The sequence below is a fragment of the Pseudomonas alkylphenolica genome (genome assembly GCF_016009175.1).
Taxonomy (GTDB): Bacteria; Pseudomonadota; Gammaproteobacteria; order Pseudomonadales; family Pseudomonadaceae; genus Aquipseudomonas; species Aquipseudomonas alkylphenolica_B.
Window position 1 is genome coordinate 57,672 of the sequence record NZ_JADUCM010000011.1, and the last position, 102,888, is coordinate 160,559.

Annotated in this window: 92 protein-coding genes and 1 tRNA gene (1 of these 93 cut by a window edge); 40 read left to right on the forward strand and 53 right to left on the reverse strand. The window is 61.6% G+C overall.

All coding sequences use genetic code 11. The features are described 5' to 3' along the window. The 3 genes from I5S59_RS12180 to I5S59_RS12190 form a co-directional block, all read right to left on the reverse strand. On the reverse strand, window positions 1-262 hold the 5' end (the start) of the coding sequence (locus I5S59_RS12180) for a PhoX family protein (protein ID WP_197876847.1). Its footprint begins 1,640 nt before the window's first position; 262 of the gene's 1,902 nt are visible here — the first part of the coding sequence; it begins with the start codon at window positions 260-262; the stop codon falls past the left edge of the window. Between the two features lie 63 nt (window positions 263-325). Further along, window positions 326-1,090, reverse strand: coding sequence for a TOBE domain-containing protein (locus I5S59_RS12185; protein ID WP_197876848.1), 765 nt, complete (start codon window positions 1,088-1,090; stop codon window positions 326-328). 59 nt (window positions 1,091-1,149) lie between these two features. Next, window positions 1,150-1,887: a ComF family protein gene (locus I5S59_RS12190; RefSeq protein ID WP_197876849.1), complete on the reverse strand. Its 738-nt coding sequence runs from the start codon at window positions 1,885-1,887 to the stop codon at window positions 1,150-1,152. A 90-nt stretch (window positions 1,888-1,977) separates the two neighbouring features. Between I5S59_RS12190 and bioB the strand changes: the two genes are divergently transcribed. The 9 genes from bioB to I5S59_RS12235 all read left to right on the forward strand — a co-directional run bounded on the left by bioB (window position 1,978) and on the right by I5S59_RS12235 (window position 12,261). Then, a complete protein-coding gene (bioB, locus tag I5S59_RS12195) occupies window positions 1,978-3,036 on the forward strand; it encodes a biotin synthase BioB (protein WP_197876850.1) in 1,059 nt (352 codons plus the stop codon). Window positions 3,037-3,043: 7 nt separating this feature from the next. Continuing rightward, complete coding sequence (gene bioF / locus I5S59_RS12200) at window positions 3,044-4,216, forward strand: 8-amino-7-oxononanoate synthase (protein WP_197876851.1); 1,173 nt, start codon at window positions 3,044-3,046, stop codon at window positions 4,214-4,216. Further along, window positions 4,209-4,940 (forward strand): alpha/beta fold hydrolase, encoded by a 732-nt coding sequence (locus I5S59_RS12205; RefSeq protein ID WP_197876852.1) that lies wholly within the window; start codon window positions 4,209-4,211, stop codon window positions 4,938-4,940. The genes bioF and I5S59_RS12205 overlap by 8 nt, the downstream gene beginning before the upstream one ends. Beyond that, window positions 4,933-5,757, forward strand: a complete 825-nt coding sequence (gene bioC / locus I5S59_RS12210; RefSeq protein ID WP_197876853.1) for a malonyl-ACP O-methyltransferase BioC — start codon at window positions 4,933-4,935, stop codon at window positions 5,755-5,757. The genes I5S59_RS12205 and bioC overlap by 8 nt, the downstream gene beginning before the upstream one ends. A gap of 1 nt (window position 5,758) precedes the next feature. Next, window positions 5,759-6,439, forward strand: coding sequence for a dethiobiotin synthase (gene bioD, locus I5S59_RS12215; RefSeq protein WP_197876854.1), 681 nt, complete (start codon window positions 5,759-5,761; stop codon window positions 6,437-6,439). 114 nt (window positions 6,440-6,553) lie between these two features. Continuing rightward, on the forward strand, window positions 6,554-6,850 hold the full coding sequence (locus I5S59_RS12220) for a pyrroloquinoline quinone biosynthesis protein PqqE (protein ID WP_197876855.1): 297 nt from the start codon (window positions 6,554-6,556) through the stop codon (window positions 6,848-6,850). Window positions 6,851-7,117: 267 nt separating this feature from the next. Beyond that, window positions 7,118-8,923, forward strand: a complete 1,806-nt coding sequence (locus I5S59_RS12225; RefSeq protein WP_197876856.1) for an acyl-CoA dehydrogenase C-terminal domain-containing protein — start codon at window positions 7,118-7,120, stop codon at window positions 8,921-8,923. A gap of 152 nt (window positions 8,924-9,075) precedes the next feature. Then, window positions 9,076-10,359 carry a sensor domain-containing diguanylate cyclase gene (locus I5S59_RS12230; protein WP_197876857.1) on the forward strand — a complete coding sequence of 428 codons (1,284 nt, stop codon included), beginning with the start codon at window positions 9,076-9,078 and terminating at the stop codon, window positions 10,357-10,359. 123 nt (window positions 10,360-10,482) lie between these two features. Then, on the forward strand, window positions 10,483-12,261 hold the full coding sequence (locus I5S59_RS12235; protein WP_197876858.1) for an acyl-CoA dehydrogenase C-terminal domain-containing protein: 1,779 nt from the start codon (window positions 10,483-10,485) through the stop codon (window positions 12,259-12,261). A gap of 239 nt (window positions 12,262-12,500) precedes the next feature. On the opposite strand, the gene I5S59_RS12240 is transcribed toward I5S59_RS12235, so the two are convergent. Further along, complete coding sequence (locus tag I5S59_RS12240) at window positions 12,501-13,424, reverse strand: LysR family transcriptional regulator (RefSeq protein WP_128323392.1); 924 nt, start codon at window positions 13,422-13,424, stop codon at window positions 12,501-12,503. Between the two features lie 152 nt (window positions 13,425-13,576). Here I5S59_RS12240 and I5S59_RS12245 point away from each other — a divergent pair, with 152 nt between their 5' ends. Next, on the forward strand, window positions 13,577-14,857 hold the full coding sequence (locus I5S59_RS12245; protein ID WP_197876859.1) for an aspartate aminotransferase family protein: 1,281 nt from the start codon (window positions 13,577-13,579) through the stop codon (window positions 14,855-14,857). 164 nt (window positions 14,858-15,021) lie between these two features. After that, window positions 15,022-15,180 (forward strand): YqaE/Pmp3 family membrane protein, encoded by a 159-nt coding sequence (locus I5S59_RS12250; RefSeq protein WP_003177654.1) that lies wholly within the window; start codon window positions 15,022-15,024, stop codon window positions 15,178-15,180. A gap of 120 nt (window positions 15,181-15,300) precedes the next feature. Here I5S59_RS12250 and I5S59_RS12255 read toward each other — a convergent pair whose 3' ends face one another. The 11 genes from I5S59_RS12255 to I5S59_RS12305 form a co-directional block, all read right to left on the reverse strand. Beyond that, the gene (locus tag I5S59_RS12255) at window positions 15,301-17,139 is read right to left on the reverse strand and encodes a S9 family peptidase (protein ID WP_197876860.1); all 1,839 of its coding nucleotides are present in this window, start codon (window positions 17,137-17,139) and stop codon (window positions 15,301-15,303) included. Continuing rightward, a complete protein-coding gene (gene pqqE, locus I5S59_RS12260) occupies window positions 17,105-18,265 on the reverse strand; it encodes a pyrroloquinoline quinone biosynthesis protein PqqE (RefSeq protein ID WP_197876861.1) in 1,161 nt (386 codons plus the stop codon). Before pqqE ends, I5S59_RS12255 begins: the two co-directional genes overlap by 35 nt. Further along, window positions 18,237-18,512 carry a pyrroloquinoline quinone biosynthesis peptide chaperone PqqD gene (gene pqqD, locus I5S59_RS12265; protein ID WP_197876862.1) on the reverse strand — a complete coding sequence of 92 codons (276 nt, stop codon included), beginning with the start codon at window positions 18,510-18,512 and terminating at the stop codon, window positions 18,237-18,239. Before pqqD ends, pqqE begins: the two co-directional genes overlap by 29 nt. Next, complete coding sequence (gene pqqC / locus I5S59_RS12270) at window positions 18,509-19,264, reverse strand: pyrroloquinoline-quinone synthase PqqC (RefSeq protein ID WP_197876863.1); 756 nt, start codon at window positions 19,262-19,264, stop codon at window positions 18,509-18,511. Before pqqC ends, pqqD begins: the two co-directional genes overlap by 4 nt. 11 nt (window positions 19,265-19,275) lie before the next feature. Continuing rightward, entirely contained in the window at window positions 19,276-20,187 is a 912-nt protein-coding gene (pqqB, locus tag I5S59_RS12275) for a pyrroloquinoline quinone biosynthesis protein PqqB (protein WP_128323398.1), read from the reverse strand. A gap of 67 nt (window positions 20,188-20,254) precedes the next feature. Next, the gene (gene pqqA / locus I5S59_RS12280; protein ID WP_008365141.1) at window positions 20,255-20,326 is read right to left on the reverse strand and encodes a pyrroloquinoline quinone precursor peptide PqqA; all 72 of its coding nucleotides are present in this window, start codon (window positions 20,324-20,326) and stop codon (window positions 20,255-20,257) included. Between the two features lie 158 nt (window positions 20,327-20,484). Next, a complete protein-coding gene (pqqF, locus tag I5S59_RS12285; protein ID WP_197876864.1) occupies window positions 20,485-22,833 on the reverse strand; it encodes a pyrroloquinoline quinone biosynthesis protein PqqF in 2,349 nt (782 codons plus the stop codon). 38 nt (window positions 22,834-22,871) lie between these two features. Continuing rightward, complete coding sequence (locus tag I5S59_RS12290) at window positions 22,872-23,675, reverse strand: carbon-nitrogen hydrolase family protein (protein WP_197876865.1); 804 nt, start codon at window positions 23,673-23,675, stop codon at window positions 22,872-22,874. Window positions 23,676-23,689: 14 nt separating this feature from the next. Then, complete coding sequence (locus I5S59_RS12295) at window positions 23,690-25,372, reverse strand: flavin monoamine oxidase family protein (RefSeq protein ID WP_197876866.1); 1,683 nt, start codon at window positions 25,370-25,372, stop codon at window positions 23,690-23,692. Window positions 25,373-25,539: 167 nt separating this feature from the next. Next, window positions 25,540-26,001, reverse strand: coding sequence for an Lrp/AsnC family transcriptional regulator (locus I5S59_RS12300; RefSeq protein WP_128323402.1), 462 nt, complete (start codon window positions 25,999-26,001; stop codon window positions 25,540-25,542). Between the two features lie 182 nt (window positions 26,002-26,183). After that, the gene (locus tag I5S59_RS12305; RefSeq protein WP_197876867.1) at window positions 26,184-27,977 is read right to left on the reverse strand and encodes an alpha/beta fold hydrolase; all 1,794 of its coding nucleotides are present in this window, start codon (window positions 27,975-27,977) and stop codon (window positions 26,184-26,186) included. A gap of 409 nt (window positions 27,978-28,386) precedes the next feature. On the opposite strand from I5S59_RS12305, the gene kynU reads away from it, so the two are divergent. The 6 genes from kynU to I5S59_RS12335 all read left to right on the forward strand — a co-directional run bounded on the left by kynU (window position 28,387) and on the right by I5S59_RS12335 (window position 37,548). Next, window positions 28,387-29,631: a kynureninase gene (gene kynU, locus I5S59_RS12310; protein WP_197876868.1), complete on the forward strand. Its 1,245-nt coding sequence runs from the start codon at window positions 28,387-28,389 to the stop codon at window positions 29,629-29,631. Window positions 29,632-29,662: 31 nt separating this feature from the next. Continuing rightward, the gene (locus I5S59_RS12315; RefSeq protein WP_197876869.1) at window positions 29,663-31,078 is read left to right on the forward strand and encodes an amino acid permease; all 1,416 of its coding nucleotides are present in this window, start codon (window positions 29,663-29,665) and stop codon (window positions 31,076-31,078) included. 123 nt (window positions 31,079-31,201) lie between these two features. After that, entirely contained in the window at window positions 31,202-32,530 is a 1,329-nt protein-coding gene (locus I5S59_RS12320; protein ID WP_197876870.1) for an OprD family porin, read from the forward strand. A gap of 118 nt (window positions 32,531-32,648) precedes the next feature. Further along, window positions 32,649-34,409, forward strand: coding sequence for a hypothetical protein (locus I5S59_RS12325; protein WP_197876871.1), 1,761 nt, complete (start codon window positions 32,649-32,651; stop codon window positions 34,407-34,409). A gap of 97 nt (window positions 34,410-34,506) precedes the next feature. Further along, window positions 34,507-35,568: a porin gene (locus I5S59_RS12330; RefSeq protein ID WP_197876872.1), complete on the forward strand. Its 1,062-nt coding sequence runs from the start codon at window positions 34,507-34,509 to the stop codon at window positions 35,566-35,568. A gap of 90 nt (window positions 35,569-35,658) precedes the next feature. Continuing rightward, window positions 35,659-37,548: a methyl-accepting chemotaxis protein gene (locus I5S59_RS12335; protein ID WP_197876873.1), complete on the forward strand. Its 1,890-nt coding sequence runs from the start codon at window positions 35,659-35,661 to the stop codon at window positions 37,546-37,548. A gap of 73 nt (window positions 37,549-37,621) precedes the next feature. Here the strand turns inward: I5S59_RS12335 and I5S59_RS12340 are convergent, their stop codons facing one another. From I5S59_RS12340 to rpsU, 14 genes are all read right to left on the reverse strand, one after another. Next, on the reverse strand, window positions 37,622-38,608 hold the full coding sequence (locus I5S59_RS12340; RefSeq protein WP_197876874.1) for an amidohydrolase family protein: 987 nt from the start codon (window positions 38,606-38,608) through the stop codon (window positions 37,622-37,624). After that, a complete protein-coding gene (locus I5S59_RS12345; RefSeq protein ID WP_197876875.1) occupies window positions 38,605-39,177 on the reverse strand; it encodes a 3-hydroxyanthranilate 3,4-dioxygenase in 573 nt (190 codons plus the stop codon). The genes I5S59_RS12340 and I5S59_RS12345 overlap by 4 nt, the downstream gene beginning before the upstream one ends. Before the next feature lie 16 nt (window positions 39,178-39,193). Further along, complete coding sequence (locus I5S59_RS12350) at window positions 39,194-39,613, reverse strand: RidA family protein (protein ID WP_197876876.1); 420 nt, start codon at window positions 39,611-39,613, stop codon at window positions 39,194-39,196. A gap of 25 nt (window positions 39,614-39,638) precedes the next feature. Further along, the gene (locus tag I5S59_RS12355; protein ID WP_197876877.1) at window positions 39,639-40,409 is read right to left on the reverse strand and encodes a 2-keto-4-pentenoate hydratase; all 771 of its coding nucleotides are present in this window, start codon (window positions 40,407-40,409) and stop codon (window positions 39,639-39,641) included. Beyond that, window positions 40,406-41,434, reverse strand: coding sequence for a 4-hydroxy-2-oxovalerate aldolase (gene dmpG / locus I5S59_RS12360; protein ID WP_197876878.1), 1,029 nt, complete (start codon window positions 41,432-41,434; stop codon window positions 40,406-40,408). Before dmpG ends, I5S59_RS12355 begins: the two co-directional genes overlap by 4 nt. An 11-nt stretch (window positions 41,435-41,445) precedes the next feature. Beyond that, the gene (locus tag I5S59_RS12365; RefSeq protein WP_197876879.1) at window positions 41,446-42,384 is read right to left on the reverse strand and encodes an acetaldehyde dehydrogenase (acetylating); all 939 of its coding nucleotides are present in this window, start codon (window positions 42,382-42,384) and stop codon (window positions 41,446-41,448) included. A gap of 11 nt (window positions 42,385-42,395) precedes the next feature. Beyond that, the gene (mhpD, locus tag I5S59_RS12370) at window positions 42,396-43,208 is read right to left on the reverse strand and encodes a 2-keto-4-pentenoate hydratase (protein WP_197876880.1); all 813 of its coding nucleotides are present in this window, start codon (window positions 43,206-43,208) and stop codon (window positions 42,396-42,398) included. A 14-nt stretch (window positions 43,209-43,222) separates the two neighbouring features. After that, complete coding sequence (locus I5S59_RS12375; protein WP_197876924.1) at window positions 43,223-44,677, reverse strand: 2-hydroxymuconic semialdehyde dehydrogenase; 1,455 nt, start codon at window positions 44,675-44,677, stop codon at window positions 43,223-43,225. 114 nt (window positions 44,678-44,791) lie between these two features. Continuing rightward, window positions 44,792-45,754 (reverse strand): LysR substrate-binding domain-containing protein, encoded by a 963-nt coding sequence (locus tag I5S59_RS12380; RefSeq protein WP_197876881.1) that lies wholly within the window; start codon window positions 45,752-45,754, stop codon window positions 44,792-44,794. Between the two features lie 217 nt (window positions 45,755-45,971). Next, window positions 45,972-46,048 (reverse strand) — tRNA-Ile (locus I5S59_RS12385). 13 nt (window positions 46,049-46,061) lie between these two features. Continuing rightward, window positions 46,062-49,805: a bifunctional diguanylate cyclase/phosphodiesterase gene (locus tag I5S59_RS12390; RefSeq protein ID WP_197876882.1), complete on the reverse strand. Its 3,744-nt coding sequence runs from the start codon at window positions 49,803-49,805 to the stop codon at window positions 46,062-46,064. A 127-nt stretch (window positions 49,806-49,932) separates the two neighbouring features. Beyond that, a complete protein-coding gene (gene rpoD / locus I5S59_RS12395) occupies window positions 49,933-51,780 on the reverse strand; it encodes an RNA polymerase sigma factor RpoD (protein WP_197876883.1) in 1,848 nt (615 codons plus the stop codon). A gap of 67 nt (window positions 51,781-51,847) precedes the next feature. Further along, window positions 51,848-53,818, reverse strand: a complete 1,971-nt coding sequence (dnaG, locus tag I5S59_RS12400; RefSeq protein WP_197876884.1) for a DNA primase — start codon at window positions 53,816-53,818, stop codon at window positions 51,848-51,850. A gap of 304 nt (window positions 53,819-54,122) precedes the next feature. Beyond that, a complete protein-coding gene (gene rpsU / locus I5S59_RS12405) occupies window positions 54,123-54,338 on the reverse strand; it encodes a 30S ribosomal protein S21 (RefSeq protein ID WP_002551877.1) in 216 nt (71 codons plus the stop codon). 202 nt (window positions 54,339-54,540) lie between these two features. Here rpsU and tsaD point away from each other — a divergent pair, with 202 nt between their 5' ends. Further along, entirely contained in the window at window positions 54,541-55,566 is a 1,026-nt protein-coding gene (tsaD, locus tag I5S59_RS12410; protein WP_197876885.1) for a tRNA (adenosine(37)-N6)-threonylcarbamoyltransferase complex transferase subunit TsaD, read from the forward strand. A 23-nt stretch (window positions 55,567-55,589) separates the two neighbouring features. On the opposite strand, the gene plsY is transcribed toward tsaD, so the two are convergent. After that, window positions 55,590-56,159: a glycerol-3-phosphate 1-O-acyltransferase PlsY gene (plsY, locus tag I5S59_RS12415; RefSeq protein WP_197876886.1), complete on the reverse strand. Its 570-nt coding sequence runs from the start codon at window positions 56,157-56,159 to the stop codon at window positions 55,590-55,592. Between the two features lie 74 nt (window positions 56,160-56,233). Here plsY and folB point away from each other — a divergent pair, with 74 nt between their 5' ends. Next, window positions 56,234-56,587, forward strand: coding sequence for a dihydroneopterin aldolase (gene folB, locus I5S59_RS12420; RefSeq protein WP_197876887.1), 354 nt, complete (start codon window positions 56,234-56,236; stop codon window positions 56,585-56,587). Then, window positions 56,578-57,087 (forward strand): 2-amino-4-hydroxy-6-hydroxymethyldihydropteridine diphosphokinase, encoded by a 510-nt coding sequence (folK, locus tag I5S59_RS12425; RefSeq protein WP_197876888.1) that lies wholly within the window; start codon window positions 56,578-56,580, stop codon window positions 57,085-57,087. Before folB ends, folK begins: the two co-directional genes overlap by 10 nt. Before the next feature lie 29 nt (window positions 57,088-57,116). On the opposite strand, the gene I5S59_RS12430 is transcribed toward folK, so the two are convergent. From I5S59_RS12430 to I5S59_RS12480, 11 genes are all read right to left on the reverse strand, one after another. Further along, window positions 57,117-58,346 (reverse strand): multifunctional CCA addition/repair protein, encoded by a 1,230-nt coding sequence (locus I5S59_RS12430; protein ID WP_197876889.1) that lies wholly within the window; start codon window positions 58,344-58,346, stop codon window positions 57,117-57,119. Between the two features lie 57 nt (window positions 58,347-58,403). Next, window positions 58,404-59,966, reverse strand: a complete 1,563-nt coding sequence (locus tag I5S59_RS12435) for a SpoVR family protein (protein WP_197876890.1) — start codon at window positions 59,964-59,966, stop codon at window positions 58,404-58,406. After that, window positions 59,963-61,234: a YeaH/YhbH family protein gene (locus tag I5S59_RS12440; RefSeq protein WP_028942156.1), complete on the reverse strand. Its 1,272-nt coding sequence runs from the start codon at window positions 61,232-61,234 to the stop codon at window positions 59,963-59,965. The genes I5S59_RS12435 and I5S59_RS12440 overlap by 4 nt, the downstream gene beginning before the upstream one ends. 104 nt (window positions 61,235-61,338) lie before the next feature. Beyond that, on the reverse strand, window positions 61,339-63,261 hold the full coding sequence (locus I5S59_RS12445; RefSeq protein ID WP_028942155.1) for a PrkA family serine protein kinase: 1,923 nt from the start codon (window positions 63,259-63,261) through the stop codon (window positions 61,339-61,341). 282 nt (window positions 63,262-63,543) lie between these two features. Beyond that, window positions 63,544-63,873, reverse strand: coding sequence for a thiosulfate sulfurtransferase GlpE (glpE, locus tag I5S59_RS12450; RefSeq protein WP_197876891.1), 330 nt, complete (start codon window positions 63,871-63,873; stop codon window positions 63,544-63,546). Between the two features lie 14 nt (window positions 63,874-63,887). Further along, the gene (locus I5S59_RS12455) at window positions 63,888-64,763 is read right to left on the reverse strand and encodes a symmetrical bis(5'-nucleosyl)-tetraphosphatase (protein WP_197876892.1); all 876 of its coding nucleotides are present in this window, start codon (window positions 64,761-64,763) and stop codon (window positions 63,888-63,890) included. Then, window positions 64,763-65,143: a Co2+/Mg2+ efflux protein ApaG gene (gene apaG, locus I5S59_RS12460; protein ID WP_197876893.1), complete on the reverse strand. Its 381-nt coding sequence runs from the start codon at window positions 65,141-65,143 to the stop codon at window positions 64,763-64,765. The genes I5S59_RS12455 and apaG overlap by 1 nt, the downstream gene beginning before the upstream one ends. Window positions 65,144-65,249: 106 nt before the next feature. Then, window positions 65,250-66,056, reverse strand: a complete 807-nt coding sequence (rsmA, locus tag I5S59_RS12465) for a 16S rRNA (adenine(1518)-N(6)/adenine(1519)-N(6))-dimethyltransferase RsmA (RefSeq protein ID WP_197876894.1) — start codon at window positions 66,054-66,056, stop codon at window positions 65,250-65,252. Next, entirely contained in the window at window positions 66,053-67,042 is a 990-nt protein-coding gene (pdxA, locus tag I5S59_RS12470; protein ID WP_197876895.1) for a 4-hydroxythreonine-4-phosphate dehydrogenase PdxA, read from the reverse strand. Before pdxA ends, rsmA begins: the two co-directional genes overlap by 4 nt. Then, entirely contained in the window at window positions 67,039-68,355 is a 1,317-nt protein-coding gene (gene surA / locus I5S59_RS12475) for a peptidylprolyl isomerase SurA (RefSeq protein ID WP_197876896.1), read from the reverse strand. The genes pdxA and surA overlap by 4 nt, the downstream gene beginning before the upstream one ends. Next, window positions 68,336-71,158: an LPS-assembly protein LptD gene (locus I5S59_RS12480; RefSeq protein ID WP_197876897.1), complete on the reverse strand. Its 2,823-nt coding sequence runs from the start codon at window positions 71,156-71,158 to the stop codon at window positions 68,336-68,338. The genes surA and I5S59_RS12480 overlap by 20 nt, the downstream gene beginning before the upstream one ends. A gap of 130 nt (window positions 71,159-71,288) precedes the next feature. On the opposite strand from I5S59_RS12480, the gene I5S59_RS12485 reads away from it, so the two are divergent. The 3 genes from I5S59_RS12485 to I5S59_RS12495 are packed head-to-tail and all read left to right on the forward strand — an operon-like array spanning window position 71,289 to window position 73,748. After that, the gene (locus tag I5S59_RS12485) at window positions 71,289-72,314 is read left to right on the forward strand and encodes an aminoglycoside phosphotransferase family protein (protein WP_197876898.1); all 1,026 of its coding nucleotides are present in this window, start codon (window positions 71,289-71,291) and stop codon (window positions 72,312-72,314) included. Beyond that, window positions 72,311-72,982: an N-acetylmuramate alpha-1-phosphate uridylyltransferase MurU gene (gene murU / locus I5S59_RS12490; protein WP_197876899.1), complete on the forward strand. Its 672-nt coding sequence runs from the start codon at window positions 72,311-72,313 to the stop codon at window positions 72,980-72,982. The genes I5S59_RS12485 and murU overlap by 4 nt, the downstream gene beginning before the upstream one ends. A gap of 1 nt (window position 72,983) precedes the next feature. Further along, complete coding sequence (locus I5S59_RS12495) at window positions 72,984-73,748, forward strand: TerB family tellurite resistance protein (protein WP_197876900.1); 765 nt, start codon at window positions 72,984-72,986, stop codon at window positions 73,746-73,748. On the opposite strand, the gene I5S59_RS12500 is transcribed toward I5S59_RS12495, so the two are convergent. Beyond that, entirely contained in the window at window positions 73,745-74,749 is a 1,005-nt protein-coding gene (locus I5S59_RS12500) for an alpha/beta hydrolase family protein (RefSeq protein WP_197876901.1), read from the reverse strand. The two genes, I5S59_RS12495 and I5S59_RS12500, sit on opposite strands and share 4 nt — an antisense overlap. Before the next feature lie 94 nt (window positions 74,750-74,843). On the opposite strand from I5S59_RS12500, the gene I5S59_RS12505 reads away from it, so the two are divergent. The 9 genes from I5S59_RS12505 to trpE all read left to right on the forward strand — a co-directional run bounded on the left by I5S59_RS12505 (window position 74,844) and on the right by trpE (window position 85,575). Then, complete coding sequence (locus tag I5S59_RS12505; protein WP_197876902.1) at window positions 74,844-77,243, forward strand: PAS domain-containing sensor histidine kinase; 2,400 nt, start codon at window positions 74,844-74,846, stop codon at window positions 77,241-77,243. Between the two features lies 1 nt (window position 77,244). Then, complete coding sequence (locus I5S59_RS12510) at window positions 77,245-77,874, forward strand: response regulator transcription factor (protein WP_128323446.1); 630 nt, start codon at window positions 77,245-77,247, stop codon at window positions 77,872-77,874. 201 nt (window positions 77,875-78,075) lie between these two features. Further along, window positions 78,076-79,200, forward strand: coding sequence for an ABC transporter ATP-binding protein (locus tag I5S59_RS12515; protein ID WP_197876903.1), 1,125 nt, complete (start codon window positions 78,076-78,078; stop codon window positions 79,198-79,200). 40 nt (window positions 79,201-79,240) lie between these two features. Then, window positions 79,241-80,275 carry an ABC transporter substrate-binding protein gene (locus I5S59_RS12520; RefSeq protein ID WP_197876904.1) on the forward strand — a complete coding sequence of 345 codons (1,035 nt, stop codon included), beginning with the start codon at window positions 79,241-79,243 and terminating at the stop codon, window positions 80,273-80,275. Window positions 80,276-80,339: 64 nt separating this feature from the next. Beyond that, window positions 80,340-81,587 (forward strand): ABC transporter permease, encoded by a 1,248-nt coding sequence (locus I5S59_RS12525; RefSeq protein WP_197876905.1) that lies wholly within the window; start codon window positions 80,340-80,342, stop codon window positions 81,585-81,587. Between the two features lie 11 nt (window positions 81,588-81,598). After that, a complete protein-coding gene (locus I5S59_RS12530; RefSeq protein ID WP_128323450.1) occupies window positions 81,599-82,426 on the forward strand; it encodes an ABC transporter permease in 828 nt (275 codons plus the stop codon). A gap of 107 nt (window positions 82,427-82,533) precedes the next feature. Next, window positions 82,534-83,208, forward strand: coding sequence for a ribulose-phosphate 3-epimerase (rpe, locus tag I5S59_RS12535; protein WP_128323451.1), 675 nt, complete (start codon window positions 82,534-82,536; stop codon window positions 83,206-83,208). Continuing rightward, window positions 83,205-84,023, forward strand: coding sequence for a phosphoglycolate phosphatase (locus tag I5S59_RS12540; RefSeq protein WP_197876906.1), 819 nt, complete (start codon window positions 83,205-83,207; stop codon window positions 84,021-84,023). The genes rpe and I5S59_RS12540 overlap by 4 nt, the downstream gene beginning before the upstream one ends. A gap of 70 nt (window positions 84,024-84,093) precedes the next feature. Continuing rightward, entirely contained in the window at window positions 84,094-85,575 is a 1,482-nt protein-coding gene (gene trpE, locus I5S59_RS12545; RefSeq protein ID WP_197876907.1) for an anthranilate synthase component I, read from the forward strand. 45 nt (window positions 85,576-85,620) lie between these two features. Here the strand turns inward: trpE and estP are convergent, their stop codons facing one another. Then, a complete protein-coding gene (gene estP, locus I5S59_RS12550; protein WP_420066454.1) occupies window positions 85,621-87,540 on the reverse strand; it encodes an esterase EstP in 1,920 nt (639 codons plus the stop codon). 400 nt (window positions 87,541-87,940) lie between these two features. Here estP and I5S59_RS12555 point away from each other — a divergent pair, with 400 nt between their 5' ends. The 4 genes from I5S59_RS12555 to I5S59_RS12570 are packed head-to-tail and all read left to right on the forward strand — an operon-like array spanning window position 87,941 to window position 91,184. Next, a complete protein-coding gene (locus I5S59_RS12555; protein WP_197876909.1) occupies window positions 87,941-88,534 on the forward strand; it encodes an aminodeoxychorismate/anthranilate synthase component II in 594 nt (197 codons plus the stop codon). Between the two features lie 9 nt (window positions 88,535-88,543). Continuing rightward, window positions 88,544-89,593, forward strand: coding sequence for an anthranilate phosphoribosyltransferase (trpD, locus tag I5S59_RS12560; RefSeq protein ID WP_197876910.1), 1,050 nt, complete (start codon window positions 88,544-88,546; stop codon window positions 89,591-89,593). Further along, on the forward strand, window positions 89,590-90,426 hold the full coding sequence (gene trpC / locus I5S59_RS12565) for an indole-3-glycerol phosphate synthase TrpC (protein WP_197876911.1): 837 nt from the start codon (window positions 89,590-89,592) through the stop codon (window positions 90,424-90,426). The genes trpD and trpC overlap by 4 nt, the downstream gene beginning before the upstream one ends. A gap of 53 nt (window positions 90,427-90,479) precedes the next feature. After that, the gene (locus I5S59_RS12570; RefSeq protein WP_197876912.1) at window positions 90,480-91,184 is read left to right on the forward strand and encodes a lipoate--protein ligase family protein; all 705 of its coding nucleotides are present in this window, start codon (window positions 90,480-90,482) and stop codon (window positions 91,182-91,184) included. Here I5S59_RS12570 and crp read toward each other — a convergent pair. Next, on the reverse strand, window positions 91,181-91,825 hold the full coding sequence (gene crp / locus I5S59_RS12575; protein ID WP_197876913.1) for a cAMP-activated global transcriptional regulator CRP: 645 nt from the start codon (window positions 91,823-91,825) through the stop codon (window positions 91,181-91,183). The genes I5S59_RS12570 and crp overlap by 4 nt on opposite strands. Window positions 91,826-92,015: 190 nt before the next feature. On the opposite strand from crp, the gene I5S59_RS12580 reads away from it, so the two are divergent. Then, window positions 92,016-92,438 carry an OsmC family protein gene (locus I5S59_RS12580; protein ID WP_197876914.1) on the forward strand — a complete coding sequence of 141 codons (423 nt, stop codon included), beginning with the start codon at window positions 92,016-92,018 and terminating at the stop codon, window positions 92,436-92,438. A 60-nt stretch (window positions 92,439-92,498) separates the two neighbouring features. Here I5S59_RS12580 and I5S59_RS12585 read toward each other — a convergent pair whose 3' ends face one another. The 6 genes from I5S59_RS12585 to hemJ form a co-directional block, all read right to left on the reverse strand. After that, window positions 92,499-93,539, reverse strand: coding sequence for a DUF2157 domain-containing protein (locus I5S59_RS12585; RefSeq protein ID WP_197876915.1), 1,041 nt, complete (start codon window positions 93,537-93,539; stop codon window positions 92,499-92,501). An 8-nt stretch (window positions 93,540-93,547) separates the two neighbouring features. Beyond that, window positions 93,548-94,195 (reverse strand): 2-polyprenyl-3-methyl-6-methoxy-1,4-benzoquinone monooxygenase, encoded by a 648-nt coding sequence (gene coq7, locus I5S59_RS12590; protein ID WP_197876916.1) that lies wholly within the window; start codon window positions 94,193-94,195, stop codon window positions 93,548-93,550. 65 nt (window positions 94,196-94,260) lie between these two features. Beyond that, the gene (locus I5S59_RS12595; protein WP_038606110.1) at window positions 94,261-94,599 is read right to left on the reverse strand and encodes a histidine triad nucleotide-binding protein; all 339 of its coding nucleotides are present in this window, start codon (window positions 94,597-94,599) and stop codon (window positions 94,261-94,263) included. Between the two features lie 71 nt (window positions 94,600-94,670). Next, window positions 94,671-95,444: an SDR family NAD(P)-dependent oxidoreductase gene (locus I5S59_RS12600; RefSeq protein ID WP_197876917.1), complete on the reverse strand. Its 774-nt coding sequence runs from the start codon at window positions 95,442-95,444 to the stop codon at window positions 94,671-94,673. A 41-nt stretch (window positions 95,445-95,485) separates the two neighbouring features. Further along, the gene (locus I5S59_RS12605) at window positions 95,486-96,442 is read right to left on the reverse strand and encodes an NAD(P)H-dependent flavin oxidoreductase (RefSeq protein WP_197876918.1); all 957 of its coding nucleotides are present in this window, start codon (window positions 96,440-96,442) and stop codon (window positions 95,486-95,488) included. Between the two features lie 33 nt (window positions 96,443-96,475). Next, window positions 96,476-96,901, reverse strand: a complete 426-nt coding sequence (gene hemJ / locus I5S59_RS12610) for a protoporphyrinogen oxidase HemJ (RefSeq protein WP_197876919.1) — start codon at window positions 96,899-96,901, stop codon at window positions 96,476-96,478. Between the two features lie 142 nt (window positions 96,902-97,043). Between hemJ and argC the strand changes: the two genes are divergently transcribed. Further along, window positions 97,044-98,078, forward strand: coding sequence for an N-acetyl-gamma-glutamyl-phosphate reductase (gene argC / locus I5S59_RS12615; protein WP_197876920.1), 1,035 nt, complete (start codon window positions 97,044-97,046; stop codon window positions 98,076-98,078). Between the two features lie 157 nt (window positions 98,079-98,235). Then, window positions 98,236-98,586, forward strand: coding sequence for an iron-sulfur cluster insertion protein ErpA (gene erpA / locus I5S59_RS12620; protein WP_010221479.1), 351 nt, complete (start codon window positions 98,236-98,238; stop codon window positions 98,584-98,586). Window positions 98,587-98,646: 60 nt separating this feature from the next. Here erpA and I5S59_RS12625 read toward each other — a convergent pair whose 3' ends face one another. Further along, window positions 98,647-99,738, reverse strand: a complete 1,092-nt coding sequence (locus tag I5S59_RS12625) for an anhydro-N-acetylmuramic acid kinase (protein ID WP_197876921.1) — start codon at window positions 99,736-99,738, stop codon at window positions 98,647-98,649. Between the two features lie 3 nt (window positions 99,739-99,741). Then, the gene (locus I5S59_RS12630) at window positions 99,742-101,163 is read right to left on the reverse strand and encodes a peptidoglycan DD-metalloendopeptidase family protein (protein WP_197876922.1); all 1,422 of its coding nucleotides are present in this window, start codon (window positions 101,161-101,163) and stop codon (window positions 99,742-99,744) included. A gap of 210 nt (window positions 101,164-101,373) precedes the next feature. Here I5S59_RS12630 and tyrS point away from each other — a divergent pair, with 210 nt between their 5' ends. Then, window positions 101,374-102,573: a tyrosine--tRNA ligase gene (gene tyrS, locus I5S59_RS12635; protein ID WP_197876923.1), complete on the forward strand. Its 1,200-nt coding sequence runs from the start codon at window positions 101,374-101,376 to the stop codon at window positions 102,571-102,573. Between the two features lie 73 nt (window positions 102,574-102,646). Here the strand turns inward: tyrS and I5S59_RS26445 are convergent. Next, a partial coding sequence (locus I5S59_RS26445; RefSeq protein ID WP_232239710.1) for a hypothetical protein occupies window positions 102,647-102,888 on the reverse strand: 242 nt, incomplete at its 5' end.

Genomic DNA, 102,888 nt, shown 5'->3' on the forward strand with positions numbered 1-102,888 from the left:
GCTGGCCCCAGCTGATCAGTACCGAGGCTTTGTAGCCCGGTGGCAGGCTGATGCTGTCGGCGGTTGCCGCAGGGATGCTGGTGAAGCCCAGCAGGCTGCTGTTGGCGGCACTGACACCAGCGGCCATGACGCTGCGGCTGAGCAGGTTGCCACCGAGAAACAGCGCGGCGCCGCACAGGGCACCCGCTCCGATAAAGCGACGGCGACTCAGGTTGACGAGGTGTTCCAGGTCGGTTTGCTGGTGTTCTTCTAATAGGTGCATGACAGGCTTCCTGCGGTTTTGCCAGTCACCTTAGTCAGCGTCCATGACGGTTTTGTGTCCGTTTTATAAAGGCGTTCCGATAAGTACGTAGGACGGCTGGAATTGAACGCGTAGGGCACTTCCCGCAATCACGCCTTGGGCACTGAGCCAGGCAGGCTCTGCGAAGGTGCACAGGGTTTGCCCGTTGCTCAGGGTCAGGCGCACTTCGGTGGGGCCGAGCGGCTCGTCGAGCAGCGCTTCGACCTTGGCCTGCAGGCAATTGAAGCCTTCATGCGGTAGCTCCTGCGGGCCGAGCAAGGTCACCCACCCGGCCTTGATCAGGGCCACCACCGTTGTGCCCGGGGTAAGCTCCAGGCGCTGGGTACTGTCGCGGGTGATCAGGGCATCGATGCTGAGGTCGCCGGACAGTGCCAGGCGAATACGGTCGTAATGCCCTTCAGGCTGTATCGCGCTGACTTCACCGTGCAACTGGTTGCGGGCACTGGTACGCAGCATCAGGCGACCGAGCAGGTCGAGATCACTGGCGTCTTCGGCAGCTTCCAGAATCTGTGCCTGCAGCGCTTGCAGGCGCTGATACAGACGCAGTACGCGTTGGCCTTCCGGCGACAGCTTGGCGCCGCCGCCACCACGACCGCCGACACTGCGCTCCACCAGCGGGCTGGCCGCCAGGTTGTTGAGTTCGTCAATCGCATCCCAGGCCGCCTTGTAGCTCATGCCGGCGCTTTTCGCGGCACGGGTAATCGAGCCTTGTTCGGCAATGTGCTGCAGCAGTGCAATGCGCTGGGGGCGGCGGACAATGTGTTGGGTGAGCAGGGCTGGCAAGGACATGTGCGGGCACGGGCTTGAGAAAGTATCTGCGACGAAAGGGCCCGCACCCCGGCGCCAAGTCAAGCGCTGCCGGGCTTGGCGGTACGCGCCAGGCAGTAGACGTCAACCCGTCGGGCCCCGGCCTCGAGCAGCTGGCTGGCCAGGGCCTGGGCGGTGGCGCCGGTAGTCAGCACGTCATCGACCAGCGCGACATGGCGCCCTTGCAGTGGGGCGCTATCGGCCACGCAGAACGCTTGGCGCAGGTTGCGTTTGCGCGCTTTGGCGCTGAGCCCCTGTTGTGCGGGCGTGTCGAGCACACGCTGGATGACCTGGTCGTTGCAGGCGATGCCGATCTGCGCGGCGAGCCACTCGGCGAGCATGGCCGCCTGGTTGTAACCGCGCTGACGCAAGCGTCGGCGGCTCAGGGGCACAGGCAGGAGCAGCGTCGGCCGGGGCAAGCCGTCGGCGTAGCGGTGGCTGAGCCAGCGCCCGAGCAAGGTAGCCAGCAAACGCCCGAGCGGCCAGTGGCTGTTGTACTTGAACCGGCTGATCAGCGCGTCCAGCGGAAAGCCGTATTGCCAGGGTGCTTCGACGCAGTAGAAGGCAGGTGAGCGACGACGGCACGGCGCACAGGTCAGGCCCTGCATCGGCAACGGCAGGGCACAGACCTGACAGCCGTCCTGCAGCCACGGCAGTTCGGTTTCGCAGGGCACGCACAGCGGATAAGGCTGTTCGGTTTTCTCATCACAGAGCAAACATGCATGGTCATTATTTAGCCAGTTGTAAACCATGCTTTTGAGTGGTGGTTGACAGCGCATCGGGCTTCCTTAACTATGCGAGCTATCCGTGATGCGCTGGCGGGCATTCCTGTCCCGGCGCCAGACAAAGCCTAAAACAAGGAACCGCCGATGAGCGCCAGCACAACTGCAACAACACGTCACGACTGGACCCTGGCCGAGGTCAAGGCACTGTTCCAGCAACCGTTCAATGACTTGCTGTTCCAGGCGCAAACCGTGCACCGCGCGCATTTCGACGCCAACCGCGTTCAGGTCTCGACCCTGCTGTCGATCAAAACCGGCGCCTGCCCGGAAGATTGCAAATATTGTCCGCAGTCCGGTCACTACAACACCGGCCTGGAAAAGCAGAAGCTGATGGAAGTACAGAAGGTCCTCGAAGAAGCGGCGCGGGCCAAGGCGATCGGTTCGACGCGTTTCTGCATGGGCGCTGCCTGGAAGCATCCTTCGGCCAAAGACATGCCTTACGTGCTGCAGATGGTCAAAGGGGTCAAGGCCATGGGCCTGGAAACCTGCATGACCCTGGGCAAGCTGGACCAGGAACAGACCATGGCCCTGGCCGATGCCGGGCTGGATTACTACAACCACAACCTCGACACCTCGCCGGAGTTCTACGGCAGCATCATCACCACCCGCACTTACAGCGAGCGCCTGCAGACCCTGGCCTACGTCCGCGATGCCGGGATGAAGATCTGCTCGGGCGGCATCCTGGGCATGGGCGAGTCGCTGGACGACCGCGCCGGTCTGCTGATTCAGCTGGCCAACCTGCCGGAGCACCCGGAGTCGGTGCCGATCAACATGCTGGTGAAAGTTGCCGGTACACCGCTGGAAAACGCCGAGGAAGTCGACCCGTTCGATTTCATCCGCATGCTCGCGGTCGCCCGGATCCTCATGCCCAAATCCCACGTGCGGTTGTCCGCCGGTCGTGAGGCGATGAACGAGCAGATGCAGGCCCTGGCGTTCTTTGCCGGTGCCAACTCGATTTTCTACGGCGAGAAGTTGCTGACCACCGCAAACCCGCAGGCCGACAAAGACATGCAGCTGTTCGCCCGCCTAGGCATTCAGCCAGAAGCGCGTGAAGAGCACGCCGACGAAGTTCACCAGGCGGCCATCGAGCAGGCACTGGTGGAACAGAAGAGCAGCGAGCTGTTCTATAACGCCGCCTCGGCCTGAGGCGGCCATGGCCTTTGATCTTCGTGCGCGGCTGGAACAACGCCGCGCCGCTGACCTGTACCGTCAGCGCCCGCTGCTGCAAACCCCGCAAGGCCCACAAGTGGTGGTCGATGGCCAGCCGTTGCTGGCCTTCTGCAGCAATGATTACCTGGGCCTGGCCAATCACCCCGAAGTGATTGCCGCCTGGCGCGCCGGTGCCGAGCGCTGGGGGGTTGGCGGTGGCGCTTCGCACCTGGTGATTGGCCACAGCACGCCTCATCACGAGGTGGAAGAAGCCCTGGCCGAGCTGACCGGGCGGCCGCGTGCGTTGCTGTTCACGACCGGCTACATGGCCAACCTGGGCGCCTTGACGGCGCTGGTCGGGCAGGGCGATACGGTGCTGCAGGACCGTCTCAACCACGCCTCGTTGCTCGACGCCGGGTTGCTCAGTGGCGCGCGCTTCAACCGCTATCTGCACAATGATGCGAACAGCCTCGCCAGTCGCCTGGAGAAGGCCGTGGGCAACACCTTGGTGGTCACCGACGGGGTGTTCAGCATGGATGGCGATATTGCCGACCTGCCGGCCCTGGCCGCCACGGCCAAGTCCCGCGATGCCTGGCTGATGGTCGATGACGCGCATGGCTTTGGCACGCTGGGGCACAACGGTGGCGGGATTGTCGAGCATTTCGGTTTGAGCACCGAGCAGGTGCCGGTACTGATCGGCACGCTGGGCAAGGCGTGCGGCACCGCCGGGGCCTTTGTCGCCGGCAGTGAAGAACTGATCGAGTGCCTGATCCAGTTCGCTCGCCCCTACATCTATACCACCAGTCAGCCACCTGCCCTGGCCTGTGCCACGTTGCGCAGCCTGCAGCTGTTGCGCCACGAGCACTGGCGGCGTGAGCCCCTGGCGGCGCTGATCCAGCAGTTTCGCCCCGGTGCCGAGCAGATCGGCCTGCAGTTGATGGACAGTTTCACCGCGATCCAGCCGATCCTGATTGGGGACAGCGCGCGCGCCCTGCGCTTGTCGCAGATGCTGCGCGAGCGCGGCTTGCTGGTGACCGCGATTCGCCCACCGACGGTACCGGCAGGCAGTGCCCGCCTGCGCGTCACCCTGAGTGCGGCACCCAGTGCCGCGCAGGTGCAGCTATTGTTGGAAGCATTGGCCGATTGTTATCCGCTACTGGAGCCCGCTGATGCGTAACCGACTTGTACTGTTGCCGGGCTGGGGCCTGGGGCGTTCGGCGTTGCAGCCACTGGTGGCGGCGCTGCGCGCCATCGACCCCGGCTTGCAGGTCGAGATCCACGACCTGCCCGGGCTGGCGTCGCATGATCCGCAAGACTGGCTTGACACGCTCGACCGGCAATTGCCGCGTAACGCCTGGCTTGGTGGCTGGTCACTGGGCGGCATGCTCGCGGCCGAACTGGCTGCCCGTCGTGGCGACGACTGCTGTGGGTTGATCACGCTGGGCAGCAACCTCAGTTTCGTCAACCGCCCGGACTGGCCTCACGGTATGCCGGCGGACACTTTTCAGACCTTCCTCGAAGGCTGCCGCTATCACACCCAGGTCACCCTCAAGCGCTTCATTTCGCTGTGCAGCCAGGGCGCTGAAGAGTCGCGCAGTCTGGCCCGCCTGCTGGGTGCGGCGATGCCCGAGCCTGCCCCCGAGCAACTGGTGGCCGGGCTCGAAGTACTCGGCAAGCTCGATACCCGGGCGGCCCTGCAAGCCTATGACGGGCCGCAACTGCACCTGTTTGCCGGCCGTGACGGGCTGGTACCGGCGGAAGTCGCCGGGGTGTTGCTGGAAGAATTGCCCGACGTGGAGGTCGGGCTGCTGGAAGACAGTGCTCATGGTTTTGTGATGGAGACACCTCATGAGTTGGCGGCTGCCATAAAGGCCTTTGTACATGAGAGTGGCGATGACTGATCTTTCTCAACCGGTTTTGCCCGGCACCTTGCCCGACAAGCGTCAGGTCGCGGCCTCGTTTTCGCGTGCTGCCGCCAGTTACGACAGTGTTGCCGAACTGCAGCGCGCAGTGGGCAACGCCTTGCTCGAGCAACTGCCAGCCAGTGTCGCACCGCAACGCTGGCTGGACCTGGGCAGTGGCACCGGCCATTTCAGCCGTGCCTTGCGCCAGCGGTTTCCGCAGGCTGGCGGAATTGCCGTGGACATTGCCGAAGGCATGCTCCAGCACGCACGCGAACAAGGTGGTGCGCACTACCATGTGGCGGGTGATGCCGAGCGATTGCCGCTGCAGGACACCAGCGTCGAGCTGGTCTTTACCAGCCTGGCGGTGCAATGGTGTGGCGATTTTCGCGCCGTGCTCGATGAGGCGCAGCGCGTCCTGCAACCTGGCGGGGTGCTGGCCTTTGCCAGCCTGTGTGCCGGTACTTTGCACGAGTTGCGCGAGAGCTGGCAGGCGGTCGATGGCCTGGTCCATGTCAATCGCTTTCGCCGCCTTGAGGATTATCAGCGCCTGTGCAGTGAAAGTGATTTGCAGGTGCTGACCCTGGAAGCACGCCCGCATGTGCTGTACTACCCCGATGTACGCAGCCTGACCCACGAACTCAAGGCCCTGGGGGCGCATAATCTCAATCCGGGGCGCCCGGCCGGGCTGACCGGAAGGGTGCGGATGCAGGGACTGTTGCAGGCCTATGAGCAGTTTCGACAGGCGCAGGGGCTGCCGGCGACCTATCAAGTGGTCTACGGTGTACTGCACAAACCGTTGGTAGAAGGGGAGTGAAATGAGTCCGGCCTATTTCATCGCAGGCACTGACACGGATGTCGGCAAGACCACCGTCGCCGCCGGCCTGTTGCACGCGGCGCAGTTGGCGGGTTTGACCACGCTGGGGGCCAAGCCTGTGGCCTCCGGTTGTGTGGTGACGGCCAAAGGGCTGCGCAACGACGATGCCCTGGCGCTGATGGCGCAAAGTACGCTCACCTTGCCTTACGAGCAGGTCAACCCCTTTGCCTTTGAGCCCGCCATTGCCCCGCATCTGGCGGCACGTGAGGCGGGTGTGGCGCTCAGTGTGCCGGGGCTGTTGGCGCCGATGCGCGATATTCTCGCCCAGGGCGCGGACTTTACCCTGATAGAAGGCGCGGGCGGCTGGCGCGTACCGTTGTCGGACCAGGCGAACCTCTCGGACCTGGCCATTGCCCTGAAACTGCCGGTGATCCTGGTAGTGGGGGTGCGTCTTGGCTGCATCAGCCATGCATTGCTCAGTGCCGAGGCAATCGCCCGCGACGGCCTGCAACTGGCGGGATGGGTAGCCAACATCGTCGACCCGCGCACGTCGCGCCTGGAAGAGAACCTTGCCACGCTTGCCGAGCGCTTGCCGGCGCCGTGTCTTGGGCGTGTGCCGAAACTCAAGCAGGCATCGGCCGAGCGCGTTGCGGAGTACCTGCAACTGGACTTGCTGGACTAGCGACTAGCCTGACTCTATTACATGGCTAGATGCCATTAGTGATTTCAACGGGCCTTTTATCCACAGGTCTGCTTCAATAGGGGCTGTTCGCCTTCAGCGGCATGGAGTTTCGACATGGAAATCTCGGGCAACTCAGCGTATTACGCAGGGCTTGGCGCGATAACGGCCGGGCAGAACCGCGTCGATCAGGCTGCCAGCCAGATCGCCAACAGCACCGTTGAACGTGCTGCCACCAGCCAGTCCAGCGACTACCAGGCAGAGCGCCTGCGTTCGGTCGATCGCAGCCAGCAAATGGACCTGCCCACCAGCACGGTAGAAATGGCCCTCGGTAAGCATCAGGTCGAATTAGGCGTCAAAGTGGCCAAAGCATCGGACGAAATGCTCGGTACCCTGATCGACACCTACGCCTGACCCTTCTTGCGCGCCTGCCGCGCGTCTTCAACTAATCTTTGAGTATCAGCGCCTTGGCCTTGCTGGCAGGCGCTCGCCTGCGCGTTCGTGACGGTTTTTGCCGGAATAACTGCGCAGTCTTGCATGGCCGAACTGCCCTCTGGTTGATGCTTGACAAGTTTTCGGCGTAAACGTATGTTTCAAACAAGTGTTTGATCGAGCGCCTACAACAACCGGTCGTCGATCGTGGTTTCTCTCTCCAGGATTCATCAGCAGAGGTTCATCGCTATGCCTGAATACAAAGCCCCCTTGCGTGATATTCGCTTCGTTCGTGACGAGCTGCTGGGTTACGAAGCGCATTATCAGAGCCTGCCGGCTTGCCAGGACGCCACTCCAGACATGGTTAACGCCATCCTCGAAGAGGGCGCCAAGTTTTGTGAACAGGTACTGGCTCCGCTGAACCGTGTGGGCGACCTGGAAGGCTGCACCTGGAGCGAGTCGGGCGTGAAAACCCCAACGGGCTTCAAAGAGGCTTACAACCAGTTCGTAGAAGGCGGCTGGCCGAGCCTGGCCCATGACGTCGAGCATGGCGGTCAGGGCCTGCCGGAGTCGCTGGGCCTGGCGATCAGCGAAATGGTCGGCGAATCGAACTGGTCGTGGGGCATGTACCCTGGCCTGTCGCATGGCGCAATGAACACCATCTCCGAGCACGGCACTGCCGAGCAGCAGGAGACCTACCTGACCAAGCTGGTTTCCGGCGAGTGGACCGGCACCATGTGCCTGACCGAACCTCACTGCGGTACCGACCTGGGCATGCTGCGCACCAAGGCCGAGCCTCAGGCCGATGGCTCCTACAAAGTGACCGGTACCAAGATCTTCATCTCGGCCGGTGAACACGACATGGCCGGCAACATCGTCCACATCGTGCTGGCTCGCCTGCCCGATGCACCGGCAGGTACCAAAGGTATTTCGCTGTTCATCGTGCCGAAGTTCCTGCCGACCGCCGAAGGCACTGTCGGTGAGCGCAACGCTGTGTCCTGTGGTTCCATCGAACACAAGATGGGCATCCACGGCAACGCCACCTGCGTGATGAACTTCGACGCGGCTACCGGCTACCTGATCGGCCCGGCCAACAAAGGCCTGAACTGCATGTTCACCTTCATGAACACGGCTCGCCTGGGTACCGCGCTGCAAGGCCTGGCCCACGCCGAAGTGGCGTTCCAGGGTGGCCTGAAATACGCTCGCGACCGCCTGCAAATGCGCTCGCTGACCGGCCCGAAAGCACCAGACAAAGCTGCCGACCCGATCATCGTTCACCCTGATGTACGTCGCATGCTGCTGACCATGAAAGCCTTCGCCGAAGGTAACCGTGCGATGGTGTACTTCACTGCCAAGCAGGTCGACATCGTCAAGTACAGCCAGGACGAAGAAGAGAAGAAGAAAGCCGATGCACTGCTGGCGTTCATGACTCCGATCGCCAAGGCATTCATGACCGAAGTCGGCTTCGAAGCGGCCAACCACGGCGTACAGATCTATGGCGGCCACGGCTTCATCGCCGAGTGGGGCATGGAGCAGAACGTTCGCGACAGCCGTATCTCCATGCTGTACGAAGGCACCACCGGTATCCAGGCGCTGGACCTGCTCGGCCGTAAAGTGCTGATGACCCAGGGCGAAGCACTCAAGGGCTTCACCAAGATCGTGCACAAGTTCTGCCAGGGCAACGAAGGCAACGAAGCGATCAGCGAGTTCGTCGCACCGCTGGCCCAGTTGAACAAAGAGTGGGGCGAGCTGACCATGAAGGTCGGTATGGCCGCGATGAAAGACCGCGAAGAAGTCGGTGCCGCTTCGGTGGACTACCTGATGTACTCCGGTTACGCCTGCCTGGCTTACTTCTGGGCCGACATGGCACGCCTGGCTGCCGAGAAACTGGCTGCCGGTACCAGCGAAGAGGCGTTCTACACCGCCAAGCTGCAGACCGCGCGCTTCTACTTCCAGCGCATCCTGCCGCGTACCCGTACCCACGTTGCAACCATGCTGTCGGGCGCCAACAACCTGATGGACATGAACGAAGAGCACTTCGGTCTTTCCTACTGATTGATCGCAGCGACTGAAAAACGCCCGCCCTGACCGGCGGGCGTTTTTTTTTTGCATCCATTTCTTCCGACCGCGCATTCATCTATTCATGTGCGTTGCCGATACATTAGGGGCACAATGCCATTATTGATCTGCCGGGTCGGAGATTACCCTTGTTTCGTTTATCTGCTGTACGCCTGAGCCATTTTTTGCCATCAGCCTGTTTGCTGGTGTCAGGGCTTGCGGCTGCCTATGTAAGAGACCTCAGCGTCTTCTTCACGTCGCTGTTCAACGTCTTGCCTACCTTGGTGCTGTTGCTGGGCGGCGCCTACTGCGCGGTCTATCGCCGTCAGCGCGAACTGTTTCTGATGGTCACGGTGTACATCGCCTACTTTCTGCTCGACACCCAGACCGATTTCTACCGTGACAATGGCCGGGTCCGCGAGGATGCGGCGGTGGTCTTCCATCTGGTCTGCCTGTTGTTGCCGCTGATGTTCGCCCTGTATGGGGCCTGGCAGGAGCGCACTCACCTGTTTCAGGACATGGTTGCGCGCTTTGCCGTGTTGCTGGCTGTCGGCAGTGTCGCCCTGGGCCTGGAGCAAAGCTTCCCGCAGGCGCTGCTGGCCTGGCTGGCGGAGATTCGCTGGCCTTCGCTGCATGGCCAGTGGATGAGCCTGATCCAGCTGGCGTACCCGGTGTTCATCGTGGCTTTCATCGTGCTCGTGGTGCAGTACCTGCGCGAGCCGCGGCCGTTGCATGCCGCACAGGTCATTGGCCTGATCGGGATTTTCTGGATGCTGCCCAAGACCTTCATCTTGCCTTTCACCCTGAACATCATGTGCAGTCAGGTGATGCTGATGATTGCCGCAGCGGTATCCCACGAGGCTTATCAGATGGCCTTCCGAGACGAGCTCACCGGCCTGCCGGGACGCCGCGCGCTCAACGAGCGCATGCAACGTCTGGGGCGTAACTATGTGCTGGCCATGACCGACGTTGACCACTTCAAGAAATTCAACGACACCCATGGCCACGATGTCGGTGACCAGGTACTGCGCCTGGTGGCCAGCAAGCTGTCCAAGGTGACCGGTGGTGGTCGGGCCTATCGCTACGGCGGGGAAGAGTTTGCCTTGGTGTTTGCCGGCAAGAGCATCGAAGAGTGCATGCCCCACCTGGAAGCGGTGCGCGAAGTGATCGCCAACTACAACATCCAGCTGCGCAACCAGGACAACCGCCCGCAGGACGATCAGCAAGGTCGCCAGCGGCGAGGCGCCTCGGCGGCTTCCAGTGTTTCGGTAACGATCAGTATCGGCGTCAGCGAGCGTCTGGTTGATCACCGTTCACCCGACGAAGTGCTCAAGTCTGCGGATCAGGCGCTCTATAGTGCCAAGGGCGCAGGGCGCAACTGTGTCATGGCCTATGGTGTTCAAGCCAAGCGCGGCGCTGTGCGCATGGCGTGACTTAAGATGACTAACCGGTCACCAGATGACCCTATGTCTCGCAAAAGTTGTTCGGTTACACTGCCTGCATAACAGTGAAACGGCCCCGTGGGGCCGCCCCCGACTCAAGTGTGAGAGGTTGCCATGGCTGACTATAAAGCGCCCCTGCGCGATATGCGCTTCGTCCTCAATGAAGTCTTCGAAGTTGCCAAGCTCTGGGCGCAATTGCCTGGTCTTGCCGACGCTGTCGATGAAGAGACCGCCCTGGCGGTGCTGGAGGAGGCCGGTAAGGTCACTGGCAAAAGCATCGCCCCGCTAAGCCGCAGCGGCGATGAAGAAGGCTGCCACTGGGACAACGGCGACGTGCGCACCCCGGCCGGCTTTATCGACGCCTACAAAACCTACGCCGAAGGTGGCTGGGTGGGTGTGGGCGGTGACCCGGCCTACGGCGGCATGGGCATGCCCAAGGTGATCTCGGCCCAGGTCGAGGAAATGGTCAACTCCTCAAGCCTTGCGTTTGGCCTGTACCCGATGCTGACCGCCGGCGCTTGCCTGTCGATCAACGCCCACGCCAGCGACGAACTCAAGGAAAAGTACCTGCCGAACATGTATGCCGGTGTCTGGGCAGGCTCGATGTGCCTGACCGAGCCGCACGCAGGGACCGACCTTGGCATCATTCGCACCAAGTCCGAGCCGCAGGCCGACGGCAGCTATAAAGTCAGTGGCACGAAGATCTTCATCACCGGCGGTGAGCACGACCTGACCGAAAACATCATTCACCTGGTGCTGGCCAAGCTGCCGGACGCACCCGCGGGGCCAAAGGGCATTTCCCTGTTCCTGGTACCCAAGTTCATGGTCAATGCCGATGGCAGCCTGGGTGCACGCAACCCGGTCAACTGCGGTTCGATCGAGCACAAAATGGGTATCCAGGCATCGGCCACCTGTGTGATGAACTTCGACGAAGCGGTGGGTTACATTGTCGGCGAGCCCAACAAAGGCCTGGCAGCAATGTTCACCATGATGAACTACGAGCGCCTGGGCGTTGGTATCCAGGGCCTGGCGTCGGCAGAGCGGTCTTACCAGAACGCCATCGAGTACGCCCGTGACCGTCTGCAGAGCCGCGCGCCAACCGGTCCGCAAGCCAAGGACAAGGTCGCCGACCCGATCATCGTTCACCCGGATGTGCGTCGCATGCTGCTGACCATGAAGGCGTTGAACGAAGGCGGGCGCGCGTTCTCCACCTACGTCGCCATGCAGCTGGACACTGCCAAGTTCAGTGAAGATGCCACCACGCGCAAACGCGCCGAAGACCTGGTTGCCTTGCTGACCCCGGTATCCAAGGCCTTCCTCACCGACCTCGGTCTGGAATCGGCAGTGCATGGCCAGCAAGTGTTTGGCGGCCATGGCTACATTCGTGAGTGGGGCCAGGAGCAGCTGGTGCGTGATGTGCGCATCACCCAGATTTACGAAGGCACCAACGGCATCCAGGCGCTGGACCTGATGGGGCGCAAGGTAGTGGGCAGTGGCGGCGCACTGTACAAGTTGTTTGCCGACGAGATTCGCCATTTCACCGCCACCGCCGGTGACGAGCTGGGCGAGTTCGTCAAACCGCTGAACGCGGCGCTGGACAACCTCGACGACCTGTCGGCCTGGGTTCTGGACCGGGCCAAGACCAACCCGAACGAAATCGGCGCGGCGTCGGTGGAGTACCTGCAGGTATTCGGCTACACCGCCTATGCTTACATGTGGGCATTGATGGCTCGCACGGCGCTGGCCAAGCAGGGTGAAGACGATTTCTACGCCAGCAAGCTGGGCACCGCTCGCTTCTACTTCGCCCGCCTGCTGCCGCGAATCCATTCGCTCAGCGCCTCGGTGAAAGCGGGTAGCGAGTCGCTGTACCTGCTGGATGCGGCTCAGTTCTGACAGAAATCACGTCGTGTAAGCATTCTCTTACATGACGTGGTGACTTTTCGCCTCTATCGAAAGATTGGATCCACAGCTAATCTTCTCACATGGACGTAGCGCAGGAAGCGCGAAGTACAGAACAGGGACACGAAGGATTCCTGCCAGGATGGTGGGTCGATACGGATATCAGGGAAACAGTCTGCAAAGCCCCGCCTCGGCGGGGTTTTCTTTTGCCTGCAGAAAAGTGCCAGGCAACCTCAGCCCAGCACATCCAGCGGCGACACCCCGATCTGCCGGGGGTCGGCTTCTTCTTCGAGCAACGTGCGCAGCAGCTCGACCGAGGCTTGCTGACGTTGGGCGTCACGGAATACCAGGCCTATCTTCAGCGGCACCCGCGGCTCGCTGAGCGGCTTCCACAACAGTTCCTGGTCATCCTCGACCACTTCCTTGGCGCGCCCGGGCAGCACTGTGGCCAACGAGGTGTGGCCGAGACTGTCGAGAATACCGGCCATGTTGTTCATCTCTGCCTGTACCTGCGGTCGACGCCCGAGGTTGGCCAGCTGCGTCTGCCAGATCTGGCGTACCTGGAATTCTTCGCCGAGTAGCAGCATGGGCAATTCCGCCGCCTGCTTGAGGGAAACCTTCTTGAATTCCCGCAATGGGTGCGTGTTGGGGATTACAAGCTGCAGTTCGTCTTCGTACAGCATCAGGCCATGCAAGCCAGGCTGGCGGGGCGGCAGGTAGCTGATGCCGATGTCCAGGCTGCCGTTGAGCAGGCGGCGTTCGATTTCCAACCCCGACAGCTCATAGATCTGCACCACCAGGTGTGGTTGGGCCTTGCGCACGCGATCGAGCAGTTGCGGCACCAGGCTCGGGCGTACGGTCTGCAGCACGCCGATCGCCAGGGTTCGCAGTGACTGGCCCTTGAAGTTGCGCAGCGCCTCGCGGGCGCGCTGCAGGCCGTCGAGCAAGGGCAGGGCGTGGTTGTACAGGGTATGCGCGGCAAGGGTCGGCAACAGGCGCTTGTTGCCCCGTTCGAACAGGCTCACATCGAGGCTGTGTTCCAGCTGGCGGATCTGTTGCGACAGTGCCGGTTGCGACAACGACAGGCGCTCGGCGGCCCGGCCGACATGGCCTTCTTCGTAGACCGCGACGAAATAACGCAGTTGGCGAAAATCCATAAGCAATACTTATCAAAAAAGCTCGAAAAACCAAATGGCCGTAGGCCCGCAATACCCCTAGTCTATCCCGTATTCGCAAGGTTTACAGAGCCATAAGGCGCGATGAATTCCGTATCCCCGGGTGGCGTTTACATAGGCAAGAGTTTGTATACATGAACTTGTTCAATCTGCGTCGCCCAACGCCGGCTCAACCTGAGCGTAAAGTCGTGCCTGTGGCTATCCCGGCTAGCGAAGGCTTGTCCCGTGACTGCCTGATGCCTGCCACAGAGCGGGCCCCCCAGGTGTTCGTGCGTGGCCAGGGATCCTGGCTGTGGGACAGTGAAGGCCACGCTTATCTGGACTTCACCCAGGGCTGTGCGGTCAACAGCCTCGGGCACAGCCCCAGCGTGCTGGTCAAAGCCTTGGGCAGCCAGGCCCAGGCGCTGATCAACCCGGGCGCGGGTTTTCATAACCGTGGCTTGCTGAACCTGGTCAACCTGCTGTGCAAAAGCACCGGCAGCGACCAGGCCTACCTGCTCAACAGCGGTGCCGAGGCCTGCGAAGGTGCAATCAAACTGGCGCGTAAGTGGGGGCAACTGCATCGCAACGGCGCCTATCACATCATCACTGCCAGCCAGAGTTGCCATGGGCGTAGCCTGGGTGCTTTGTCGGCGTCCGATCCGTCAGCCTGCAACCGCTGCGAGCCGGGCCTGCCGGGCTTCAGCAAAGTGCCGTTCAACGACCTCGAAGCACTGCACGCGGCGGTGGATTCGCGCACGGTAGCGATCATGCTCGAGCCCATTCAGGGTGAGGCAGGCGTGATTCCCGCGACAGCGGCCTACCTCAAAGGCGTGGAGCGCCTGTGCCGCGAGCTGGGCATCCTGCTGATTTTCGATGAGGTACAGACGGGCGTAGGCCGCTGTGGGGCCATGCTGGCGGAGCAGACTTACGGAGTGCGTGCCGACATCATTACCTTGGGCAAAGGCCTGGGCGGCGGTGTGCCGCTGGCCGCCTTGCTCGCCCGTGGCAGTGCCTGTTGCGCCGAAGCCGGTGAGCTTGAAGGCAGTCACCATGGCAATGCGCTGATGAGCGCCGCGGGTTTGGCGGTGCTGGAAACCGTGCTGGAGCCGGGCTTTTTCGAGCACGTGCAGGATTCCGGGCGGCACTTGCGCGATGGCCTGAGTCGCCTGGCCGGCCGCTATGGCCAGCCTGAAGTGCGCGGCCAGGGCTTGCTCTGGGCGTTGCAACTGAGCGAAGACAATGCTGCCGAGCTGGTTGCGGCGGCGCTTCAGGAAGGCTTGCTGCTCAACGCGCCGCAAGCGGATGTCCTGCGCCTGTCGCCGGCCTTGACGGTGAGCAAGGGCAACATCGATGAAATGCTGCTGCGTCTGGCCCGGGCCTTTGCCCGTGTGCATGCCGCGCAGCAACACCAACGGCGTGAAGCCACGGCCTGACCGGCCCCGAATTTACGAATCAAACGAACCGTCTCGCGTTCCTGCGCATCGCCCTGGGCCTGTAGTTTTTGGCTCGGGGCGTTTTTTTGTCCGGGCTTTGACGGTTGAACCCCGGGGCTGCACTACAGTCTGTTCTAGTACACCTTTGAACGGAGCTGCCCTACATGGATTTCATTCGGATCATCATCGCCATTCTCCTGCCGCCGCTTGGCGTGTTCTTGCAGGTTGGCTTCGGCGGCGCCTTCTGGCTCAACATCCTGCTGACGTTACTGGGGTACATTCCAGGCATCGTGCACGCGGTGTACATCATCGCCAAGCGGTGAATTTCCACCGCCTGTAGGCGCCAGGCTTGCCGGCGAACCAGGCACCGCGATGCCTCTGGTTCACCGCGTCATCGTTTTTCGCGGGCAAGCCACGCGCCTACAGGGTATCGGGTGCATCAGTCAGCGGCCTTTCAGCACCTGGCGATAAAACTTGCATTCCTCTTCCAGCGCATGAGCCAGGTTGGCCGCCGTGCGAAAACCGTGGCGCTCTGAAGGGTAGAAATGCCCTTGTGCCTGGATGCCATTGGCCTTGAGCGCGGCAAGCATCGAGCGGGTCTGCTCGGGCACCACCACGGCATCCAGCTCGCCCTGGAAGAAGATCACCGGCACTTTGATGTTCTCGGCATGCAGTAACGGTGTGCGTTGCTGGTAGCGCTCAACGTCTTCAAGTGGGTCGCCGATCAGCCAGTCGAGGTAATCGCCTTCGAACTTGTGTGTGGCCCGCGCCAGTGCTTGCGGGTCACTGACGCCATAGAGACTGGCGCCCGCGCGAAAGACATTGTGAAAGGCCAGGGCGCACAGCGTGGTGTAGCCACCGGCGCTGCCACCGCGAATGAAGGCGCGGGTCGGGTCGATCAGCTGGCGTGCAGCCAGGTGCTCGACCACTTGGCAGGCATCTTCAACATCGATCTCACCCCAGCGCAGATGCAGGGCCTGGCGGTAGGCCCGGCCATAGCCACTGCTGCCCCGGTAGTTGAGGTCGGCTACGGCAAAGCCGCGCTGGGTCCAGTACTGGATGCGCGGATCCAGTGCGGGGTAGCACGCTGATGTCGGCCCGCCATGGATAAACACAATCAGGGGCGGCTGTGGCTCTGAGCCAATGGCCGGATAAAAGAATCCATGGGCGATGCCGCCGCCACTGGGGTAGTGCAACGATTGCGGGCGACTGATGCGCTCTGCGGGCAAGGGTGATACGCCACCGGCGAGGACCTGTACCCGGTGGTCGTTACGGTCGATGGCGATGACGGCCGGCGGTTGGGTAGCCGAGGCGGCAATGGCGTAGTAATGGTCCTGATCGAGGTCCAGGCAGCGCAGGCGGCTGTAATCGAGAGCGACCAAGTGCGTCGAGCCCTCGGCATCACAGTGGCCCAAGCGGCTGAAACCGTCTTCAAACCAGGTCGCCAGGTAGTGATGCTCGCCCAGTGGCAGCCAAGTGCAGGCGCCCAGCTGCCAGGGCGCTGCAGCGTGGTCGGCATCTGCTGCGGGAAGTGCACTCCAGCCTTGCGCGGTTTCACCCCAGGGTTGCCAGAAGCCATTCCGGTCAGACAGGCAGTACAAGCGTCCACGTCCATCGAAGCGCGGCTGTTGCAGCGATTGCGCGGGATCCTCGCCACCCGCGATGCAGCGTGGCATTCCCCAGCTACCGTCCTCCAGGCGTTCGCGACAACACAGGCGGGTGGCCGTCCACGGCTGCTCCGGACGACTCCACTCGATCCAGGCGAGGCGACTGCCATCGGCGCTGAGTGTTGGCGCGGCATAAAAATCAGCGCCTTCGGCCAGTACCTGGCGTTGATGCGCGGCCACCATTACCAGACGGTGTTCAACCTGTTCGGCGGCGTGGGTTTCTTCCACGGCCAGTACCTGGCCTGCTGCCCAGCGCAGATCGCCGTAGCGGCGCTCGCCCTCGGTAAGTGCCTGCGGTGCACCGCCATTCAAGTCCTGGCTATAGAGCTGCTGGTCGGCCTCGTTGACGAACACCAGGCCGTCTTCGCTCAGGCAAAAGCTGCCCCCGCCGTATTCGTAAACCCGGCTGCGCACGCTGAAGCCATCGGGCGTCAGGCAATGCGCCTGACGGTTACGCCAATGCCAGATCCGGCAGGCGCCATCACTGGGCCGGAACTCATTCCAGAACAAGCCGTGCGGACCTACCCGCAACTCGGCGAAGTCGGTACCGGCGGCGACCGCCTGCTCGGCGCTAAAGCGTTCAGCCACGGGCGATGACACGGGAGTTTCGTTCATTGCGGAAGGTCATCTGGTCGATGTTCGAGTGGGCATGCTCGGCTTCTTCGCGGGCCTTGAGGATGATGCCGTGGTCCGCCGATTTGGCGCACACCGGGTCGGCCTTGCTGGCGTCGCCGGTGAGCATGAAGGCCTGGCAGCGACAGCCACCGAAGTCCTTTTCTTTTTCGTCGCAGGAGCGGCACGGCTCGGGCATCCAGTCGTAACCGCGAAAGCGGTTGAAGCCGAACGAGTCATACCAGATGTGCTGCATGCTGTGCTCGCGCACGTTGGGGAACTGCACCGGCAACTGGCGCGCACCGTGGCAAGGCAGTGCGGTACCGTCTGGGGTCACGGTGAGGAACACGCTGCCCCAGCCGTTCATGCAGGCCTTGGGGCGCTCTTCGTAGTAGTCCGGGGTGACGAAGATCAATTTGCACGGATTACCGGCGGCCTTGAGCCGCTCGCGGTATTCGTTGGTGATGCGCTCGGCGCGTTCCAGTTGCTCACGGGTTGGCAACAGGCCGATCCGGTTGAGGTGGGCCCAGCCGTAGAACTGACAGGTGGCCAGCTCGACGAAGTCGGCCTCGAGGGCAATACACAGCTCGATGATGCGGTCGATCTTGTCGATGTTGTGCCGGTGGGTGACGAAGTTCAGCACCATCGGGTAGCCGTGTGCCTTGACCGCCTTGGCCATTTCAAGCTTCTGCGCGAAGGCTTTCTTCGAGCCGGCCAGCAGGTTGTTCACCTGTTCGTCACTGGCCTGGAAGCTGATCTGGATATGGTCGAGGCCGGCCTGTTTGAACGCGGCGATCTTTTGCTCGGTGAGGCCGATGCCGGAGGTGATCAGGTTGGTGTAGTAACCCAGGCGCCGCCCTTCACCGATCAGTTCGGCAAGGTCCTGGCGCACCAGTGGTTCGCCCCCGGAAAAGCCCAGCTGCGCCGCGCCCATCTCCCGCGCCTCGGCCATGACCTTGAACCACTGCTCGGTCGTCAGTTCCTGGCCCTGGGCAGCGAAGTCCAGCGGATTGGAGCAGTACGGGCATTGCAGCGGGCAGCGGTAGGTCAGCTCGGCGAGCAGCCACAGCGGCAGGCCGACTTCGGGTTTTGCCGGCAGCTCAGGCAAGGACGATCCAGTGTTCGGCACGGGCGACCTCCATGAATTGCTCGATGTCGTCACCGAGCTCGGGTACACCGGGGAACTGCTTGTCCAGCTCGGCAATGATCGCCGCCACATCACGCTGGCCGTCGATCAGCCCGCCGATCAGCGCCGCGCTTTCATTGAGCTTGATCATGCCCTCGGGGTAGAGCAGGACATGCCCCTTTTGCGCCGGCTCGTACTGGAAGCGATAACCGGGTCGCCATTTCGGAGTGAGTGCGCGATCAAGACTCATAGGGCGATTCCTTTGTGCCAGACCCGTTCACGGGTGACACTGTGATAAGGCGGACGGTTCAATTCATACGCCATGCTCATGGCATCGAGCATGCTCCAGAGAATGTCCAGCTTGAACTGCAGGATCTCCAGCATGCGCTGCTGGCCCTCTACTGTAGTGTAGTGCTGCAGGGTGATTGCCAGCCCGTGCTCGACATCGCGGCGAGCCTGGCCCAGGCGCGTGCGGAAGTATTCATAGCCGGCGGGGTCGATCCACGGGTAGTGCTGCGGCCAGCTGTCCAGGCGCGACTGGTGGATCTGCGGGGCGAACAGTTCGGTCAAGGAACTGCTGGCGGCTTCCTGCCAGCTGGCGCGGCGGGCGAAGTTGACGTAGGCATCCACGGCAAAGCGTACGCCGGGTAGCACCAGCTCCTGCGAGCGCAGTTGCTCGGGGTCCAGGCCCACCGCCTGGCCCAGGCGCAGCCAGGCCTCGATGCCGCCGTCTTCACCGGGCGCGCCGTCGTGGTCGAGCAGGCGCTGGATCCATTCGCGGCGAATTTCGCGGTCCGGGCAGTTGGCCAGGATCGCGGCGTCCTTGAGCGGAATGTTCACCTGATAGTAGAACCGGTTGGCCACCCAGCCCTGGATCTGCTCGCGGGTTGCCCGGCCTTCATACATCGCCACGTGGTACGGGTGATGGATGTGGTAGTAGGCACCCTTGGCGCGCAGGGCCTGTTCGAATTCAGCGGGGGACAGCGCTTTGGCGTCGCTCATGTAGGCTCCTGCTAGAGGGTGATGCTCATGCCGTCGAAGGCCACTTCGACGCCACGGCGATCCAGTTCGGCGCGCTCGGCCGAATCTTCATCGAGAATCGGGTTGGTGTTGTTGATGTGGATAAGCACCTTGCGTTGCGCCGGGAAGCCTTCGAGCACTTCCAGCATGCCGCCCGGGCCGTTCTGTGCCAGGTGGCCCATTTCGCGGCCGGTGCGCGTGCCGACACCACGGCGTTGCATTTCATCATCCTCCCAGAGCGTGCCGTCGACCAGCAGGCAATCGGCTTCATGCATCATCTGCAGCAGCTTGGCATCGACCTGGCCCAGGCCCGGGGCGTAGAACAGTTTGCCGCCCGTGCGCAGGTCCTCAACCATCAGCCCGAGGTTGTCGCCCGGGTGTGGGTCGAAGCGGTGCGGCGAGTAGGGCGGGGCAGCGCTGCGCAACGGGAAGGGGGTAAAGCGCAGGTTTGGGCATGCTTCGATGACGAAGCTGCCTTCCAGTTCAATGCGGTTCCACTGCAGGCCGCCATTCCAGTGGCTGAGCATGGTGAACAGCGGGAAACCGGTGCTCAGGTCCTGGTGGACCATCTCGGTGCACCAGACCTGGTGCGGGCAGCCTTCACGCAGGCTCAGCAGGCCGGTGGTGTGATCGATCTGGCTGTCGAGCAGGACGATGGCACTGATCCCGGTGTCGCGCAGGGCGCGTGCCGGCTGCATGGGCGCGAACGCTTGCAGTTGTGCGCGGATGTCCGGCGAGGCGTTGCACAGCACCCAGTGGACACCGTCATCCGACAGGGCAATCGACGATTGGGTGCGCGCGCTGGCGCGCAAGGTGCCGTCGCGAAAGCCTTTGCAGTTCTCGCAGTTGCAGTTCCACTGCGGGAATCCGCCGCCGGCGGCTGAACCTAGAATCTGGATGTACATGGCCACTCCTGCCGGGTCCTGAAATAAAAACGCCCCGGCTGACCGAGGCGTTGTACTGCAAGCAAACTCAGCGGCTTGCGAAATACATGGTCACTTCAAAGCCGATACGCAGGTCAGTGTATGCAGGTTTGGTCCACATGGGATTGCTCCTTCCGGATAGGTCTGTGGTGGGAAAGCTATTCAATTAGTCCACCCTCATGCTGAAGGGTTCCAATCGTCGAGATTGCGCTATCTTACTAAAAACTACGTACTGAATGGTTAAATCTTAGATAAACGTTGTTACATGTTCGGTAACAATTACGCGATGGTCCATCCGCCGGCTTGCGGGGCGGGGCCATTGGCCAGGCAAAACCAGCCCTGTTTCGCCTGAAGCATAGCATCGGCACATTGGCGCAACTGTGCCTCGTCAACCGCGAGAATGGCGGCCTGCAAGTGCTCTAAACGTGCTTGCGGTCGGCCCGCCAGCTGGGCCTGCCACGCCCATTCGGCGACGTCGTCATTGTTCATCGCCGCTTCGCTCATCTGTTCGGCCAGGGCCTGGCGGGCTTCATCGCTACAGCTCACGGTGGACGGCAGCGTGGCAAACAGTTCATGGATGTGGGTGATGATCTGCGCGTGACTGGCGCTTGGCGACTGAATGCCAAACAACAGGCCGCTGTAGCCTTGCAACTGGCGAAAGGCACTGAACACCGCATAACCCAGTTGCAGCTCAACACGCAGGCGCTGATAGAACGGCCCCTGAATGTGTTGCGCCAACAAGCGGGCGCAGGCTTCGCTGGTGGCTGGAACCGGACAGAACAGCAGCAGTGCCTGCTCGCTGGATGGAGGTGGCAGCATCTGCCAGCGTCGGACCGGCGCCAGCGCGGCCAATGGATGAGCGCCGGCGCGGCCGGGCACATGCTGCAGGGCACGGTTGAGTGCATGCTGTACGGGTTGGGAAAAGCCGGTGGTGAGCGCCTGCCAGCGGGCCTGGCGCCACACGGCCTGCAGGTCTTGCGGGGTCGCCGTGCCGGTGGGTAACGGCCCAGTCTGTTGCCCGGCAAGTTGCTCGGGAAGTTGCCGCAGCAATGCGCGGATGGGCATGGTTTCAGGATCGCGGGCAGGCCCTGTCATCCAGCCGCTGTCGTCGGGCATGTGCAGAAGCGCCAAGGCTTCCTCGGTCACCCTGACCACCGCTTCGGGCGCGCCGGCACAGCGCAATTGCCAGAACTGGCCGCTGGTGTCGAACTGCAGGGTAACGCCCGCGCGAATCGCGCGTTCGCGCAGCGGTTGCAAGGCGCGCTCAAGCACCTGCCCGAGTGGTTCGTGTGCTGCAGCTGCCAGGTGCCAGCGCAGGTAAACACCACCGTGCTGACGTTCGTGCGGCAGCAGCGGGCTCACCTGTACACCGTCGGGTGCAGGGCAAGGCGAAGCGTCGGCAAGGTGCTGTTCCAGCAAGGGTTCCGGGATCGGCAGATGCCAGGGCTCGGCAGGCGAAGGTGTGCACCCTTGCAGCAGGCTGTCGAGTAGCGCAACCAGTGCACGTTCGGCCTTGGCATCCAGGGCCTGGAAGGGTTTGCCAGCACTGTCCCGGCAGGCGAGTTCCAGGGCGCATGCGACCTGCTCGCGGCGCTGCTGAAGGCGAGCAAATTCCTGATTCAGTGTGTTTCGGTCGGTGTCGCGCAAGAACCGCATCCAGTCATGCAGCAGCGCCTCGACCTGGTCGTGCCGGGCGCCCTCGCTTAGCTTCAGGCGCGTGTGCAGCAAGGCTTGGCCTGCGAAGCTGTAAAGTGCAGTGCTCTCGAGTGACTGCAGCCAATCGCGCTGTCGCAGTGCGGCCAGCGCTCCGCCGGGACGTGGGTCGGTCAGCCAGGTGATCAGGTATTCAAGCGCCTGGTCGAGGCCCTCGGGCTGCTGCTCAATTGCGTGTAGCAGATCCAGTTGCAGGCCGTTCAGCGCTGCTTTCAGCGGGGCGTTGGTCAGTGCGGGCGGCTCAGCCTGTTCGACCTTTACGCCCGAGGCAATGGCCGCTGCTGCCCGACTTGCCAGTGCTTGAAGCTGTTCGAGCGGTTGCGGCCCGCTCAGGCTCAGGGTCATCTGCCCGGCCTGGTAAAAGCGCTGGTGAAAACCTTGCAAGGCGCGTTGGAAGTCACTGCTGTGCACGGGCAGGCTGTAGCGATTACCGGCGTGGAAGCCGCTCAGCGGATGCTGCCGCGAGACTTGCTGCAGCAGTGCGAATTGCGCCTGGGCCTGCGGGTTGCGTGACCAGGCGATGAACTCGGCGTGGATGACATCGCGTTCGCGCACCTGACGTGCTTGCTCGAACAGCGGTAGGGCAAGCATGTCACACAGGCGTTCCAGGCCACCGGCAAATGCTCCTTGTGGCACTTCAAAAAAATAGTCGGTGGTGCGTTCGCGGGTACTGGCGTTGACCTGGCCGCCATGGCGCTGCACATAACGCATCAGGCCATCGTCGAGACCAAAGCGCTCAGTCCCGAGAAACAGCAGGTGCTCGAGAAAGTGCGCCAGCCCCGCATAGCGTCGGGGGGCATCATGACTGCCGGCCATGACCCGCACTGCCGCAGCACAGCGCTTGAGCTGCGGAGCGTGGCGCAGGATGACCTTGAGGCCATTGTCGAGTGTGAGGTGTTGCACAGTGCTGGGCATGACGGTTCCGATGCAGCGCGAACCGTCATGCTAGCGGATTATTCACGTTCGCGCGGATCGCCATACAGCTCCGGACGCAGGTCGTGAAGGTAGGGCGTGCTGGCCCGTCCTTCGTGCACCCGTTGCAATTGCAGGTCGGCCTGCAGCAGCAGCGGGTCGCGGCCTGCCATGGCGAGAATGCTGCCATCCGGGCCGACGATGCTGCTTTGCCCGCAGTAGTGGATCTCGTCTTCGGCGCCGCAGTAGTTGGCGTAGACCAGGTAGCACTGGTTCTCGTAGGCGCGGGCCCGCACGGTCACCTGGGCAACGAAGTCGTAGGGCACCATGTTGGCCGTCGGCACCAGGATCAGTTCGGCGCCGGCCAGGGCCAGGCGGCGGGCGTTTTCCGGGAACTCGATGTCGTAGCAGATCAGCAGGCCAAGGCGCCAGCCGTTCAGCTCCACTACCGGGAAATGGTCGGGCCCTGGGCTGAACATCGCCCGGTCGAGGCCACCGAACAGGTGCGTCTTGCGGTAGTTGCACAGGCTGCTGCCATGCGCGTCGATCAACTGCACCGCATTGTAGATACGGCCGTCCTCAGCCAGCTCGGGATAGCCGTAGGCAATGGCAATGCGGTTGCTCTGTGCAATCTCGACCACGGCCATGGCCGAAGGACCGTCTTCGGCCTCTGCCAGTCGTGCCACGGCTTCACTGCCAATGTTGTACCCGGTCAGGAACATCTCCGGGCAGACCAGCAACTCAACACCGCGTGCGGCCGCCAGTTGCGCCTGCTGGTGCAGGCGCTCGAGGTTGCCGGGCACATCCAGTGGTTGCGGTGCATCTTGATACAACGCGATGCGCATGGGAGGTACTCCGCTCAATCGGCCAGGGCGATCGGTCCGATCTCGTTGAACACGTCACCTGGGCCTGGGTTGTCTGGGTGGGTATGCCCGCCGAAGTGGGTCATGATACCCCACACCGCATTGAGCGAGGTTTGTACCGCACCTTCCACCCAGGCCGGCGTCCACGACACATCATCACCGGCAATGAACATGCCGCGCTGTTCGGCAGGCATGTCCTGCTGCATGAAGTGCGCATACATACGCTGGTTGTAGCGGTAGTGGCCGGGCAGGGCACCCTTGAAGGCACCGAGGAAATGCGGGTCGGCTTCCCAGGATACGGTGATCGGGTCACCGATGATGTGCCCGGCGATGTCGACTTTCGGGTAGATCTTTTTCAGCGCATCGAGGGCCAGTTTCACGCGCTTTTCCACCGGGTGCGGGAGCATCTTCAAGGCATCGCTCATCCACGAGTAGGACAGGCAGATCACCCCCGGTTTGTCATCGCCATTGTCGAACAGGTAAGTGCCCCGGGTCAGCCGGTCGGTGAGGGTCATGCTCATCAGGTCGCGTCCGGTTTCCGGGTCTTTGTCCTTCCAGAACGGGCGGTCGACCATGACGAAGGTTTTCGACGACTGCATGTAGCGGGTGCGGTCCAGCGCCATCCACATCTTCTGCGAGAACAGTGACTCTTCGCACTCGATCTGGGTGGTCAGCAGCCAGCTTTGGCAGGTGGTCAGCACGGCGGCGTAATGCCGGGTGTCACCCCAGTTGTCGGTAACGGCCAGGCGCCCGTCGGCATCGCGGGCAATGCTCTTTACGCCCGGACGCGGCGCACCACGGTGCAATGAACTCAGGCTGGTACCGGCCGGCCAGTGCGCGCAGCGCTCCGGTACGTGGCGCCAGATACCCAGGGGCACCTGCTCCACACCGCCAACCACCAGGTGCTGGTGGTCATCGCAGTTGGTCATCACCACACGGAAGATTTCCAGCATCGAATTGGGGAAATCGGAGTCCCAGCCACCGGTGCCGAAACCGACCTGGCCGAACACTTCACGGTGCAGGAAACTGAGCTTGGCAAAGGCCTTTGAGGTGGCGACGAAGTCATAGAAGGTGCGGTCGTCCCACAGCGGCACCAAGGTGTTCCACAGTTCCTTGAGGCGTGGCACATCACGGTCACGGATGGCTTGTTGAATGTCGCCAAAACGGGCGCCATCTTCCAGCGCATCGGCCCAGGCATCGGCCACTTCCTGAAACAGCTGGGGCAGGTCCGACAGCTTCTCGGCGTAGTGGGTCTGGCCTTCCAGATCAATCACGGTGCTGCCCGAGGCGGGCGTCAGCGGGTTGGGGAAGGGCTTGGTCTGCAGGCCCAGTTTGTCCACGTAGTGGTAGAAGGCAGTGGAGGACACGGGAAAGCGCATGCCGCCCAGTTCGGCAATGATCCCGTCTGTGCCTTCGAATGCTTGTGAGCGCAGGCGCCCGCCCATTTTCGAGGCCTCGTACACCACAGGCTTGAGGCCCAGTTTCATCAACTCGTAAGCGGCCACCAGGCCGGCAATGCCGGCCCCGACAATCGCCACTTCCTCACCCTGGCGTTCGGCCGGAATGCTGCCCAGGCCGGCGGGATGCTCGATCCAGTCGTCAAAGGCAAACGGGAAGTCCGGGCCGAAAATAGTGATGGGCTTTTTGTCGTCGGCGGGGTGGCGGTTGTTCTTGTTCATAGGTGACCTTGCCAGGGCTGCGCAGGATGCGAAGCTTGAGTATAGGAAAGCGCTGGCGGTCAGTTTAGTGGCTGGTAGTTACGTAATTAAGATGCAGAGTGTCGTCGTTTTGTGGTGTTTTTGGTCGTTATGACGAGATTGCGATGCATGTTGACCGAGGTGGTCGATCAAACCGGCTGGCCGCGATCGACCTTGCTGCTGAGGATGATCGATGTGGTGGTTTTCTCGACACCGTCGACGCTGCCGATCTGATCGAGCAACTGGTCCAGCTGTTCCGGCGAGTCGCTGCGCAGCCATGCCACGTAGTCGAACTCACCGCTCACTGCACACAACTGCTGGATCTGTCCCATCGCACTGAGGCGGCGCACAACGTCCTTGCCTGAGCGTGGTTGTACGGTTATGCCCACATAGGCTTGCAGGCCACCATCAATCACGCGTTGACCCAGGCGTACACCGTAGCCGCTGATGACCTTGGTCTTCTCCAGGCGTGCCAGGCGTGAGGTCACCGTGGTGCGGGCAATGCCCAGCTGTCGCGCGAGCATGGCGACGCTTTCGCGGGCGTTGATCTGCAGCAGCGCGATCAGTTGGCGGTCGATTTCGTCGAGGGCGGCGGGGCGGGTTTCGGGCATGGAAGGTCTCAGGCGAACGCTGCCCAAGGCAGCGTATGCATCGCGTTCTGCGGTTGATTGAGCCGATTAGCCTCGCTATTCGGCTCACCAGTTGAGCCGATTGTGCTTTCTATTCGGCTCACTGTCTAACGGCAGGGCGGCGTGCTCCACGGGTAGCGTGGGGCACGCTTGAGCAGCGGCCCTCAACGCTCCATGACATAGGTACCCGGTGCCGGGCACAGGGGCGGGTACTTGCGTGAGCCGAGCTTCTTCGGCGCTGGCTGGCGGTCGCCCGAGCGCTCGCCGATCCATTCGCGCCAATGCAGCCACCAGCTGCCTTGCTGGCGTTCCCCAGCGTTCTCAAGCCAGGCTTCCGGGGTCTCGGCGGCGGCCGGTGCGGCGTAGTAGAACGACTTGGGGTTGCCCGGCGGGTTGACCAGGCTCTGCAGGTGGCCGGCGTTTGACAGCACGTAGGTGGTGTCTTCGCCAAACAGCCGGGCAGTGCCGTAGCAGCCCTGCCAAGGGGTGATATGGTCGGTGGTGCCGCCAACCACATAGGCACCGACCTTTACCTGGGTCATGTCGATGGACTCGCCGGCAATCTCCAGGGTGCCCGGGTTGCTGTAGGGGTTCTGCTGGATCAGGTCGAGGTAGTCCGCGTGCAACTGGGCGGGCAGGCGCGTGGTGTCGTTGTTCCAGGCCAGGATGTCGAAGGCAGGCGGCTTGTTGCCCAGCAGGTAGTTGTTGACCCAGTAGTTCCAGATCAGGTCGTTGGGCCGCATCCAGGCGAACATGCTGGCCATGCCCTGGCCGCTCAGCACCCCCTTGCGCCGGGAACTGGCCTTGGCTGCGCGCAGGGCGGACGGGGTGGTGAACAGCCCCAGGGTGGTGTCGTCCAGTGCCGAGGGCATATCGAGCACGCACACGGCCCAGCTGGTGTTGGCTACCTTGTGGCCTTCGCCACGGGCTGCCAGCCAGCCCAGGTAGGCGGCCAGGGTGATACCCCCGGAGCAGGAACCCCACATGTTCACATCCGGGCTGCCGGTGATCTTGCATGCCACGTCCACGGCCTGGTCGAGGCACAGCGCGTATTCGGACAAGCCCCAGTCGCGGTGCTCGCGGGTGGGGTTACGCCAGCTGATGACGAAGAGGTTCACGCCGCTGTCCTGAATCCACTTGATCAGGCTCTTTTCCGGTGCGAGGTCGATGGCGTAGTACTTGTTGATCTGCGGTGGCGACATCACCAAGGGGCGGGCATAGACATTGGCGGTGGTGGGCGCGAACTGCAACAGCTCGAACATCTCGTTGCGAAACACCACGTCGCCCTTGGCCGTGGCGATGTTTTCGCCCACCTTGAACGGCGTGCTGTCGACCTGCCGCGGCAGCCCGCGGTTGTGCAGCATGTCCTGGCCGAATTGACGGGCGCCCCTGGCCAGGCTCATTCCACCGGTGTCCACCAGCTTGCGCAGCGCCGCCGGGTTGGTCAGCGGCGAGTTGCTCGGTGCCAGGGCATCGGCCAGCAATGCCGCCACGAAGCGGGCGCGGCTCTTTTCCATCGGGGCAAGGTCGGTGGAATCGATGAAGCGGGTCAGTTCACTTTGCCCGGCCAGGTAGCTCTGCAGCAGCGCGCGCAGGAAGGCGTTGGATTGCCAGGCCGGATCGGCGAAGCGCTTGTCCTTTGGGTCCGGGGCGATGCTGGAGTTACCGCCGACGATGCCGCGCAGGGCCTTCAGGTAGCCACCCAGATGAGCACCCGCTTTGAGCGGCGATTTGCCCACGGCCTTGAGCAGGTAACCGGCCGAGCTGGCGAGGTCCGCCGCACGCACGCTGACCAGCGGATTGCCCGCCAGCGTCTGGTTGGCAGCGGTGCCGATCAGCTCCTGTTGCTGGGTATCGTCCGGAAGATTGTCACTCTTGCGAGCGCGACGTTTTCGGACGGTCGCCGAAGGGCGCTGGGTGGAAGTTGCGGTCTCGCTGGTGCGGGTGGATCTGCTCATGACGGCTCTCGTGTTTCCGGGCGCGGTATTGTTGTGCCCCGACTCTAGGGCAGCAGTGGCAACGGCAACTTCGCATCGCACGTCAGCGATTTTTCACTTCATGACAGGGAATTTGTGGACCGACGAGTTGAACGGATGGCGAGCGGAGCAGGCAGCGGTTTCTTCGGTGCACAGGCGCACCGGTCTGTTCCCTGTGGCTGTGAGCAGGATGAACACAGACCCATGTATTACCGAGTGTAATAGTCGCGCGCCTTCTTTCTATTTTTAAGTAATTCCAAGGCGGGAGTAGTATCGTCGCCACGCACTTAGGGGCGACGAACGGTACTGGCTGTGAGCGCTTGCCCGGCCTTCGTTTCGCCAGCTCGCGAGCGCCGCCCCTTTCCAGAAAAATAAATACAAGAGGCCCACAATGACCTTGTCCGCACCGCTCACCCGAGAGCATTTCGAACGTCTCGATCATGATGATCCGCTTGGTGCATCGCGTGCCCGTTTTGACCTTTCGGCCGATGAGATCTATCTCGATGGAAACTCCCTGGGGGCGATGCCAGCCCATGTGCCGGCGCGCATTGAGCAGGTGCTCAAACAGGAGTGGGCGAAGGGTCTGATCCGTTCCTGGAACGATGCCGACTGGTATCCGGCGCCACAGCGCACCGGTGGCAAGATTGCCCGGCTGGTCGGTGCGCAGGCCAACGAGGTCATAGTCGCCGATTCCACTTCCATAAACCTGTTCAAGGTGCTGGTGGCGGCTACCCGCATGCGGCCGGAGCGCAAGGTAATCCTCGGCGAGCGGGGCAACTTTCCTACCGATGTCTATGTCGCCTCCGGTGTCGCCGAGTTGACCGGTTGCGAGCTGCGCTGCGTTGAGCCTGATGATGTGCTGGCGGCGCTCAACGAAGAGGTCGCGATCCTCTCCCTGACCCATGTGAACTACAAGTCCGGGCGCCGCTACGACATGGCTGCGATCACTGCCCGTGCCCACGAAGTAGGCGCCCTGGTAGTCTGGGACCTGTGTCATTCCGCCGGTGCCATGCCGATCGATCTGAACGGTGTGCAGGCCGACTTCGCCGTCGGTTGCGGCTACAAATACCTGAACGGTGGTCCCGGCGCGCCGGCCTTCGTGTATGTCGCCGAACGCCACATCCCCCATGTGCGTCAGCCGCTGACCGGCTGGCACGGGCATGCCAAACCCTTCGATTTTACCCACGACTACGAAGCACATCCGACCATCGACCGCATGCTGGTGGGCACTGCGCCGCAACTGGGCATCCTCGCCCTGGAATCGGCGCTGGAGATGTTCGACGGCGTCGACATGCAGGTGCTGCGCAACAAAAGCGTGGCGCTGTGCGATTTGTTCATCAAGCTCTGCGACGAGCAACTGGTCGGCCTGGGCGTGGAGCTGCGCTCCCCGCGCGATGCCGCCGAGCGCGGCAGTCAGGTGTCGTTGGCGCATGCCAATGCCTATCCGGTGATGCAGGCAGTGATTGCCCGTGGGGTGATCGGCGACTTCCGCGCCCCGGACATCCTGCGCTTTGGCTTCGCCCCGCTCTACAACAGCTACGTGAACGTCTGGGACAGCGTCCAGGCGCTGCGCTCGGTTCTCGAAAGCGGCGAATGGAACGCTCCGGAGTTCATCGCCAGGAAATCGGTGACCTGATCCCTTCTTGACCAGACCTGAGCACTCGAACATGACAAAAATAACAAGCTCTTTCGATAACCTGGTCCAGCGCGAGCAGGGCCTGAAACAAAGCCTGAGCAGCGGCCAGCTGTCGATGATCGCCATCGGCGGTGCAATCGGTACCGGGCTGTTCCTCGGCAGCGGCTTCGCCATCGGTTTCGCTGGCCCCAGCGTGCTGCTGAGTTACGCCGTCGGTGCGGTGATCGCGCTGTTGCTCATGGGCTGCCTGGCGGAAATGACCGTGCGCCACCCGACCTCGGGCTCCTTCGGCTCCTTCGCCGAGTTCTACGTGGCGCCCTGGTTTGGTTTCCTGATCCGCTATGCCTACTGGGCGTCCATCGTCTTCGCAGTGGGCACCGAGATCACCGCGGCGGCCATGTACATGAAGTACTGGTTCCCGGACGTGCCGGGCGGTTACTGGATGCTCAGCTTCTCGGCGGCGCTGGTGCTGGCCAACGTGCTCAGCGTCAAGGTATTCGGCGCCATCGAGTACCTGTTCTCGTTGCTCAAGCTATGCGCCATCGTCGCTTTCATCCTGCTCGGGGCCTGGGTGGTGTATGGCGCGCCGGCGGACTCGGGCATCGGCTTCGCCAACTACACCAGCGACCGCGGCTTTTTCCCCAACGGTTACTGGGGCACTTGGGTAGCGGTCATCGTGGCGTTCTTCAGCTACCTCAGCATCGAGATGATCGCTGTGGCGGCGGGCGAGGCCAAGGACCCCAAACGTGCGGTCACCCGCGCCTTCCGAATCACGATGGTGCGCCTGGTGGTGTTCTATCTGCTGACCCTCGCGCTGGTGCTGGCGATCCTGCCCTGGGGGCAGAACAACGGCGGCCAAAGCCCGTTTGTCTTGGTCATGCACGCGACCGGCGTACCTTATGCCGGAGCGGTGTTCAACGCGGTGGTCCTGATCGCTGCGCTGTCGGCGATGAACAGCCAGCTGTACATCACTTCGCGGTTGATGTTCAGCCTGGCGCGTGCCGGTCAGGCACCGGCGCTGTTCGGCCGGGTGAGCCGTCGTGGCGTGCCGCTGCCGGCCCTGTTGCTGTCGTCGGTGGGGATCGGTCTGGGATGCCTGCTGTACCTCGCCTACCCGAAAGACGCGTTCACCCTGATGATGTCGATCGCCATGTTCGGAGCGATGTTCACATGGGCCGGGATTTTCCTCACCCATCTGTTCTTTCGCCGCTGCCACGACGCCAAGTCCCTGGAGTTCCGCTTGTGGGGCTACCCCTGGACCAGCCTGGCCGGACTGCTGCTGATGCTGGCGGTGATGCTGACCACGCTGTTCACCGAGGAGTTCGCCTTGACGCTGGTCTGCGGGGTGCCCTTCCTGCTGCTGATGGGGCTGATCTACGCGCTGCGTTATCGCAAGTCCCGTGCTGTCGACGGTGAGGCGCCCAGCCCGCTGCCGATCCGGCGCTGAGCCCAACGGCCCGGTCTGGCGATCGGGCCGCCCATTCCCTGAAGAACAAGATCCCGGGCGCTGCGGCGCCTGACGGGTTCGGCTTGCCCGCTCCTTTTGAGCACTCAGTCGTACGAGGATGTTATGCGCGTGTTCCGATCAACCCTGCTCCTGAGTCCTTGCCTGCTGGCCCTGCCGGCCTTTGCGGCAGCAGTGTCTGCCGAAGGCTGGAGCCGTGTTGTCGAGGACAGCCATCTCAGGCTGTTACTACGCAACTCGTACTTCAATCGCAGTAAAGAAGAGGGTCGTCCCGACCAGCGCGACTGGACCCAGGGCATCAACCTGGATTTTGCCTCCGGCTTCACGCCCGGCACCCTGGGGCTCGGCCTGGATGCATTCGTCTATCAAGGGCTGAAACTGGACGCCTCGGCAGGTAAAACCGGCACCCGCAACCTGCCGGTGCACGATAGTGGCGAGCCTGCCGACGAGTACGCCAAGGGCGGTGCGGCACTCAAGCTGCGGATGTCGAAGACCGAGCTCAAGATTGGCGAGCAACGCCCGGATACCCCGGTGTTCGGCGTCAGTCACTTTCGCATCGTGCCGCAGACCGCCACCGGTCTGTCCTTGCGCAGCCGCGAGCGTGACGATCTGGACCTGCAGGCTGGCCATTTCACCTCGGCCACCAGCCCGGTGACCACCAACGCCGACGGTGACCTCTGGGCGGTCATGGCCGAAGTCACCACGCCGCGTGCGAGCTATGTAGGTGGCACCTGGCAGTGGGCGCCGGGACATTCCCTGGCGCTCTACGGCTCGAAATTCGAGGACCTCTGGTACCAGGGCTACGCCAACCTCGACTCGCGCTTCCCGCTCGGCGAGGCGCGCGAAGCGGGGCTTAACCTGACGCTGTACCGCACCAGCGAGACCGGCGCTGCACGCGCCGGCGAGATCGACAACCTGACCCTGGGTGCCTCGAGCTACCTGCGCCAGGGCAATCACCGTTTCCTGCTCGGGCTACAGAAGGTCCGCGGCGACACGCCCTTCGATTACCTGGGGGTGGGCGACAACGACCGCAACGGGCGTAACGGTAACGACCAGGGCGCCTCGATCTGGCTACCGAATTCGGCCCAGTTTTCCGACTTCAACGGGCCACACGAGCGCTCCTGGCAGGTGCGCTATGACTACGCGTTCGCCGGCTGGGGCTTGCCTGGCGCCTCGATGATGGTGCGCTACGTCAAGGGCGACCAGATCGATGGCCGCGCGATTGCGCAAGGCAGTCCGTACGCCGGTCGCTACGGCGAAGACGGCTCGCACCAGGAAACCAATGTGGAGCTTCGCTACGTGCTGAGCACCGGCCCGGCCAAGGGGCTGAGCGTGCGTCTGCGCCAGGCCTGGCATCGCGCCGATGCCGAGCAGGGCTCAGGCGACCTCGACGACTTTCGGTTAATCACCGATTACCCACTGGAGATTTTCTAGCACCGATCGTGAGGCGGCCCGTTCGCGGGCTACGCGCACAAGGGAGTTGGTCGGAAGGGATTCCGAAAATTGTGGAAAACAAAGAGTGCCCCAGAGGCATCACCAAACGGAGCAAATAATGAAAACAAGGCTGATCTCTGTTAAACCCACTAAACCATTAGTACGCAGCCGTCTGGCGCTTTCGCTGGCGCTCGGGCTGATCGCCAGTGCGAGCCTGCATGCCGAAGAGCATGCGCCGATGAACATCACCGATCCACTCGTCAAACGTCTGACCGAACTGGGCCCGGAGCGTATTCCGCCGGCACCGGCACCGGGCAGCTATGGCATGGACAAGGCCACCGGCAAATTCATCTGGCCGGTAGCCACGCCCTTCTCCCATGAAGGCAAGCCATTTCCCGGCGAGCTGGATCATTGGGACACCAAGAGCTACATCAAGAACATGAAAGTGGAGGCCTACTACCCGATTGCGGTCGAGCCCTTCCACACGTGGCAGAACATTGTCGACTTCGACGGCAAGCGCTACCTCTACCAGTACGTGCGCCGCGACATGAAGATCTTCGATATCACCAATCCCAAGGACGTCAAGGTCGTGCTGTCCAAGGGCGCGCCCTGGGGGCCTGAAGGCCCGGGCAAGGAGGTCAACCCCTACCCGGCAGACGACTACTTCGGCGCCGCGTCGATCCAGTGGAACAAGAAGCTCGGCAAGAACATCATGGTGCAGTCTTTCGAGATCCGCCGCTTCGGCGTTCTGAGCGACAAGTATCGCGAGCCGGACAAGGTTGAAGCCATCCGCAAATCCAAGCACCTCAAAGGCTTCAAGGTCTACGAGATGAATGGCCCGCTGCCCCAGGACTGGAAGCTGATCGCCACCCGCACCACCGACATCGAGCATCCGGATGCGCCGATCGGCGAGCAACAAGGCTCCGGAGCACGCGATATTCCCGCCTATTTCGGCGGCGACGTGATGTACGTGGGGGCCGCACCCAGCGACAACTACGCGCTCACGGAATACCCCAACGACCTGTACAACTCCGGCTATCAGTCCTGGGACATGTCCGACCCGAGCAACCCCAAGCTGCTCGACGTGCTGACCGTGCCTGGCCAGATCATGGGCGATCCAGAGCACGAGGCAGTGTTCAAGGCCAACCCGCGCTCCGGCAACCGTGCGTCGTGGATGGGGTCGCGTGCGGCGCTGTTCATTCCCAAGCCGGTCGAGCAGGGCGGAAAATACGGTTATGCGGCCATGGGTGGCATGGGCCTGTACGTGGTCGATATCACCGATTCTGCGAACCTCAAGGTGGTCGGCCATCTCGAATTCCCGGTCAGTGTGGCCGGTACAGAAGGCGATGCCATCGATGTGAGCCAGGTGGAGAAGACCGGGCTGATCTACTTCAGCGGCTACCCGCTGACCGAGGATTGCTACGAGGCAGAGAAGCCTATTTACGCCGTGGATGTGAGCGACCCGACCAAGCCAGTCATCAAACACAAGTTGCCGCTGCCGACGCCGCCAGCCGACGCCGAGTTCACTGACTACTGCCAGCGCAAGGGCAGCTTCGGTCCGAAGCGCACTGGCTACTACACCCAGCCCGGGATATCGCGTGACGGCATCCTGCCGTTTGCCTACTACAACGCCGGTGTGCAGGTGTTCGATGTGCGTAACCCGGACAAACCGACCATCGGTGCCTACTTCGTGCCGCCGTACGACACCAAGAACGTAGTGAGCTGGGCCATGGGCAACCTTACTCACGGCACCTACACCGAGTACGACCGCAACCTGATCTGGGTCTTCACCAACCACGGCTTCTATGCACTGTCGACCCCGTTGCTGGGCGAGCCGAGCTTCACGGCGCCGACGAAGGCCTGGCCGCCTCGGGACTGAGCCAACCCCGCAAGAACAGTAATACCTAATAAGAAACCAGGCCGCGACAGCAGGGGAGTGCTGTCGCGAGCCTCTACTTGTTCTATCGGAGCATCCAATGCGTAAACTTCTACTCGCTCTGCCGCTGGTGAGCGGCTACGCCTGCGCGGACATCGCGGACCTTCAGGACGTCTCGGGCATCGACGTTATCGAGCTTTCCGGGGTCATTGACGTCAACTACGAGGTGGCCAAGTCCGGTGGTCACACCGAGGAGCGTGCCAATGGCGGGGGCTTGAGCGCCAACCGCCTGGAACTGCATATGCAGGAAGCGGTCACCGACGACCTGTCGCTTAACTGGATCTATCAGGCGCAGTACAACCCGCATTCTGATGACGACATCGGCAAGCGCGAGACCTATTTCGAGGTCATTTCCAAGAACTGGGGAACGCTGAGCGCAGGCCGCCGGGATACCCCCTCCGCCAACGCTTACGGTTACGCCGACCCGTTGTACAACAACGACTACAGCCTGATCAGTAACGTCATGGTGTTCTACGCGCCGTGGCGTGAAGACGGTCTGCTGATGTACATCAGCCCGCGAATCAACGGTTTCGAATTCCGCGGCGGCGTCAGCGAAGGTGAGGACGATGGCAGCCGCGACGGGCAGGTCATCAGCGTCGCGGTGGATCGCTGGACCGACAGTCCCTGGTATTACTCGGCGGCCGTGGACCGCAAGTACCAGCGCAACCTGTGGGACAAGCACACCATGGAGCAGTCCACCGACGCCTACCTGACCGTGGTGTACAGCATGGGCAAGACGGATCTCTCGGCGGTCTACCACCGCTACGTGGGTTACTACGCCTACGCCCCCTGGGTGGATTTCGCCTCCAACGGCAACGACCTGCAACTGGGCATGCGCCACAACTTCGGTAACAAACACAATGCCACCGTGAGCCTCCTCTTCAAGGACGACCGCAAGGATGAAGCGTTGAGCGACGCCGCAGCGATCAGCCTCGGCTACATCTACAACTACGCCAAGAACATCGATCTCTACGGGGTTTACGCCTACATCCATCACACCCGTGACAGCGAGGTCCGCTATCCGGTCAGCTGGAGCCTGGACAGCCCGCTGCCGAACGAGAACCCGCAAGGCATGCAGCTCGGTGTACGCATCAAGTTTTAAAGCCCTGCCTCCCCGGTAAGCACCGGGGAGGTGCCTTTTTCCGGGCTGGGCGGCCGCACGAGCGTCCAGCCTTCTGACCGGAAGCCTCCCATGACCCGCTCCTTCGGCTTTGGCAGCAAGCTGCTGCTGGCCACCTCACTGCTGGTGATCGCCAGTTTCAGTGCATTCACCCTTTACAACGATTCACGCCTGCAAAGCGCACTCGGTGGCACTCTGCAGAGCCAAGTGCAAAATGCCGCCCGGCAGGCGGCCAACACCGTGCAGCACTGGCTGGGCGGGCGCCAGGCACTGATCGAGCAAGCCGCGCAGGGCATTGTTCAACAAGGCGTCGAGCAGGATGCCAGCAAGAACCTGGCCCTGCAGATAATCCGCGACAGTTTCGCCTATGCCTATCTCGGGCGCGCCGATGGCACGTTCCAGATGTCGACGGACGATCCACCTCCCGAGGGTTACGACCCGCGTCTGCGCCCCTGGTATCAGGCGGCCCGGGATAGCCGGGGCACGGTGGTCACCGAGCCTTATCGGGATGCAACGGACAGCCAGCTGATGCTGACCATCGCCGTGCCGGTCTGGCAACAAGAGCAACTGCAGGGTGTGGTGGCTGGCGACCTGAGCCTGGGCACCCTGGTGAAAATCATTAACGCGCTGGATTTCGACGGCATCGGCTACGCCTTCCTGGTCAGCGCCGACGGCAAGGTGCTGGTGCATCCGGAGCAGGACAAGGTGATGAAGAACCTGCGTGACCTTTACCCGCAAGATGCCCTGTCACCGAACGCCGATTTCAGCGAAGTCGAGTCCGCCGAAGGCACGCGCATTCTGACCTTCGCGCCAGTACGTGGCTTGCCGACGGTGGATTGGTACGTGGGTATCTCGATGGACAAGGGCAAGGCCTACGCCATGCTCAGTGAGTTCCGCACCTCGGCGCTGTTCGCCACGCTGGTCGCCGTGGTCTGCATCATCCTCTTGCTGAGCATGCTGATCCGCGTGCTGATGCGGCCGCTGCACACGATGCGCCGCGCCATGCATGACATCGCCCAGGGCGAGGGCGATCTCACCAAGCGTCTGGCGATGCAGGCCAGAGATGAATTTGGCGAGCTGGCCGAGGCTTTCAATCGTTTCGTCGAGCGTATCCACGGCTCGATTCGCGAGGTGTCCTCAGCGACCCGCCAGCTTAACGACGTGGCCAAGCTGGTGGTCGATACCTCTAACGCGTCGATGGTCAATTCCGCCAAGCAGGCCAATCGCACCAGCAACGTCGCTGCGGCGATCAACGAACTGGTTGCCGCCGCCCAGGAAATCGCCCGCAACGCTGCCGACGCCTCGTATCAGGCCTCCGACGCCCGCCATCAGGCCGAAGACGGCCGGCACGTGGTTGAACGCACCCTCGCGGCAATGAACGAACTGTCGGCGAAAATCAGCACGTCCTGCGCGAACATCGAGCAGCTCAACAGCAAGACGGAGAACATCGGCCAGATCCTTGAGGTGATCAAAGGTATCTCTGAGCAGACCAACCTGCTGGCACTCAATGCCGCCATCGAAGCTGCCCGCGCCGGCGAGGCCGGTCGTGGTTTCGCTGTCGTCGCGGATGAGGTGCGCGGCCTGGCGCAACGCACCCGGCAGTCGGCGCAGGAGATTCACTCGATGATCAATGCCCTGCAGGTCGGTGCAGGCGAGGCGGTCGCGACCATGGTCGAGAGTCAGCGCTACAGCGAGCAGAGTGTGGAGATCGGCAACAAGGCTGGCGAGCGCCTGGCCAATGTGACCCGGCACATCGTCGAGATCGATGCCATGAACCAGTCGGTAGCCACCGCCACCGAGGAGCAGACTGCCGTGGTCGATTCGTTGAACCTGGACATCAGCGAAATCACCACCCTCAACCTGGATGGTGTGGAGAATCTGCGTACCACCCTGGGTGCCTGCGCCGACCTGGAGCGCCAGGCCAGGCGCCTGCAGCAACTGGTAGGCAGCTTCCGGGTCTGAGGCCGCGCATAAAAAAAGCCCATATCCGATCGTGGATATGGGCCCAATGGCCAAGTGGCCTAACCAAAGTAGATCAGAGACTGAAAAACTCTCGGGCGTTGCCGGCGACAATGCGCTGCTTGTCGCTATCAGACAGTGCCGGGTGTTCCAGCACGCCTGCGCCGATTTGCTGCTCTCCCAGTGGAAACGGCGCATCGGAGCCGAGCATCACGCGGTCGGCCCCCATCACATCCACCAGCAGCTTGAGCGAGCCCGGGTCGAACACGGCGGAGTCGACATAGAATCGCTTGACGTAGCTGGAGGGCAGGTTGGGGCAGTCTTCGCGAACGATGTCACGGTGGCGCCAGGCGTTGTCGACACGGCCAAGCAGGAAGGCGAAGCCGCCACCGCCATGGGCAAAGCACAGGCGCAGGGACTTGGGCAGGGTTTCGAAGGCGCCGGAGAGAATCAGCGAGAGGATGCCGAGCTGGGTTTCCGCCGGCATGGCGACCAGCCAGGGCAGCATCCATTTCTTCATGCGGTCGTGGCCCATCATGTCCCAGGGGTGGACCAGCAGCGGGATGCCTTCGTTGGCGCAATGGTGCAGGAAGGTCACCAGGCCATCGTGGTCCAGGTCGTTGTTACCGACATGGTTGCCGATCTGCACACCGATGTGACCGCAGGCCTTGGCGCGGCTGGCTTCGCGGCAGGCCGCGTCGATGTCCTGCAGGGGAACCTGGGCCAGTACCTTGAGGCGGTCCGGGGCATGGGCAGCCATTTCCACCGCGCGGTCGTTCATCAGTTGCGCCCAGGGGAGGGCGCGTTCAATGGGCTGGTCGTAGCCGAACATAACGGGTGTAGCGCACATGACCTGGACAGCCAGGCCCTGCTCGTCCAGGTGCTCGAGGCGGCGCACCGGGTCCCAGAGCACGTCATGCACCGGGCGAAACGGCTTGTCGCCAAGCATGATCTGGCCCTGACGGCCGTCAGTGTGCAGCCAGGGGGCGCGTTCGGGACTCAGAAGAGCGGCTTCGCTCTGGCTGATTTTGGGGAAAAAATGGGAGTGGATGTCTATTTTCATACCGGGTGGAACTCACTCAGGGTCTGGTGCCAGGTCTGCCAGTCACGGCCGGGGTGGATTTCGCCGCACTCGGTGCAGCGGCGCTCGTCCTCGCTGGTGGCATAGAAGCGCTCGTACACCGGTGGCAGGTCGGCAACGATGCTTTCCAGCTGCATCGTGTAGCGCTGGATCACTGTGCCGCAGCGCGCGCACGACCATTGCAGGGCGTCGTGCAGGCCCGCCGGGCGCTGGCGCTCGATGACCAGGCAAAGGCTGCCGGGTTCCGGGCGCTGCGGTGAGTGAATGACGTGCGGCGCCATCAAGTAGATGTCGCCTTCCTTCAGGTCCACACGCTCGTAACGGCCGCAGTCCCAGATGTTCAGGTAGGCGTTACCCTTGAACTGGTAGAAGAACTCTTCCACCGGGTCGTCGTGGAAGTCGGTGCGCTGGTTGGGGCCGCCGACCACGGTGACCATGAAGTCGCTGTCCTGCCAGATCTGCTGGTTACCCACCGGTGGTTTGAGCAGATGGGCGTGGTCTTCGATCCAGCGATTGAAGTTGAGCGGCGGGCTGAAGCGGTGCTTGTCCATTATTATTCTCTCAGCGTTAGCGGGGCGCGTAGGCGACGGCCTTGATCTCGATGCGCAGGTGCGGATGTGGCAGTTGGTGTACGGCGACCGTGGTGCGGGTCGGCCCGGTTTCGTCGAAGTACTCGGCATAGACCTGGTTGTAGCCGCCGAAGTCGTTGATATCGACCAGGAAGGTACTGATCTCCACCAGGTCGGCGAGGCTGGCGTTCTCGCTGGCGAGAATGTCGCGGATGTTCTCGATCACTGCACGGGTTTGTGCGCGGATGTCCAGGTTGGTGGTGCCCATTTCATCCACTTCAACGCCGACGAAGCTGTTGTCCGGGCGGCGCGAGCTGGTGCCTGAGACGAACAGAAAGTCACCGGCGCGCTTGATGTGAGGGAAGCGGCCGCGGGGCTTGGCCTTGCCGGCGACGACGGTTGCGCGGTTATCACTCATGATGCTTTTCCTTTTTGGGTTCGGGTCAGGAGCGCACGCTGAAGCTGCTTTCGCCCAGACCCTGAATTTCGACGCTGACATGCACACCCGGGCGCAGTGCTTCGGCGGCGGTGGCGGCACCGGCCATCACCAGGCTGCCGGCCGGCAGCACCCGTTCGGCGTCATGCAGCAGGCGCGAGGCCTGCACCAGGCTACGCAGTGGCTGGCCGAGAATCGCGGCAGTAGAGCCGACCTGTACTGCGCGGCCGTCCAGGCGCATCACCACGCCGGCATTGGCCAACGCGGAGAAATCTCGCGACCAGGGGCCGACAGTCAGGCCGGAAGAGGAGCAGTTGTCCGCCACCACGTCTTCCAGGCTGAACTTGAAGGCCTGGTAACGTGAGTCGATGATTTCCAGCGCTGGCGCCACCGCCTCCACGTAGTCCGCTGCTTCCAGGAGGGTCAGCGGGCGGTCGATGTCCCGACGGGTGAGGAAACAGACCTCGGGCTCGACGCGTGGGTGGATGTAGCGCGCCAGGTCGACCAGGCCGCCATCCTCTTCCAGCATGGCATCGGTGAGCCAGCCCCAGATCAGGCTGTCGACACCCATCTGGATCATCTTGGCGCGGCTCGTGAAACCCAGCTTGATACCGATGCAGTGTTCGCCGTCGTCGTAGCGGCGCTGCATGGCAGCGCGCTGGATGAGGTAGGCGTCGTCCAGCGAGAAGGGACTTTCGACGCTGAATTGGGCCAGCGGCCGGGCATGGCGTGCTGCTTGGTCGAGCGCGGTGGCAATGCGGGTGATGTCGGTACTCATGGGCGGTTCTCCGGGCGCTGGGCCAACAGGTCGAGGGCGACGTCGACGATCATGTCTTCCTGGCCGCCGACCATGCGGCGCTTGCCCAGTTCGACGAGGATATCGAGGGTCTTCAGGCCGTACTTGGCGGCGGCCACTTCGGCGTGGCGCAGGAAGCTGGAGTAGACACCGGCATAACCGAGGCCCAGGGTTTCGCGGTCGACGCGTACCGGGCGGTCCTGCAGCGGACGGACGATGTCATCGGCTGCATCCATCAGGGTGTAGAGGTCGGTACCGTGGTTCCAGCCCATGCGCTCGGCAGCGGCGATGAACACTTCCAGCGGCGCGTTACCGGCACCGGCGCCCATCCCGGCCAGGCTGGCGTCGATGCGATCACAGCCCTCTTCCACGGCGGCAATCGAGTTGGCCACGCCGAGGCTGAGGTTGTGGTGCGCGTGCATGCCCACCTGGGTTTCCGGCTTGAGCACCGCCTTGAACGCGCGCATGCGGTCACGGATGTCCTGCATGTTCATTGCGCCGCCAGAGTCGGCCATGTAGATGCAGGTGGCGCCGTAGCTTTCCATCAACTTGCCCTGGGCGGCCAGCTGCTCGGCCGGGATCATGTGGCTCATCATCAAAAAGCCGACGGTGTCCATGCCCAGCTCGCGGGCGTATTCGATGTGCTGCTTCGACACGTCGGCTTCGGTGCAGTGCGTGGCCACGCGTACCACCCGCGCACCGGCGTTGTAGGCAGCCTTGAGGTCATGCACCGAGCCGATGCCGGGCAGCAACAAGGTGGCGATCTGCGCATGCTCGATGACGTCGGCCACGGCCTCGATGTACTCAAGGTCGGTGTGCTTGCCAAAGCCGTAGTTGAAGCTAGAGCCCTGCAGGCCGTCGCCATGGGCGACTTCGATCGAATCGACCCTGGCCTTGTCCAGCGCGCGGGCAATGTCCTGCACGTTCTGGATCGAGTACTGGTGGCGAATGGCATGGCTGCCGTCGCGCAGGGTGACATCGGAGATATAGATTTTCTTACCGTTCATGGGCGGGGTCCTCAGCCGTTGAGCATCGACAGCGCCATGCGCTCGGCGGTGGCCAAGGCAGCGGAGGTCATGATGTCGAGGTTGCCGGCATACGCTGGCAGGTAGTGGGCAGCGCCTTCGACCTCGAGGAACACCGAGGTCTTCAGGCCCGAGAAGCGGCCGTGGCCTGGAATGTTCAGCGGTGCATCCTCGGGGATCACGTCGAACTGCACCTTTTGCTTGAGGCGGTAGCCCGGCACATAGGCCTGCACAGCGGCGGCCATTTCTTCGATGGAGGCTTCGACCTTGGCCTGGTCGGCGGCTTCGGAGAGCACGAACACCGTGTCACGCATCATCAACGGCGGCTCGGCCGGGTTCATGACGATGATCGCCTTGCCCTTGGCCGCACCACCGATCACTTCGATGGCCTTGCTGGTGGTTTCGGTGAACTCATCGATGTTGGCGCGGGTACCGGGACCGGCGGATTTGCTCGCAATCGAGGCAATGATCTCGGCGTAATGCACCTTGGCCACGCGCGACACCGCCGCCACCATCGGGATGGTTGCCTGGCCGCCGCAGGTGACCATGTTGACGTTCAGCTGGCCGAGGTTCTGCTCCAGGTTGACCACCGGTACACAGTACGGGCCGATGGCTGCCGGGGTCAGGTCGATCAGGCGGATACCCGGTTTGACCGAACGCAGGAACGCGTCGTTCTTGACGTGGGCGCCGGCGCTGGTGGCATCGAAAACGAAGTCGATGTCAGCAAACGCTGGCAGACGGGTCAGGCCTTCTACGCCTTCGTGGGTCGTGGCCACGCCCCTCCGTGCAGCCCGTGCCAGGCCATCGGACGCCGGGTCGATACCGACCATCGCCGACATTTCCAGGTGCTGCGCGTTACGCAGGATCTTGATCATCAGGTCGGTGCCGATGTTGCCGGAGCCGATGATGGCAACCTTGAGTTTCTTGCTCATGGGGGCTCCTGTTAATCGCGGTTGGCAAAGGCGGCGCTGACGCTGCCCAGGCCCTGGATGTGGGCGGTGAAATGGTCACCCGGATTGGCTGCGACCATCGGGCCGAGCGCGCCGGTAAGCAAGATGTCGCCGGCGCGCAGCGGCTCGCCGAGGCGGGCCATGGTATCGGCGAGCCAGACGGCAGCGTTCAGCGGATTGCCCAGGCAGGCTGCCCCGGCGCCAACCGACACCGGCTCTCCGCGCAGGGTCATGCTCATGCCACAGTTCACCAGGTCCAGCTGATCCAGCTTCACTGGGCGGGTGCCGAGCACGAAAAGGCCGGACGACGCGTTGTCGGCGATGGTGTCGACCAGCCGGATGTCCCAGTTGGCGATGCGGCTGCCGACCACTTCGATTGCCGGCAGGGCGAAAGCGGTGGCGCGCAGAAGGTCGGCCACTGTGTGGCGCTCGTGGGGCAGGTCGTGTTCCAGCACCAGGGCGATCTCTGCCTCGACCTTGGGCTGGGCGCAGTCTGCCCAGGCGATCGGCTGGCCATCGCCGCGGGCCATGTCGGCAAGCAGCAGGCCGAAATCCGGTTGGTCGACGCCCAGCTGGGCTTGCACCGCCGGGCTGGTCAGGCCGATCTTGCGGCCCACCGGGCGGCGCCCGGCAGCCACTGCGAGCTGGTTGTTGTGGCGCTGCACGGCGTAGGCCAGGGCCATCACCTGGGCATTCGGGTCGTCGGCCTGGGCGGCGGCGATCAGATCACGCACCGGCGGACAGGGTTGGCCACTCAGTTGCGCCTGGTGCAGGCGTTCAGCGGCCGTGAGGAGGGCGGCATGCATGGAAGTACTCCTGCTTAGGCGTTGACGCAGACGGTGGTGGATTCCGAATAGAAGTCCAGGGAGTGACGGCCGCCCTCGCGGCCCAGGCCGGAGAGCCGTGCGCCGCCGAAGGGCGTACGCAGGTCGCGCAGGAACCAGGTGTTGACCCAGACCATGCCGACGCGCAGTTGGCGGGAAACCTTGTGAGCGCGCTTCAGGTTGGTGGTCCAGATTGCAGCGGCAAGGCCGTAGGCACTGTCGTTGACGCGGCGAATCACTTCATCGTCGCGGTCGAACGGGGCGACATGGCAGACCGGACCGAAGACTTCCTCGCGCACGCAGCGGGCGTCATCGGACAGCCCGGTCCAGATGGTCGGCTGCACGAAGGCGCCATTGTCGCGGGCGTCGCCGAACGTCGGCACACCACCGCCGCTGACCACGGTGGCACCCTCGCGGCGGGCCAGCTCGAAGTATTCGAGGACCTTGTCGCGGTGCTTGTGGGAGATCAGCGAGCCCATATTTACGCCGTCCTCATCCGGGTAGCCGATCTTCAGTTTCTCGGCACCTGCCTTGAGTGCGGCAACGAAGCGCTCGTAGATCGGCCGTTCGACGTAGACCCGTTCCGAGCACAGGCACACCTGGCCGGAGTTGGTGAAGCTTGAGCGCAGCACGCCAGCCACCGCCGCGTCGAAGTCGCAGTCAGCGAACACCACGGCGGCGTTCTTGCCACCCAGTTCGAAGGACACCTCGCGCACGCCTTCGGCGGCCGCTTTCATGATGGTGGCGCCAGTGCGCGACTCGCCGGTGAAAGTGATGGCATCCACGTCCGGATGGCGGGTGAGGAATTCACCGGCCGAGTTCGGCCCGAAGCCATGCACCAGGTTGAATACGCCTGCGGGCACGCCGGCTTCCAGCATGACCTCGGCCAGCAGGGTGGCGGAGGACGGCGAGTCTTCCGAGGGCTTGACCACCACAGAGTTGCCGCAGGCCAGTGCGGGTGCGACCTTCCAGGTGAGCAGCAACATCGGCAGGTTCCATGGCGAGATGATCGCCACCACGCCGTGGGGCTTGCGCACCGTGTAGCTGAACACGTCGCTGCCATCGCCGGTGCGCATCTCATAGTACTCGCCGCCGGCCTGGCGGATCTGCTCGGCAAAGGTGCGGAAGTTGTGCACGCCGCGGGCAATGTCCAGGGTCCGCGCTTGCTGTACCGGGCGGCCGGTATCGGCTACTTCGGCGGCGACGAAGTCTTCGAAGCGCCGCTCGATGCAATCTGCGATGCGCACCAGCACGTCGGCGCGCTGGCTGGCGCTGTAGCTGGCCCAAGGGCCTTCCTGGGCCGCCTTGGCAGCGGCGACCGCGCGCTCCACCAGCGCCGCGTCGGCCTCGCAGACCTGGCCCAGAATGCGGCCGTCGATGGGGGACACATTGTCAAAGGTCTTGGGGGTGGTAACGAACTCGCCATTTACGAAGTGGCGCAGCAGGGACAGGGGGGCGGACACGGCAACCTCCGATTCTTGGATTTCGGAGGAGTCTATGTGTTCTACCTATAAGCGAGTAATCAAAGGTTTGCCATCCTCTATTAGCACCTGGAATAGCTGTGATCAGGCCGTCAGGTCGCCATGTTGCTCTTGGCTGGCTTGTTCCAGGCACTCGCGGAACAGCCGCGCCGCAGGCCCCAGTTCACGATTGCCTGCGTGGAAGTAGCCAATGTCGCCGAACTGCAGGTGGCTGCCCAGATCCAGGGTGCGCAGCAACCCGGCTCCAATGAACTGGCGAGCCGCTTCCAGGGGCATCACCGCGACGGTCTGTTGGTCCTGCATCAGGCTTAAGTTGGTGAGGATCGATAGCGACTCGACCACGTTGCTCGGCGCCGCCAGTCCGGCTTCGTCGAACAGCCGGTCGACGGTGCGACGCAGCAGTGAGTCGCGGGTCGGCAAGACCCAGGGGTAGTCGAGCAGGGTAGCCAGGCTAACCGGGACCTGGCCGATCAGGGGATGCTGTGCACCGGTAACCACCGCCAGCTCCTCGCCGTAAAGCACCACTGCCTCAAGCTGCGATGATTCGTGGTGCCAGCGCCAATCGTCCGGCACCCGACCGACGACCAGGTCGACCTCGCCCACCGCCAGGGCCGGGAACAACTGGTCCATCTGCCCGACCCGCAGTGACACCAGCACCTTCGGAGCACGCTGCTTGAGCAGTTTCAGCGCGTGCGGCAGCAGCGAGCTGGATGCCGAGATCAGGGTCCCCACCAGGACATGCCCCGAGGTGCCTTCCTGGTAGGCATTGACCTCGTCGGTCAAGGAGCGCAGCTCGGCCAGCAGCGACTTGCTACGGCGCGCCATCAGCGCGCCCAAAGGGGTGGCGCTGACGCCCCGGTTGCCGCGAACCAGCAGCGGCGCGCCGAAGTACGACTCCAGCTCGTGGATGATCTTGGTCACCGCTGGCTGGGTCAGGCCCAGCGCCTGGGCTGCGCGCAGCAGCGAGCCACTCTGCAGCACCTGATCGAAGACTACCAGTTGGTAGAACTTGAGTTTGCGGGCGACAGATAGATGAGTGAACTGCATGAGTGACCTTCGGGTGACTGGCCTATTGCCAGGAGTATCGCACAACTGCATTGCACGGATTGCAGCGCTGGCTGTTGTACTGAAGGCGGTAGGAGCTGGCTTGCCAGCGATGCAGGCGATGCGCAGGGACTGATTGCGCGTGGATGCCATCGCCGGCAAGCCGGCTCCTACAAAACACGCGGACAAGAAAAAGCCGCGCTATGCGCGGCTTTGGAGTTGGTGGGCCCACACGGACTTGAACCGTGGACCAAAGGATTATGAGTCCTCTGCTCTAACCAACTGAGCTATAGGCCCCAGTGGTCGCGGATTATAACGAGGGTTTCCGGGCTGTGCTATCCGAAAGATCTGAAACTGCTATACGAAGAAACGTTGCAGCGAATTCTTCGGCGGGCAGTGGCAGGCTGACAATGTAGCCCTGGATCTGCTCGCAACCTTCGGCGGCCAGGAACCGTTGCTGGGCCTGGTTCTCGACGCCCTCGGCAATGATCGTCAATTGCATGCTGCGTCCCAGGGCGATGATCGCGCGGGCAATGGCGGCATCATGGGGGTCATCGGGCAGGCCGCGGATGAACGACTGATCGATCTTGAGGATATCCAGTGGCAGGCGCTTGAGGTAACTCAACGAGGAGTAGCCTGTGCCGAAGTCATCGATGGCCAGTTGCACACCCAGGTGTTTGAGCTGGTGGAGGATGGCCAGCGCTTCTTCGGCCTGACTCATGATGAAGTTTTCGGTGATCTCCAGTTGCAGGTCGCCGGCCCTGAGTTGGTGGGTCTTGAGCAGTTGCTCGATACGTTTGATCAGGCTGGGCTGGCGCAGTTGAGCACCCGCCAGGTTCACCGACAACGGCCCGAACGCGAGGTAGTCCCGTTTCCAGCTCTGCATCTGGCGACAGGCTTGTTCCAGCACCCAGTCACCCAGTTGCAGGATCATGCCGTTTTCTTCAGCTAACGAGATGAAGTGTTCCGGCGGCACCTCGCCAAGTACGGGGTGCGTCCAGCGGATCAGTGCTTCGGCACCGACCAGGCTTTGGGTCTTAAGGCTGAACTTGGGCTGGTAGCTCAGGCTCAGCTCATTGCGCTCTACGGCCCGGCGCAACTCATGCTCGAGCGCGATACGCTCGCTGGCCTGGGCAGTGAGGTCGCGGGTGTAGCATTCGACGCGGTTACGGCCTTTGGCCTTGGATCGGTACATCGCCGCGTCGGCATTGCGGATCAGCGAGGCAACATCGGTGCCGTCCTGTGGATAAAGGCTGGTGCCGATACTGGCGCTGGTGAAGAACTCGTGTTCGCCTGCCTGGAACGGGGCGCCGAAGCAGGCCAGCAGTTTGTTGGCGATATGGCTGGCATCGCTGGGTTGGTGCAGGCCGGGCAGGAGGATGATGAACTCGTCACCACCCAGGCGTGCCACGGTGTCGATGTCGCGCACCTGCTCCTTCAGGCGCTGGGCGATGCCTTTGAGCAACAGGTCGCCGACCGGGTGGCCGAGGCTGTCATTGATGTGTTTGAAACGGTCCAGGTCCAGAAACAGCACAGCGCCCTGACGCTTCGAAGTCTGTGCGCAGTTAAGCGCGGCTTGCAGACGGTTTTCGAACAGCGTGCGGTTGGGCAGGCCGGTAAGCGGATCGTGATGCGCCTGGTAATCGAGTTTGGCTTGCGCGTGCTTGAGGCTGGAGATATCGGCAAACACCGCGACAAAGTGAGTGACAACCCGCTCGCTGTTGCGCACGGCGCTGATGGTCAGCCAACTGGGGTAAAGCTCACCATTCTTGCGCCGGTTTTGAATTTCACCTTGCCAGTGCCCCTCGGCGGTCAGCTGGTGCCACATGGCCGCGTAGAAGGCGCTGTCATGCTGACCGGAGGCGAGCAAGCGCGGAGTCTGTCTCAGCGCTTCAAATTCGCTGTAGCCGGTGATCTCGCTGAAGGCCCGGTTGACCGCGCTGATGCGTTGCTCGGTGTCGGTGATCAACACGCCTTCTGCGGTGTTTTCGAACACCGTGGCAGCCAGCTGCAGTTTTTCCTGCATCAAGTGGCGTTCGGTGATGTCGCGGGCGATGGTCAGCATGCAGCCGACGCCGGCAATCGGCAGTGGCCTGGCCGACAATTCGCACAGGCGTATCTGGCCGTCGCTGCGGCGGATGTGGCAGGTAAAGTCCCGTACAAAGCCGTCTCTGTGCAGCAGCTCCAGCAGCCGCTTGCGCTCGTTGAGGTCTACCCACATGCCCAGATCCAGGGACGTCTGGTCCAGGGAGGTGTGGCTGTCGAAGCCGGTCAGGCGGCAAAAGCCTTCGTTGACTTCCAACAGCAGGCCGTCGCTCTGGCGCGACAGCAGCAGGCCGTCGGGTGAGGCGTGGAAGGCTTTGGCAAATTTCTCTTCCGAGGTTTGCAGTTGCTCCTGGGTCTGCTTGAGCTGGGTGATGTCGCGCACGGCGACAACCAGCGCCGGGGTACTGTCGAGCTCGAATGTCTCGGCCGAAATCAGGCCGGTGAACTGTTGACCGTTGCTGCGCCGGAACAGGGTTTCCATGTTGCGGATACTGCCGGACTGCAAACGCCGCAGCAGCTCGGGGTCCGCACCTTCGAGCCCCCAGATATTCAGCTCGCTCGCGGTGCGGCCGATGACCTGTTCCGAGCTCAGGCCGATCTGCTCTTCGAAGGCCTCGTTGACCTCCAGCAGGCAACCGTCGCTAAGGCGGGCAATGAAGAGAATGTCGGGGCATTGCTGGAACACCGAGGCAAACTTTTGCTCCGAGAGTCGCAGGGCGTCTTCGGCATTCTTGGTTTCGCTGATGTCGATCATCAGCCCGCGCATCACCGGCTTGTGCCCGTGCTCGATCAGGCTGACGATATCGCGTACCCACAGGCAGCGGCCATCGGCGCAGATAACCCGGTACTCAAGGCTGTGGTCGCGCCCGGCAGCGGTTTCGCTGTCACAGAACGCGTGGGCCCAGAGTGCATCGTCGGGGTGAATGATGCTGCGCCAGAAGCCCGGCCGCAGCCACTGGCTCAAGGGATAGCCGAGGAGGTCTTCGGCATGTGGCGAAACATAGTTGTAGGTGAAGTCGTTGGCGTCGGCTTCCCAGGCGATTGCGGAGAGGCTCTCGACCAGGCCGCGGTAATGATATTCACTGCTGCGCAGTTCTTGCTCGAGGGCAATGCGTCGGGAGATCTCTGAACTCAAGCGCCTGTTGATGCGGATGACCGCCGCCAGGATCGCCACCAGCAACAGGATGCCGGGCAGGCCGTAGAGCAACAGGTCCTGCCAGAGGTTGCGATGATCGAGAACCTTGCCAACCCAACGCTCCTGAATGTCGTTGACCTCGCTGGGGCTCATGTCGGTCATGACCTTGTCGATGATGCCGGCAAGGATCTTCTGGTCCCGTGGCACCGCCATGGCCAACTGATAGCGGTAGGACGTCTCACCGCTGACATACAAACCTTCCAGCTTGAGCTGACGCAGGCTCCAGACACTCGACGCCAGGTCACCGACTACGGCGTCCACCTCATCGGTGGCCAGGGCCTGAAGTGCTGAGCTGACGTTGGGCAGGGCGACCAGGTTCAGGTCCGGGTGATGGGTGCGCAGCAATTCATGGGGCGCATAGTTTTCGACAACGGCGATCTTCAGGCCGTAGAGGTCCTTGAGGGTCCGCGGTTGGGCGCCGCCTTCATGGGCCAGAATGACAATCGGGAAGTCCAGGTACGGGCGGGTAAAGGCCAGGTAAGCCTGGCGCTCCGGTGTCGACATGATGCCGGGGAGCAGGTCCAGTTTGTTTTCCTGGGCCTGGTTCAGCACGGCAGTCCAGCTGGACGGCTCGACCGGCTTGAACGCCACCCCCAGTCGTTCCTGAAGAAGGGCAATGTAGTCGGCAGCCAATCCCTGGTAGCGGCCATCCGGGTCACGGTATTCAAACGGTGGCCAGGACGCATCGATGCCCAGGCGCAGCTGCGGATGCGCGCTGAGCCAGGCTTGTTCTTCGTTGGTCAGGGTCAAGGCGCCGGCCGTTGCACTCCAGAACAGCTGAAGCAGCAACAGAAGGGCCGGCATTTTGGGCATAACGGCCTCGTCACACAGGTAAACTGATTCGAGTGTAGACGGGCATTTCGGCGGCGGGGAAGTGCGTTAGGTCTTAAAGTTTCTGATCGAGCAAAAGAAAAACCCCGGCCTGGGCCGGGGTTCGTCATCACTCGTCGAGGAAGGAGCGCAGGTGCTCGCTTCGCGTCGGGTGGCGCAGCTTGCGCAGCGCCTTGGCTTCAATCTGACGGATCCGCTCACGGGTCACGTCGAACTGCTTGCCGACCTCTTCGAGGGTGTGATCGGTGTTCATGTCGATACCGAAACGCATGCGCAGCACTTTGGCTTCGCGAGCGGTCAGACCGGAGAGCACGTCACGGGTCGCTTCCTTGAGGCTTTCAACCGTGGCGACATCGATTGGCGACTGCATGGTCGAGTCTTCGATGAAGTCACCCAGGTGCGAATCTTCGTCGTCACCGATCGGGGTTTCCATGGAGATCGGCTCTTTGGCGATCTTCAATACCTTGCGGATCTTGTCCTCAGGCATTTCCATGCGTTCACCCAGCTCTTCCGGGGTCGGTTCGCGACCCATTTCCTGCAACATCTGCCGGGAAATACGGTTGAGCTTGTTGATCGTCTCGATCATGTGCACCGGAATACGGATGGTGCGGGCCTGGTCGGCGATCGAACGGGTGATCGCCTGACGAATCCACCAGGTGGCATAGGTCGAGAACTTGTAACCACGACGGTATTCGAACTTGTCCACCGCCTTCATCAGGCCGATGTTGCCTTCCTGGATCAGGTCGAGGAACTGCAGGCCGCGGTTGGTGTACTTTTTGGCGATGGAGATCACGAGACGCAGGTTGGCCTCGACCATCTCTTTCTTCGCCCGACGAGCCTTGGCTTCACCGATCGACATGCGACGGTTGATGTCCTTGATCTCGGCAATGGTCAGACCGGTTTCGGTCTCCAGGTCGATCAGCTTTTGCTGGCAAGCGACGATGGCGTCGTTTTTCTCGCCCAGTGCTGCGGCCCACTTGGTGCTGCGCTTGGAAAGATCGCCGCTCCAGGTCTGGTCGGTCTCGTTGCTCGGGAACAGGCGCAGGAAGTCGGCACGGGGCATGCGTGCGTCACGGACACACAGTTGCATGATCGCGCGCTCTTGCTGACGCAGACGGTCCAGGGCACCACGAACGCGCTCGACCAGCACTTCGAACTGCTTGGGCACCAGCTTGATCGGCATGAACAGCTCGGCCAGCTCAAGCATCGCCTTGAGGCTGTCCTTGTGCTGACGACCGTTCTTCTTCAGTACCTTGAGGGTAGCGTTCAGTTGTTCCTGAACGGCACCGAAGCGCTGACGGGCAACTTCAGGATCGGGACCGCTTTCGGTCTCTTCCTCTTCCTCGTCACCATCCTTCTCTTCGTCCTCGTCCTCATCCTCGGCCTTGGCCGGGGCTTTCGGATCGATGGGCGGCGGTACTTCGGCCGGCGGGGCAATGCCGTCGTCCGGGTCGATGTAACCGCTGAGGACGTCCGACAGGCGGCCACCTTCGGCGGTTACACGATCGTATTCGCTGAGGATGTAGTCGACAGTACCCGGGAAGTGGGCAATAGCACCCATGACTTCGCGAATACCTTCTTCGATACGCTTGGCGATTTCGATCTCGCCTTCACGGGTCAGCAGTTCGACGGTACCCATTTCACGCATGTACATGCGCACCGGGTCTGTCGTGCGACCAATATCGGTTTCCACAGCCGCCAACGCAGCAGCGGCTTCTTCAGCTGCGGCTTCGTCGGTGTCGGCTTCGGCCAACAAAAGGGCATCCGCATCCGGAGCACTCTCGAATACGTTGATCCCCATGTCGTTGATCATGCGGATGATGTCTTCCACCTGCTCCGGATCTGAAATATCCTCTGGCAGGTGGTCGTTGACCTCCGCGTAAGTCAGGTAGCCCTGCTCACGACCGCGGGTGATCAACTCTTTGATGCGAGACTGCTGTTGCGCTTTTCCGGACATAACACCCTATCCACTGAAGGTCTTGGCGGGCAAAAAACAAGCCGAGGATTATACCCGAGCTAGGACCTCACGCGCCAGTTGAGGTCGGGGTTTGTGCGGGAACATTACGGCTCAGCAGGTCGCGCAGCTGGTTTTTTTCCTCTGCGCTCAACTCACTTTGACGTGCTTTTCTGAGCAAATGTTCCAGGGTTCGCTCGCGTTGGCGAGCGGACAAGCTAGTTATGGTGTCGAAAAACTGTTGTTCAAGGTTATCGGCATCGATCAGCCATTCCTTTTCTGCCAGTGCACGCAACAGGCGACCTTGTTCGGTGCCGTGCCAGCGTGCAATCAGCTGTAGTGAGCGTAGCTCAGGATTCTTTTGCAGGGCCTCGAGCAGCGCCACCAGCAACTGGGCGTAGACGTGTTCTTCGGCGGCGAAGTGGCCTGCATCCTCGACTTTTTTCGCCAGTTGCGGGTGGTGCAGCAAGGTGCGCAGAGCGCTCAACGTCGGGGGTTCTACCGAAGTCGGTACCCGCGGCGGCGGGTCCTGCTGCTGACCGTTGCGCCCCCAGGGTTTGCCCTTCTTGTCCCAGGGTTTGCCGTCCCATTTCTTCTTGCCGCCCTTGTTCGGCGTCCACGCTTGCTGCGCCGGTGCGAAGTCGGGTTGCTGGAAGTCGCCGTAGTCCGGCGTGTAGTCGGGAATGGCGTCGTAATCGATCCCGGGGTCGTAGCTGGGCGGTGCTTCTGCCGGTGCGCTGTGGCTCAGTTGTTCGACCTGCTGGTTGTCCAGCCCGGTGATTTCCTTGAGGCGATTGCGCATCAGGGCGCGCAAGTTGGCGCCCGGCACTTTTTCGATCAACGGTGCTGCCAGGGTGGCCATATGGGCCTTGCCCTCGAGCGAGCGCGGGTCGGCTTCTTCGGTCAGTTGCTGGAAAAAGTAGTCGGCCAGGGGTTGGGCATGCTGGTTGATGCGGGCGCGGAAGGCGTCAGTGCCTTCGGCGCGGATCAAGGTGTCCGGGTCTTCGCCTTCGGGCAAAAACAGAAAGCGCGCCTTGCGCCCGTCCTGCAGGCTCGACAGGGCGGCCTCCAGCGCGCGCCAGGCGGCGTTGCGGCCGGCCTGGTCGCCGTCGAAGCAGAACAGCACGCTGGGCACGACGCGAAACAGTCGCTTGAGGTGCTCTTCGCTGGTGGCTGTGCCCAGGGTCGCTACCGCATTGCGCAGGCCTTGCTGGGCCAGGGCGATGACGTCCATGTAGCCTTCAACCACGATGATTTCATCGAGGTTGCGGTTGAATTTGCGTGCCTCGTACAGCCCGTACAGTTCCTGACCCTTGTGGAAAACCGGGGTTTCCGGGGAGTTCAGGTACTTGGGTTTGTCGTCACCCAGCACGCGGCCGCCGAAGGCAATCACCCGCCCGCGGCTGTCGCGGATCGGAAACATGACCCGGTCGCGGAAGCGGTCGTAGCGCTTGCCCGACTCGGCGTTCTCGATCAGCAGGCCGGCGTCGATCATGGCTTTCTGCTGCAGGGTATCGCTGCTCAGGTGTTTGAACAGGTTGTCCCAGCCAGGAGGGGCATAGCCCAGGCCAAAATCGCGAGCGATCTCCCCGGACAGGCCGCGACCTTTGAGGTACTCAACGGCTGAACGACGTGTCGGGTGGCTCTTTAGGGCCTGGCGATAAAATTCGGCTGCTGCTTCCAGCAGCGGGTACAGCGGCGAGTCGGTGGGTTGCCGGGGCTTGTGCCCGCGTCCGCTTTCCTCGCGAGGTATCTCCATGCCAGCGGCTTTGGCCAGCTCCTCGACCGCCTGGGGGAAGTCCAGGTTGTCGTGGTCCATGATGAAGCCAAGGGCGTTGCCCCCTGCGCCACAGCCAAAGCAATAGTAAAACTGCTTGTCGGGACTGACGCTGAAGGAAGGGGTTTTTTCCTTGTGGAACGGGCAGCAGGCCGTCAGGTTCTTGCCGGCCTTTTTCAGCTGCACGCGCGAACTCACCACATCGACGATGTCGGTACGGTTGAGGAGGTCGTCGATGAAGCTTTGGGGAATCAGCCCGGCCATGGCACTCTCATCATCAGGCGATATGCAAGTGTAATCGCTAATGCTGCGGGAACGGCTTCGCGTTCGAGCGATGTCGAATGGCGTAACACAAAATTCGGAAAGACGTGCTCGTCTGTAGCCGGTGAGGGCTCGTCAGTAATGACGTGCACAGCTGGCGTTGAGGCCAGTTCTGACGTTTCAGGCAGGTTGTTCGCACTGCATGGCAATGGAACGCCTCGGGCATAAATGCCTGAGGATCAAGCTGCGACTGCCGGCAGCCCGGCTTTGGGCCGGGCGAGGCAGAAGCTTGCGACGAACGTCTGTATTAGTACAGACGAACGGCGCGGCGCTGTTCGCGCTGAACTTTCTTGGCGTGACGTTTAACAGCGGCTGCTGCTTTGCGCTTACGCTCAGAAGTCGGCTTCTCGTAAAATTCGCGGCTACGAACTTCAGCCAGAACACCGGCTTTTTCGCAGGAGCGCTTGAAACGACGCAGAGCTACGTCGAAGGGTTCATTCTCTTTAACTTTGACGGCTGGCATCCAGAGCTACCTTCATTCATTACCGGGGGTCAACGAACTCGTGGCAAAACTGTGCACTGGAGAACGTCGGTTTTTAAGGGTTGCGGATGTTAACCCTTAGCCAGCCGGAATGCAAAGCCTCTGATCGAAAACCGCTGGTCGGCACCGGGAGTGGGGACTATCATGCGCGCCTTCGAATTCAGCCTAAACAAGGCGCGGACCCATGCTAGTACTGGGATTGGAAACATCCTGCGACGAAACCGGCGTCGCATTATACGACAGTGAACGTGGTCTTTTGGCCGATGCATTGTTCAGTCAGATCGACCTGCACCGGGCCTATGGCGGCGTGGTGCCGGAGCTTGCGTCGCGTGATCACGTCAAACGCATGCTGCCGTTGATTCGCCAGGTGCTGGCCGACGCCGGCTGCGTGGCCACCGAAATTGACGCCATTGCCTACACCGCAGGCCCGGGACTGGTCGGGGCATTGCTGGTGGGGGCTTCGTGCGCCCAGGCTCTGGCGTTTGCCTGGGGCATTCCGGCGTTGGGCGTGCACCACATGGAAGGTCATTTGCTCGCGCCGATGCTCGAAGAGCAGCCGCCCGAGTTCCCGTTCGTCGCCTTGCTGGTGTCTGGCGGCCATACCCAGCTGGTGCGGGTAGACGGTATCGGCCAGTACGAACTGCTGGGCGAAACGCTTGATGATGCCGCCGGCGAAGCGTTCGACAAGACCGCCAAGCTGATGGGGCTGAATTATCCGGGCGGCCCGGAAATCGCTCGCCTTGCCACGCAGGGTGTGCCCGGGCGTTTCGTCTTCCCGCGGCCGATGACCGATCGTCCTGGCCTGGATTTCAGCTTCAGCGGCTTGAAGACCTTTGCCCTCAACACCTGGCAGCAGTGCCAGCAAGCTGGGGACGACGGCGAGCAAACCCGTTGCGACGTGTCGCTGGCCTTCCAGCAGGCGGTGGTGGAAACTCTGACCATCAAGTGCAAGCGTGCCTTGAAGCAGACGGGCCTCAAGCGCCTGGTGATCGCCGGTGGTGTCAGTGCCAACAAGGCGTTGCGCACGTCGCTGGAGGACATGCTGGCGAGCATCAAGGGCAATGTGTATTACGCCCGGCCACAGTTCTGTACGGACAATGGCGCGATGATCGCCTACGCCGGTTGCCAGCGCCTTGCTGCGGGTCAGCAGGAAAGCCTGGCAATCAGTGTTCAGGCGCGTTGGCCGATGGAGCAACTGGCACCGCTGTAATGAGCGGTGCTCAGGTTCAGGATTCAGAAATGCCGTTCGCGGCCGGCAAAAAGGTCGCGTAGATTGCCGCGGTGGCGCCAGACGATCAGCACGGTCAGTACGCTGATGGGCAACAGCGCTTCCGGCTCGCGCCAGGCCAGCAATGGCAAGGTAAGCGGTGTGGCAATCAGCGCCGCCAGTGAGCTGGTGCGTGTGAGGTAGAAGGTCAGCAGCCAGGCGCTGATGGCCAGGAGTGCTGCCGGTGGGTATAGCCCCAGCAGAATGCCGGCAGCGGTGGCAACACCCTTGCCGCCGCGAAAGCGGAAGTACAGCGGGAACAAGTGGCCAACAACTGCGCACACGCCGATCCAGGCCTGTTGTTGCAGGTCGAGGCCGGCAAGATTGGCGATCAGCACGGGCAGCATGCCTTTGCACAGGTCGCCAAGCAGGGTCAGGATCGCGAGTTTGCGGCCGGCCAGGCGCAGCATGTTGGTTGCACCGGCATTGCCAGAGCCGCTCATGCGCGGGTCCGGACGACCGTTGAGTCGACTCAGGACGATGGCAAAGGACAGCGAGCCAAGCAGGTAGGCGAGCAGCGCCAGTAACCAAAACATGCTAACTATTCCGGGCGAGGACGCCCTGATTCTAACGGCGCCCGTCGCCCTTGTCGTGCAGTGGAGAGAAGTGCTTGGACAGAGTGTTCATCGAAGGCCTGGAAGTCGATACCGTTATCGGTGCCTATGACTGGGAGCGTGGAATTCGCCAATGCTTGCGTCTGGACCTGCGTTTTGCCTGGGACAACCGTCCTGCAGCGGCGGGTGACGATCTGACCCTGGCGCTGGACTACGCCAGCGTGACCGCACGTATCCAGGCGTTTGCCGAGCAAACCGAGTTCCAGCTGGTGGAAACCTTTGCCGAGCGCCTCGCGGCGGTGTTGATGAGCGAGTTCCATATCCCCTGGCTGCACCTGAAGCTGACCAAGCCGGGTGCGATTCCTGCCGCCAGTGGGGTAGGCGTGGAGATCGAGCGCGGATGTCTCTGAACAGGGTTTACCTCGGGCTGGGTAGCAATATCGATCGTGAGCGGCATCTGACGGCAGGGCTTGATGCTTTGGCCGAGGTGCTGCAGGACATGCGCTGTTCGGCGGTGTTCGAAAGCCAGGCCGTGGGCATCAAGAGCGGGCCGTTCTTCAATCTGGTGGTCACCGGCCTGACCGCGTTGCCACTGATGGAGCTGGATCGCCGGCTCAAGTTCATCGAAGCCGACAACGGCCGCTACGCCCCTGAACGCAAGGGCTTGCCGCTGGACATCGATGTGCTGATGTACAACGACCTTCATGGCAGCTTTGACGGCCTGGTATTGCCGCGGGCAGAAATTCTCAAGAATGCGTTCGTATTGTGGCCATTGGCGCTGATCGCGCCGGACCTGCTGCATCCGGGGGCTGGCAAAACCATGGGGCAGTTGTGGGCCGGGGCGCAGATCGGGCAGATACTGGCGCCCGTACCGTTCGAGTGGCACGGACGGCAGCTGACTTCAGTTTGACGCCGTCGCTGGCTGGCCAGCGATGAGGTTTATGACGTGGCACTGTTCTTGTAGGCCTTCAGCGCTTTCAATCGCTCGCCCTTGAGCGCCTCGCCCAGCGCCTGACCGGTCAGGCCCTGCTGCACCAGGGGCTGTACCTGCACTGCACGCGCCGCTGCGGCTGCGCCACGCAAATACGCAGCCTGTGGATAATCGCGCTGTTCCAGGCCTTTGCGACCCCGGGCGTCCATCTCGCATGCAGCAATAAATTCCTCGAAGCGCTGGGGGCGGCGATACACATCGAAGCTTTGCAACAGCTCCAGCAAGGTCGATGCCCGCAGCTCCAGTGCCCGATGGCAGTGGGTGTGGTATTCGCCCACCAGCAGGGCCAGTTCCTGACAGTCACGGGGTGCCTTGAAGCGCTGGTTGACCGCCTTGATCAGCTTGAGCCCGCGCTGTTCGTGAGCGATGTGCCGCGGCCAGTCTTCCTCGGGCGTAAGGCCCTTGCCCAGGTCGTGCAGCAGGCAGGCCCAGCGCACGCTAAGCGGCTGTTGGTGCAGGGCGGCCTGTTCGAGCACGGCGAGGGTGTGCAGGCCGCTGTCGATTTCCGGGTGATGGGCTGCAGGCTGAGGCACGCCGAACAGTGCGTCCAGTTCAGGCAGCAGTTCCTTGAGGGCGCCGCAATCGCGTAGCACCTGGATAAACACCTGGGGGTGATCCTCCATGAGCGCGCGGGCGATTTCTTTCCAGCTGCGCTCGGCGGTAAGGGCCTGCAGCTCGCCGGACTCGCTCAGTTGGCGCATCAGCTCGATGGTTTGCGGGGCGACCGTAAAGCCCAGCCCTGCATAGCGCGCGGCAAAGCGGGCGACGCGCAGCACGCGTAAGGGATCTTCGGCGAACGCCGGAGATACATGGCGTAAAATTCGGTCTTTTAGATCCTTCTGGCCGTTATAGGGGTCGCTGACGTTGCCCTGCTCATCCTCGGCCATGGCGTTGATGGTCAGGTCGCGCCGGATCAGGTCTTCTTCAAGGGTAACCTCGGGGCTGGCGTGAAAAGTGAAGCCCCCGTAGCCGCGTCCACTCTTGCGTTCAGTGCGCGCCAGCGCATATTCCTCACCACTTTTGGGGTGGAGGAATACTGGAAAGTCGCTGCCCACCGGCCGGTAACCCAATGCCAGCATTTGCTCTGCCGTCGCACCGACGACGACCCAGTCGATATCGCTGACCGGCCGACCGAGCAGGCGATCACGTACGGCGCCTCCGACTTTGTAGATCTGCATGTAAACCCTCCATTGATGCCCACAGGATACCCTGTCCGGCAGCAACGGAGGATCGGCTTACAGGTGCACGACGGCCAGGTCCAGGCGCCCGTACTCGGCGTCCCCGTGCTCGCCTTTGGGCGGCACATGGTGGGTTTTCATGATTTGCTCGCCTTGTACGGTCTCAAGGTGGATATCGAAGCCCCAGAGGCGGTGCAGGTGCTTGAGAACCTCCTCGGTAGAATCACCCAGGGGTTTGCGGTCATGCTGCTGATGGCGCAGGGTCAGCGAGCGGTCGCCACGGCGATCAATGCTCCAGATCTGCACATTGGGCTCACGATTGCCGAGGTTGTACTGCGCAGCCAGGGTTTCACGGATGATTCGGTAGCCGCCTTCATCATGGATGGCAGGCACCAGCAGGTCATCGCGCTGGTCGTCATCGAGGATGCTGAACAGCTTGAGATCACGGATAACCGTGGGTGACAGGTACTGCAGGATGAAGCTTTCGTCCTTGAAGCTGCTCATGGCGAACTTGATGGTCGACAGCCAGTCGCTGCCGGCAATGTCGGGGAACCAGCGACGGTCCTCTTCGGTGGGGTTCTCGCACATGCGCCGGATGTCCCGGTACATGGCAAAGCCCAGGGCATAAGGGTTGATGCCGCTGTAGTAGGGGCTGTCGAAGCCTGGCTGGAACACCACGCTGGTATGCGACTGCAAAAACTCCATCATGAAGCCGTCAGTGACCAGGCCTTCGTCGTAGAGGTCGTTCATCAGGGTGTAATGCCAGAACGTGGCCCAGCCTTCGTTCATCACCTGGGTCTGGCGCTGCGGGTAGAAGTACTGGGCGATCTTGCGCACGATGCGCACGATTTCGCGCTGCCAGGGTTCGAGCAGCGGGGCATGTTTCTCGATGAAGTAGAGGATGTTTTCCTGCGGCTCGGCCGGGAAGCGCGCGTTGTCACGCTCGCTGTTCTTGTCGGCGCCTTTGGGAATGGTGCGCCACAGATCGTTGATCTGCTTCTGCAGGTGCTCTTCACGTTCTTTTTGCCGGCGCCGCTCTTCCTCGGCAGAGATAGGGTAGGGGCGCTTGTAGCGGTCGACACCGTAGTTCATCAGGGCGTGGCAGGAGTCCAGCAGGTCTTCCACGGCATCGATGCCGTGGCGCTCCTCGCACTGGGTGATGTACTGCTTGGCGAACACCAGGTAATCGATGATCGAGCTGGCATCGGTCCAGGTGCGGAACAGGTAGTTGCCCTTGAAGAAGCTGTTGTGGCCGTAGCAGGCATGCGCAACCACCAGCGCCTGCATGCAGATGGTGTTTTCTTCCATCAGGTAAGCAATGCAAGGGTCGGAGTTGATCACGATTTCGTAGGCCAGGCCCATCTGGCCGCGGCTGTAGGACTTCTCGGTGCTGAGGAAGTGTTTGCCGTAAGACCAATGGTGGTATCCCAGTGGCATGCCGACGGAGGCGTAGGCATCCATCATCTGCTCGGCGGTGATCACTTCGATCTGGTTGGGGTAAGTGTCCAGGGCATAGCGCTCGGCCAGGCGGCTGATTTCCCGGTCATAGGCCTGGATCAGTTCGAATGTCCATTCGGACCCGGTAGAAATGGGGTGGCGCTTCTGCTCTCTAGCGGTCATGTCACTAACCTGCGCTGGAAGAGTTCACGGAAGACCGGATAAATATCGCCGGCCGACACCAGCTGTTGCTGGGCGAACGTATCGGCAAAGGCTTCGCCGATGCGTTCATACTCGAACCACAATGCCTGATGTTCGCGTGGGGTGATCTCAACGTAAGTGTAGTACTGGACGAACGGCATGATCTGCTTGGTGAGTATCTCGCGGCAGATCGGCGAGTCGTCGTTCCAGTTGTCGCCATCTGAAGCCTGGGCTGCGTAGATATTCCACTCGCTGGCCTGGTAGCGCTCGGCCATGATCTCCTGCATCAGTTTCAGGGCGCTGGAGACGATGGTGCCGCCGGTTTCCCGGGAGTAGAAGAACTCTTCCTCGTCCACTTCGCGGGCACTGGTGTGGTGGCGGATGAACACAACCTCGATCTTGTCGTAGTTACGCTTGAGGAACAGGTACAGGAGGATGAAGAAGCGTTTGGCGATGTCCTTGGTGGCCTGGGTCATGGACCCGGAAACGTCCATCAGGCAGAACATCACCGCCTTGGAGCTGGGGTTGGGTTGCTTGACCAGCAGGTTGTACTTGAGGTCGAAAGTGTCAAGGAAGGGCACGCGGTGGATACGTGCACTCAATCGCTCTATTTCGGCTTCGATTTCCTGAATATCGCCGAAGTTATCTGGTTCTTCACGTTTCAGTCGAGCGAGTTCTTCCTGTGCCTCGCGCAATTTGGCGCGGCTGCTGCCAGACAGGGCAATGCGCCGCGCATGGGCTGAACGCAAGGTACGGATGATGTTGATCCGTGACGGATTACCTTCGTTGCTGATACCCGCGCGTACGGTTTTGAAGGTGTCTGTGCCGGCCAGGTGGCGTTTCACCAGGTTGGGCAGTTCGAGGTCTTCGAACATGAACTCGAGAAATTCTTCCTGGGTAATCTGGAAGACAAACTCGTCCATCCCTTCACCAGAATTACCGGCCTTGCCGCGACCGCCACCACCGCCTCCGCCCTGAGGACGGGCGATGTGTTCGCCGGCGGTAAACTCCTTGTTGCCCGGGTGCACGACGGTTTGCTTGCCGCCCCGGCCATGGTGAAGCACCGGCTCGTCGATGTCGCGACCGGGAATGCTGATTTGCTCGCCATGCTCCATGTCGGTAATGGAGCGACGACTCACGGCCTCCTCGACGGCTTTCTTGATGTGGTCACGGTAACGCCGCAAAAAGCGCTGGCGGTTGACCGTGCTCTTGTTCTTGCCGTTCAGGCGTCGGTCGATCACATAGCTCATAGGCCCCTCCGGGGAGCTGAAGACTCAAGCTTCAAGCCGCAAGTCGGGCCGGGAGGGTTGCCAATACCCGGCGTCGAGCTTGCGGCTTGCCACTTACAGCTCGGTCACTGCGATTTCCTGACCCGCAGGTACCATTCCGAGAGCAGCCTAACTTGCTTGTCTGTGTAGCCGCGTTCCACCATTCGGGTGACGAAGTCGTTGTGTTTCTGTTGGTCCTCTTTGCTGGCTTTGGCGTTGAAGCTGATGACCGGCAGCAGGTCTTCGGTGTTGGAGAACATTTTCTTCTCGATCACCACCCGCAGTTTTTCGTAGCTGAGCCAGGTCGGGTTCTTGCCATTGTTGTTGGCCCGGGCACGCAGTACGAAGTTGACGATCTCGTTGCGGAAATCCTTCGGATTGCTGATGCCTGCCGGCTTCTCGATCTTCTCCAGCTCTTCGTTGAGCGCGATACGGTTGAGGATCTCGCCGGTTTCCGGGTCGCGGTACTCCTGGTCCTGAATCCAGAAGTCGGCGTACAGCACATAGCGATCGAAAATGTTCTGGCCGTATTCGCTGTAGGACTCCAGGTATGCAGTCTGGATTTCCTTGCCGATGAACTCGATGTAGCGCGGTGCCAGGTATTCCTTCAGGTAGCGCAGGTAGCGTTCGCGTACTTCCGCCGGGAATTGCTCTTGCTCGATCTGCTGCTCCAGCACATACAGCAGGTGCACAGGGTTGGCTGCGATCTCGTGCGGGTCGAAGTTGAAGACTTTCGACAGGATCTTGAAGGCAAACCGGGTCGAAAGACCGTTCATGCCTTCATCAACACCTGCTGCGTCGCGGTATTCCTGGATCGACTTGGCCTTGGGATCGGTGTCCTTGAGGTTTTCGCCGTCGTAGACCCGCATTTTCGAGTAGATGTTCGAGTTTTCCGGCTCTTTGAGGCGCGACAGCACGGTGAACTGGGCCAGCATCTTCAAGGTGTCAGGCGCGCAATGAGCCTTGGCCAGGGAGCTGTTGAACAGGAGCTTGTCGTAGATCTTGATTTCATCGCTGACGCGCAGGCAGTAGGGCACCTTGACGATGTAGATCCGGTCGATGAAGGCCTCGTTGTTCTTGTTGTTGCGGAAGCTGTGCCATTCCGATTCGTTGGAGTGGGCCAGCAGGATCCCGGAATAGGGGATCGCGCCGAGGCCTTCGGTGCTGTTGTAGTTACCTTCCTGAGTGGCGGTCAGCAGCGGGTGCAGTACCTTGATGGGCGCCTTGAACATCTCGACGAATTCCATCAGGCCCTGGTTGGCCCGGCACAGGGCGCCTGAATAGCTGTAGGCGTCTGCGTCGTTCTGTGGGTACTCCTCAAGTTTGCGGATGTCGACCTTACCGACCAGGGCAGAAATATCCTGGTTGTTTTCATCACCCGGCTCCGTCTTGGCCACGGCAATCTGATTGAGGATCGACGGGTACAGCTTGACCACTTTGAACTGGCTGATGTCGCCCCCGAACTCGGCCAGTCGCTTTGTCGCCCAAGGCGACATGATGGTGTTCAGGTAGCGCCGCGGAATGCCGAAGTCTTCTTCAAGAATGGCGCCGTCCTCGGTGGCATTGAACAGCCCCAGAGGCGATTCGAAGACTGGGGAGCCCTTGATGGCATAGAAGGGGACCTTCTCCATCAGTTGCTTCAGCTTTTCGGCCAGCGAGGATTTACCGCCCCCCACAGGGCCGAGTAGATAGAGGATCTGTTTCTTCTCTTCCAGCCCTTGGGCGGCATGGCGGAAATAGGAGACGATCTGGTCGATGCACTCCTCCATGCCGTGGAAGTCTTCGAAGGCTGGGTAGCGGCGGATCACCTTGTTGGAGAAGATTCGCGACAGCCTTGAGTTGTTCGAGGTGTCGACCAGTTCTGGTTCACCGATGGCCATCAACAGGCGTTCGGCCGCCGACGCGTAAGCACTGCGATCGCTTTTGCAGAGCTCCAGATACTCTTGCAGCGATAGTTCTTCCTGACGGGTGGACTCGAAACGTTGCTGGAAGTGGCTAAAAATACTCATGACGTCACCTCGCTCGATACGTGGAGCCGACGCCGGATCAGTCAGCTGATGCTGGCATGCAATCGACGAGTGCCGACTGCTGTTTACCCCCCAGAACACCTATAAATCGCTACCGATGACCCGCACGCCGGTGTACCGGCTCTCCCCTTTTTGGATGGCCTGGGGTTAAGGATAGTTGGTTCTCGGCGAGGTCAAGGGCGGTTGGATGAATTGTTCCGCCCGACCGTTCGTCAGGTCGGGCGCAAGCCCGCTCAGGACGCGGGCTGCAGGAATATTAAAAAATTATTCAGCGGAGCCTTGAGCGGTTTCTGCCGGGTAGGTGCCGCGCCACAGTTCAAAGCCGCCGTCGAGGCTGTAGACATCGGAAAAGCCCTGGCTGACCAGGTAGGCCGCAGCGCTCTGGCTGGAGTTGCCGTGGTAGCAGACCACCACGGTCGGTGCATCAAGGTCGGCGCCGCGGATGAAGGCGGCGACCGAGTGATTGTCCAGGGGCCTGGAGCCGGTGATATGGCCGAGGGCATAGGTTTGCGGGTCGCGAATATCGACCACGACCGCACCTTGCTCGCGCAGCGCCTGGGCCTGCTCGGGAGGGATGCGTTTGAATTCGCTCATGGGGGCGGTTTCCTTCAGGACTGATCGTTCATTCTAGCCGGTTGATGGGCAGCGGGGGCAGGGCGCAGCGTGCCTTGCTCGGTGCAGTCGCAGCGGTGGAACTCACCGCTGTCGACGTTGTACAGGGTCATCGCGCCACCCCATACGCAGCCCGTGTCGAGGGCCACGACGTTGGGCTCGCTGCAGCGGCCTTCAAGGGCGGCCCAGTGGCCGAAGATGATCTTCACGTGGCGTGAGCGACGGTCCTTGTGTGCGAACCACGGCTTGTAGCCCGGTGGTGCGGTGTCGACGCCTTCCTTGCCCTTCAGGTCAAGCTTGCCTTCGCTGGTACAGAAACGCATGCGTGTGAAGTAGTTGGTGATGACCCGCAGGCGCGCCGCGCCGCGCAGGTCTTTGTTCCATTTGTTCGGCTCATTGCCGTACATGCCGTCCAGGTACGGTTTCAGACGGCTGTCGTCGCGCAGCGCCTCTTCGACTTCAGCCGCCAGTGCCAAGGCTTTGCCCAGGGTCCATTGCGGGGGAATGCCGGCATGTACGAGCACCACACCGCGCTGCTCGTCGTAATGCAGCAGCTTTTGCCGACGCAGCCAGTCGAGCAGGTCGCTGGCGTCAGGGGCATCAATGATTTCGCGCAGCGTGTCGCTTTTTTTCAGGCGCTCGATGTTGTTCCACGCGGCGAGCAGGTGCAGGTCGTGGTTGCCGAGTACACATACAAGCGAGTCGCGAATGGCATACAGGTAGCGCAGTGTCTTCAGGGATTCCGGGCCACGGTTGACCAGATCGCCCACCAGCCACAGGCGATCGACAGCCGGGTTGAAATTGACCCGTTCAAGCAGGCATTTGAGCGGTTGCAGGCAGCCTTGCAGGTCGCCGACGGCATACACCGCCATCAGTGCAGGGCTCCGGGGACGGCCAGGCGGAACGGGGCGATGACAGCGTCGAAGCGCTTACCGTCTTCGGCGAACATCTGGTAGGTGCCCTGCATGGTGCCGACCTGGGTGGTGATGACGGCGCCGCTGCTGTACGTGTGGCTTTTGCCCGGGTCGATCAGCGGCTGCTGGCCGATTACGCCGGCGCCACGCACTTCTTCGACCTGGCCATCGCCGTTGGTGATCAACCAGTGGCGCGACATGAGCTTGGCAGGTACCAGTCCGTTGTTCTGTACGGTCACGGTGTAGGCGAAGGCGAAACGGTCGTTTTCAGGATCGGATTGGTCTTTGAGAAAGCGGGTCACGACGCTGACGTCGATCTGGTAGCGGGGATCTGACATGCAAGGGGCCTTGGAAACAGACGCTGTTACGGCGATTGCCTCCAGTCTAGGCCATTGGTGGGGGTGCCGGCCAGTCATGAGCACATGACTGGCCGTCGACCTGCCGTCAGTGGCTGCCTTGTTGCTCGGCCAGCTTGTCGGCCAGGCGCACGAAGGCGGCGAGGTCCAGTTGCTCTGGACGCAGGCTGCCGTCGACGCCGGCGGCTTCGATGGCGTCGCTGCTGAGCAGGGCCTTGAGGGTGTTGCGCAGGGTTTTACGGCGTTGGTTGAACGCTTCGCGCACGATGCGTTCGAGCAGGCGGTGGTCTTTGGCCGGGTGCGGCAGGGTTTCGTGAGGCACCAGGCGCACAATGGCGGAATCGACCTTTGGCGGCGGATTGAACGCGCCCGGGCCGACGTTGAACAGGTGTTCGACCCGGCAATGGTACTGAACCATGATCGACAGCCGGCCCCAGTCACCACCGCCCGGGCCCGCGGCCAGGCGCTCGACCACTTCCTTTTGCAGCATGAAGTGCATGTCGCGGATCAGCTCGGCGTTGCTGAGCAGGTGGAAGATCAGCGGTGTGGAGATGTTGTAGGGCAGGTTGCCGACGACGCGCAGGCTGTTGGGCGCCGCGCCAAGGCTGGTGAAGTCGAATTTCAGGGCGTCGCCCTGGTGCAGGCTGAAGTTGTCACGGCCGGCAAATTGCTGGTTGAGGATCGGTACCAGGTCTTTGTCCAGTTCGACGACATCCAGCTGCGCGCCGCTGGCCAGCAAGCCTTCGGTAAGGGCGCCCTGGCCCGGGCCGATTTCCAGCAGGCGGTCTGCAGATTTGGCGTTGATCGAGCGCAGGATGCGGTCGATGACGCCGGCGTCGTGCAGGAAGTTCTGGCCAAAGCGCTTACGCGCCTTGTGTTGGTATTGCTCACTCATAGTCGGGTCTCGGCCATCTGGTAGGCAGTTTCCAGGGCGACCTGCAGGCTGCCGGTGTCGATCCTGCCGCTGCCGGCCAGGTCCAGGGCAGTGCCGTGGTCGACCGAGGTACGGATGATCGGCAGGCCCAGGGTCACGTTCACTGCAGCGCCAAAGCCTTTGTACTTGAGTACGGGCAGGCCCTGGTCGTGGTACATCGCCAGCACTGCATCGCAGTGCTCCAGATATTTGGGGGTAAACAGGGTATCGGCAGGCAACGGGCCGCGCAGGTCCATGCCTTCGCTGCGCAGGCGCGCCAATGTGGGTTCAATGATGTCGATTTCTTCCGAGCCAAGGTGGCCACCTTCGCCGGCATGCGGGTTCAGGCCACAGACCAGGATCCGCGGGCTGGCAATGCCGAACTTCTGCTGAAGGTCTGCGTGCAGGATGCGCGTGACGCGCTCCAGGCGCTCAGGGGTAATGGCGTCGGCCACATCGCGCAAGGGCAGGTGAGTGGTCACCAGGGCGACCCGCAGGCCGCGGGTTGCCAGCATCATGACCACCTGAGCGGTGTGGGTGAGGTCCGCAAGGAACTCGGTGTGACCAGAGAAGGCGATACCGCTCTCGTTGATCACACCCTTGTGCACGGGCGCGGTGATCATTCCGGCAAAGTGCCCGTCCAGGCAGCCCTGGCCGGCACGGGTCAGGGTTTCCAGCACGAAGGCGGCATTGGCCTTGTCGAGCTGGCCGGCCATCACGGGGTTCTGTAGCGGTGTGTCCCACACGTACAGGCTGCCAGCAGGGGCAGGCTGGTTCGGGAGCGCGCCGGGCTGGACGCAAATCAGGCTGACAGCCACACCCAGTTGCGTGGCCCGCTCGGCGAGCAGGTCACGGCTGGTGATGGCGATCAGGGGGTACGGCTGGGCTTGCGCGGCGAGCAGCAGGCACAGGTCAGGACCTATGCCGGCTGGTTCGCCGGGTGTGAGGGCGAAGCGCTGAGGTTTCACTGGGAGGCCTGATCGGCGCCAGGAAGCTTGATTTCAACGTAGGCTTCGTCACGGATCTGGCGCAGCCAGGTCTGCAGCTCTTCGTCGTATTTGCGGTTACGCAGTACGTTCATCGCTTGTTGCTCACGCGCCTGTTCGGTGCTGTCGGTGGCGCGGCGGCCCAGTACTTCAAGCACGTGCCAGCCGTATTGGGTCTTGAACGGCTTGGTCACCTGACCCTGTTGGGCAGTGGCCATCTCTTCGCGGAACTCTGGCACCAGTGCGTTCGGGTCGATCCAGTTCAGGTCGCCGCCGTTGAGGGCAGAACCCGGGTCTTCCGAGTAGCTTTTTGCCAGCTGGGCGAAGTCTTCACCATTCTGGATGCGCTCGTAGAGTTTTTCCGCCAGCGCCTTGGTGGCCTCTTCGCTGCGGATTTCACTTGGCTTGATCAGGATATGGCGAACGTGCACTTCGTCACGCACCATGGCCTGACCGCCGCGCTTTTCCTGAAGCTTGAGGATGATGAAACCACCCGGGGTACGAATCGGCTCGGTGACATCACCGACTGCCATGGAGCTGAGCAGGCGGTCGAACGGTGGTGGCAGCTGAGCCGCTTTACGCCAGCCCATCTCGCCGCCTTCCAGTGCGGTTTCGCTCGCCGAACGGGCGATGGCCAGTTGAGCGAAGTCGGCGCCTTGTTTGAGCTGCTGGTAAATTTCACCTGCTTGGCGGGCTGCTGCCTGGATGGTGGCAGCGTCAGCACGTTCCGGGGTCGGAACGAGGATGTTGGCCAGGCGGAACTCTTCGGACAGTTGCATCTTGCCCATGTCCGAGGCAAGGAAGTTCTTCACTTCCTGCTCCGACACTTGAATGCGCTCTGCCACACGGCGCTGACGCACGCGGCTGATGATCATCTCGCGACGGACCTGCTCGCGGGCGTCATCGTAGGACAGGCCGTCATGGGCCAGGGCGGCGCGGAATTGATCCAGGCTCATGCCGTTGCGCTGGGCAATGGTGCCGATGGCCTGGTTCAGTTCTTCGTCGGTGATGCGAATACCGGAGCGATCGCCGATCTGCAACTGCAGGTTCTCGACGATCAGGCGCTCCAGTACCTGCTGGTCCAGCACGCTGGCGGGCGGCGCAGAACCGCCGCGCTTGGCGATGGTTTGCTGGACTTCGCGCACGCGCTGGTCAAGTTGGCTTTTCATGACCACGTCGTTATCGACAATGGCCACAACGCTATCGAGTTGCTGAACGGCGGCATGTACCGCGCCGCTCAGCAATACAGCGCCCAGCAACAGCGGGCGCAGACAATCAGTAAGCTTGGTCTTCACGTGTACGATAACCTTGAATGCCCTGGTCGAGGAACGACTCGACCTTATTGCCCACTACGCCGCCGAGGCCTTTCAGCACAATCTGCAGGAAGACGCCGTGGTCGCCTTTTTCGTTTTGCGGGGTTGCCTGGCTGAAATCGTCGTAATCGATCCAGTAACGGTTGATCAGACGCAGTTTCCAGCAGCAGTTGTCGTACTCGAAACCACCGAAGGCTTCCAGGGTACGGTTGCGGTTGTAGTCGTGCTGCCAGCGGGCGATTGCGGTCCATTGTGGAACGATCGGCCACATGACCGAGAAGTCATGTTGCTGGATTTTGTAGTAGTCCTTGACGTAGTTAGGGCTGCCCGGAGTGCCATAGTCGCCGCCACCTACCTGCCATTGGCCGGTAGTGCTGTTGTAGGAGACCGTGTCATTGCGGTAGCGGTAACCAAGGTTCACGACCTTGTTCACGTTGTCTTCAGGCTGGTAGTGGAACATCGCGCTGCCCGAACGGGTGCTGCGGCTGTCCGGATCCCAGTTGAAGTCGGAGTCGAAGCGCCAGTCGCGGTTGAAGCGGTAGCCATACTCCAGTGCATAAGGCGAAACATCCGACTGGGCGTCATCTCGGGTTTTCCAGTCAATGCCTGGAAGTTGAACCTTGCGATCCTTGAAGTACAGCGCCTGACCGATGCTGAACCGTTGGCGTTCGAAGCCGTTGTCTTCGATCCAGCGGTTGGTTACGCCCAGCGACAGTTTGTTTTCATCGCCAATGCGGTCGATGCCAGCGAATCGGTTGTCGCGGAACAGAGAGGCGTAGTTGAACGTGGTCTCGCCACTGTCGAAGATCGGAATGTCTTTCTGATCCTCATATGGAACATAGAGGTAGAACAGGCGCGGCTCCAGCGTCTGGCGGTAGTTCTTGCCGAACCACTGGGTGTTACGGTCGAAGTACAGGCCGCTATCGATGCTGAAAATCGGTACGTTGCGATTTTGAGAGCCACTGAAGTCACCCCGCAAGTCTCGGGTTTCCGGACTTGCATTCGCCAGGTCGCTCTTGCCCTTGCCGTCCAGGTCAAGATCGTAATGGGTCGTCATGTACTTGAGCGAAGGTGTCAGGTACCCGTAGGTGGCAGTCATCGGCAGGCTGATTTTCGGCGCCGCATTCAAACGAGTACCGTTGGATCGAGCTACGCCGAAAACGTTTTCATCAAGTCGTCGGCCAGGCGCGCCGGCGCTTGCGTCGGGAAGGCCGTCTTCATCCAGGACAAAGTCATCCTTCAGGTCACGATCAAACCGAACTGCTTCTGTTTCATAGCTGAAATTGAAACCACCCGGATGATACGGCAGCATTCCGTTGAGGGTGAGCTGCGGCAGTTTGTCATACGGGGTGATCTGCGAGATGGTCGCCAGCTCATACGCCTGCATGTTCAAGCGCGCGGTGTAGCTGTCGCCGCGCCAGGTAAGCGCACCCTGCTGGTTGATGAAGTCCTGGCTTTCAACACCGATCTGGTCCGACTCCAGGTCCTGGAAGTAGAACGGATCGCTGATGTCGGTATAGTCGACTTCAGTCATCAGGCGCTCGTCAAGGCCGCCCTTGTGCTGCCAGTTGACCATCCAGCGTTGATCTTTGTAGTCGGTCTGCTCTTTGCGATCGTCATTCTTGTCGTTCAGGTAAGCACCACCGAACTGACCTTCACTGGACTTGGTCAGGTAGCGGAACTCGCCTTCCATCAACAGGCCACGTTTGGCCATGTAGCGTGGATACAAGGTGGCATCGTAGTTCGGCGCCAGGTTGAAGTAGTACGGCGTGACCAGCATGAAGCCGGTATCGCTGCTGGTGCTGAACGACGGTGGCAGGAAGCCGGACTGGCGACGGTCGTCGATCGGGAAGTAGATGTACGGTGTGTAGAACACCGGGAAATCCTTGACCCGCAGGGTGACGTTGGTCGCGGTACCGAAACCGGTGGCCGGGTTCAAGGTGATGTTATTGCCCTTGAGCTGCCAGGCGTTGCTGTTCGGCTCACAGGTGGTGTAGGTACCGTCCTTGAGGCGAATGATGGCGTTTTCAGCACGTTTAGCGTACAGCGCGTTACCGCGAATGCGCGATTTGTGCATCACGTACTCGGCGTTGTCGACCTTGGCTTCACCGGTGTCGAGCTGGATGTCGGCGTGATCGCCCACTACCAGCGAGCCGTTGTCACGGATCTTGACGTTGCCGCTGAGCTCACCACGGTTCTCGGCCTGGTACAGGTTGGCCTCGTCGGCTTCAACCTGCATGCTGCCTTGGCGCATGACTACGTCACCGGCGAGGCTGGCGATCTGCTGTTCCTGCTGGTAACGGGACACCTTGGCGCCAATGAAGGTCGGTGCTTCGTCCTTCGGCGTGGTGTCATCCATGCCCGGACGGGTCGGCTCGATGTAGGCACCGGCACAATACGGGCCGGTTTCAGCGAGCTGGGCAGGGGTGAGCTGATCACGTGGAACCCAGTCCAGGTGGCTGTAGTCGGCACTGCGGGATTTCAGGCCACGGCCTTTACTCTCGGTGACGAGCATCTGACCCTGGCCGGCCTCGGCAGCGGCTTCGCCTGCCTGCTCACCGGTTTCGCCGGTCGAGCTGGCGGCTGCACCTTCGTGCACCGGGCGTGGCGGAAGCGTGGCGGTGTTGGCTTTGGGCTTGCAGTCCCAGCCTCCGGCAGCGGACACTTGGCAGTCGAATTGCTCTGCGGCGACCACGTACGAGGTGGCCAGAGGTTGCATCGCCAGCAGACCGCCGGTGACCAGCAACGGGAATTTTTTACGAAACGCGGGGGATTTCAATGCCATCTTATTAGTCCGGGCTTCCTGCGTGCCATCTGCCCGCGTGTGGGGCCGCACGCCTCTCGATGGTCTGAAAAAGATGCTGGATAATAAAGCATGACCCGCTTGACGGCTAGGGCCGTCGGAGACCCTTGTAATGCCTGATCACGATGTACGCCTGCAACACCTCACTGTCTGGCTCGAAGAACAACTGCAGAATCTGTTTCAGAAGCAGGGCTGGGGCGCCGTTCCAGCGGGCACGCTGACGGCTGCCAGCAGCGATGCGAGCTTTCGCCGCTACTTTCGCTGGCAGGCCGACGGCCGCAGTTTTGTGGTGATGGACGCACCGCCTCCGCAGGAAAACTGCCGTCCTTTTGTTGATATTGCCCATCTGCTGGCCCGTGCGGACGTCAATGTCCCGGTGATTCACGCCGAAGATCTGGAGCGCGGCTTCCTGCTGCTGAGTGACCTGGGCACCCAGACTTACCTTGACGTGATCAACGCCGATAATGCCGATGCGCTGTTCAGCGATGCCATCGAAGCGTTGCTGGCGTTCCAGCAGTTGCCGATGGACACCCCGTTGCCCAGCTATGACGTGGCGTTGCTGCGCCGTGAGCTGGAACTGTTCCCGGAGTGGTACGTAGGGCGCGAGCTGGGAATTGGCTTCACCGACACGCAATTGGCGGCCTGGCAACGTATCTCTACCCTGCTGATCGACAGTGCCCTGGCACAACCCAAGGTATTGGTGCATCGCGACTACATGCCGCGCAACCTGATGCAAAGCGTCCCGAACCCGGGCGTGCTGGACTTCCAGGATGCCGTTTACGGGCCGGTCACCTATGACATTACCTGCCTGTTCAAGGATGCGTTCCTGAGCTGGCCGCAAGCTAGGGTAGAGGGCTGGCTGAGAGATTACTGGCAGCGTGCGCAGGCCAAAGGCATTCCGGTACAGGCTGATTTCGAAGGCTTCTACCGCGCCAGCGACCTGATGGGGGTGCAGCGTCACCTCAAGGTCATCGGTATTTTCGCGCGCATCTGCCACCGCGACGGCAAACCCCGCTACCTGACCGACGTACCGCGCTTTTTCGCCTATATAGATGAAGTGATCGCTCGCCGCCCTGAGCTGGCCGAGCTGGATGAACTGATCGAGAGCCTGGTGGCAGCGGGCGGAGCGCGTCCATGAAAGCCATGATACTTGCTGCAGGCAAAGGGGAGCGGATGCGTCCGCTGACTCTGCACACGCCAAAGCCGCTGCTGCCGGTCGCGGGTGTGCCGCTGATCGAGTACCACCTGCGCGCGCTGCTGGCTGCAGGCTTCAAGGACGTGGTGATCAACCATGCCTGGCTGGGCGAGCAGATCGAAGCGCACTTGGGCAACGGTGCCGGTTGGGGCTTGAACATCAGTTACTCTCCGGAGGGCGAGCCGCTTGAGACCGGTGGCGGAATCTTCAAGGCCTTGCCGTTGCTCGGTAATGAGCCCTTTGTCCTGGTCAACGGTGATGTCTGGACCGACTACGACTTCAGCCGTTTGCCGCAACAGCCCGCCGGTCTTGCCCATCTGGTGCTGGTCGACAACCCGGGCCATCACGGCAAAGGTGATTTCTGCCTGCAACAAGGGCTGGTCACAGATGGTCACGAAGGCGCTGACACCCTGACCTACAGCGGTATTGCCGTTATCGACCCTAGGCTGTTCAACGGCTGCAGTGCGGGCGCCTTCAAGCTGGCCCCGCTGCTGCGTAAGGCGATGATTGCAGGGCAGGTCACGGGCGAGCACTTTACTGGGCATTGGGTCGATGTCGGTACCCAGGAGCGCCTGGCTGAGGTCGAGCAATTGATCAAAGGGCGGCGCTGACATGCTGTGGCCGAGCACAGTGATTGGTGCCGGGGCCGGTTTCGCTATTGCCAGCATTCCAGGGGCATTGCTGGGAGCGTTACTGGGACAGGCGATGGATCGCCGCTTGCAGCTGCACAGCTGGGCGCATCTGCGCGAGCGGCTAGGTGGGCGCCCGGTGTTGCGCGACGACGAAGTGCTGTTCGTGCTGCTGGGCCGTCTGGCCAAGTGTGATGGTCGAGTGGCTGATGGCCATATTCAGCAGGCGCGTCAGGAGATGCAGCGCCTGGAGATGAACGAGCCCGCACGGCGACGGGCAATCGCGGCATTCAATCGCGGCAAGAGTGGCAAAGACCGCCTGGGCGTGTACCTGCGTCGTGTAAGGCAGCAGCCGCATGCTGCGGAAGGGATGTTGCGTGCCTGTTGGCGGATGGTCTGGGCGGATGGCCGGGCCGGTCGTCGCGAGCGTGAGCTGTTGCTCGATTGGGGCCAGCAGTTGGGCTGGTCTGCGCACAAGGTCCAGGCACTGGCGCTGGAGTACGAACCCCGCCGGCCCAACCTGACCGGCGCCACGCTGGGTTACCAGGATGCCTTGCACCTGCTCGGGGTCGAGGCACATGCCGAGCCGGGCCAGATCAAGCAGGCCTACCGGCGGCTGCTGAGCCGCCATCATCCCGACAAGCTGGTCGGCAGCGGTGCAAGCCCGTCCCAGGTACGTGAAGCGACAGAACGTACCCGCGAACTGCACCAGGCCTACTCGATCATCCGCAAGCGTCAGGGCTTCTAGTCGACGTTTTCCGGGCTGATCCAGCCGCGTACTCGGCGGAACAATTGTTCCTGTTCCGCTGCGGCATTACCTGGCAGGGTAATTAACCCGACCTGGCGGTAGTCAGTGTCCTTGAGCCGTTTGCTGGCTTGCAGTCGTTGCTCGGCCAATTTGCCGGACTGTGCCTGGTTTTTATAGAAGAAGTCGGCAGTGGGCACTTTCAATGAAGGCATTAGCGCCTCCAGAGGCTGCCCGGCTTGAGCCGGTGTTTGCGCGGCGACCATCACCAGCTTTTGCACCTGCGCAGGTTGCCGTTCGCTCAGGTAGCGGGCAGCCCAGTAAGCACCACTGCCATTACCCAGCAAGACAATACTGCGGGCATTGTGTTGCTGGGCGTAGGCCACTGCGGCATCCAGGCGGGCAAAAATCCGCTCTGCATCGGCTTTGTCTTCTGACCCTGCTGCTTGCTCCGGGCTGGCGCCATCGCTGGTTTCGCCCTCGTTGGCCGTGGCTTTCTCGACGCCAGCGTTGGCGTCTTCAGGGGTGTTCTTGGCCGGAGCGCTTTGGCCGGTGGCTACCGGCTCACTGGGCGCAGGTGCGGTGTCGACGCGCGCTTGCGGGCTATCGCTGACCAGATCCGGGAGGCTCAGGCTCAGGCTGTGCCAGCCAGCATCCGGGAATTTGCGGCGCAATGGGCCGACCGTCTTCGGCCAGTCTGCGTTTTCGCCAGCCCCGGCCAGAATGATCACGGCACCCGCCGGTTCGCTGTTATTGGCCGGTTTCCACAGGGCGAGAAAATTGTCGTTCCCTGCTTGCAGCATCTGTTGTTCGGCCTGGGGCACTTGCCGTTCCAGGGCTCGGGCATCTTCCTGGCTGCGTTCGGCCAGTGGCTGGCGCTGGGCAGCGGCTGACGGCGCATTTGCAGGCGCTTCTGGTGTTTCGGCGGCGGCCGCGTGTGCGCTACAAGGTAATATCAAGGAAAGGCAAAACGCCGGAAGCGTCGTGCGATAGAGTGCGAACATGGATTGATCCAGGCCAGAGTAATACCGGCAGCCTAATAGTATTTGTCCGGGACGGCCACGCGCAGTGACCCTCCTTTTGATGATGAGCGTTTAGATGAAATCAGTGCGTTGCCTGTTGGTTATCGGCTGTTTCTGCTGGTCCTTGATCGCTGGGGCCGCGCCCGCAGCAGCGCCGGCCACCCTGGTGCTGGAGCCTGCGCAGCAGCAATGGCTGGAACAGCACCGCAGCCTGCGGGTCGGGCTGGTTCTGCAGGCGCCGTTTGCCCAGTTCGATCGTCGCCTGCAGCAGCTTTACGGGGTTAACGTCGAACTCATGAACTGGCTCGGCCGCTCGCTGGGGCTGGACCTGACCTGGCGTAATTTTCCGGATCAGGCCGCGCTGGAGCGGGCGCTGGTGGCCGGTGAGGTCGACCTGGCCCCCGGGCTCACCCAGACGCCGGCGGGTTTGCGCCTATGGCTATTCACCGATCCCTATATGCGTGTGCCACAGTTGATCGTCGGTTTGCGCAGCGGCGCCGTGGCGGTGGATCTAGAGAAGCTCACCGAGGCTGAGCGCGTGGCCGTACGCATGCCCAGCGCCGTTGCTGACTACCTGCGTGGCACCTACTCAAACCTCAATCTGCAAGGCGTTCCGCAAGAGCGCCAGGCATTGCAGTTGGTGCTCAGCGAGCAAGCGCGCTATGCCGTGGTGGATGAAGCGCAGCTGAGCCGCCTGTCGCGCGAAAACGAGTTCAGCGACCTGGCTGTCGTCGGTGATATCGGCCTGCCGCAATTGTTGCGCGTGGCCTCGCGCCGCGACTGGCCGCAGTTGGCCGAGATACTTGAACGTGGCCTGCAGGCGATTCCGGCCAAGGACCTCGAACAATTGCACCAGCGTTGGCTGGAACCCAAGTACCCGCGCCTTAGCGAATCCCCGGGTTTCTGGCAGAACCTGGCCTTGTTGCTGGCAGCCTTGCTGTTCGCCAGTGCGGCCATCGTAGTCTGGCAGCGGCGCCAGTTGCATCAGCTGGAGCACAATCTGCTGGCGGCGAGAGAGAGTCTCAACCAGCGCCAGGCCCGCGAAGAGGCGTTGCGCTTGAGCCAGTTCTCGATTGACCAGAGCACGGTGGGCATCCTTTGGGTCAACTGGGACAGCCATGTACGCTATGCCAACCGCGCCGCCGAAAGCATGCTGGGGTATGCAGAAGGGGCGGTGATCGACCGGCCGTTGATCGATTTCGAGCCCAACTTGCACATGGATCGCTGGCTGGAGCTGTGGAAGCGCGCCCGGGGCAGCAACGACACGGCCCAGCATTTCGAGACCCAGTGTTTGCGCGCCGATGGCAGCATGCTCCCGGTGGACGTGTCCTTGAGCTTTTTGCGCTTTCGCGATGCCGAGTACCTGGTGGTGTTTCTCACCGATGTCACCGAGCGCCGTCGTGCGCTGGCCGCCTTGCGCGAAAGCGAGGCGCGACTCAAGGGCATCGCCGGTAACGTTCCGGGCCTGGTGTTCCGCCTGGAGCGTAATCCGGCAGCGGGCGATCTGGAGTTTCCCTATATCAGCGAAGGTAGCGAAGCCTTGGTCGGTTATACGCCGGCGGCGTTGCAGCATCCGGACATGGGCTTGCGCAATCTGGTCCACCCGGACGATCGGGCGAATTATCACAGCGTTCAGGACCTGGCCTTGGCCACCGACCGAGACTGGTCATGGCAAGGGCGAATCCTGACCCGCGACGGCGAGCAGCGCTGGGCCGATATCAAAGCCAGTACCCGTAGCCTGGGTGATGGCCGAGTGGTGTGGGACGGTGTTGTCTGGGACATCACCCAAAGCAAGCGGGCGGAACTGGAGCTGGCCCGCTCTCAGGAGCAGCTACGGGAATTGTCGGCGCACCTTGAAAGTGTGCGTGAGGAAGAAAAAGCGCGCATTGCCCGCGAAGTGCATGACGAACTGGGGCAGATGCTGACCGTGCTCAAGCTGGAAACCTCCATGTGTGAGCTGGCGTACGCCGACCTCGACCCCGGCCTCAACGAGCGCTTGGCCAGCATGAAGCGCCTGATTGCCCAGCTCTTCCAGCTGGTTCGCGACGTTGCCACCGCTTTGCGACCACCGATCCTCGACGCAGGCATCGCTTCGGCGATCGAATGGCAGGCGCGGCGTTTCGAAGCGCGCACGCAGATTCCTTGTCTGGTAGACGTGCCGGAAAACCTGCCACCACTGAGCGATGCAAAGGCCATCGGGCTGTTCCGCATCCTGCAGGAGGCGCTGACCAATGTCATGCGACATGCCCAGGCGCATACTGTGCAGATCAGTTTGAGTCTGGACGGCAAGACCTTGCGCTTGACGGTGATTGACGACGGTATCGGTTTTGCCCCGGATGAAAGCCGTCCGGCGTCTTTCGGCCTGGTCGGGATGCGTGAGCGCGTGCTGATGCTGGGCGGGCAAATGACCCTGGAAAGCGAGCCGGGCGAAGGCACCAGCCTGAGCGTAGGTATTCCCCTGAAACAGGAGCGGTAATGTGATTCGAGTTCTGGTTGCCGAAGACCACACCATCGTTCGCGAAGGCATCAAACAACTGATTGGGCTGGCCAAGGACATGCAGGTAGCGGGTGAGGCCGGTAACGGCGAGCAACTGCTCGACGCATTGCGCCATACCGACTGCGAAGTGGTATTGCTGGATATCTCCATGCCCGGGGTCAATGGCCTTGAGGCCATTCCACGGATTCGTGCCTTGAGCAATCCGCCGGCGATCCTGGTGTTGTCGATGCACGACGAAGCGCAGATGGCCGCGCGGGCGCTGAAGGTGGGAGCTGCTGGCTATGCCACCAAGGACAGTGATCCGGCGTTACTGCTGACGGCGATTCGACGGGTCGCCGGGGGCGGTCGCTATATTGATCCCGATCTGGCCGACCGAATGGTCTTCGAAGTTGGATTGACCGATGCCCGCCCTTTGCATTCGCTGCTGTCAGAGCGTGAGTTTTCGGTGTTCGAGCGTCTGGCCCAGGGCGCCAATGTCAACGACATTGCCCAGCAGCTGGCGCTGAGCAACAAGACCATCAGCACCCACAAGGCGCGCCTGATGCAGAAGCTCAATGTGAACTCGTTGGCGGAGCTGGTGAAGTACGCCATGGAGCACAAATTGCTCTGAGTGTTCTGTTTGCGACATCGCGGAACTGTGGGGACGTGCTTGTCCCGCGATGTCATACCCAAAAACGCCATTCTTGTAGGGCAATCCCTACCCCAAGCCTTCCATCCTGCTGATACCAATCTCTCTCCGCCCCCGATTTGCGCCGATCCGCACCTTCACTAGGCTGTAAACACGGCAGTCATCCAACAAGAAGGTACGGGTATGAGTGAGGTGAATTCGAGCGCTGCAGCCGGCGAAGTGCTGGTCAGCTTCCGCGGTGTGCAGAAGAGCTACGACGGTGAGTCGCTGATCGTCAAAGACCTCAACCTGGATATTCGCAAAGGCGAATTCCTGACCTTGCTCGGCCCGTCCGGCTCCGGCAAGACCACCAGCCTGATGATGCTGGCCGGTTTCGAGACGCCGACTGCCGGTGAAATCCAGCTGGCCGGGCGCTCGATCAACAACGTACCGCCGCACAAGCGCGATATCGGCATGGTGTTCCAGAACTATGCGCTGTTCCCGCACATGACCGTGGCCGAGAACCTGGCCTTTCCCTTGAGCGTGCGCAACCTGAGCAAGACCGACATCAGCGAGCGGGTCAAGCGCGTGCTGAACATGGTGCAGCTCGATGCCTTCGCCAAGCGCTACCCCGGGCAACTGTCCGGCGGCCAGCAACAGCGGGTGGCACTGGCCCGAGCGCTGGTGTTCGAACCGCAGCTGGTGCTGATGGACGAACCGCTTGGCGCCCTCGACAAACAACTGCGTGAACACATGCAGATGGAGATCAAGCACCTGCACCAGCGTCTGGGTGTCACGGTGGTGTATGTCACCCACGACCAGGGCGAAGCGCTGACCATGTCGGACCGGGTAGCGGTCTTCCATCAGGGCGAAATCCAGCAGATCGCGGACCCGCGCACCCTCTATGAAGAACCGAAGAACACCTTCGTGGCCAACTTCATCGGCGAAAACAACCGCATCAATGGCCGCCTGATCAGTCAGGACGGCGAGCGTTGCCTGGTGCAATTGCCGCGCGGTGAAAAGGTCGAGGCATTGGCGATCAATGTCGGTGAAAGCGGCGAGCCGGTCACCCTGTCGATCCGTCCCGAGCGCGTGCGCCTGAATGGCCACAGCGAGAGCTGCGTTAACCGCTTCTCCGGGCGCGTGGCCGAATTCATCTACCTGGGCGACCACGTACGGGTCCGCCTGGAAGTCTGCGGCAAGGCCGATTTCTTCGTGAAGCAGCCGATTGCCGAACTCGACCCGGCCCTGGCCGTGGGCGATGTGGTACCGCTTGGCTGGGAGGTTGAACACGCGCGCGCGCTCGACCCGATCCTGGAAGCCAATTGAAGGTTTGCTTCACCAACCCTGTACTGTGGAGAGAATAATAATGCTCAAACACTTGAAGTTGACCGCGCTGACGCTGGGGCTGTTTGCGGCGGGCCAGGCCATGGCGGCGGCTGACCTGACCGTGATTTCCTTTGGCGGCGCCAACAAGGCCGCCCAGACCAAAGCGTTCTACGAACCATGGGAAAAGGCAGGCAACGGCAAAATCGTCGCGGGTGAATACAACGGTGAAATGGCCAAGGTCAAAGCCATGGTCGACACCAAAAGCGTGTCCTGGAACCTGGTTGAGGTTGAATCGCCCGAGCTGGCCCGTGGTTGCGACGAAGGCATGTTCGAAGAGCTCGACCCCGCCCTGTTTGGCAACGAGGGTGACTATGTTCCGGGTGCCATCCAGCCTTGCGGCGTAGGCTTCTTCGTATGGTCCACGGTAATGGCCTACAACGCCGACAAATTGAAAACCGCGCCGACCAGCTGGGCAGATTTCTGGGACACCAAGCAGTTCCCGGGCAAGCGCGGCCTGCGCAAGGGTGCCAAGTACACCCTGGAGTTCGCCCTGATGGCAGACGGCGTGGCACCGAAAGACGTCTACAAGGTGCTCGCCACCAAAGAAGGCCAGGACCGCGCGTTCAAGAAACTCGACGAACTCAAACCAAGCATCCAGTGGTGGGAAGCCGGTGCTCAACCGCCGCAGTACCTGGCCTCGGGTGACGTGGTCATGAGCTCGGCTTACAACGGCCGGATCGCCGCAGTACAGAAAGAAAGCAACCTGAAAGTCGTGTGGAACGGCGGCATCTACGACTTTGACGCCTGGGCCATCCCGAAGGGCGCGAAAAACATCGAAGAAGCGAAGAAGTTCATTGCCTATTCGGTCAAGCCTGAACAGCAAAAGACCTACTCGGAAAACATCGCCTACGGTCCGGCCAATGCCAAAGCCGTGGACCTGCTGTCTGCCGAGGTCAAGAAAGACATGCCGACCACCCCGGAAAACATTGCCAATCAGGTGCAGATCGACGTGGCCTTCTGGGCCGACAACAGCGAGCAACTGGAGCAACGCTTCAACGCCTGGGCTGCCAAGTAAGGTCGGCTGATGGAGCGTCGGCACGTTGCCGACGCTTCCTGTTCTCAAGATTTCGGAGTTCGCTATGGCCATCGCAGTGCCCCTGAATGAAGGCGCCGGTTCCACTCTCAAGCAGCGCCTGGCGCGTGCCGAGCGGGTCAACCGCTGGAAGGCGCAAGCCCTGATTGCGCCATTGGCGCTGTTCCTGCTGCTGGTTTTTTTGGTGCCCATCGCCGCGTTGCTCTACAAGAGTGTTGGCAACCCCGAGGTTGTCACGGGCCTGCCGCAAACCGTTGCCGCGGTTGCTCAGTGGGATGGCAAGGGCCTGCCGGGTGAGCCGGTTTACAAGGCACTGAGCGAAGACCTGGGGCAGGCGCGCAAGAACCAGACCCTGGGTGATACCTCCAAACGCCTGAACATGGAACTGGCCGGCTACCGCAGCCTGCTGGCCAAAACCGCCCGAGCCCTGCCATTCAAGGCCGAGCCGGCTTCTTATAAAGAAGCCCTGCAGGAACTGGATGAGCGCTGGGGTGATCCGGCCTACTGGCAGGCAATCCGCCGTAACACCAGTAGCGTCACACCGTTTTACCTGTTGGCGGCCCTGGACCATCGCATCGATGATCTCGGCGAGCTGGCCAAGGCCACCCCGGACCAGGCCATTTACCTGGATATCTTTACCCGCACACTGTGGATGGGCTTCGTCATCACCGTCATCTGCCTGGTGCTGGCCTACCCGTTGGCATACCTGCTGGCCAACCTGCCGACCCGGCAGAGCAACCTGCTGATGATTCTGGTGTTGCTGCCATTCTGGACGTCGATCCTGGTGCGGGTCGCGGCCTGGATCGTGTTGCTGCAGTCAGGCGGGCTGATCAACAGTGCGCTGATGGCCCTGGGGATTATCGACAAACCACTGGAACTGGTGTTCAACCGTACCGGTGTGTACATCTCCATGGTTCACATTCTGCTGCCGTTCATGATTCTGCCGATCTACAGCGTGATGAAGGGCATCTCGCCCACCTACATGCGTGCGGCGATCTCGCTTGGTTGTCACCCCTTCGCCAGCTTCTGGCGGGTGTACTTCCCGCAAACCTACGCGGGCGTGGGGGCAGGCTGCCTGTTGGTGTTCATCCTGGCCATTGGTTACTACATCACCCCGGCCTTGCTGGGCAGCCCGAACGACCAGATGGTCAGCTACTTCGTCGCGTTCTATACCAACACCAGCATCAACTGGGGCATGGCCACCGCGCTGGGCGGGTTGCTGTTGCTGGCTACCGTGTTGCTGTACCTGATCTATAGCTGGCTGGTCGGCGCCAGCCGCCTGCGCCTGAGCTGAGGAGTGCTGTCATGCTGAGCCCTTACATGTCGCCCGTCGAACGGGTCTGGTTCTACAGCTTGCGCATCCTCTGCGGGCTGATCCTGTTGTTCCTGGTGTTGCCTGTGCTGGTGATCATTCCGTTGTCGTTCAACTCGGGCAGCTTTCTGGTGTACCCGCTGCAAGGTTTTTCGCTGCAGTGGTACCACGACTTCTTTGCTTCGGCCGAGTGGATGCGGGCACTGAAGAACAGCATCATCGTCGCCCCGGCGGCGACCGTGCTGGCGATGATTTTCGGCACCCTGGCCTCGATCGGCCTGACCCGCGGCGACTTCCCAGGGAAGTCGCTGATCATGGCCCTGGTGATCTCGCCGATGGTGGTGCCAGTGGTCATTATCGGTGTGGCCAGTTACCTGTTCTTTGCACCGTTGGGCCTGGGCAACAGCTTCATTTCGCTGATTCTGGTACATGCGGTGCTGGGCGTACCCTTCGTCATCATCACCGTGTCGGCGACCTTGCAGGGCTTCAATCACAACCTGGTGCGAGCGGCTGCGAGTCTGGGTGCTTCGCCGCTGACGACCTTCCGTCGGGTGACCCTGCCGCTGATTGCCCCGGGGGTGATTTCCGGTGCCTTGTTTGCCTTTGCCACCTCGTTCGACGAAGTGGTGGTGACCCTCTTCCTTGCCGGCCCCGAGCAAGCGACCCTGCCACGCCAGATGTTCAGCGGTATCCGCGAGAACCTCAGCCCGACCATTGCCGCCGCGGCCACCTTGTTGATCGCGTTCTCGGTGGTGCTGTTGCTGACCCTGGAATGGTTGCGCGGGCGCAGCGAGAAGCTGCGTACCCAGCAGCCGGCCTGATGGTCAAACGACTGCAGGGGCTCCGGTAGGCTTTTGATACCGGTCAGCCCCTGATCGCTTGCCTGAGGTACAATGCGCACCACCGTGATTCTGCCAACAGGTGCGCCATGCAGCCCTACGCTATTGCCCCCTCGATTCTTTCTGCCGATTTCGCTCGCCTGGGCGAGGAAGTCGATAATGTGCTGGCCGCCGGTGCCGACATTGTTCACTTCGACGTGATGGACAACCATTACGTGCCGAACCTGACCATTGGCCCGATGGTGTGTACCGCCCTTCGCAAGTACGGCATCACCGCGCCAATCGATGTGCACCTGATGGTCAGCCCGGTCGACCGTATCATCGGCGACTTCATCGAAGCAGGCGCCAGCTACATTACCTTCCATCCGGAAGCCACCCTGCACATCGATCGTTCACTACAGTTGATCCGTGACGGCGGCTGCAAGGCCGGCCTGGTGTTCAACCCGGCAACGCCGCTCGATGCCCTCAAGTACGTGATGGACAAGGTCGACATGATCCTGTTGATGAGCGTCAACCCGGGGTTCGGCGGTCAGAAATTCATTCCAGGTACCCTCGACAAGCTGCGTGAAGCCCGTGCGCTGATCGACGCCAGCGGTCGTGACATCCGCCTGGAAATCGACGGTGGAGTGAATGTGAACAACATCCGCGAAATTGCTGCCGCTGGCGCAGACACCTTCGTTGCAGGCTCGGCAATCTTCAACACGCCGAACTATGAGGAAGTCATTGCCAAGATGCATGCCGAACTGGCCCTGGCCCGCCCATGAGTGGCTTCGAGCAGCTGTTTCCCGGTGCATTACCCAAGCTGGTGATGTTCGACCTGGACGGTACCCTGATTGATTCGGTGCCGGACCTGGCTGCCGCCGTGGATCACATGCTGCTCGAAATGGGGCGTCAGCCCGCAGGCCTCGAGGCGGTTCGTCACTGGGTCGGCAATGGTGCCCCGGTGCTCGTGCGCCGGGCGCTGGCCGGCGGTCTTGACCATGCAGGCGTTGATGAAGACGAGGCCGAAAAGGGCCTGGCGCTGTTCATGCAGGCCTATGCCGACAACCATCAGCTGACCGTGGTTTACCCCGGTGTGCGTGACACGCTCAAGTGGCTGCACAAGCAGGGCGTCGAGATGGCCCTGATCACCAACAAGCCGGAACGCTTTGTCGGCCCCTTGCTCGACCAGATGAAGATCGGCCGTTATTTTCGCTGGATCATCGGTGGTGACACCCTGCCGCAGAAAAAGCCTGATCCTGCGGCGCTGTTGTTCGTCATGAAGATGGCCGGCGTGCCGGCCGAACAGGCTTTGTTCGTCGGCGACTCGCGCAGTGACGTGCTGGCGGCCAAAGCTGCCGGGGTCAAGTGCGTGGGCCTTTCCTATGGCTACAACCACGGTCGGCCGATCAGTGAAGAAGGGCCGTGCCTGGTGATCGACGATCTGCGAGCGTTGTTGCCTGGTTGCTTAGATTCGGCCACTGGGATAACGTTGGCGGACGTTCAATCCCCCTCAGATCGAGATTCCATCGTGGCGGTTACCGGCAAACTCTGGATGAAAGTCATCAAGGCCCTGGCCCGTTGGCGTTGGCGCGCCTGACTGTTCTCTGCCGGCCGTTGCCGGCCTGTTTGCCTGTTTGATCCAATTTGCTGCTTGCCACGAGGCTATCATGACCCGCGAAGAATTCCTGCGCCTGGCCGCTGCCGGCTACAACCGCATTCCCCTGGCCTGCGAGACCCTGGCCGATTTTGACACGCCGTTGTCGATCTACCTGAAACTGGCCGACCAGGCCAACTCCTATCTGCTCGAGTCGGTGCAGGGCGGGGAGAAGTGGGGGCGTTACTCGATCATCGGCCTGCCGTGCCGCACCGTATTGCGTGTGCACGATCACCAGGTGCGGATCACCCATGACGGTGAACTGATCGAGCAACATGAAGTGGAAGACCCGCTGGCCTTCGTCGAAGCGTTCAAAGAGCGCTATCAGGTACCGACCATTGCCGGTTTGCCGCGCTTCAACGGTGGCCTGGTCGGCTACTTTGGCTATGACTGCGTGCGCTATGTCGAGAAGCGTCTGGGCAAGTGCCCGAACCCGGATCCGCTGGGTGTACCGGACATCCTGCTGATGGTCTCCGATGCCGTGGTGGTGTTCGACAACCTGGCGGGCAAGATGCACGCGATCGTGCTGGCCGATCCGGGTCAGGAAAACGCCTACGAAAATGGTCTGGCGCGTCTCGAAGAACTGCTCGAACAGCTGCGCCAGCCGATTACGCCACGTCGTGGCCTTGAATTGGGCGGCCCGCAAGCGGCCGAGCCAACGTTCCGCTCCAGCTTCACCCAAAGCGATTACGAGCGTGCGGTCGATACCATCAAGGAATACATCCTGGCGGGCGACTGCATGCAGGTAGTGCCGTCGCAGCGCATGTCCATCGACTTCAAGGCCGCGCCGATCGACCTGTACCGGGCGCTGCGCTGCTTCAACCCGACGCCGTACATGTACTTCTTCAACTTCGGCGACTTCCATGTCGTCGGCAGTTCGCCGGAAGTGCTGGTTCGGGTCGAGGACAACATGGTCACCGTACGCCCGATCGCCGGCACCCGTCCACGTGGTGCTACCGAAGAGGCTGATCGTGCGCTGGAAGAAGACCTGCTCTCCGATGACAAGGAAATCGCCGAGCACCTGATGCTTATCGACCTGGGGCGCAATGACGCAGGCCGGGTGTCAGAAACCGGTTCGGTCAAGGTCACCGAGAAAATGGTGATCGAGCGCTACTCCAACGTCATGCACATCGTGTCCAACGTCACCGGCGAATTGAAGCAAGGCCTCAGCGCCATGGACGCGCTGCGCGCGATCCTGCCGGCTGGCACTTTGTCTGGCGCACCGAAGATCCGCGCCATGGAAATCATCGACGAGCTGGAACCGGTCAAGCGTGGTGTCTACGGCGGTGCGGTGGGGTACTTTGCCTGGAACGGCAACATGGATACCGCGATTGCCATCCGTACGGCAGTGATCAAGGACGGCGAACTGCACGTGCAGGCCGGCGGCGGCATCGTGGCCGACTCGGTGCCGGCACTTGAGTGGGAAGAAACCATCAACAAGCGCCGCGCAATGTTCCGCGCCGTAGCGCTGGCCGAGCAGACCCCACGCAGCTGAGTCTGATCCACGGCGCCCGCTTGCGGCGGGCGCCGTTTCCCTCCTTTAGAAGTCCAGGCTCAACGCCAGGTTGATTCCTTGCTGGGTCAACTCGTCGCTCTTGCGCCAGTTGTAACTACCGCGCAGGGCCAGCCCCGGCGCCAGTGTCTGGCTCAAGCCCAGGGTTGCCCGGTTCAGATTGCTTTGCGGGGTGTAGCCGGTCAGGGTGAAGTCATTACCGGGCAGGCTGTTGAGGTGCATGCTCAGGTCTTGGCGATCGTCTTCGAACTCGTGTTCGTGAGCCGCCTCGGCGAATAGCAGGGTGTTTGGCCCAGCCTGGTATTTGCCCTGCAAGCCCAGGCCCAGGCGCCGCGAATCACGGTCCTGGTCATCAAAGCTCAAGGCTGTGGCGCGTGTGCCCTTTTCCGCATAGCCATCGACTTTCACCCGCGCATAGTCGGCACTGACAAAGGGCGACAGGCTCCATTGGCTGCCGGGTGCTGCCAGGTCGTATCCCAGGCGCGCAGCGAACGCCCACAGTTCGCCATCGGTATCACCTTTTTCGCTGCGATCGTTCACGCCCAGGGCAAAGGTGCGCTTCAGGTCGCTGTAGTCCAGGTGCCCGCCGGTCAACGCGGCGTCAGCCCACCACCGGTTTTGCTGGTACTGCACGAAAGCGGTGGCCAGGTAGCTGTCGAGCTTGTAGTCGGAGTCTTGTTCGCCGGCTTCGAGTTTTTGCTGGTAAACACCAGTGGCGACACCTACACGCCAGGCATCATCCAGGCGATAGCTGCCACCCAGTGTCAGGTTGTAGCCATGACCGTCGGCGCTGGCCGAGCTGCGCTGGTTGTCGATATCCAGGTTCTGCCCACCGGCAGCCACGATGGCCTGCCATTGGCCGACCGGTTGCCAGCGGCCTTGCCACTGGTTGCGCAGTTCATCCTGGTGCGCGCGCAGGCTGGCGTGGGCCATTTCCGGTAGCAGCGTAAGCTCCCAGGGGGCTGAAATAATCGAGAACGCGTAGTCGGCAATCAGGTCTTGCCCGGCACTGGTGGGGTGAACCGAATCGTTGAACAGCAGCTTGCTCGGGTCGGGCGTGGCGCTGTTGATGCCGTAGGTTGCATTCTGGATACAGCCGTTGCCGCTGAAGCAGGTACCCACCAGGTTCTGCCCGGTAGCCAGGCCGAACTGCGCCGGGGTGGCCAGGGCTTCCTGCAACAGCAAGGGCACATTGAGCGGTATGACTTGCGCATCGATCTGGCGCAACTGGCCGATCAATTGCTCGTTGAAAATGCTGCTCAGCTGTGAGGCCGGGCCTTGCTGCGGCGTGCCGTTTATCGCCGGAGTCAGCCCAAGGTCGGGCAACAACCAGACCATGATGTACTGCGCGCCGCCCTGCTGCAGGGCCTGGGCGCTGGCGGCCAGGCGATTGGCAGCGGCTGCGGCGGTGGCCGGGCTGGTGATCTGCCCCTGGAGGAAGTCGTTGCCGCCCCCGGTCAGGTAATAAAGCGCGTTTGGGTCGGCACGCAGGCCTCCGGCCAGATAGCCTGGACGTTCGCGCAAGACGGTGCCGGCGCCGGGATTGCCGGGTGGAATGACGACATCCGAGGTGCCGGTGATCGAGTCGAGAATCTGGTCGGTGCGGTAGCCGCCCACCGCCCAGTTGTTGCCATCTGGGCGTCCGAGTGCGGCATTCACCGGCGAGGTCGATGCCCCCAACTCGGCCGGGGCAACCCCCAGCTTCGCCCCCAGCAACATCGGCGAAACCGCGCCGAAGGCTTCGCCATTGCCGTAGGTCGGCCCCACCCGGTTGGTAAAGCGCTGGCCGGAACCCACCGGTCCGTTGCTGTCGGGGAACTGCCCGGCATCGGCAAGGCTGTCGCCGAAGACAATCAAGGTCGAGTACGGGGAGGGGGCTGCATGGGCGCTGGCGCAGGCCAAGGCCAGAAGGGAGAGAGCACAGGGCAACAGAACACGCGCTTTCAACATCGCAAAGATCCTTTTTCGTTGTTGTTATCGGATAGAGCTTTTAGACGTTAGCAAAACATTCCGCGCGTCTTCCATCGCTAAAGCGTTTCGGCATGCCTCGGTCATATTGCGTGGACCGCGCCGGTAGGCTACTGTGCGGGAACGTATGAATGAGACCTACCCCGTGTTGATCGTCAGCAAACTCTTGATGCGCGTTATCAAGGCCCACGCCCGTTGGCGTTGGCGCGCCTGACTTTATCTCCTGCCGGTTTGCCCGGCCCAGTTCCGCTTTGCCTTTTCAAACCGCTGTAACTGTCACTGCATTCGGCAATCACCGTCGCACACAGCGCGGTCCGCGTACGTCAATTACGCGCAAGGCATGTCATTAAAGTCAGTAGATGCAAGAGGTTGAACCCAGATGTTACTGATGATCGACAACTACGACTCCTTCACCTACAACGTCGTGCAGTACCTCGGCGAGTTGGGTGCAGAGGTCAAGGTCATTCGCAACGACGAACTGACCATCACCCAGATCGAAGCCCTGAACCCCGAGCGTATCGTGGTTTCCCCTGGCCCGTGCACGCCGACCGAAGCCGGTGTGTCCATCGAGGCCATTCTGCACTTTGCCGGCAAGCTGCCGATTCTCGGCGTTTGCCTGGGTCACCAGTCCATCGGCCAGGCGTTTGGCGGTGATGTGGTGCGCGCGCGCCAGGTCATGCACGGCAAAACCAGCCCGGTGTTCCACAAGGACCAGGGCGTGTTCGCCGGCCTTAACAACCCGCTCACCGTAACGCGCTACCACTCGCTGGTGGTCAAGCGTGAAACCTTGCCAGAGTGCCTGGAACTCACCGCCTGGACCGCCCTTGAAGACGGCTCGGTCGACGAGATCATGGGCCTGCGCCATAAAACACTGAACATCGAAGGGGTGCAGTTCCACCCTGAGTCGATCCTCACCGAGCAGGGCCACGAGCTGTTCGCCAACTTCCTCAAGCAAACCGGCGGCCGCCGTTAAGGATTGATCATGGATATCAAGAGCGCGCTCAGCCGCATCGTCGGCCACCTGGACTTGAGCACCGAAGAAATGCGCGATGTGATGCGCGAAATCATGACCGGCCAATGCAGCGAGGCGCAGATCGGCGCTTTCATGATGGGCATGCGCATGAAGAGCGAAAGCATCGATGAAATCGTCGGTGCGGTGTCGGTGATGCGCGAGTTGGCCGACAAGGTTGAACTCAACACCCTCGACAACGTGGTCGATGTGGTGGGCACCGGTGGTGACGGGGCCAACATTTTCAACGTTTCCACCGCCTCGGCGTTTGTTGTTGCCGCTGCAGGCTGCACCGTTGCCAAACATGGCAACCGTGCAGTTTCGGGTAAAAGCGGTAGTGCCGACCTGCTCGAAGCTGCCGGCATCTACCTGAACCTGACACCCGTGCAGGTTGCCCGGTGCATCGACAGCGTCGGTATCGGCTTCATGTTTGCCCAGACTCACCACAAAGCGATGAAGCATGCCGCCGGCCCGCGTCGTGATCTGGGTTTGCGCACTTTGTTCAACATGCTCGGCCCGCTTACGAATCCGGCCGGTGTCAAACACCAGGTGGTCGGTGTATTCACTCAAGCCTTGTGCCGGCCGTTGGCCGAAGTGCTGCAGCGACTGGGTAGCAAGCATGTGCTGGTGGTGCATTCCAAGGACGGTCTGGACGAGTTCAGCCTGGCCGCGGCGACGTTCGTTGCCGAACTCAAGAATGACCAGATCACGGAATACTGGGTCGAGCCCGAAGACCTTGGCATGAAGAGCCAGAGCCTGCATGGTCTGGTGGTCGAGAGTCCGGAAAAATCCCTGGAATTGATTCGCGATGCCTTGGGGCGTCGCAAGACCGAGAATGGCCAGAAGGCTGCGGAAATGATCGTGCTCAATGCCGGTGCCGCGCTGTATGCCGCCGACCACGCGATGACGCTCAAGCAAGGTGTCGAGCTTGCCCACGACGCACTGCACACCGGCCTTGCCCGGGAAAAACTCGAAGAGCTGGGCGCTTTCACCGCCGTATTCAAGCTGGAGAATGAAGGATGAGTGTACCGACGGTTCTGGAAAACATTCTCGCGCGCAAGGTTCAGGAAGTCGCCGAGCGCAGTGCCCGGGTCAGTATCGCCGAGCTGGAGCGACTGGCTGCCGCGGCTGATGCACCGCGCGGATTTGCCAAGGCGCTGATCGAGCAAGCCAAGCGCAAGCAGCCCGCAGTAATCGCCGAGGTCAAGAAGGCGTCGCCGAGCAAGGGTGTGATCCGCGAAAACTTCGTGCCGGCCGAAATCGCCGTTAGCTACGAAAAAGGTGGTGCGACCTGTCTGTCAGTGCTCACCGACGTCGACTATTTCCAGGGTGCCGATGTTTACCTGCAGCAAGCGCGCGCGGCGTGCAAGCTGCCGGTGATCCGCAAGGACTTCATGATCGATCCGTATCAGATCGTCGAAGCCCGTGCCCTGGGCGCCGACTGTGTGTTGTTGATCGTCGCCGCGCTGGATGATGTGAAGATGGCCGAGTTGGCCGCTACGGCGAAAAGCGTCGGCCTTGATGTGTTGGTCGAAGTCCATGACGGCGATGAGCTGGAACGTGCGCTGACAATCCTCGACACCCCGCTGGTCGGCGTCAACAACCGCAACCTGCATACGTTCGAGGTCAGCCTGGAGACCACGCTTGATCTGTTGCCGCGCATCCCTCGGGATCGTCTGGCCATCACCGAAAGTGGCATCCTCAACCGTGCCGATGTCGAGCTGATGGAAATCAACGAGGTTTACTCGTTCCTGGTCGGTGAAGCGTTCATGCGCGCGGAGCACCCCGGACTTGAACTGCAGCGCCTGTTCTTCCCGGAGCGTGCTGTGCAGAATCTGGTGCCTGGACTGGACTGATCTGACTCTGAAGCCGGCGATGCCGGCTTTTTTGTACCCATAGGGTTATTGCGATGACTGATCAATTAATGGAAGTGACTGTCGAGGCTGGCCTGCAAGCCGAACAGGATTTGTTGGCGTCCGTGTGCAAGGGCGAAAAGAATCACGGCGTGTTGTTCTGGCGTCCGACCGATCATGCCTTGGTCATGCCTCGGCGCATGAGCCGTCTGGAGGGATTCGAAGCTGCGTGCGCCGAATTGGCCATCGCTGGCTGGCCGGTGCTGCTGCGCGAAACCGGTGGCGAACCCGTGCCGCAGTCGCCAGCAGTCATCAACATCGCACTGGTCTATGTCGCGCCTCGCAGCGAAGGCGACCACGGTCGTATCGAAAATGCCTATGAGCGCCTTTGCCTGCCGTTGTGCGATGTGTTGCGCGAGTGGGGCGGGCTGGCCTCGGTGGGCGAAATTGAAGGCGCGTTTTGCGATGGCCGCTACAACGTCAACCTGAACGGCCGCAAGCTGGTTGGCACGGCCCAGCGCTGGCGCCAGGGGCTGGCCGGCAAACGCCCGGTAGTGCTGGTGCATGGCGCGTTGTTGCTGGATAACGAACGTGAGTCGATGGTCGCGGCGGTCAATCGCTTCAATGAGTGTTGCGAGATCGAGCAGCGCTGCCAGGCCGACAGTCATATCGCCCTGCATGAAGTGGTGCCCGAGGCGCCGCTGCTTGAACGCCTTGGCCAGGCCTATGCCGATGTCATAAACGGTATCGCCCGCGATTAGCGGGTGCCGAATACCACCATGGTTTTACCTTTGACGTGAACCAGGCTGCGTTCTTCAAGATCCTTGAGCACGCGGCCGACCATTTCCCGTGAGCATCCCACGATCCGGCCAATCTCCTGGCGCGTAATCTTGATCTGCATGCCATCGGGATGCGTCATGGCGTCGGGTTGTTTACACAGCTCCAGCAGGCATCGGGCCACGCGGCCGGTGACATCGAAAAACGCCAGATCGCCGACTTTGCGCGTGGTGTTGCGCAAGCGCTGGGCCATCTGGCTGCCAAGGGCATAAAGAATGTCCGGGTCCAGGCGTGCCAGCTCACGGAACTTCTCATAGCTGATTTCTGCTACTTCGCATTCGCTCTTTGCCCGTACCCAGGCACTGCGCTGCTGTTCTTGCCCGACAGGTTCGAACAACCCCAGTTCGCCGAAAAAATCGCCGTTGTTGAGATAGGCAATGATCATTTCATGGCCATTGTCGTCCTCGATCAGGATCGTAACCGAGCCTTTGACGATGAACGACAACGTCTCGGCCTTGTCGCCGGCACAGATAATATTGCTCTTGGCCGCATAGCGACGACGCTGGCAATGTGCGAGCAGCTTGTCGATGTTCTTGATCTTGGCTGAAAGGGCTGATGCAACCATGGCTGAGTTCCGGTAAAAGGCGGCGCTTTAACACTTTTATAGGTAGTCTGGCGTGAAGCGCCAGCGATTTGGCGTCAGCTTATCAGACACTTGTACATATATCGGCAGATTTACTCGCACGCTTGAGCTTTTCCGCAGGGCCTTCTGGGTCTAAGCTGGCAGCCTTTTTCAAAGCAAGGGAGTCCGGAAGATGAAGGCGCGTATCCAGTGGGCAGGTGAAGCCATGTTTCTGGGCGAATCGGGCAGTGGCCATGTCGTGGTCATGGACGGTCCTCCCGAGGCCGGTGGGCGTAACCTGGGTGTGCGGCCCATGGAAATGCTGCTGTTGGGCCTGGGTGGCTGCAGCAACTTCGATGTGGTCAGCATCCTGAAAAAATCCCGCCAGGCAGTGGAAAGCTGTGAAGCCTTCCTTGAAGCTGAGCGCGCCAGCGAGGACCCCAAGGTGTTCACCAAGATTCACCTGAACTTCGTGGTCAAGGGCCGTGGGCTCAAGGATTCGCAGGTCAAGCGTGCTGTAGAGCTGTCGGCAGAGAAGTACTGCTCGGCGTCGATCATGCTCGGTCGGGCGGGCGTTGAAATCACCCACAGCTATGAGATCGTCGAACTCGGTTGAATAAAAAGGGGCCTTCAAGGCCCCTTTTTCATACTGTTGATGCCAGGTAAAGGCGGCCCCTCAGCGGCGAAGCCCAGGCAGTAACTGCAACAGGCGATCAGGCATCTGCGCCCGAAAGCGTGCGCTCAGTGCTTCACGATGTTTCTGGTACACCACTCCCAGGCCGATTACGCCCAGGCCTATCACGGTCAGCACCAGCGGAAACAGCAACGAATCGGCAAATACTTCGTACGACAGGTAACCCAGGTACGCTGCCACGCCCAAGGCACCGAAGACCATGAACAGTGGCCTGCGCAACAGCACCGCCAGCCCCATCAGGCCCAGGTTGATCAGGCAGTAGAGGGCTTTGTTCAGCTCGCTGTCGCTCTCCATCAGGCTCAGCCCTAGCCAAAAGGCCAGCAGCCCGGCGAGGTATCCCCAAAAGGCATAATCCTGTTCGGTGCGACCATCAACCAGCAGAAACACCACAAGCATCGCCAGGCCGAACCACAGCGAAACGGTGAGGCGCTGGTCCCAGTTGAAGGTATCGCCGTAGAACCACTCACTCAGGTCCATGGACATGAACCACAGCGCCCCGGCGATCGGCATCACGATAAAAGGAAAGGGGATCAGGCGCAGCATCAGCAAGCCGGCAACCACGGTGGCGGCTTCCATCAGCAGCCAGCCCCCCTGCACGTACGAATAGTAGTTGTGATACTTGCTTTGACTGTCGTCCACCGGCCAGAAGCCGGTAAGCCGCTCCACGGCGAATACCGCCAGCGGCACGATGCTGACGGCAACGGCGCCGAACATTCCTGCAGGGATGAGTTGGCCACGGCGTTGCATCAGCAGGCCGGCGAGAGTAAGGCCGACGATATACATCAAGGCAATCAACAGCAGTGCGCTGTCACCAATGCGCATCCAGGCTTCGCTGAGCAACCAGCCCATAGCCCCCATGATCAGCAAGGCGCCGAAGTAAAAGGCAACGTGGGCCAGCTGGAAGCTGGCCCGGGTCGTCGGCTGGCGCTTGAGAAACTCAAGCAGGGCCTGATCCTGGCCCGGGTTCAGAACGCCGGCGCTGACAGCGCGGGCCAGGTCCTTGGCATCGAAGCGTTCTGTCATGGCGTGTCCTAGATTCGGTAGGTGCTCTTGGTCATGACCTTGGCCATCAGGCTCATGCCAAAGCGCACGGGGGCAGGGAAGCGGAAGCCGCCAGCCTCCAGGGCTGAGTCGGCATGTTGCTCTTCATCGACGCGCATCTGTTCGAGAATGGCTCGCGATTTTTCGTCTTCAGCCGGGATTTGTTCCAGGTGCTCATCCAGGTGTTTGCATACCTGATGCTCGGTGGCGGCAACGAAGCCGAGGCTGACCTTGTCACTGACCATACCGGCCAGTGCGCCGATGCCGAATGACATTCCGTAGAACAAGGGGTTGAGCACGCTTGGGTGACTGCCCAGCTGACGAATGCGTTGTTCGCACCAGGCCAGGTGGTCGATTTCTTCCTCGGCTGCGTGCTCCATCGCCTTGCGTACCTGCGGCAGCTTGGCCGTCAGTGCCTGGCCCTGATACAGCGCCTGGGCGCAGACTTCACCGGTATGGTTGATACGCATCAGCCCGGCTACGTGGCGGGACTGCGAGTCGTCCAGGGTAACATCCGGCTGAATGATCGCCGGCGACGGCCGGGAAGGCTGGCCGCTGAAGGGGAGCAAGGTGCGCATCGCTGTATCGGCTTGCAGCAACAAGCGGTCGAGCGGCGAGTAGTGACGTTCGGTAGCCATCGGGCACCTCCGCAAGAATGTGCCCGACAGTTTACCGCAATCAGAATGATCGGGCTTGCCCTGGATCAGCCCGGCGGCCAGTGCATCTGACGCTGACCCAGTACGTGCATGTGAATATGGTAGACCGTCTGGCCGCCCAGTTCATTGCAGTTCATCACCACGCGGAAACCGTCTTCACAGCCCAGTTCCTTGGCCAGGCGCTGGGCGGTGAACAGGATATGTCCGGCCAGGCCCTTGTCGTCTTCGGTCAGGTCATTGAGCGTGCGGATCGGTTTTTTCGGAATGACCAGAAAATGCACCGGTGCCTGTGGGGCGATATCGTGGAAGGCCAGTACCTGGTCGTCCTCGTAGATGATCTTGGCCGGGATTTCCCGGTTGATGATCTTGGTGAACAGAGTTTCCACTGCGGTTGCTCCATGAGAGGGATCGGGCCTGAGTGTACTCAGGCTGGATGGCTGCGCCCAGTCCCCAGCGTTTAGCGCGGGCAATAGGCCTGATTGATCGCGCCCGCCAGCTTGCGCGCCATCCAGCGTGAAAGCAGTCTCGGGCTGAAGGCCAGCCAGCGGTTGCGCCGTCCGGGGATGATCAGCGCCCGGTTCTTGTCCAGAGCGCGGACGGTATACAGGGCGACTTCTTCCGGGCTCAGGCTGCGCTGGCCTTTTTCCAGGCGAGGAATGCGCCGAAGCGGCGATCGGACCGGGCCCGGGCAAAGTACGGAAACTTTTATCCCCGTGCGCTTGAGCTCTTCACGCAGCCCTTCGGAAAAGTGCAGCACATAGGCCTTGCTGGCGGCGTAGCTGGCCATCCACGGGCCGGGTGCGAAGGCGGCAAGCGAGGCAACATTGAGAATCTGCCCGCCGCCCTGCACGGCCATGGCATTGCCAAGGGCGTGGCACAAGCGTGTCAAGGCGAGGATGTTGACCTCGATAAGGTCTTGCTCGTCCGCCCATTCCTGGGCCAGAAAGGGACCATAGGAGCGAATGCCGGCGCAGTTCACCAGCAGATCGATCTGTCGTTCGCTCTCTTCGAGTTCGAGCAGGAATCCCGACAGCCGTAGCGGCTCACCGAGGTCACAGGCACGAAACAGCACCTCGACGCCAAAGCGCTGGGTCAGTTCGATGGCGATAGGCTCTAGCGCATCACGCTGACGGGCGACCAGGATAAGGTTGCGTCCACGGCGTGCCAGTGCTTCGGCCAGTGCCAGGCCCAAACCGCTGGAGGCACCGGTGATCATGGCGTAACGGGACATGCAACTCTCCAGTCGAGGTAAAGGTATTCAGTTTACAGGAGTCAGGTGGGCCAGCGCTGGCTCAGCTGGTTCGCCGAGGCTTGTGCCTGACGGTACTCGGCCTCCAGGCGGGCGATCAGTTGCCCTGTCGAAGACACGGCATCGATGGCACCAACGCCTTGACCGGCAGACCAGACCGTTTTCCAGGCCTTGGCCTCGTCGTGAATGGGTTTGAGCTTGGTTTCGACATTGCCACGCAGGGCTGCCATGTCGAAACCGGCGTTTTCCAGGCTCTGGCGCATGAAGCTGGCAGGCACACCGGAAACCGCGGCGGTGTGGATGATATCGGCTGCCTTGGCGTCCAGCACCATTTCTTTGTAGCCATCGGGCGCACGGCTCTCGTCGGTGGCGATGAAGCGGGTGCCGAGGTAGGCAAGGTCTGCGCCCAGTAACTGCGCAGCGAGGATCTCGTGGCCTCGATTCAGGCAGCCGGCCAGCAGCAGGGTCTTGTCGAAGAACTGACGGATCTCGGCTATCAGCGCAAACGGGCTCCAGGTACCGGCATGCCCGCCAGCACCGGCGGCAACTGCGATCAGGCCATCCACACCCGCTTGCGCAGCCTTTTCTGCGTGACGGCGGGTTGTCACATCGTGGAATACCAGCCCGCCGTAACTGTGCACGGTGTCGACCAGCTCTTTCACCGCGCCAAGGCTGGTGATCACGATCGGCACTTTATGTTCGACGCAGATTGCCAGGTCAGCCTCAAGGCGCGGGTTGCTCGGGTGAACAATCAGGTTGACCGCGTAGGGTGCCGGATTGGTCAGCTGAGCGAGACCGGCTTCTATCTCTTCCAGCCAGGCCTTGAACCCGGCGCTGTCGCGCTGGTTCAGGGCCGGGAAACTGCCCACCACACCGTTGGCGCAGCACGCCAGGACCAGCTGCGGGTTGGAGATCAGAAACATGGGCGCCGCAACCACCGGCAGACGCAAGCGTTGTTCGAGCAGGGCAGGCAAGGACATGGCAGGTTTCCCGAGGTGCAGTGGTGTTTGAGGTTAGAACGGTTTGACCACCACCAGAATTACAATGGCGAGGAGGATCAGAACCGGTACTTCATTGAACCAGCGATAGAAGACATGGCTGCGGGTATTTTCACCGCGGGCAAAACGCTTGAGCTGGGCGCCGCACATGTGGTGATAGCCGGTCAGCAATACGATCAGGGTGAGCTTGGCGTGCATCCAGCCCTGGCTAAGAAAGCCTGGCGCCAGGCTGAGCAGCCAGATACCGAAGACGAATGTCGCGATCATGGCAGGCCCCATGATGCCGCGATACAACTTGCGCTCCATGGTCACGAAGCGTTCCTGGCTGATGCTGTCCTGACTTTGTGCATGGTAGACAAACAGGCGGGGCAGGTAGAACAGCCCGGCAAACCAGCAGACCACGCTGACGATGTGCAGCGCTTTGATCCAGAGAAAAAGCATGGAGTTGAGTTCCTTCAGGGTTCACGGTCGTCAGATAGTAGAGGCTAGGCGCCTGGCGGGCCATCTCAACAGTTGTGGGCGTGTTTCAGGCCCCCTATTATCGTGGCCTTTCCAGTCGGTTCGTTGATAAGGGGCACGCGTTATGGTCAAGGTCGGTATCGTTGGCGGCACGGGTTATACCGGGGTCGAGCTGCTGCGTCTGTTGGCACAGCATCCACAGGCGCAAGTGGCGGTGATTACCTCGCGCTCCGAAGCCGGTCTGGCGGTGGCTGACATGTACCCGAACCTGCGCGGCCACTATGACGGCCTGGCGTTCAGCGTGCCGGACGTAAAAACCCTGGCAGCCTGTGACGTGGTGTTCTTCGCTACGCCTCATGGCGTTGCCCATGCCCTGGCAGGTGAGTTGCTGGCGGCAGGCACCAAGGTCATCGACCTGTCTGCCGACTTCCGTTTGCAGGATGCCGACGAGTGGGCCAAGTGGTACGGGCAACCTCACGGTGCACCGGAGCTGCTCAAGGATGCCGTTTATGGCCTGCCTGAAGTCAATCGCGAGCAAATTCGCCAGGCGCGCCTGATCGCCGTACCCGGTTGCTACCCAACCGCAACCCAGCTGGGTTTCCTGCCGCTGCTGGAAGCCGGTATTGCTGATGCTTCACGCCTGATCGCCGACTGCAAGTCGGGTGTCAGCGGTGCTGGTCGCGGCGCGTCTGTTGGTTCTCTGTTCTGCGAAGCCGGTGAAAGCATGAAGGCCTATGCCGTTAAAGGGCATCGCCATCTGCCGGAAATTACCCAGGGCCTGCGCCGCGCTGCCGGTGGTAACGTTGGCTTGACCTTCGTGCCGCACCTGACGCCCATGATCCGCGGCATCCATTCGACCTTGTACGCGACGGTTGCCGACACCTCGGTTGACCTGCAGGCGCTGTTCGAGAAGCGTTATGCGGATGAGCCGTTCGTCGACGTGATGCCGGCTGGCAGCCATCCGGAAACCCGCAGTGTGCGCGGTGCCAACGTGTGCCGTATTGCCGTGCATCGGCCGCAGGATGGCGACCTTGTCGTCGTGTTGTCGGTGATCGACAACCTGGTCAAGGGTGCGTCTGGCCAGGCGGTGCAGAACCTCAACATCCTTTTCGGCCTGGATGAGCGCATGGGGCTTTCGCATGCCGGCCTGCTGCCCTAAGTGCAGCGGTAGAAACGGGCCCGCCTTGTGCGGGCCTTTTTGTTTCTGGACGAATCACCGAGACGAAAGCCGCACAATTGTTGACCGATTTTCTCGGAGAAGCGGATAATGCGCGTCATCACGCATTATGGCGGCATAGCGCCGGGAGATAGTCAGCATGAGCGTCGAATCCTTCACCCCTGTGGCATTGCAGTTCACTGAGGGTGCAGCGCACAAGGTGAAGACCCTGGTCGATGAAGAAGGCAATGATCGTCTGAAGTTGCGAGTATTCGTGACCGGTGGCGGTTGCTCGGGTTTTCAATACGGTTTCACGTTTGATGAAGACGTTGCTGAAGACGACACCATTGTCGAGCGCGAAGGCGTGGCTCTCGTGGTCGATCCGATGAGCTTCCAGTATCTGGCAGGAGCCGAAGTGGATTACCAGGAAGGCCTGGAAGGCTCGCGTTTCGTCATCAAGAACCCTAACGCCACCACCACCTGTGGTTGCGGCTCTTCGTTCTCGATCTGATCGCAGGGCAGGTTGCACCACAAAACGCCGCGCTTATGTGCGGCGTTTTGCTATGTGACATCAGGCGGGGTAGATAGCGCCAAGGACGCGCAGGCCACGGGCGCCCGTGACGCTCGGTCGGTTGCCGGGGATCGCTTCCAGGCAGCAATGTGCTAGCCAGGCAAAGGCCATCGCTTCAACCCAGTCAGGGTCAATGCCATGACTGGCGGTGCTGCTGACCCGAGCACCCGGTAGCAGGGCGCCCAGTCGTTGCATCAGCGTACTGTTATGGGCGCCGCCGCCACACACCAGCAACGCCTGGGTGTCCTTCTGGGCGGCGCGCAGAGAACCGACAATACTGTGGGCGGAGAGTTCCAGCAGCGTTGCCTGAACATCGGCATCGGCGATTGCCGGCTGCGTACCCAGGTGGCGTTTTAGCCATGGCAGGTTGAAGACTTCGCGTCCGGTGCTTTTCGGTCCGGTACCGGCGAAGAACGGATCACTGAGCAGGGCGCCAAGCAACGCGGCGTTCACTTGACCGCTGGCAGCCCAGGTGCCATTGCGGTCGTAGGTGTGGCCTTGTTTCTCGTGAATCCAGGCATCGAGCAAGACATTGCCCGGGCCACAGTCGAAACCACTGACAGGTTTGTCCTGCTCGATCAGGCTGAGGTTGCTGAAGCCGCCTACGTTCAGGACGGCAAGGCGCTGTCCTTGATGCTCGAACAATGCTTCATGAAACGCCGGGACCAAGGGGGCACCCTGGCCGCCTGCAGCAACATCGCGGCGACGAAAATCGCCGACGACACAAATGCCACTGAGTTCGGCGAGTAGCGCCGGGTTGCCGATCTGTACGGTAAAACCGCGGGCCGGCTCATGGCGAATGGTCTGGCCATGGCTGCCAATGGCGCGAATGTCTGCCGGGGCAAGTTGCTGTGCAGCCAGCAGTTGCTCGATGCCCTGGGCGGCGAGCACTACCCATTGGTTCTCGGCGAGTGCGGCGCGGGCTATCTCGTCAGGCCCGCTGGCGCACAAGTCCAGCAAGTCCTGGCGCAGGCTGGCGGGCATCGGCGTGTAATGCGTAGCCAGCAGCCGTGTGTGTTGGGTCTGTTCGATCAAGGCGATGTCCAGACCGTCGAGGCTGGTCCCGGACATCACCCCCAGATAAAGAGCCATCGCTTAGCGCTTGTTCGAGGCAAGCAGGGTGGCTTTTTCCTGGTTCATGCGCGCCACCAAGGGTTGGCTTTGCTGCAGGAAGCGCTGGCGCTCGGCCTTGGCGATCGGGTCGGCCATTGGCAGCTTTTGCCCCAGCGGATCGACGTGAACGCCGTTGACCTGGAACTCATAGTGCAGGTGCGGTCCGGTGGACAAACCGGTGGTGCCGATATAGCCGATCACCTGACCCTGCTTGACCGAGCTGCCGGTCTTGACGCCCTTGGCGAAGCCCTGCATGTGGCCGTACAGCGTCTGGTAGCGGTTGCCATGCTGGATGATCACGGTATTGCCGTAGCCGCCACGGCGTCCGGCGAGCAGCACCTTGCCATCACCTGCCGCCTTGATCGGCGTACCGCGTGGTGCGGCGTAGTCGACGCCTTTGTGGGCGCGGATCTTGTTGAGGATCGGGTGCTTGCGACCGGCAGAGAAGCGCGAGCTGATGCGGGCAAAGTCAACCGGGGTACGGATGAACGCCTTGCGCATGCTGTTGCCGTCAGCGGTGTAGTAGTTGGTGTTGCCTTGCTTGTTGGTATAGCGGATAGCGCTGAAGGTCTTGCCGCGGTTGGTGAAGCGGGCAGAGATGATGTTGCCGTTGCCCACCACTTTGCCATCCATGACCTTCTGCTCGTAGATCACGTCGAACTCGTCGCCGTGGCGGATATCCTGGGCGAAGTCGATGTCGTAGCCAAAGATGCGTGCCAGGTCCATCGTCAGGCTGTGCGGCAGGCCGGCGCGCTGACCGGATGCTGACAGCGAGCTCTTGATCACGCCATGGGCATAGGCCGAACGTACCACCGGTTTGCTGATTTCGCGGTTGAACGCGTAACCGTTTGCGCTTTTGGTCAGGCGGATGGTTTCCAGGTCGCTGACCTTGCTGTGCAGGCTGGCCAGCTGGCCATCTTTATCCAGTTCGATCTGCAGTACCTGGCCGCTTTTGAGCTGGCTGAACTGCTTGGCCTGCTTGTTGCTCGCCAGCACCTCGTGCACAGCGGCGGCTGGCAGCCCGACTTTGGCAAACAGGGTCGACAAGGTGTCGCCGCGGCTTACGGTCACTTCGCGGTGGCTCGGATCCTTGGCAGGGGTAGCCGCTGGAGCTGGAACCGGCTCAACCTTGGCGGTCTCCTCGGTCGGTGCTGAGCTGTTGTCGATCTGGGCAAACGGAGAATCGCTGGAGGCATCCGCAGTTTGCGTCAACGGGGCGTCCGGTTCCTGCTTGAGCTGGTCGGCAGGGCTTTCAAGTTCGAGGTTAAGGGTGGTTTTCTTGGCTTCTACCTCGCTGGATGGAAACACCAGCAAGGCCAGACTGAGTAGGGCGGCGATGCCGCTGGCGGCCAACAGATGGCTCTTCGGATAAAGCGGGGGCGCTTTAGGCGGTTCGTTGGTCATAGATGAATTGACTTTGAAATAGATGAATTGGAAAAGATGAATGACATGATGAAGATGAAATAACTGTATAAAATATAACCAAATCCATCCTGGCGCAAGCGCGCAGACGTCATCAGTCGGCTACGGGGTCACATCCGGGGCAAAAACTTGTAATTGATGGCTGATCTTGTATGGTTGGGTCCCTTTGAATCTGAGCCTTGCGGGTCTGTTATGAAGTCGGTTGAAGAGCAGCTAGCGCTGATCAAGCGTGGTGCGGAAGAGGTACTGGTAGAGTCCGAGTTGGTTGAGAAGCTCAAGCGCGGGCAGCCGCTGCGGATCAAGGCGGGCTTCGACCCGACTGCACCCGACCTGCACCTGGGCCACACCGTTCTTATTAACAAGCTGCGCCAGTTCCAGGAGCTGGGGCATCAGGTGATCTTCCTGATCGGCGATTTCACCGGCATGATCGGTGACCCGAGCGGCAAGAGCGCGACGCGACCGCCGCTGACCCGTGAGCAGGTGCTGGACAACGCCGAGACCTATAAACAGCAGGTGTTCAAGATTCTCGATCCGGCCAAGACCGAGGTTGCCTTCAACTCCACCTGGATGGACAAGCTGACGCCGGCTGACTTCATTCGCCTGGCTTCGCAGTACACCGTCGCGCGCATGCTTGAGCGGGATGACTTCGACAAGCGTTACACCACCAACCAGCCGATCGCCATTCACGAGTTTCTCTACCCGCTGGTGCAGGGCTACGACTCGGTGGCGCTGAAGGCTGATGTCGAGCTGGGTGGTACCGATCAGAAGTTCAACTTGCTGATGGGGCGTGAATTGCAGCGCGCCTATGGTCAGGAAGCGCAGAACATCGTAACCATGCCGTTGCTCGAAGGGCTGGATGGCATCAAGAAGATGTCCAAGTCGCTGGGTAACTACGTTGGTATCCAGGAAGCACCAGGGGTGATGTACAGCAAGCTGGTGTCGATCCCTGACACGCTGATGTGGCGTTACTTTGAGCTGTTGAGCTTCCGCTCGATGGAAGAGATCGATGCATTCCGTGCCGACGTGGTTGCTGGCGCAAACCCGCGTGACATCAAGATCAAGCTGGCCGAAGAGATTGTGGCGCGTTTCCATGGTGAAGAAGCGGCCGCCAACGCCCATCGTGCTGCGGGCAACCGCATGAAAGAAGGCGAGCTGCCTGAGGATCTGCCAGAGATCGAAGTGTTGGGTGGTGAAGAGATGCCAATCTCGGCCGTCCTTAATAAGGCGGGCCTGGTGAAGAACTCGGCGGCTGCGCGTGACCTGCTGGCTGCAGGTAGCGTTCGGGTCGATGGTGAAGTGGTTGATCGTGGCTTCGTATTTGCCTTGGGCGCTACGCATGTTTGCCAGGCAGGTAAGAAGGCGTTTGCGCGTATCACCCTTAAAGCCGAATAGGTGATGCCTTCAGGCTATGGGCTGCAAGTTGAGTGCGGTGTGCCGGGTTTGACTTGCAGCTTGCTATATATAGCTAAAACACGCTCTCCGAAACAAAGTTGAAATAAGTCCTTGACGCCCCTGTGGATCTGTCTATAATTCGCCCCACTTCCGGCGCAGTCGGAACGGAAAACTCCTTGAGATTCAACGAGTTAGATGTTCCAGGTAGTACCGGAGGGGCTTCGATCGAAAGATCGGCAGCGGTGAAAAAGGTGGTTGACAGCGGATTGAAACGCTGTAGAATTCGCCGCCCGCTGACGAGAGATCGCAGCGAGT

What these genes read in the sequence shown, in the direction of transcription:
- I5S59_RS12495 (WP_197876900.1), top strand. Translation starts at nt 72,984, where the DNA reads ATGCTGTGGCCGAGCACAGTGATTGGTGCCGGGGCCGGTTTCGCTATT.
- rpoD (WP_197876883.1), bottom strand. Translation starts at nt 51,780, where the DNA reads ATGTCCGGAAAAGCGCAACAGCAGTCTCGCATCAAAGAGTTGATCACC.
- bioC (WP_197876853.1), top strand. Translation starts at nt 4,933, where the DNA reads ATGACTGATCTTTCTCAACCGGTTTTGCCCGGCACCTTGCCCGACAAG.
- rpe (WP_128323451.1), top strand. Translation starts at nt 82,534, where the DNA reads ATGCAGCCCTACGCTATTGCCCCCTCGATTCTTTCTGCCGATTTCGCT.
- I5S59_RS12485 (WP_197876898.1), top strand. Translation starts at nt 71,289, where the DNA reads ATGCCTGATCACGATGTACGCCTGCAACACCTCACTGTCTGGCTCGAA.
- apaG (WP_197876893.1), bottom strand. Translation starts at nt 65,143, where the DNA reads ATGTCAGATCCCCGCTACCAGATCGACGTCAGCGTCGTGACCCGCTTT.
- rpsU (WP_002551877.1), bottom strand. Translation starts at nt 54,338, where the DNA reads ATGCCAGCCGTCAAAGTTAAAGAGAATGAACCCTTCGACGTAGCTCTG.
- trpD (WP_197876910.1), top strand. Translation starts at nt 88,544, where the DNA reads ATGGATATCAAGAGCGCGCTCAGCCGCATCGTCGGCCACCTGGACTTG.
- I5S59_RS12555 (WP_197876909.1), top strand. Translation starts at nt 87,941, where the DNA reads ATGTTACTGATGATCGACAACTACGACTCCTTCACCTACAACGTCGTG.
- I5S59_RS12295 (WP_197876866.1), bottom strand. Translation starts at nt 25,372, where the DNA reads ATGAACAAGAACAACCGCCACCCCGCCGACGACAAAAAGCCCATCACT.
- crp (WP_197876913.1), bottom strand. Translation starts at nt 91,825, where the DNA reads ATGGTTGCATCAGCCCTTTCAGCCAAGATCAAGAACATCGACAAGCTG.
- rsmA (WP_197876894.1), bottom strand. Translation starts at nt 66,056, where the DNA reads ATGAGTGAGCAATACCAACACAAGGCGCGTAAGCGCTTTGGCCAGAAC.
- plsY (WP_197876886.1), bottom strand. Translation starts at nt 56,159, where the DNA reads ATGTTTTGGTTACTGGCGCTGCTCGCCTACCTGCTTGGCTCGCTGTCC.
- tsaD (WP_197876885.1), top strand. Translation starts at nt 54,541, where the DNA reads ATGCTAGTACTGGGATTGGAAACATCCTGCGACGAAACCGGCGTCGCA.
- I5S59_RS12305 (WP_197876867.1), bottom strand. Translation starts at nt 27,977, where the DNA reads ATGAGCAGATCCACCCGCACCAGCGAGACCGCAACTTCCACCCAGCGC.
- I5S59_RS12330 (WP_197876872.1), top strand. Translation starts at nt 34,507, where the DNA reads ATGCGTAAACTTCTACTCGCTCTGCCGCTGGTGAGCGGCTACGCCTGC.
- pqqC (WP_197876863.1), bottom strand. Translation starts at nt 19,264, where the DNA reads ATGAGCGACGCCAAAGCGCTGTCCCCCGCTGAATTCGAACAGGCCCTG.
- I5S59_RS12225 (WP_197876856.1), top strand. Translation starts at nt 7,118, where the DNA reads ATGCCTGAATACAAAGCCCCCTTGCGTGATATTCGCTTCGTTCGTGAC.
- I5S59_RS12350 (WP_197876876.1), bottom strand. Translation starts at nt 39,613, where the DNA reads ATGAGTGATAACCGCGCAACCGTCGTCGCCGGCAAGGCCAAGCCCCGC.
- I5S59_RS12500 (WP_197876901.1), bottom strand. Translation starts at nt 74,749, where the DNA reads ATGTTCGCACTCTATCGCACGACGCTTCCGGCGTTTTGCCTTTCCTTG.
- I5S59_RS12325 (WP_197876871.1), top strand. Translation starts at nt 32,649, where the DNA reads ATGAAAACAAGGCTGATCTCTGTTAAACCCACTAAACCATTAGTACGC.
- I5S59_RS12300 (WP_128323402.1), bottom strand. Translation starts at nt 26,001, where the DNA reads ATGCCCGAAACCCGCCCCGCCGCCCTCGACGAAATCGACCGCCAACTG.
- I5S59_RS12205 (WP_197876852.1), top strand. Translation starts at nt 4,209, where the DNA reads ATGCGTAACCGACTTGTACTGTTGCCGGGCTGGGGCCTGGGGCGTTCG.
- bioB (WP_197876850.1), top strand. Translation starts at nt 1,978, where the DNA reads ATGAGCGCCAGCACAACTGCAACAACACGTCACGACTGGACCCTGGCC.
- I5S59_RS12355 (WP_197876877.1), bottom strand. Translation starts at nt 40,409, where the DNA reads ATGAGTACCGACATCACCCGCATTGCCACCGCGCTCGACCAAGCAGCA.
- hemJ (WP_197876919.1), bottom strand. Translation starts at nt 96,901, where the DNA reads ATGCTTTTTCTCTGGATCAAAGCGCTGCACATCGTCAGCGTGGTCTGC.
- trpC (WP_197876911.1), top strand. Translation starts at nt 89,590, where the DNA reads ATGAGTGTACCGACGGTTCTGGAAAACATTCTCGCGCGCAAGGTTCAG.
- I5S59_RS12600 (WP_197876917.1), bottom strand. Translation starts at nt 95,444, where the DNA reads ATGTCCCGTTACGCCATGATCACCGGTGCCTCCAGCGGTTTGGGCCTG.
- I5S59_RS12255 (WP_197876860.1), bottom strand. Translation starts at nt 17,139, where the DNA reads ATGAACGAAACTCCCGTGTCATCGCCCGTGGCTGAACGCTTTAGCGCC.
- pqqB (WP_128323398.1), bottom strand. Translation starts at nt 20,187, where the DNA reads ATGTACATCCAGATTCTAGGTTCAGCCGCCGGCGGCGGATTCCCGCAG.
- kynU (WP_197876868.1), top strand. Translation starts at nt 28,387, where the DNA reads ATGACCTTGTCCGCACCGCTCACCCGAGAGCATTTCGAACGTCTCGAT.
- I5S59_RS12525 (WP_197876905.1), top strand. Translation starts at nt 80,340, where the DNA reads ATGGCCATCGCAGTGCCCCTGAATGAAGGCGCCGGTTCCACTCTCAAG.
- pqqD (WP_197876862.1), bottom strand. Translation starts at nt 18,512, where the DNA reads ATGAGTCTTGATCGCGCACTCACTCCGAAATGGCGACCCGGTTATCGC.
- I5S59_RS12480 (WP_197876897.1), bottom strand. Translation starts at nt 71,158, where the DNA reads ATGGCATTGAAATCCCCCGCGTTTCGTAAAAAATTCCCGTTGCTGGTC.
- argC (WP_197876920.1), top strand. Translation starts at nt 97,044, where the DNA reads ATGGTCAAGGTCGGTATCGTTGGCGGCACGGGTTATACCGGGGTCGAG.
- dmpG (WP_197876878.1), bottom strand. Translation starts at nt 41,434, where the DNA reads ATGAACGGTAAGAAAATCTATATCTCCGATGTCACCCTGCGCGACGGC.
- coq7 (WP_197876916.1), bottom strand. Translation starts at nt 94,195, where the DNA reads ATGGCTACCGAACGTCACTACTCGCCGCTCGACCGCTTGTTGCTGCAA.
- I5S59_RS12435 (WP_197876890.1), bottom strand. Translation starts at nt 59,966, where the DNA reads ATGACCGCTAGAGAGCAGAAGCGCCACCCCATTTCTACCGGGTCCGAA.
- I5S59_RS12505 (WP_197876902.1), top strand. Translation starts at nt 74,844, where the DNA reads ATGAAATCAGTGCGTTGCCTGTTGGTTATCGGCTGTTTCTGCTGGTCC.
- I5S59_RS12430 (WP_197876889.1), bottom strand. Translation starts at nt 58,346, where the DNA reads ATGCAGATCTACAAAGTCGGAGGCGCCGTACGTGATCGCCTGCTCGGT.
- I5S59_RS12345 (WP_197876875.1), bottom strand. Translation starts at nt 39,177, where the DNA reads ATGGACAAGCACCGCTTCAGCCCGCCGCTCAACTTCAATCGCTGGATC.
- I5S59_RS12440 (WP_028942156.1), bottom strand. Translation starts at nt 61,234, where the DNA reads ATGAGCTATGTGATCGACCGACGCCTGAACGGCAAGAACAAGAGCACG.
- I5S59_RS12570 (WP_197876912.1), top strand. Translation starts at nt 90,480, where the DNA reads ATGACTGATCAATTAATGGAAGTGACTGTCGAGGCTGGCCTGCAAGCC.
- I5S59_RS12220 (WP_197876855.1), top strand. Translation starts at nt 6,554, where the DNA reads ATGGAAATCTCGGGCAACTCAGCGTATTACGCAGGGCTTGGCGCGATA.
- I5S59_RS12390 (WP_197876882.1), bottom strand. Translation starts at nt 49,805, where the DNA reads ATGCCCAAAATGCCGGCCCTTCTGTTGCTGCTTCAGCTGTTCTGGAGT.
- I5S59_RS12520 (WP_197876904.1), top strand. Translation starts at nt 79,241, where the DNA reads ATGCTCAAACACTTGAAGTTGACCGCGCTGACGCTGGGGCTGTTTGCG.
- I5S59_RS12335 (WP_197876873.1), top strand. Translation starts at nt 35,659, where the DNA reads ATGACCCGCTCCTTCGGCTTTGGCAGCAAGCTGCTGCTGGCCACCTCA.
- I5S59_RS12185 (WP_197876848.1), bottom strand. Translation starts at nt 1,090, where the DNA reads ATGTCCTTGCCAGCCCTGCTCACCCAACACATTGTCCGCCGCCCCCAG.
- I5S59_RS12630 (WP_197876922.1), bottom strand. Translation starts at nt 101,163, where the DNA reads ATGACCAACGAACCGCCTAAAGCGCCCCCGCTTTATCCGAAGAGCCAT.
- tyrS (WP_197876923.1), top strand. Translation starts at nt 101,374, where the DNA reads ATGAAGTCGGTTGAAGAGCAGCTAGCGCTGATCAAGCGTGGTGCGGAA.
- I5S59_RS12250 (WP_003177654.1), top strand. Translation starts at nt 15,022, where the DNA reads ATGGATTTCATTCGGATCATCATCGCCATTCTCCTGCCGCCGCTTGGC.
- I5S59_RS12235 (WP_197876858.1), top strand. Translation starts at nt 10,483, where the DNA reads ATGGCTGACTATAAAGCGCCCCTGCGCGATATGCGCTTCGTCCTCAAT.
- I5S59_RS12530 (WP_128323450.1), top strand. Translation starts at nt 81,599, where the DNA reads ATGCTGAGCCCTTACATGTCGCCCGTCGAACGGGTCTGGTTCTACAGC.
- erpA (WP_010221479.1), top strand. Translation starts at nt 98,236, where the DNA reads ATGAGCGTCGAATCCTTCACCCCTGTGGCATTGCAGTTCACTGAGGGT.
- I5S59_RS12580 (WP_197876914.1), top strand. Translation starts at nt 92,016, where the DNA reads ATGAAGGCGCGTATCCAGTGGGCAGGTGAAGCCATGTTTCTGGGCGAA.
- dnaG (WP_197876884.1), bottom strand. Translation starts at nt 53,818, where the DNA reads ATGGCCGGGCTGATTCCCCAAAGCTTCATCGACGACCTCCTCAACCGT.
- I5S59_RS12625 (WP_197876921.1), bottom strand. Translation starts at nt 99,738, where the DNA reads ATGGCTCTTTATCTGGGGGTGATGTCCGGGACCAGCCTCGACGGTCTG.
- I5S59_RS12315 (WP_197876869.1), top strand. Translation starts at nt 29,663, where the DNA reads ATGACAAAAATAACAAGCTCTTTCGATAACCTGGTCCAGCGCGAGCAG.
- I5S59_RS12605 (WP_197876918.1), bottom strand. Translation starts at nt 96,442, where the DNA reads ATGTCCTTGCCTGCCCTGCTCGAACAACGCTTGCGTCTGCCGGTGGTT.
- bioD (WP_197876854.1), top strand. Translation starts at nt 5,759, where the DNA reads ATGAGTCCGGCCTATTTCATCGCAGGCACTGACACGGATGTCGGCAAG.
- I5S59_RS12585 (WP_197876915.1), bottom strand. Translation starts at nt 93,539, where the DNA reads ATGACAGAACGCTTCGATGCCAAGGACCTGGCCCGCGCTGTCAGCGCC.
- I5S59_RS12540 (WP_197876906.1), top strand. Translation starts at nt 83,205, where the DNA reads ATGAGTGGCTTCGAGCAGCTGTTTCCCGGTGCATTACCCAAGCTGGTG.
- I5S59_RS12445 (WP_028942155.1), bottom strand. Translation starts at nt 63,261, where the DNA reads ATGAGTATTTTTAGCCACTTCCAGCAACGTTTCGAGTCCACCCGTCAG.
- glpE (WP_197876891.1), bottom strand. Translation starts at nt 63,873, where the DNA reads ATGAGCGAATTCAAACGCATCCCTCCCGAGCAGGCCCAGGCGCTGCGC.
- I5S59_RS12290 (WP_197876865.1), bottom strand. Translation starts at nt 23,675, where the DNA reads ATGCGCATCGCGTTGTATCAAGATGCACCGCAACCACTGGATGTGCCC.
- folK (WP_197876888.1), top strand. Translation starts at nt 56,578, where the DNA reads ATGTCTCTGAACAGGGTTTACCTCGGGCTGGGTAGCAATATCGATCGT.
- I5S59_RS12365 (WP_197876879.1), bottom strand. Translation starts at nt 42,384, where the DNA reads ATGAGCAAGAAACTCAAGGTTGCCATCATCGGCTCCGGCAACATCGGC.
- bioF (WP_197876851.1), top strand. Translation starts at nt 3,044, where the DNA reads ATGGCCTTTGATCTTCGTGCGCGGCTGGAACAACGCCGCGCCGCTGAC.
- trpE (WP_197876907.1), top strand. Translation starts at nt 84,094, where the DNA reads ATGACCCGCGAAGAATTCCTGCGCCTGGCCGCTGCCGGCTACAACCGC.
- I5S59_RS12515 (WP_197876903.1), top strand. Translation starts at nt 78,076, where the DNA reads ATGAGTGAGGTGAATTCGAGCGCTGCAGCCGGCGAAGTGCTGGTCAGC.
- murU (WP_197876899.1), top strand. Translation starts at nt 72,311, where the DNA reads ATGAAAGCCATGATACTTGCTGCAGGCAAAGGGGAGCGGATGCGTCCG.
- I5S59_RS12455 (WP_197876892.1), bottom strand. Translation starts at nt 64,763, where the DNA reads ATGGCGGTGTATGCCGTCGGCGACCTGCAAGGCTGCCTGCAACCGCTC.
- I5S59_RS12320 (WP_197876870.1), top strand. Translation starts at nt 31,202, where the DNA reads ATGCGCGTGTTCCGATCAACCCTGCTCCTGAGTCCTTGCCTGCTGGCC.
- pqqF (WP_197876864.1), bottom strand. Translation starts at nt 22,833, where the DNA reads ATGCCCAGCACTGTGCAACACCTCACACTCGACAATGGCCTCAAGGTC.
- I5S59_RS12380 (WP_197876881.1), bottom strand. Translation starts at nt 45,754, where the DNA reads ATGCAGTTCACTCATCTATCTGTCGCCCGCAAACTCAAGTTCTACCAA.
- mhpD (WP_197876880.1), bottom strand. Translation starts at nt 43,208, where the DNA reads ATGCATGCCGCCCTCCTCACGGCCGCTGAACGCCTGCACCAGGCGCAA.
- I5S59_RS12240 (WP_128323392.1), bottom strand. Translation starts at nt 13,424, where the DNA reads ATGGATTTTCGCCAACTGCGTTATTTCGTCGCGGTCTACGAAGAAGGC.
- I5S59_RS12340 (WP_197876874.1), bottom strand. Translation starts at nt 38,608, where the DNA reads ATGAAAATAGACATCCACTCCCATTTTTTCCCCAAAATCAGCCAGAGC.
- I5S59_RS12245 (WP_197876859.1), top strand. Translation starts at nt 13,577, where the DNA reads ATGAACTTGTTCAATCTGCGTCGCCCAACGCCGGCTCAACCTGAGCGT.
- I5S59_RS12190 (WP_197876849.1), bottom strand. Translation starts at nt 1,887, where the DNA reads ATGCGCTGTCAACCACCACTCAAAAGCATGGTTTACAACTGGCTAAAT.